Genomic DNA, 113,835 nt, shown 5'->3' with positions numbered 1-113,835 from the left:
CAGGGAAAAAGCCAATAACCAGACGCTAATCGATACCTCGAGCGCGATCGCTCCCGCAAGGATACGAACTGTGTAGAGTACGGCAAGCATGAGCACATCAATCAAAACGTAGCGCTTAAGAACTAAACTGTATGCGGTGGTAAAAACGACGTACACCACCAGAATCGCCAAAAACTGCGTAGAGATCAGATAGCCAGTAATAAGGCCTACGCTCATTAGTGCAAAAGCTGCAAGGACCGCCTGCGGAATTGAAATCACGCCGCTAGCCATTGGACGCTTTCGCTTTCGCGGGTGCCGCCTATCGCTCTCAAGGTCCACTAGGTCATTACAGATATACGTCGCCGATGCTGTCAATGAAAAAGCAATGAATGCTGCGATAACTGAAACAAGCTTCCACACATCGACAAATGAAAACGCTGTGAGTAGTGGGACGAAAATTAAGGCGTTCTTGAGCCACTGATGGGCACGAATCGCCTTGATCCATACCAGCATGGTTAAGTCTGGGCGTTTAAACACCTGTTCGATTTGGCATGTTTTTTCGACCTCTCGGGCGACTGCTGGCGAAACCCCGACGAGAATGGCACCTCTGGCCTGCGACCAAATTGGCAAATCAGCGCTGCTGTCGCCGACATAGACGAACTGTGTACCCACTAGCTTGCGGATCTCCGCCAACTTGGCGTTACCCTTCAGATTCGCTCCGTCTTGGGTGGCTATAACGTAATCGAATAACCCCAGATGTGCGCTGACGCGATTGGCGATCGAGTAATGGGCGGCCGTGGCAAGAACTAGTTGTCGGCCGGCGGCACGCTGTAATCGAAGATAGTTCAACAGGTCATCGTTGTATGGGAGCGCGTCTGCCGCAAGATTAACGAACTGTGAGACGTACACTTTAAACGCACGGCGGCCGTGCAATAACGAAAACAATGCGCCGATCAGGCACCATGGTGCCTGTCGGAACAGCAGCATTAACGACTCAAACAGCGTGTCGGTTTGCACAAGTGTACCATCGAGATCGACAACTAATGGCTCCATACTGGATCCTCTGTGAAGCGAGGAACGACACGTGTCGATATCAACTTGATCCATAAGTATGACTAGCCCTCTTTATGATTGGCGGTTACGGTTTTCTTACAGCGTCACAATTTCACTGGTGCTGCTTACAGCTGGTGGATTATCGCATGGACATGTAATTCTGGAAACATTTGATGCCGCCCAATGGTTCTTTCGCGTTACTACTAACCGTTGTATACGAGTCCCCATAGCCGCCCTGTGGCATAAAAAATCCTTTACATTCAAGGGCTTAATGCTGGACTGCGGCGATCCAGCGGCTGTAAGCGGCCAGACGATCAGCTTCCACTCAGGAACAATTGGGGCATGTCCGCAAAACGCATAAACAGCAGCAATGAGTCGATCCTGCTGTTGGGGCAGGTCGGAGGGCTACAGGACATCAGCGAGCCATTTTACTGGATCGAGCCTCTAGAGTATGGCGAAAGTGAGCAATTTCTGAATGGCAGCGAACCCGTGAACAGCCAGTTCTTCGTGCCTGGCAATGGATCTCAGTGATATACGCTATTTGTTCAGCATGTCTCTAAGCACATCGGACCATGGTTCATACGAAAATCTGTGGTAACGACCAGTAACCGCAACAGCTGCCACAGCGGAACAGCGTGCCACTGGGTTGACAGACAAATTTGAGCGATATTTAGCGAATTGCAGGGTTTCATAGGCCATTTTGACATGGGCTGGCTTGACGCTCAGTTGGTTGAACAAACGTGCATGCAAGATTGCACTCGATGCCAAGAGCTTGTCGGTAGTGGCTTTTAGCGGGCGGGGCCTGTTGATAGCCCACCAAAGCTGGCGTAGCTTTTCCACTCGGCTCAGTCTTTTGACACCTATAAGGTTCGCGCCATGCTGACGATACTGAATGGTTGGCGTATCCAGCATGACAATTGGGCCAATTGCGGCCGCTATCAATGCTAGCCAAGCGTCATGAATGAACATGTTTGGCAAGGGACGCGCGGCTAGCAGCAAAGTGCGTCGGAATGCCGCCGTGGCACCTGTGACGATGTTGCGGCGGCAATAGACCCGAAAGGCTTCGTTGGCACGAACAGCGCGCCGTTCGGTCTCGGACACTTCAAGTTCCCCGAACAATGTCATGCCGAGGTCACGGCCACCGGCATCGACCAAGATCGCATCGGTGTGCACCAACTGTACGCGGTCGTCGTCTTCAAATACGGCGGCCAGCAGCGCAACCTTGCCCGGCAGCCAGACATCATCTTGGTCGCAGGCGAACACGATGTCCGCTTCAACCAGGCTAATTGCCTGTTCGAAATTGGCGCTCAGGCCCAGCTGAGTGTCGTTGCGTACGAGCGTGACACGCACCGGCGTATCCTTGGCCCATGCCTTTAGATATTCCCAAGTTCCATCTGTGGAGTGATCATCGGAAACAACAATATGTACGACTGCGCGGGTCTGCGCCAGAATGCTGCTCAGTTGCTGCGGCAGGTATTTCACCCCATTGTACGTAATGAGCGCGACTCCGCTAGTCAGCGAAGTGGAAGTGCTAGATGAGTCCATATGTGCGACAAGTTCCAGTAATCGTCAAAGATTTCATCCAGGCATCAAGGTGTCCGGTGTGCTATTTCAAGCGTTGGCGCTCACCCGCAGAAAGGTCTCGAACATGAGGACCGACCACAGCGGTGCGCTGTAATCCTTGCTGCCGGCGATATGCTGGTCCACCATCTCGCGCAAGAATTTTTCGTTGAACATGCCGGTGTCGAGCAGCAGCGGCGACAGCGCAGCTTCTCGCAGCTTCTCGCGCAGCGGGCCACGCAGCCAGGCTGCCAGCGGAATCGAAAAACCCTTCTTGGCGCGGTACAGCACATCGTGCGACAGGTACGGTTCGAGCGCCTTCTTGAAGATGTACTTGCCTTCGCCGCCACCGAGCTTGATGTCCGGCGGCAGGCTGGACGCCCATTCCACGAACGTATGGTCCAGCAGCGGCACACGCACCTCGAGCGAGTGCGCCATCGCGGCGCGGTCGACCTTGGTCAGGATGTCGCCCGGCAGCCAGGTCTTGAAGTCGAGGTACTGGATCAGCGACAGCGGATCGTCCGTCGGTGATTTGGCGGCGTGGCCAAGGAAGACTTCGATCGCGCTGTAGCCCTGCAGCTCGCGCTTGAACGAATCCGAGAACAGCTGCGCCCGCACGCGGTCGGGCATGATCGACACGCCGTGGAAGTAACCCTCGACCGTGTCGCGCGCCAGCGCCTCGAACGTGGTCTTGGCGCGGAACATGCGCGGCGCCCAGTCGGCCTTTGGATACAGTTTGCCCAGCGTGCCGAACACCGGTTTACGCAGGCTGGCCGGCACCTTGTCGCGCACGCGCTGCTCGGCCATCGCATAGCGGTAGCGGCGGTAGCCGGCGAAGCTCTCGTCGCCGCCGTCGCCCGACAGCGACACGGTCACGTGCTTGCGCGCCAGCTGGCAGACGCGATAGGTCGGGATCGCCGAGCTGTCGGCGAACGGCTCGTCGTACAGGTGGCCCAGCGTGTCGATCAGGCCATAGTCGTCCTTGTCGACGATCTGCGCGTGGTGGGTCGTGCCGTAACGTGTGGCCACCTCATTGGCAAACTTCGACTCGTCATACTCCGGATCGTCAAAGCCGATCGACAGCGTGGTCACCGGATCGGGATTATTCTGCGCCATCATCGCCACGACCGCGCTCGAATCGACGCCGCCCGACAGGAACGCGCCCAACGGCACGTCGGCCACGGTCTGGCTCTGCACGCATTCGCGCACGCGTTCGATCAGCTCCTGCTCGATCTCTCCCATCGGCCGCTGCGGGGCGCGCTTGAACGGCACGTCCCAGTACTGCTCGGGCGTGACCTCGCGCGCGCCGGCCTTCATCACGATGCGATGGCCGGGCGCGAGCTTGTAGGCGTTGTGGAAGATGGTGTGCGGCTCGGGCACGTAGCCGAACGCGAAGTAATCCTCGACCGCGCGCGGATTGAGTTTGCGCGACAGCTCGGGGTGGGTCATGATCGATTTCAGCTCGGAGCCGAATACGAACAGGCCATTGGGCAGCAGCGAATAAAACATCGGCTTGACGCCGACATGGTCGCGCGCCAGGAACATCGTCTGCTTCTTGCGATCCCAGATCGCGAACGCGAACATGCCGCGCAGGCGGTGCACGCAGTCCGGGCCCCAGGCCTGGTAGGCATGCAGCAGTGATTCCGAATCCGACTTGGTGCGAAACACGAAGCCCAGCGCCTGCAGTTCGACGCGCAGTTCGCGGTAATTGTAGATCTCGCCGTTGAACACCATCACCACGTCGCGCTCGGCATTGACGATCGGCTGCTGGCCGCTGGCCAGGTCGATCACCGACAGGCGGCGGTGGCCCATGCCCATGCTCGTTTCCAGATACAGCTCGCCCTCGTCGGGGCCGCGGTGGTGCTGGCTTTCGTTCATGCGGCCCAGGGCCGCGCGGTCGATCTCCCGGTTGCCGAGGGTATCAAAAATGCCGACTATTCCGCACATGCTGTCTGGTTCCGCTGAAGTTAAGAGTTGACGATGGGGCGCAGCCGCGCCGGCGCCTTGCGCGCACACAGGCCGTCGTACAGCGCGGTGTACGCGCCGAGCATGGCGGCCATGCTGTACTTGTCTTCGATGCGCGCGCGCGCGGCCGCGCCGTGGCGTGCCCGCAGTGCCGGGTCCTGGACGTAGCGCGCGAGCGCAGCGGCCAGCGCGTCGACCTCCACCGGCACCAAGATACCATGCACGTCATCGACGACGACTTCGGGGATGCCGCCCACGCGCGAGCACACCGACGGCAAGCCGCAGGCCATCGCTTCGAGCAGCGACACGGGCGTGCCTTCGGCCAGCGAGGGCAGGGCGAAGATGGTGAAACCGTGCAGCAGGTCGGCCACGTCGGCGCGTGCGCCGGGCAGCCATACGACGTCCTGCAGGCCGGCGTGCGCGACCTGCGCCTGGATCTTGGCGAACAACGGGCCGTCGCCGACGATCGACAGGCGCAGCCGGTCGCGCAGCGCCGGCAGGCGCTCGCGCAGCAGCGCGAAGGCAGCCACCAGGCTGGCGTGGTTCTTGACGTCCTGCACCCGTGCCACCGCTCCGATGACGATATCGTCGGCCTTCCACGGCGCAGCGGTCACCGCTTGCGCGCGCGGTGCGTAGCGCGCGGTATCGACGCCGTTCTTGATCAGGTGGTTCTTGGCTGCAGGGATGCCGACGACCTCGCTGAACCAGCGCTGCAGATCGTCCGACACCGGTACATAGCGGTCGATGAACGGCGCGAGATGGCGCCGCAACAAGTTGTGCTTGGGGTTCAGGCCATGCGGGTCGGACGCATCGCGGCCATGCTCGGCGTGGACGCGCACCGGCACGCCGGCGGCGGCCGCAGTAAAGCAGTACTCCATCGCCGACAGGTTGTAGGTGTGCAGGATCGTCGGCCGCAGGCGCCGCATCAGCTTCCAGAAGTCGACGTGCACGCGCAACCCGTTCCCGGGCGGCTTGTTCAGCGCGTACAACTCGACGCCCGGTTGCGTGATCTTGTCCGCGAACGCGCTGTAGCGCGTCAGGCAGACCACTGCATGCCGGTATTTGTCGGCCGGCATGCGGTTGATGCAGTCGACCAGCAGCGTTTCCAGCCCGCCGACATCCAGCGAATACACCAGGTGAATAACGAGGGGCCGCTGGGCGCTGAATACCGCCAGATCACTGTGCATGGTCCGTGCGTTCCCGTTCAATGCGTGCGCGCGTGCTCGATCGCACGCTCGATCGCCTGGCCCTGCACCTTCATGAAGGCGCGCAGTGCGGCGCGCGCCGCTTCGGGGTCGTCACCCACCGGCGCCGACAGCAGCACGACAGCGCCATCGTCGCCGCGGAAGCGCAGCTTGGCCTGGGCCTGCAGCAGCTTGCCGACGTAGTTGTTCGAGGTCAGGTGGCCGTCGATCGACATCCATTGCCACACCAGGAACGCGCCGCCCGGACCGGTCATCCGCGTTTCGCGCAGCGTGACCGGCTTGCCGTCGATCGTTTCGCTGCGCGCCGAGCCACCCAGCGCATGCCAGGCGTCGTCGGAGGCGGCCAGCATATTGATGGAGCTGATCAACGCCTTGCCGTTGCGCTGGTTACGGTAGTAGATGATGTCGAGCGAGACCGGCGCCGTGGCTTCAGGATTGCGGAAGGTGGCGCGGTAGGTTGCATCGGGGGCAACCCAGCGCGGGGTCCAGCCAGTAAATGGCGCCACCTGCGGCCAGCCGACCGCCACGTTCGTCAGCGCTACCTGCTGCGGATTGAGATTGGCTGCATCGTTGTACCGGGCAAAGCCCGGCCACAGCGCGGCCAGTGCCACCACGGCGGCGCACATCGCCGCCATGCGGGCCGTGCTGACCGGCGACACGCCATCGCGGCGGGTACGCGCCGCCACCGGCAATTCGGCAGCCGGCAGCGGATCGTCGTCGCGCCAGAAGCTGCCGATCCAGAACATCAGCAGCATCACCAGGCCGAAGAACACCCAGCCATAGATCAGGTGGTCGACGCCGGTGGCCAGTTCCATGCCCGACAGGTGGCCGATCATCACGATCATGTAGGCGCGCAAACCGTTGGCGATGATCGGCACGACGATCGACACCGCCACGAACAGCACACGCTTTTTGGTCGACTGGTAGGTCAGGTAGGCGTACAGGCAGCCCAGCGTGACCGACGAAATCAGGTAGCGCACGCCGCTGCAGGCTTCCACCACCGACCACGAGCCGGTTGGCAGCTCGAAACGGGTGCCGTTGCGCAGCACCGGGATGCCGGTGGCCTGCACGGCCCAGACGGTGAAATCGGCGGTCAGGTTGATCAGCGGGGCGACGAACACTTCACCAAACGGCACCGCCAGCAGCAGAAACAGGAGCGGAAACGCGAGCGCCCCGGCCAGGCGCGGGCCGAGCATGGCCAGCGCCACGATCGGGAACATGGCGACAAACGCGTACTGCATGACGACTTGTACTTCGCCCATGCGCGCCAGCAGCCAGCCGGCTCCCAGCAGCGCCAGCAGGAGCAGCGCGGGCGCCCATGGGCGCGCGGGAATCGCGTCGAACACGTCGCGCCGGCGCCAGATCAGCCACAGGCTGATTGGCAGGATGGCGTAGCCGTGGGCGAAGGTCTCGGAGCTGTTCCAGATCGCGACCAGCGATTCGGCGGTGCCCAGGTACAGGAAGAAGGGCGCGAGCAGCGCCAGCGCAATCAGCATGGCGCTCGAGCGCGCCAGTGGCGTGGGAGCGGCGTCCAGGTTGGCGCCGGCAATGCCGGATGGGGGTGTCACGTGCATTCCAGTCGCTCCTCGATGCAGGCCAGGTTGCTTGGCCAACTATAGTGCTGTTCGACCCGCGCGCGTGCCGCGCGGCCCATGCTGATGTTCTGTTCGCGCTGGCGCGCCAGCAGCGCGCCCACGGTCTCGATCCAGGCCGGCGCGCCATCGGCCACCGCCAGCTCGCTGCCAGGCGCCGCATCGATGCCTTCAAGCGCCTGCGGCGAGACCACCGTCGGCGTGGCCATGGCCATCGCTTCCAGTACCTTGTTCTGGATGCCGCGCGCGATGCGCAGCGGCGCCACCGCCACGCAGCCGTGGCGAATATACGGGCGCACGTCGGGCACGGTGCCCGTCACGCTCACGCCCGGCAAGGCGCCGAGCGCCTGGACCTGGGCATTCGGGCGCGAGCCGACAATGTAGAAGGCCAGCGCCGGATCCTGCGCGCGCAGGGCAGGGAAGACCTCGTCGCAGAACCACTGCACCGCGTCGACATTCGGCCAGTAATCCATCGCGCCAGTAAACACCAGGGCGCGTTCGCCCGCAGCATACGGGCTGGCAAACGCGTGCCCGGGCGAGAAGTACTCGGTATCGACGCCGTTGCTGAAGTGGCCGATGCGCGCGCTGCTTTCCGGCGCCAGCTTGCGGAACAGGTCAGCTTCGGGTGCGGAGACGAACAGCGATGCGTCGTACTGGCTGGCCACCTGGCGTTCGTAGCGCAGCAACTGGCGCGCTTCGTGCCGGTACAGCCAGCTCATGGGCGGCGATTTCTTCTCGGCGTACTGGCGCCATTTATCGGAATCGACGTCGCAAAAGTCGATCACGCGGCGCGCCCCGGCCAGCTTGTCGGCGTATTGCGCCATGGGCGACGAGAACACCATCACGCGGTCGATCTTGTGCGTGGCAACCGTCTGGTCGACCCAGCGCGCCATGCCGGCATCCTGGTAGTAGTCAAGCGACAGCGAGTGGTTCTTGACGAGCGCGCCCAGGCTGCGCACGCGGGCGCGCAGCGGGTTGAGGGGCGCGAAATGGCTGCTGGCGCACAGCGCCTCCACCGTCGGCACGTGCTGCCAGTCGTCGGCATCGTCGACGAACGTGGCCAGGTGCACGCGGTAGTCGCGCGCCAGGTGCTTGAGCAGGTGGTAGGAGCGGATCTTGTCGCCCTTGTTGGGCGGGTACGGGATGCGGTGGATCAGCAGCAGCAGGTCTTGCACGTTGTCAGCCCAGGTTGCGCACAATGTAAGGGCCCAGGAAGTTCGCCACCGGCAGCGGCAGCTTTTTCCACACCTTGATGAACAACTGGTACTTCGGGTTCAGCGGATTGTTGTCCGGCAGCGCATCGGTGGCGTACAGCTTGTATTCGTATGGCAGCGGCGTGGCAACAAAACCCCAGTTCTTCTTGAAGTCGTAGGCGCCAGTGCCCAGCTTGCTGCGGCCGAAGTCGAACAGGCGGCAACCGCGCGCTGCTGCCGCCTGCATCAGGTTCCAGTACATGAAATCGTTGCCCGCCACTTCGCGCGCCAGGTCCATGCCGCCGCCGTAGTAGGGCACGACTTCGTCGCGCCAGTAGAACGACAGCACCGAGCCGACCAGGCGCTCGTCGCTCGTGTAAATCGAGCGCACTTCGCATTCGGCGCCGAAGGTTTTTTGCAGCAGCGCGAAGTACTTCTTGGGGAACACCGGGGTACCCAGGCGCAGCACGCTGTGGGCATACGCCGTGAACATATTGTCGACGTTGTCCTCGACCACGCCTTTCAGGCCCAGCTTGATCCCCTTGCGCACCATCGCGCGCTGCTTGCGCGGGATGGCGTTGAGGTTCTCGTCATCGACGGCGCTGATCTCTTTGCGGAACGTGACGTACAGTTCCTTGGTCAGCCAGCTCGGGTCGTGCGGGTGCGCGCGCTCCATGGCGCGGTATTCGAGGTGGCCCACGCCGAGCTGGCGCGCCAGCGCATCGGCTGCGCCATCGAGCAGCACGCGCGCGCCGTCGTCGATGGCAGCCACGCCGCCGTAGACGCAAAACGGCATCGCGCCGAGCGAATGGCCGAACAGGCGGCTCTTGATCTCTGCCAGCGGCAGCACGCCCTGGATCTGACCGTCCTGCTCGACGAAGTAGAACCAGGTCTTGATGCCGAACGATTGCTCGATCACGGACTGCCAGCCGGACAGGTGGAAGAACGTCGCTTCCGGGCAGGCCCGTACGAACGCGTCCCAGCGCGCCGCGCTCTGCGGCGTCATCAAATGCAGCGTCTGCGGACCGGCGGCAGCGGCGACAGGCGCCGCGCGCCGGGCTTGCGCCGCTTCGATGATCGAATTCATGGCTTGTCCAGGAAGATGCGGTCCATGCGGTCCCACTTGAAATCACGCGCCAGCTGTTCAAGACGGCGCTCCATGCGGTCGATATTGACGTAGTGACGGAAGCGCGCCTTGGCGCCCAGGCCTTCGGGACGCGGCTGGTCGGTGTCGATTTCCCACGGGTGGAAGTAGAACAGGGCCGACTCGCCGTCTTCGCGGTTGACCTTTTCCATCATCCAGCGCGACAGCGCGTAGGGCAGCAGGCGGAAGTAGCCGCCGCCCCCGGCCGGCAGGTGGCGACCGGCCATCTTCACCGTCGTGATCGGCACTTCGAGGATGCCGTCCGGGCCGTTCGGGTAGAACGCGAAACGCGGCGCGTCGGGCATGCCGTAGTGGTCGTGCGCGATCGGGTAGATGCTCGAGCTGTACTTGTAGCCCGCTTCGTGCAGTGCGTCGAGCGCCCACAGGTTGCCGTGGCCGATCGAAAAACTCGGGGCGCGGTAGCCGACGACGGCCTGGCCGCCGATGTCTTCCAGCAGCGCCTTGGCCGAGCGGATATCGTTGTCGAATTCGGCGCGGCTCTGGTCCGAGGCGCGCAGGTGGCCGTAGCCGTGGCTGGCCAGTTCGTGGCCCGCCTCGACGATGCGGCGCACCATGGCGGGATAGCGCTCGGCGATCCAGCCCAGCGTGAAGAAGGTCGCGCGCACGCCTTCGCGCTCGTACAGCGCGAGGATGCGTTCCATATTGGCTTCGACGCGGCATTCGCGCGTCGGCCAGCTGTCGCGGTCGATATACGGGGCAAAGGCCGACACCTGGAAGTAGTCTTCCACGTCGCAGGTCATGGCATTGCGGATTTTTTCACCCGGCGCTGGACGCGGCCGGGCTGCGGGAGCGGTCATTTTCATGGCGGGTTAGTCCTGGTGGTCCGGGTGGTGGGGCGCGGCGTCGGAGGCAGTCGGTGGCGTGGCCGCGATCTTTTTCAGGATCGACAGCACTGACACGATCGATTTCTCGAGGCGCATCATGCGTTCGTCGAGCTGCTCGACGCTGGTGCGGCGCTCGCCCGGGTGCAGCTCGCTGGCGTGGCTGCTGCCGGTCGCCTGGCTGGCATGCAGATCGGCCAGGTCGCCGGTGTCAGGCGCGTCGAATTCTTCCGAGATATCGCGCACCACGTCATTGATATGCGCTTCGGTGAAGGCCTGCAGTTCTTCCAGATAGCCCATCAGCAGCACGCGGTCCATCAGCGTGTTGGTCTTGCGCGGGATGCCGCCGCTGTAGGCGTAGATCGCACCGTACGCGCCATCGTCGAACGACGGCGTGCCCTGCCAGCCGACGGTGGTCAGACGGTGCTCGACATAGGCGCGCGTCTCGGCCGCATCCATCGGACCCAGGTGGTAGCTGGCGATCACGCGCTGGCGCAGCTGCTGCATGCCGGGGCTGTGCAGCGTGGCGCGAAACTCGGGCTGGCCAAGCAGGAACGTCTGCAGCAGCGAATGTTCGTCGGTCTGGAAGTTCGACAGCATGCGCAGTTCTTCAACCGTGCGGGCGTTGAGGTTCTGGGCTTCGTCGATCACGAGCAGGGCACGCTTGCCCTGGCGGTCGACCGTGCGCAGGAACTGTTCGAGGCGGTTGAGCAGCTCGGCCTTGCTCTGGCCTTCGTACGGCAGGCCGAAGCTCGAGACCACCATGCGCAGCGTGTCTTCGGGATCGAGACTGGTGTTGACGATGTGCGCGGCCACGATCTGGTCCAGCGGCAGCTTGCCTAGCATATTGCGCACCAGCGTGGTCTTGCCGGCGCCGACTTCGCCAGTGATGACGATGAAGCCTTCGCCCTGCGACAGACCGTACTCGAGGTACGCCATGGCGCGCTTGTGGCCCTTCGAGCCATAGAAGAAATGCGGGTCAGGGCGCAGCTGGAAGGGCTTGGCCGACAGGCCGTAATAGGTTTCGTACATCGTGATTGTCGTAGCTTTTAGAACTGCATGGACAGGCTCGCCACCATGGCGTGCTCGGTATAGGTGCCGCTGGTGGAGCCGGCCTCGGTGGTGAAGCGGCCAACATTGCCGGTGCGGCGGCGCAGGTCTGCCGTGGCAAGCAGATCGCCAAAACGGCGCGATACGCCAAGGCGCAGCGTGCGCTGCAGGTCTTCAAAGCCGCCCGAACGGGAGTCGCTCTTGTTGAAGTCGTAGCCGGCGGTCAGGTTGGAACGGGAACTGAGCCGATAGGTATAACTCGCGTTGAGGCCATGCTGTCGCACGTTATCGTTCAAATTGCTTTGCCCGACGCCCAGAATCGGACTGTCGCTTTGCTGATTGGACAGCGCATTGCGGTTGCTGGCATACACCGAGACCGCCGCGTTGCTGATGCCTTTGGTGTACGCCATCGATGCGCGCAGCGATTTCTGTCGCACGAAGCGGTTGCTCAGGAAGTTGACGCTGTCGGTCAGTGACGACGGCAGGCCGTTGGCCTGGATATAGGCTGCCACGATGCGCTGGCGCTCGACCGGATCGGGGTAGGCCGTGGCAAACATGCTGTTGAGCAGCCCGGCCGTATCGAGTGTCGACGGCATCAGGAATTGCTCGCGTGACGTCGTGACCATATCGTCGTAGCTGATATTCCAGCTCGTGTGCCGGGAACGGTGCAGCGCCGACAGCGTGCCGGTGGTGCCATAGAAGTGACGTCCAAGCGTTGCCTGCACATTGGTGCGCAGCGAGGGCGACCAGGCAAAACCGAGCGACCAGTTGGCGCCCTGGTCACCACCGCCCATGCCTTCGTAGCGGTAGCGGTCGTAGCCAGCATTGGCCAGCAGCGACCAGCGCTGGTTCAGCACGTAACGCAGGTTGGCGGCCAGGTTCTCGTTCGACGAGTCGCCATACTGGGCGCCGCCCAGTTCCTGCTTGACGTAGGAGAGACCCCAGTTAATGGTCCGGAAGGAGGCGCCGCTGGTAAGCGTTGCCTGGATGGAGTCGCCCCCCGTGTTGTTGTAGCCGAACGCCTCGCCGCCATCGACCGCGTCGCGCGTGTAGCGCAGCAAGCCCGAGGCAAAACTGCCGAAACGGTGGGTCAGGTAGGGGCTGATGGTCCAGGTGTCGATGTCGGTACGGTTGCGGTTCGAGTACAGGTCGTTGCCCGCGCGCGGACCGAAGGCCGACAGGCTCTGCTGGCCACGTGAAGCGGTGGCTTCGACGAAGAAGAAGTCGGACAACAGCTCGCCTTTCAGGTTGCCGCTGTAGGAGCGCTGCGTGTTCGACGTGCTGTCTGCTGCGCCAATCACGCCGGGATCGGCCAGATTGCGCTTGTCGCTGTCGTGCAGGTAGGCGAACCCGTGCAGTTGGGCGGTGGCGTCGACCGTCAGGCGCCGGCTGCGGTTGGCCACCGTGATGCCGGGCGACACCTGCGTGATCAGGTCGCTGTGCGCGAACTGGTCTTCGGTGAGGTTGACGTTGTCGGTCCAGATCTCGCTGATGAGCAGAATCGGCGTGACGCGCCATTCGGCCTGCGCCGGGCATGCGGCCAGCAACATCGCTGCTGCCGCCAGTGGCGCCAGGCGCGGCGCGCAACGGCTTCTGCGCCCTTTAGCCATAGTGGTAATCATACGTTTCTTCAATGCCCGGAATATCCCTGGTCTTGTTGTATAGGAGATTGACGTTGGCCATGCCTTCGAGCTGCTGCAGCGCTTCCTTGACCGCGTGCTGGGTCGTGGTCTGGGCTTCCACCACGACAACGATCTGGCCCATGTGGCTGGCCAGGACCCGTGATTCGCTGGTCAGCATCAGCGGCGGCGAATCGAAGATGATCACGCGGTCGGGATAGCGGTTGGCCAGTTCGTGCACCATTGCCGTCATCGTCGAGCTGGCCAGCAGCTCGGTCGCGCGCGGCGTGCTGGTACCAGCCGGCAAGATCGACAGCGTGTCGACGTTGGTGCGCAGCATGACATCGGCCAGGTCGAGCGTGTCGTCGAGCAGGATGTCCATCAGGCCGCGCTGGGCCGGCAGGCCGAGCGTGCGCAGCACCGAAGGGCGCGCCACGTCGGCATCGACCAGCAGCACCGTGTGATCGAGTTCCATCGCGATGCTCATCGCCAGATTGATGGCGCTGTAGGTCTTGCCTTCGCCCGGAAGCGAGCTCGTGACCATGATCAGGTTACCCGGATTGTCTTTCGGGCCGCGTTCGGTAAAGGCGCGCTTGAGCAGTGGACGCTTGATGATCCGGAATTCTTCCAGCAGGTTCGTGCGTCCGCCGGCCGCGGTGACCATACCCAGTTCGCGCATGCGCGCCAGGTCCAGTTCGATGCGGCGGGTGCTGTGGCGGCCCGAGGGCGGGGCAACTGCCGGCGCGACGGCTGGGGTAACTGCCGGGGCAACGCTCGAGGCATCCGCCGGCGCGGCCGGGGTGGCGGCCTGCTCCTGTGGGCGCCTCGGGACGTAGCCGGCATCAGGGGTGATGGGCTCTTGCGGATCCGCCACGATCACGGCGGCGGGGGTGGCAGCAGCGTTCTGGCGCTGCTGGTCGATGCGGCTGGCCGCTTTTTCGATAATGCTCACATTTGCTCCTTGGTGGCCAACCGGCCTTACATCGTCGGGCGGATCATGATGGCGGCGACGCCGGCGCCGTACAGGCCGAACAGCAGCAGCACGGACGCGGCGAGGGCGAACAGGCGGCGCTTGCGCAGCACCGTCTGTTCGGCGGTCCAGTTCATGCTGACCGAGCCCAGAATCGGCAGACCCGTGACTTCACGCAGGGTGGCCTGGCTGAGGAAGGTCGGACGCAGTTGGCTCAGCAGGAACGCACCGGCCAGGCCTGCGGCCAAGGCCGCGACGAAGACCAGCGAGAACAGCTGCATGCGGTTCGGGCCGCTTGGCGTGGCCGGCGCGGTCGGTGGATCGATGACGCGGAAGGTCAGCATGTCGGTGGCCGACGACAGGTCGCCCGACAGCTTGGCCGACTCGCGGCTGGCCACCAGCTTCTGGTAGTTTTCGCGATTGACTTCGTAGTCGCGGTTCAGGCGCGCCAGCTGGGCTTCGATCTCGGGCACTTGCTCGCCCTGGCCACGCAGGCGACCGACGCGGCCGCTGTATTCGGCAACCCGCGCCTGCAGCGAGGCGACGCGCGCCTCGGCATCGGACAGTTGCACGGTCAGTTGCTGCAGCATCGGGCTGTAGCTGGCGCCCGGGTCCATGCTCGGCTTGGTGTTCTTGGCTGCTTCGGCGCGGCGCTCGCGCAGCTGCTCGAGCAGGCGGCGGTTGGCGACGATGTCGGGGTGCTGTTCAGTATACTGGGTGCGCAGCGTATCGAGCGTCTTGTTGACGGTGGCGATGCGTTCATCCAGCTCGGGATCGACGAAGATCGGCGTCGGGCGCGAACCGCTGCCGGCGCTGCTGCCACCGGAAATCTGACGGCGGATCGCGTTGCGCGCCTGCTCGGCCTCGGCCAGCTCCAGGCGTGCCTGGCTCAGACCTTCGCTGGTGGCGACCATCCGCGTGCCGTAGTCGGCGCCTTCGCTTGGCAACATGCCGATGTGACGGATCTTGAATTCCTTCAGGCTGTTCTCGGCGGCGGCCAGGCGCTCTTCATAGCTGCGGATCTGGTCGTCGATGAACTGCACCGCTTTTTCGGAATCCTGCTTCTTGTTGCCGAAGCTGCCTTCGACGAAGATGGTCAGGAAGGCCTGGACCACGTCCTTGCCTTCACGCGCGCTGGTGCCGGTGTAGCTGATGGTATAGATGTCATCGCGCTCGGTACCGCCGATCTTGATGTTGGCCATCATGTCGTCGACCAGCTTGCTCATCTGCTTGGCGTCAGTCGCCTTGACGTCGAGATCGACCTCGCGCACGACGCGCTCCACATTGGGGCGGCTGATCAGGGTGCGGCGCATGAACAGGACCTGCTGCTCCAGGTTCGGCAGCATGGTCATGCCCGACAGCAGTGGCTTGAGAATGCTCTGGGTATCGACATACACGCGCGCCGACGCTTCATACTGGTTGGGCAGCTTGTAGACGACCAGCCAGCCGGCCAGCGCCACCACCCAGGCAATGATGACCGCATGCCAGCGGTACTTGCCAATGGCTTTGAGGAGGTTAAGAATCTGGGAAGTAATTTCAGCCATCGTATCAGTCTCGCCGGTCAGGTCCCGGTTTGCAAAAAACCAGGTTCACAAATAAACAAAGTGCATGATCGCTTGTACCCTGAGCAATTGCAATTGCAGGATAGAAAATCCAGCAATTCTGGGTAAACGATACCGTCTGTTTGCAACACAAGGCGCAAACAGCCAAAGAAAAATCTTAAGTGAATTTCATTACAGGATGCTTAACTGTTGCATTATCGCAAACATTTAGCGAAACCGCTTGTTGTATTTTTTGGAATTATTGCGCTACGGCAGAGGGCGTGGCGGGGTTCAAAAAATGTTGCTGAAATTCAAAGGTCCTTATTGTAATGGCTAAAATCCGAAAGGGCCCGTACGATTGCTCCCATTGTGCAACTACAACCCAATGAGATCGTTTGATGACGCGTAGACTGTTTGGAAAGAAGCTCGCTGCCGTTACTGTGGCGGCGCTGGCAGGGGCCGGATTGGCGATCGCGCCCGTGGTGGCAGCCACATTGCCGCAGACGGTGGCGGGGGTCAAACCATCGATCGTCGGCATCGGCACCCAGATGCAGACACGCAGCCCGGCCATCGTGTTCAGCGGCACCGGCTTTGTCGTTGGCGACGGCCTGAGCATCATCACCAACGCGCACGTGGTGCCCAACGAGCTCGACGGCGCCAAGCTGGAAAAGCTGGGCATCGTGGTGCCGGATGGCGCCGGCGTGCGTTTCCGTGCGGCGCAACTGGTCGGGCTCGACCGCCAGCATGATCTGGCCCACCTGCGCATCGAGGGCACGCCGCTGCCGGCGCTGCGTCTGGGGAACGCGGGCATGGCAGCCGAGGGGCAGGCCCTGGCGTTCACCGGTTTCCCGCTCGGGATGGTGCTGGGCCTGTATCCGGCCACGCACCGCGCGCTGCTGGCGGCGATCACGCCGGTAATGCAGCCGTCGCCCAATGCGCGCCGGCTCGATGCGCGCGCCGTGGTTCAATTACAACGCTCGCCGTTCAGCATCTATCAGCTCGACGGTACTGCCTATCCCGGCAACAGCGGCAGCCCGCTGTACGATCCCGAGACCGGGCAGGTACTGGGGGTCATCAATATGGTGTTCGTGAAGGGGTTGAAAGAGACCGCCATCACGGCGCCAAGCGGCATCACGTACGCGATTCCGGTACGCCATGTACAAGAATTGCTGGAGCGCTAGAGTGTCGCCGTCATGCGCCTGACATGCTGCCGTGTTGAACTTGCAACAAGAAAGTATTTCAATTGTGCATGGCTTGTTCCCGCCGCGGTCTGCGCTACAATAGCGCAGGCCATGATGGCGAAATAACAATTATTGATTCGTACGGTAAACCATGCAGGCAGGTGGGTTACGGTGCGTGCAAGGGATGAACGCGATGATGACGAAACTGACGAAACACCTGGTCGCCGCTGGCGCCGCTGCCTGCATGCTGATTCTGGCTGGCTGCGCGACGCCACTGCCGCCGAGCACCGCCGCCATGGCACCGATCAATCCCGATTACCTGATTGGCCCTGGCGACAGCGTCAACATCATCGTCTGGCGCAATCCTGAGGTGTCGATGACGGTGCCGGTGCGTCCGGACGGCAAGATCACGACCCCGCTGGTCGAAGATCTGCCGGCAGCCGGCAAGACCTCGACCCAGCTGGCGCGCGATATCGAAGGTGCACTGGCCAAGTTCATTCAGCAACCGGTCGTGACCGTGATCGTGACCAACTTCATTGGCAACTTCACCGACCAGATCCGCGTCATCGGCCAGGCGGCGCGTCCGCAGGCGTTGCCATATCGCCGCGAAATGTCGGTGATGGATGTCGTCATTGCCGTTGGTGGCGTGACCGAATTTGCATCGGGTAACAAGGCCAGCATCATTCGCACGGTCGACGGCAAGCAAGAGAAAGTGCCGGTCCGCCTCGACGACCTGATCAAGGACGGCGATATCTCCGTCAACATCATGATGCGTCCGGGCGACATCCTGGTCATCCCTGAGAGCTTCTTCTAAAAGCCTGTCGAAAATTCTTACATTGCCGCGGATTAGCCTTCGCAATGCGGTGTAAAATCGGGCTTGACAAGGGTCTAAGTAGTTGTTTTAAGTAAGAATATTCCTACAGGAATTTTCGAGGGCATGAAACTTGCTCTACTGTCTGTGTGCGTAAATGAAATCAAGGACTAGCCGTGGCTAACGATCAGCAACAAAGCGGTAACGAGCCGCAACACCCTTCCATCCCTCCGGCAATGCCTCAGCATGGTGCCACGCGCCGGCGCCTGGCCAAAGCCGGCCTGGGCGCGGCGGGTGTGCTGATGACGCTCGAAAGCCATGCGACGCTGCAGAAAACCGGTTTCGTCTGCGAGTCGGCATCGGCCTTTCATTCGGCTGGCCTGAACAGCAACGTCGCCACCGAGCAGCGTTGCAATCCGCTGTCGCCGTCGAACTGGTGCCATGTCCAGCGCAGCTGGCCATGCAACAAGACCAAGCGGTTCTCGGAGGTGTTCAGCTGCCGTGAAAAGCGCTTCGAAAAAACCTATTACGCCTCGTCCATGGCCCAGGTCATGACCTCGACGTTTGATGCTCAGTATGCCTACATCGGCAAGCACCTGTGCACGGCATACCTGAACGTCATTTCGCGCCGTATCGATTTCCTCGATGTGCTGACGTTGCAACGCATGTGGAACGAGCTCAAGAACACCGGCATGTACAAGGTCAATGCCAGTGTTTCCTGGAATATCCATCAGGTCCGGAGATATCTTGTCGCTGTCCACGGCGAGTGAGCATGCCGGAGCCTGGCGTCGTCCGGGCCCTGCAGTTCTGCTTTACCGTCAGTGGCAAGACGAGGTCGTCCTGTTCAACGAAGTGTCAGGTGCGACCCACCTGCTGACCCCCGAGGCGCTGGTCGTGCTGCAACACATGGGCGCGGCGCCCACGCCTGAATCTTCCCTTGCGGCAATTTTGCGCGAACGTTTCGAGGTCGATGATGCGACCCTGGCCCATGATGTGGCCGATCTTCTTGAACAACTTTCCTGCCTGAATCTGATCGAACCATGTCTCTTGTAGCCGATCTGGGCCGTGCCGAACTGGTGCGGCGCCTGGGCGGCTCTGGTCTGTTGCTGCGCACCGGACCGTTTGTCAGCCGAATCCAATCGAATATTCCCCTGGTCGCCGATGGCATCGGGTTGATGTATCGCGACAACCTGATCGAGGAGCCAGGTGGCTTCGCCGATTTCCAGGTGCGCCTGCGCCAGAGCACTGGCCTGCGCCGCTGGTGGCATCCGCAGGTCCGCTTCGACCATGACGGCCGCGAGCCGTTCGCCCCGCTGCCGGTGGCGCAGGCCTGGCCGATGTTCGAATGGGTCATGAACTGGTGCGTCTCGAACCGTGCTCACCGTTATCTGATCGTGCATGCCGCCGTCATCGAGCGCAATGGCTGTGCGATCATCCTGCCGGCACCGCCCGGTTCGGGCAAGAGTACGCTGTGCGCCGCCCTGGTATGCCGCGGCTGGCGCCTGCTGTCAGACGAATTGACGCTGATCCGGCGCAGCGATGGCATGCTCGCGCCGCTGGCGCGGCCGGTCAGCCTCAAGAATGCCTCGATTGACGTGATCCGCGCATTTGCGCCTGACGCCTTGCTTGGCCCGTCGGTACCCGGCACCAACAAGGGCACGATCGCGCACATGAAGGCGCCGGCCGGGAGTGTGGCGCAGGTCGGCGACGTTGCGCGCGCACGCCACATCGTGTTTCCCCGCTACGAGGCAGGCGCCGCGACCACGCTCACCCCGCTGTCCAAGGGGCAGTTGTTCACCAAGGTGGCAGAAAACGCCTTTAACTATTTCGTGCTTGGCCCGGCCGGCTTCAATTGTCTGGCCGATCTGGTCGACGGCGCTGACGGCCATGAATTCTGCTACAGCCAGCTGGACGAAGCGATCGCGCTGTTCGACCGCCTGGCGGGAGTGACGCCATGACGGCGCGTGCGCCATCGCTACTGGTCGAGGTGCTGTCTGCGCCAGGCCGGGTCCGGCTGCTTGACTTGCCGGGCTGGGAACGCTTGCTGCGTCAGGCCAACAGCGCCAATGTCGGCGCGATCCTGGTCTTTTTGCTTGAAGAGCATGGCCTGCTCGAGGATGTGCCGCCGCAGCCGCGCGAGCACCTGGAAGCGGCGCGCATCGTCGCACTGCGCCATCGGCGCCTGACCGGCTACGAAGTCGAGCGCATCCGCAGCGATCTGGCCGACCTGGGCCTGCCTCTGATTCTGCTCAAGGGAGCCGCCTATGCGATGGCCGGCTTGCCTTCCGGTCGTGGCCGCCTGTTTTCGGACATCGACATCCTCGTGCCAAAGGGCAGCCTGGACGACGTCGAAAGCGCGCTGATGGTGCATGGCTGGGCCAGTACCCACCACGACGCCTATGACCAGCGCTATTACCGCACCTGGATGCACGAGCTGCCGCCGATGGTGCACCTGCGCCGCGGCAATGCCATCGACGTTCACCATGCGATCCTGCCGGAAACGGCGCCGGTGCGGCCCGATCCGGCGCTGCTGCGCGCGGCAGCGCGGCCAATTGCCGGCGAGCTTGGCGCGCTGGGCGTGTGCACGTTGTCACCGCACGACATGTTCCTGCACAGCGCCGTCCACCTGTTCTTCGGCGGCGAATTCGATCAGGGCTTGCGCGACCTGTTCGACATGCATCGCCTGGCGACGCATTTTGGTACCGACCCGGGCTTCTGGGATGGCCTGGTGGCACGCGCTGTCGCGCTTGAGCTCACCCGGCCCATGTTCTATGCGCTGCGCTATGCCACCCGCACATTCGGCACGCCAGTACCGGCGTCCGTCATGACCGCTGCCGAGGCGTTTGCCCCGTCCCGGTTGGTGCTGGCGCTGATGGATGCGCTGTTTGTACGCGCCCTGGCGCCGCCGCATCCGGAATGTGCAGCGCGCTTTGACGGCGCCGCCCATTTCGCCTTGTATGTGCGCGGAAACTGGCTACGGATGCCTTTGGTGTTGCTCACGCGCCACTTGTTTCACAAGGCATTCGTATCGCCACGTGCCGCAGAGGCCGCTTGACCTGATACTCTTTGCTGTGAGGGAATTTGCGTAGCAATTCCACTAATTCACATTCAATTTGTTAATAAAATTGGTGTTGTAACCATTGTCGATGCGAAGATGACCAAATTGTCGTCCCTGCACGACGCGCCGATACTGTCAGGAGAACGTACATGATCGAGACATTAGCGCCAGCCATCCCCTACACCGGGCTTGGTAGCGATGACTCAGCCCCGGATGGCAAGCCCAGCATCATTGACGTCACGATCAACCAGCGCGTATTCGGGATTCGCGCTGCCGACATTGATACCCAGCGCAATTCCGCGAGCATGCTCATCAGTAAGATGTACGCCTGGCGTGGTTACAGCGGCAACCACCAGATCGGCACCGACCCGAATCGGATCACGCTGACTGCATCGGATGCTGGCGATGTGTTCGGGACCTTAAGTCTGGGCATGGATTCGGATATCGGATTGCTCGCTGATCAGGTCTTCAAGGACCATATCGATCCATTTCGCCAGCGCGGTCGGGTATGCGAGATCATCAAGCTCGCAGTCGACCCGGCAATCAAATCGAAGGCTGTGCTTGCATCACTGTTTCATGTGTCACTGATCTATGCGCGTGATCTGAATGGCTGCAGTGACATTCTCATTGAAGTCAATCCGCGTCATCGCCGTTTCTACGAAGTCATGCTCGGATTCCAGCTGGTTTGCGAATCGCGCGACAATCCACGCGTTCAAGCGCCAGCAGTTCTATTGCGGGTATCAACTGCTTATGGCACCGAGCAGGTCAATAAGCTTGGCGGCATGCAGGACAAGGCCGTAGGCGAACGTTCACTGTTCCCATGGTTCTTTTCGCCGCGCGAGGAAGCCGGCATCGTCAACCGGCTGCGGCAGCTCGGTTAAGGACTCTTCACGCGCCGTCCTGCCGCTTCGGCGGGCCCGCACTGGTCCGCCAATTATTTCTCGATTGCATTTGTGCCTTGCCTGCCTGAGCGGAACATCCTATATTCAGCGCTTCGTGTATTTGAAAATGAGGATGCTCCATGACGACAGGTAAGACCAGGGACGAAATCGCTGAAGCCTATTCCTCTGAGCCGTGGTGGTACGACCTCCGTGGTTTTTTCATCCTGACCTTCGCTTACAACAGCACAATCGGCACCCAGATGCGCTTCTTTGGGCCGAACTTCGGTCCCGACCACCTGGAAGTGGCTTGTGGCACCGGAACCCTGCTCGAAATGGTGCTGAACTGGCGTCGTCGCCGCAAACTGCCGCAAGTCAAGGTGACTGGCATCGACTATGCACCATCGATGCTTGCTGGGGCCAAGCGCCGCTTTGCCAACAATCCGCAAGTCCAGGTCCAGCATGCTGATGCAGCCCAGTTGCCGTTTGCTGACAACCGCTTCGACACAGCCAACATTGCCAACTCGATCCACTGTTTCCCGACAATCGACGGGGCGCTGCGCGACATCCTGCGTGTGCTCAAGCCGGGTGGGACGATGGCCGCAAATGTCCTGCTGTATCCAACAGGATTTGCTCCGCTACGCTGGGCGGCGCAGAAGATTAACGACTGGGGCATCCGTAAAGGCATTCTATACAGCCCGTTCCACGTGGAAGAACTACGCGCCAAGATGTTGGCAGCAGGATATGAGATTCACTCGGAATTTACTTCCGGAAACACATGGAATGTAGTGGTACGCAAACCTCTGTAGGAATACTCTGACAGCATGGGTTTTAGGCGCTAAATATGCTGTCGGTATTTTTTACACTGATATTTGATCTTGATCAATGAGAATAGATAACCATCTGATTTAAAACAAATATCCTGAGCTGGCACGGTGATTGCTTATATAGCCTCGTGAGCAGTACCCCAGACAACCCAGGAGATTTACAAAATGAACGCTTTTAAGAAAACCATCGTCGCAACGTCGATCGCAGCAGCAGCAATGTTCGCTGGCGCAACTGCTCAGGCAGCATCGTTCAACCCATTTACGATCAATCCTGTTGGTTCGGCTGCTAACTTCCAGGCCGACAAGATTACCGGTAACTACACCGAAATCGCTACCTTTAACGAAGATGGCACGTTCAACGTTTCCCTGTACTGGCGCGCTGGCCAGTTCGTCACCGGTGGCGGTAATGTCCCACTGGAAGGTGGCGACACCGGCCTGGGTTTTGATTATGGCATTTACGCTCTGTACAAAGCGTCGGGTACTGTGTCGGTAAACGGCAATATCACCACCTTCAATTTTGCTCCTAGCGCGGCTGGCGACCTGAAGTTCATGCTGGATGCTCCACGTAACAACGTCGGCGCAACCGTCATTGCTCCAACGACTGGTAGCGGTGACTTTATTATCGCTGGCAGCGGTGATGACACCATTCTGGCAACCGGCGAACCGCTGACTGGCTTGGGTACTCTGAATCCAGGCCTGAGCACTTGCGGTAACGGCGGCATCAACTGCGGCAGCTTCGGTTCGAATACCACCTTCAATCTGACCGCTGCTGGCGCTGGTTTCTTCATCGCGCCGAACCCGTTCTACAGCTTGTCGTTCCAGTCGGGTCAGCTGAACAACTTCAACCCAACCGGTACCCAGACCATTAACGGTTCGCTTGACGTCGTGTTCTCTGATGCAGCTGAAGTGCCAGAGCCAGCATCGGTTGGCCTGCTGGGCCTGGGCATGCTGGGTCTGTACGCAGCACGTCGCCGCAACAAGAAAGCTGCCTAAGAATCACGGGCCTGCTGCGCAGGCCCTGTTCTCAAGCAAGAAAAAAACCACTGCCGGTAACGACAGTGGTTTTTTTCGTGCTGCGATCCGTCGGCATGATGCGCCGATAAACCGACGCACCAATCGTTCAGCGGCCGGCAGCTGCCATGCGCGCGAATTGACGCCGGCCAATGGCAATCGCCAGACGCTGGATCGGATGCCGGTTGCCGCCCGGCCGCCATGTGCGCTTGAGCTTGTTGCGGTAGGCGTCGAACTGCATGCCCCAAGGCGCCGCCAGCACGTCGCCGCGCCCCAGCAGGATCTTGAGCGACTCGGTGGCGATGATGCCGGCGCACAGCTGGCAGGCCATGAAGGTCGACGGGCCGCGCCGCTCGGCAAAGTTCACCGACCCCGGCACCATGAGGTAATTGCGGTGCAGACCAGCTGGCGCCAGGCCGACCACGAAACGGATCGCTTTTTCCTGCTCCGGCAAATCGCCCCAGCCAAAATACTCCTCGAACGTCATCTTGCCCGGCATGAAGTTGAGCAGGGCGGCGCCCATGCCCAGCGGCGCGGCAGTGATGGCCGGGATGCCGAGCCGTGCGCAGGCCGCAAACGTCTGCTGGCGCGCATCGAACGCAAAGAAGTCGAGCGCATCGACGTACAGGTCGACGCCGGTCAGGAACGCATCCAGATTGTCGGCATGGACGCCTTCGGGGAAGATCTTGATGTCGATGTCGGGATTGATGTCGCGCGCCATACGCGCCAGCACGTCGGCCTTGGGCTGGCCGACGGTCGACATCATCGCGCCGACCTGGCGATTAAAGTTGGGGATGTCGAATGTGTCGAAGTCGGCAATATGAAAATGCGTGACCCCCAGCCGGGCGAGCGTCAGCAGGTGCACCCCGCCCACGCCGCCGCCGCCCGCAATGGCAATGCGCTTGCCACGCAACTGCTGCTGTTCGGCGGGCGTGACCCAGCCAATATTGCGTGAAAACGCCTGCTCGTACTGGAACGGATTGCTCATCGGGGACATTGCGAAAAAGTAGGGACAAGCTGGTCGGCGCCGCAGGCAAGGCAGGGCGCGTACCGGCGGCGCAGTCGCTTACGCCGGATGTGACTCATCCATGCGCAGCAGGCGGTTGATGATACCGCGTTCCTCGCGGGGCGAGAAGAAGTACGGGTAGAACGAGCGCTCTTCAGTTTCACCATCGGCCGCAAAGGTGCCGCCAAAAATGCTGATCTGCTCGGTAACGTATTTCAGGTTCACGCGCAGCAGGTAGGCTGGCGCATCCACGCGCGTGTTGATCTTGAGCTCGCCCTCTTTGCGAAACCCCAGCATGCGCTCGTAAAAGCGGCGGTGGCGCGGGTTGACTTCGATGATGATGTCGGTGCAGCCATGCATGTCGCGCGCGTAGATGACCGCCAGGTGAAACACGTTGGCCAGCGCGGTTTTCGAGCGTACCGATGGGTCGAACGCAAATTTGGTGAACTCGCACAGGCGTGCGCCGTTGGCGCGGTGGGCATCGAGCTCGGCGCCGAAGACTTCATCGGCCATCAGCCCGACCTCCGAATCGATGCCGATGCTCAGAGTGCCGACCACATCGCCCTTGTCGGTGGCGGTCAGCGTGATGCGATTGGGGTCGTTGCTCGGCTGGTGATCGCCGGAATAGCCGCGCCAGGCGTACATCCTGTTGATCAGCATGCTGGCCGAGTTGCGACCGTCCGAAGTATCGGTAAGCCGGATTCCGTATGAATCGTCGTTCACGATAAACATCCTTATTTATGTCATGACATCTTATCTCGACATCAATAAATTGAGCGTTCGATAGGATGAATAAATACCATCGCCAGGATGCCGTGCGCAAAGTTCAATCAGGCCGCCGCAAGAGCAATGGTAGCGTGCGGCGGCGTGCAACTTTACAGCGTCTTGAGCAGCGCGCGTGCCTCATCGGCTTGCGCGAACGGCGCGTTCGCTGTCAGCAATTTATCGAGCTCACGCTTGGCGCCGGCCTTGTCGCCACTCTTGTTCAGCGCCTGCGCCAGGTGATAACGGATCTCCATGGCATTCGGCGCCTGGGTGCTGGCCTTTTGCAACAGCGGCAAGCCGCGTGCGACATTGCCCTGCTCAACCAGCATCCAGCCCAGCGTGTCCATCACGCCCGGATTGTCGCTGGCGACCTTGAATGCCTGCTCGGCGGTTGCCAGCGCGCGCGGGTCCTTCACCTGCTGGTAAGCCCAGGCCAGGTTGTTCAGCACCAGCGGGTTGTCCGGCGCCGTCTTTTGCACCGATTCCAGACGGGTGATGGCCGCCTTGTAATCCTTGCTCGCCATATTGATCTCGGAAGCCATCAACGCCATGCGTGCATCGGCCGGGTTCTGGGCCAGCCATTTCTCGGCGCGCGCCAGTGCCTCTTTGCCCTTGCCGCCCGCCTGCATCGCCTGCACGACCTTGGCGTTCAGCTCCGACGACGGCGCCAGCGCTGCGGCTTTTTCATACGCCAGCAGGGCTGGTGCGCTCTTTTGCTGGCTCATCAGGATGTCGCCCTCGAGCACGAAGCCCAGCGGCGCTTTCGGCGCGGCCTGTTGCGCCTGGCGCGCTGCTGCCAGCGCGTCGTCCGGGCGCTTGGCGCGCATTGCCGCATCCACCTGCATCAGGCGCGCCGGCATGAAATCAGGCTGCAGGTCGACGGCGCGTTTGATGTGGCCGGCGGCTGCACTGTCGTTCTTGAGCAGGCGCTGCACTTCGGCCAGGCGAATCTGCGCCGGCGCCGATTTCGGCAGCACGTTGGCCAGCTTGCTGTAGGTGTCGAGTGCGCCGTTCAGATCCTTGCTCGCGACCTGCGACTGGCCCAGCAGTTCGAGCACGCCGGCATCGGTCGGGTTCGTGGTCTGGAACTTGCGGGCCAGTGCCAGTGCTTTTGGCGCCTGGTCGGTGCGCAGGTAATGCGCGCCCAGCTTCAGTGCCGGGGCCGTTGCCTGCGGATTTGCCGTGCTGGCTTTTTCGAACCAGGTGGTGGCTTCGGCCGTGTTCTTCTGCAGCAGCGCCAGCTCACCCAATGCCGCCATCGCGTCGGCATTGTTCTTGTCCTTCTCGAGGAAGGCCGTGAAACGCGCCTTGGCAGCGTCCGGCTTTTTCTCCTGCATGTCCAGGCGCGCGAGGTTGGTCACGGCCGGCAAGAACGTCGGCTGCAGCTGCACGGCTTTCTCAAACGCGGTGCGTGCTGGCGCATTCTTGCCTTGCACCATGTACACGGCACCCTTGAGCTGCTGCACCTGCGCGCTGTCCGGCTGCTGCTTCTCGAGCGACGCGACGGCGGCCTCAGCCCGGTCGTAGCGCTTCATGCCCATCTCGGTCTGCACCAGGGCCATCGTGGCCTGGATCGATTTCGGATCGAGCGTGGCAGCCGCTTCAAGTTCGCTCAGGCCACGGGCCTGGTCACCCTGCGCCAGGCGCGACAGCCCAAGCGAGGTACGCACGGCAGCGGCTTGCGGCGCCAGCGTGGCGGCTTGCTGGAGGTAGCTGCTGGCCTTGTCGAAGTCGCGCACCTGCATGTACGACTCGCCTGCCAGTGCCAGCAACTGCGCATCCTGCGGCGCATCTTTCAGGGCTGGTGCCAGGGTTGCGGCGGCATCGGCAGGCTGCGAATTGCGCAGCTGTGCCTGGGCCAGCAGCTTGCGCGCATAGACATTGTTCGGATTGCTTTGCAGGTATTTGCGCAGATGCTGCTCGGCTTGCTGGGTGCCGCCCAGGTTCAGCTCGGATGCGCCGGCCAGCAGGATGCTCGGCTGGTGATCGGGCGCGATCTTGAGGATCTTGGCCAGCGCGTCTTTGGCTGCCGAGTATTTACCTTGCGAGAACTCGTACAGGCCGCGGGTGTACACCACCAGCAGGCTGCCCGGCGAATTCTTTTCGGCGGCCTCGACTTCGATCTTGGCCGCATCGAACTTGCCGCGGGCGATCTCGACATACGCTTTTTCGATATGGGCGCCGCGGTGATCCGGCTTGAGCTTGAGCGCCTGGTCATACGCTGCCAGGGCTTCGTCCGGCTTGTTCATCATGCGCAGCATCGAGCCGCGCATCATGTAGGCTTCCGGGTTCTTCGGATCCTTGGCCACAGCGTCTTCGACGTAGCGCTGTGCTGCTTCGCGGTCGCCTTTGGCGGCGGCCATGCGCGCCATACCCATCAGCGCCTCGCCCGAATTGGCATTGGCCGCCAGTGCTGCGGTGTAGGCTTGCTGCGCTTCTTCCGGCTTGCCGCTGCCCAGCAGCGCGTCGGCGCGCAGGCTCAGCAGTGGCGCCGAGCCGACGGCCGCTTCCGGCGTGATCTCGGTCAGCACTTCCTTGAACTTGCCTTGCTGCGTCAAGGCCTGGCCAAGCAGCGGCAGCACGCGCGCCGCCGGGATGCCCAGCGAACGGGCGCGGCCGAATTCTTTCTCAGCCGACACGGCGTCGCCGGTCGACAATTGCAGGGTACCCAGCGCCATGCGCGCCTCGCCATTTTCCGGGCTGTTTGCCACGGCATTCTTCAGCTGGATCAGCGCCGCCTTGATATCGCCTTTTTGCTGATATTCAGTGGCTTCGGCCAGCAGCGTCTCGGTCGACTGGGTGCGGTTGCAGCCGGACAGGCCAGCGGCCAGGATGGCGCCGGACAGCAGGGCGGTGAGAGTAAGCTTGGTAGCGTGGCGCGACATGTAGGATTCCTCAGGCAATGGAGTTCGTAGTTTCGCCAGATAGCGAAATTCCTTAACAACAAATAATACCTGAAGGAATAGCGGCGCCAACGTACAAACGGATGCGATTGTTGCAAATTTCGGCCGCTGGTAACAGCAAAAAAGTGAGAGCAATTGTTACCGAGGCGGGAAGCGGCGGGCGCCGCCTGATTCAGTCATTTTTCGCTATCGGGACCCTTGCGCAACCGTTGCAGTAAGGCATCGACATTCTCGCCCACCGGCAAGCCATGCCGCCGCAATAGCTGCACATGCAGCACGAGGTTTTCCAGCACCAGCTTGGCCGAGACGGCAAGCAGTGTCGTCAAGCGATCTTCGTGGCTGAAGTTGTCCAGCGCCGCCGCCATCTCGCACAGGTGATTGGCGACGAGGTCACGCAGTTCGTCTTCGGGGAAGGGGAGGTCGGCGAAGTCGATCGGATCTTCCTGTTCGACTTCGCGCATCAGGGCGGCCAGCTGTGCGGGTTGGATCGGCATGAATGACTCCGTGGTGGTCACTATGGTGGTCACGAAGTCATTCTAGGCCGTTTGCAGACAGCGTGATTACATATTGCGCCGATACTGCCCACCCACTTCGAACAGCGCCGTCGTGATCTGCCCCAGCGAGCACACGCGCACGGCGTCCATCAGGTGCGCAAACACGTTCTGGTTGTCGATCGCTGCCTGGCGCAGTGCGGCCAGGGCGGCCGGCGCGGCATCGGCGTGGCGCGTGTGGAAGGCGTCCAGGCGCTGCAGCTGCGACTGCTTTTCGTCGTCGGTCGAGCGCGCCAGTTCGATCGTCGCCGGTGCGCCCGAACCCTTCGGATTGCGGAAAGTATTGACGCCGATGATCGGCAGTGTGCCGTCGTGCTTCTGGTGCTCGTACAGCATCGACTCTTCCTGGATCTTGCCGCGCTGGTAGCCGGTTTCCATCGCGCCCAGCACGCCGCCGCGTTCGGCGATGCGCTCGAATTCCTGCAGCACCTGCTCTTCGACCAGGTCGGTCAGTTCGTCCATGATGAACGCGCCCTGATTCGGGTTTTCGTTCTTGGCCAGGCCCCACTCGCGGTTGATGATGAGCTGGATGGCCAGCGCACGGCGCACCGATTCGTCGGTGGGCGTCGTGATCGCTTCGTCGTAGGCATTGGTGTGCAGCGAGTTGCAGTTGTCGTAGATCGCGATCAGCGCCTGCAGCGTGGTGCGGATGTCGTTGAAGTCGATCTCTTGTGCGTGCAGGGAGCGGCCCGACGTCTGGATGTGGTACTTGAGTTTTTGCGAGCGGTCGTTGGCGCCGTAGCGCTCGCGCATGGCCACTGCCCACAGGCGCCGTGCGACACGCCCGAGCACCGTGTATTCCGGGTCCATGCCGTTCGAGAAGAAGAACGACAGGTTCGGCGCGAAGTCGTCGATGTGCATCCCGCGCGCCAGGTAGGCTTCGACGAACGTGAAGCCGTTCGACAGCGTGAACGCCAGTTGCGAGATGGGGTTGGCGCCCGCTTCGGCGATGTGATAACCCGAGATCGACACCGAGTAGAAATTGCGCACGCCGTGGCGCACGAAATATTCCTGGATGTCGCCCATCACCTTCAGCGAAAACTCGGTCGAGAAGATGCAGGTGTTCTGGCCCTGGTCTTCCTTCAGGATGTCGGCCTGCACGGTGCCGCGCACGCTGGTGAGCACCCAGGCGCGGATTTTTTCGCTTTCGTCCGGCGTAGGCTGGCGGCCGTTGTCGTGCGTGAACTTGTCGATCTGCTGGTCGATCGCCGTATTCATGAACATCGCCAGGATGGTCGGCGCCGGGCCGTTGATCGTCATCGACACCGACGTCGACGGGCTGCACAGGTCGAAGCCGTCGTACAGCACCTTCATGTCGTCCAGCGTGGCAATCGACACGCCCGAGTTGCCCACCTTGCCGTAGATATCGGGCCGCAGCGCCGGATCGGCGCCGTACAGCGTGACCGAATCGAACGCGGTCGACAGGCGCTTGGCGTCCATCCCGGTCGAGACGAGCTTGAAGCGCTTGTTGGTGCGGAAGGCGTCGCCTTCGCCGGCGAACATGCGGGTCGGATCTTCGCCTTCGCGCTTGAACGGGAACACGCCGGCCGTATAGGGAAACGCGCCCGGCACGTTCTCGAGCATCAAAAAGCGCAGGATTTCGCCATGGTCTTCAAAGCGCGGCAGTGCCACCTTGCGGATCGGGTTGCCCGACAGGGTTTTGGTCACGAGGCGCGTGCGGATTTCCTTGTCGCGCACGTGCGTGACGTAGTCGTCGCCGGCGTACGCGGCCTGCAGCGCGGGCCAGGCCGCCACGAGGTTCTTCGCTTCGCCATCCATCGCGTTCTCGCGCTCGGCCATAAGGCCGTCGAGTGCGTCGCCCGCGGCGGCGCCCTGGCCAGCTGCCAGCAGCATGCGTTTCGATTCGCCCAGTTGCTGGCGCTCGCGCGCGAACTTCACCTGACGCGCCACGTGGCGGTGGTAGCCGCGCACGGTGTCGGCGATTTCGGCCAGGTAGCGGCTGCGCGCCGGCGGCACGATCACGTTCTTGCCGCTCGAGTAGCGCAGCGCCGGCGCGGGCAGGCTGCCCGCATCGATCGGCAGGCCGAGCGCAGCGAGCCGGGGTAGCAGGCCGTGGTAGAGGGCCGTCACGCCATCGTCGTTGAAGCGCGAGGCCTGGGTGCCGAACACCGGCATCTGGTCCGGGCTCTGGCTCCACAACTCCCGGTTGCGCTGGTACTGCTTGGCCACGTCGCGCAGCGCATCGAGCGCGCCCTTGCGATCGAATTTGTTGATGGCGATGAAGTCGGCGAAATCGAGCATGTCGATTTTCTCGAGCTGCGAAGCGGCGCCGAATTCCGGCGTCATCACGTACATCGACGTGTCGACGTGCGGCACGATGGCGGCGTCGCCCTGGCCGATGCCGGATGTCTCGACGATCACGAGGTCGAACCCGGTCACCTTGCAGGCGGCAATCACGTCGGGCAGTGCCTGCGAGATTTCCGAGCCGGCGTCGCGCGTGGCCAGCGAGCGCATGAAGACGCGCGTCTGGCCGTTCCACGGACTGATCGCATTCATGCGAATCCGGTCGCCCAGCAGCGCACCGCCGGACTTGCGGCGCGATGGATCGATCGAGATCACGGCGATGTTCAGGCGGTCGTCCTGATCAAGGCGAATGCGGCGGATCAGTTCATCGGTGAGCGACGACTTGCCCGCGCCGCCGGTACCGGTGATGCCCAGCGTCGGCACGCGCAGCGTCGCGGCGTGTTCGATGATCTGTGCGCGCAGCGCGGCGTCGACCTTGTCGTTTTCCAGGGCCGTGATCAGTTGCGCCAGCGGGCGGTGGCGCGCGGCCAGCTCGCCCTGCTGCAGCGCCGCCAGCGTGGTTGGCGCATACGGCGACAGGTCGACGTCGCAGGCTTGCAGCATCGCGTGGATCATGCCGACCAAACCCATGCGCTGGCCGTCTTCCGGGCTGAAGATGCGGGTGACGCCGTACGCATGCAGTTCGTCGATCTCGTGCGCGACGATCACACCGCCACCGCCGCCGAACACCTTGATGTGCGCACCGCCGCGCTCGCGCAGCAGGTCGATCATGTACTTGAAGTATTCGACGTGGCCGCCCTGGTAGCTCGAGATGGCGATGCCCTGCGCGTCTTCGGCCAGCGCCGCCGTGACGACATCGTCGACCGAGCGGTTGTGGCCCAGGTGGATGACCTCGGCCCCGTTCGACTGCAGGATGCGCCGCATGATGTTGATCGAGGCATCGTGGCCGTCGAACAGCGAAGCGGCGGTGACGAAGCGCACCTTGTTGGCCAGTTGCGGGGTGGCGGGAGCGGCCAATGCGGCGGCGGCAGTTGTGTCGTTCATGGCTGGCAGTCCTTGTAGGCAGGAGGACGAGGGGTGCTGGTAAGGTATCTGACGTTAACGTTAACGTCAAGTCGTAGACAAATGAACCGGTGTTATGCAGTTTACTAAAGATAACAATAAGTGATTAAATGCAATTATTTGGTACACTTCATGCATAGCGCGTGCGCACCGCTCGCGCTTTGTTGCCAGAGGGAAGACGTCAGATGTTGAAAAAAGTGGATGCGTCACAACTCAGGGTAGGCATGTTCATCAACGATCTCGATTGTGGCTGGATGGAGCATCCGTTCGTGCGCAGTCAGTTTCTGCTGACGTCCGAGACCGAAATCCGGAAGATTCTCGATGCGCGTATCCACGGCGTCGTGATCGATTGCAGCCGGGGCATGGATGTGGACGCGCCGACCCTGGCGCAGACACAGGCGGCCACCGAAGCCGAAGTGACGGCGCTGGCCGCCGGCGCAGGCACGGGCAGCCGGATCAAGGTTTCAGTGAGCGAAGAGTTACGCCGTGCTGCCACGGTGCGGCGCGAAGCAGTGGGCGTCGTGCGCACGGTGATGCAGGACGCGCGCCTGGGCAAGGCCGTCGAGTTCGACGCAGTCGGGCCCGTCGTGCAGAACATCACCGAATCGATCCTGCGCAATGCTGGCGCCTTGCTGGGCCTTTTGCAGATCAAGAACAAGGATGATTACACGTTCCTGCACTCGGTGAGCGTGTGCACGCTGCTGGTGGCATTCTGCCGCTCACGCAATCTGGATGACGAGCGCATCTACGAGGCCGGCATCGGCGGCCTGCTGCATGACACCGGCAAGGCGCTGGTGCCGGATGCGATTCTGCACAAGGTGGGACGCCTGACCGACGCCGAGTTCGAGATCATCAGGCGCCATCCGCGCGATGGCCACGACATCCTGCTGCGCACGCCCGGCATCGGCGCGATTCCACTCGACATCACGCTGCATCATCACGAGCGGTGCGACGGCAGCGGTTATCCGGACGCTCAGGCCGGGGGCGCGATCAGCGAACTGGCGCAAATGGCGGCCATCGTCGACGTGTACGACGCGATCACGTCGGAGCGCTGCTATCACAAGGGGATGCCGCCGGCTGAAGCGCTGCGCAAGCTGTATGAGTGGAGCAAATTTCACTTCGATCCCGCCCTGGTCCAGGCATTCATGCGCTGCGTCGGGATCTACCCGGTCGGCACGCTGGTGCTGCTGGAATCGGGCCGCCTGGGCGTGGTCGTCGAGCCGCACGAAACGAGCCTGCTGACGCCAAAGGTCAACGTGTTCTTCCATACCCGGGAGCAGCGTTACATCAAGCCCGAGACCGTCGATCTCTCACGGCCGCTGGGCTTTGGTGGCGGCGACCGGATCGTGCGTCACGAGTCGGCCGAGAAGTGGCAGGTCGAACCGCTGCGCTTCATGCAGGTGACCTGAACGCACACGACGCGTGCTCAGAAAAATTCGGCGGTGTCGTTGGTCGTGACGGTCTGGAGCAGGCCGCCATCGACCAGCGCTTCGTAATGGCAGACGCGGTTGCGGCCGTGGGCCTTGGCGAAATACAGCGCCTGGTCGGCGTTGCCAAGCGTGACGACCGGCGAATCGGCCGCTCTGACGCCCGTAAAGCCAATGCTGACGGTGACTTGTCCCACCTGCGGGAAATGATGGCTTTCGACATTGAGGCGAAAGCGCTCGATGATGCGGCGCGCGTTCTCGAGCGTCGTCGAGCGCAGCAGCACCACGAACTCTTCGCCGCCGAAGCGGAACACCCGGTCCTGGGTACGGAACGACGACTGCAGCAGGTTGGCGATCAGGATCAGGACCTCGTCCCCATACAGGTGGCCGAAGCGGTCGTTGACCGTCTTGAAGTGGTCGACATCGACCACGGCCAGCCACTGCGTCTCCGCCGCGTGCTGCTCGCGCCGCTCGGCCAGGCCAGGCATGACAGGGTCGACGTCCGTCGCATGCAGCATGCGCGCCAGCTGGTCGTCGAAGGTTTTGCGGTTGAGCAGCCCGGTGAGCGAATCGCGTTCGCTGTAGTCGAGCAGATTCTGAAAATTGCGGTACACGCTGACGATGCCGCTGACCATGTACAGCGCTTCCGGCGTGAATGGCGTGTCGTGCGCGATCTCGAGGCAGGTATCGGCCCGCTCGCCGAACCAGATCGGCAGCCACAGGCGGCGCAAGCCGTCGGCGCCCATGCCTTCGGCGCGCGTGGCGTGCTGGCGCAGGCATGCTTCGAGTTCAGGATAGGTGGCAAGCGGCTCACCGGGACCGCTGTCCTGCGGCTCTTCCGGGCAGGCCGCGCCGCCAGCAAGGATGTAGGCACGCAAACGCACGAACTGCTGGCCGCCAACGGTCGAAATGCCCAGTACGCGGGTCTGGTTCGCGCCCGATAATTCCTGGACCGCCGAGATCACCGAAATGTCCAGCATGGAGTGATCGCGGTGGCCGGTCAAGTCCACCATGTGTCGCAGCAGTGAATCCATGTCGTCGTTATCAGCCCAGCCAAAGCACGAAAAAAAAAGACCCTGCAAATGGCGTTGGATGACGCGCAATGGGGCCGGAAGTGCCGCATTTTTCAGCGACCGAGCAAAGTAGCATAATGCTTTTTTGTACTAGCGGCAACTATTCTCCACGATTTTTCTTCTGCTTTACCGGGGTCTGGCGGGTCAGCGCGTGAACCTTATTTTTCCTCAAGCAAAAATATTTCCATGTGGAAAACTGCGCATCCTCAAATTGCCATGAGGCACTAATGCCTATAGTCAACTTACTGGCATAAGTTTCATTGCAGGGGCGACCGGGCCCGGTCGCAGCCAGTATTTTCTTAACCACTAAAGGAGTTTTGTCATGAGCACGATTACCTCCGCCATCAAAGCCTTCATCGCAGACGAAAACGGTGTGACTGCCATCGAGTATGGCCTGATCGCTGCACTCATCGGCGTCGCAATGGCCACCGTGGCTGGCGAGGTCGGTACTGGTATCAAGGAAACGTTCGAGTACATCCAGGAGCAGTTGAGCGCCGCTCTCCCGGCCGCAGCGTAATCCGCGTGCCCCCCTGGTCGCAGTCCGGCCCCGGGGGGCATTTTTTCTGGAGCCGATCATGGATATCGCACCCTATCTGGACACGCTGCTGCTGCTGCTCGTTACGGCCGCCGCGATCAAGGACCTGGAAAGTCGGCGCATTCCCAATTTGCTGTTGCTCGCCGGCGTACTTGGCGCGCTGCTGCTGCACCTGCTGTCGCCCCAGCCAGTGACGGCGCTGCTATCCGCATTGGGCGGCTGCGCGACCGGCCTGGTCGTGCTGCTGCCGTTCTATCTGCTGCGCGGCATGGCCGCCGGCGACGTCAAGATGATGGCCGCCGTGGGTGTCTTCACCGGTGCAGGCGACGTGCTGCGCATCGCGATCCTGGCCTGGTGCGCAGGCGGGGTGATGGTGCTGGTTTTTCTGATCGTCAAAGGGCGGCTGCGGCTGGCCCTGGCCAATCTGTGGGCCATGTTGCTGCCCATCCTGCTGCGCTTGCAGCGCTTGCCGAGCCCAGCTTCCGGTGGTAGCCCCAGCGCCGGATCGATTCCGTATGGCGTGGCCATTGCAGCGGGGACGATCGTGCATCTGGTCAGCCGCTAAGGCGGCCCGCACCTTGCCTGACCGCCGGGTCCGCCCTTGTCAGGCATCAAGTGCCTCAAATAGATGCTCGTTAGAATCAATTGAGATTTTCCCAGAACCAACTTCAGCAGCGGGAGACGTCATGATCGGAGTGTTATCAGCCGCCGCGCCGACAGGACCGGATGCATCAATGCCCCTGTCCGCGCCGGGTCTTGACGCAGATGGCAAGGTCGCCACGGTGCTGCCGCGCCAGCCGCGCACGGTGCGCGATACGGGGCTCGATGTGCGCCTGGTGACAGCACTCGTGATCAAGACCCTGCATGCCGACGGCAAGACGCCGCTGTCCAGGTTGACCGGGCGCCTGCTGCTGTCGGTCAGCGTGCTGCGCGAAGTGCTGCAGGCGCTGGTGGGTGCGCAGCAGGCCGAGGTGGCGTATTCGGGCGACAGCGACCTCGATGTGCATTATCAGTTGACCGCCCTGGGCCAGCGCGCGGCTGCCGAACACCTGGCCGAATCGCGCTATGTCGGCCCGGCGCCGGTCACGCTGGCCGCATGGCGCGCCGTGGTCACGCGCCAGTCGCAGCGCCAGCCGGATGCAGCGCGCGTCACGCGTACCGAGCTCGATGCAGTGCTCGATGGCGACGGTCTGGCGCCGGCCATTCGGGAGCAGATCGGTGCCGCCCTGTATTCGGGCCGCCCGCTGCTGCTGTACGGTCCGTCCGGCAGCGGCAAGACGACACTGGCGTGCAAGCTGGCGCGCCTGCGCCAGGATCCGATCGCGGTGCCGTATGCAGTGCTGGTCAACCACGAAATCATCGGGCTGCACGACCTGGCGCTGCATCCTCTTCCGCTGCACGTGCGCGCGCTGGAAGAGCGCCGTAGCGGCGATGCACGCTGGGCCCTGAGCCAGCGTCCGCTGGTGCACGTGGGTCCCGAGCTGGCGCGCGACATGCTGGAGCTGCGCAGTGACCTGGGCAGTGGCGTACTGCACGCACCGCCCCACATCCTGGCCAACAACGGCTTGCTGGTGGTGGACGATGTGGGGCGCCAGCGCGTGCCGCCGGGCGAGCTGCTGCACCGCTGGCTCGGCGCGCTGGAAGCGGGCCACGACCACCTCTCGGTGCCGGGCGGCGCCACGCACGTTTTGCCGTTCGATGTGAGCCTGGTGCTGGTCACCAGCCTGGCGCCGGAGTCGGTGCTCGACGACGCCTGCCTGCGCCGCATCGGCTACCGGATTCCGGTCGGACCGCTGTCGGAGCATAGTTATCGCACACTGCTGCGGCGTCAGGCGCGGCTGCGCCGGATCGATCTCGATGACAGCGCGATCGCGTTCCTGATCGATCACCTGCACCGCCGTACCGGGCGCGCGCTGCTGGCTGCCTATCCGCACGAACTGCTGGGTCGGATCGCCGACTTCGCCGGCTTCACCGGCCAGGCGCCGTGCTGCGACGTGGATGGCCTGACCCGCGCCTGGTACAGCCTGTTCGGCGAAGGGGATGCACCATGAAAAACCAGCGAGCCGTGATCATGATGGCGCTGGCCGTGGTGCTTGGCCTGCTGGCCGTGGCGCTCGCCGCGCGCTGGCTGCTCAATGCCCCGGTGCCCACTGCCGGCAAGATCGTTGTCGCGAACAGCGACATCGACATCGGCCAGCGTCTGAAGCCGACGCTGTTTGCGGTGGTGGATTGGCCAACTGCCAGCGTGCCCAAAGGCGCGTTCACCGACACCCAGCCGCTGAACGGCCGGGTCCTGCGCAGCAGCCTGCTCGCCGGCGAACCGGTCAGCGAAGCCAAGCTGGCCCCGGCCGGCACGCTGGGCGGCTTGTCGGCCCTGATCACCGAAGGCAAGCGCGCCATCACGGTGCGCGTCAATGACGTGATCGGCGTGGCCGGCTTCGCCCTGCCGGGTAACTATGTCGACATCATTGTCAGCACCGAGACGGTGCCCGATCCGAATGCGCCAGAGGCCCGTGCGCGCAGCATCTCGAAGATCGTCCTCGAGCGCATCCTGGTGCTGGCGGTGGCCCAGGAAGTGGGCCGCGACGAGACCAAGCCCAAGGTCGTCAATGCCGTCACGCTCGAAGTCACGCCCGAACAGGCCGAAAAGCTGGACCTGGCGCGCAGCGTCGGCACGCTGTCGCTGGCGCTGCGCAACCAGATCGATCCCGCGGCCACCGCCACCACCGGCGCCACCAAAGAGAACCTGCTGCCGGCGCCGCCCGCGGCGCCGGTCGTGCAGCGCGCAGCGCTACCACCACGGCCGCGGGTGCAGCAGGTGAGGGCGCCGCTGCCAGCACAGCACCGGGACTGCATCAGTGTCATCAACGGCCTGCACGCCTCGCAGGAATGCTTCTGATGTCTTCGACTGGACCGATCATGCACCGACATCCCACGATCGCACTGCGTGCCTGCCTGGCGGCCATGCTGACAGGTATGAGCGCCCTGGCCCTGGCGGCTCCGGTCGTCCAGAAAACCGCAGCGCCCGTCACGGCAGTGCGGCCTGACCTGCGCCTGGATGCCGGCTGCCAGGGCGACGCGGCGCGTCCTGCCGCCATGGCGCTCCAGATGGGCAAGTCCACCATGCTGCGCCTGCCGGAAGCGGTGCGCCGGCGCAGCGTCGGCAACCCGGCCATCGTGCAGGCGATGCTGGTCGCGCCGGACACGCTGTACATCGCCGCCGTCGACGTCGGCACCACCAATATGATCGTGCAGGGCCGCAGCGGCTTGTGCAGCGTGATCGATATCACGGTCGCGATGGACCCGGGCAGCTTGCAGGCCATGCTGGGCGCGGCCATGCCGCACGAGAAGGATATCCGGGTGCTGGCCGCCAATGACACGCTGGTGCTGACCGGTACCGTCAGCGACGCTGCCGCGGTCAGCCGCGCCGTGGAACTGGCTGGCGCCTATGTACGCCGCCCGCTGCGCCAATTGCCGGCGGCCGACAAGGACAACGCGACCGACGGCGTGATCCTGGTCGGCAATGGCAGCGGCGGCGGCAGCGGCGGCGCTGCCGGAGCCGGCGGCGCCAGCGCCCGCGTGATCAACCTGCTGGCGGTCAGCGCGCCCCAGCAGGTGCAGCTCGAGGTCAAGGTGGCCGAAGTCGCGCGCACCCTGCTCGAGCGGCTTGAAACCGGGGTACGCCTGAGCTTCGGGGCCGGTAGCTGGACCACCACGCTGGCCACCGATTTTCTCAGTGGCCTGGCGCGCGGTGGCCTGGCCGGCCTGAAAACCAACGGCAACCGTTTCGGCATCGACGCCGACAAGCTCGATGGCCTGGTGCGCATCCTGGCCGAACCGAACGTGCTGGCGATCAGCGGCCAGGAAGGCGCGTTTCTGGCCGGTGGCAAGTTTTTCATCCCGGTGGCGCAAGACAATAACAAGGTGACGCTGGAAGAAAAGGAATTCGGCGTCGGCCTGCGTTTCACGCCGACCGTGCTGGGCGGGGGACTCATCAACCTGAAGGTCGCGCCCGAAGTGTCGGAGCTCTCGCGCGAAGGGATCGGCATCAGCGCCGCCGGCATTGCGGGCACCGCGATCATGCCGCTGTTGACCACGCGCCGCGCCAGCACCACGGTGCAGCTGCACGATGGCCAGAGCTTTGCCATCGGTGGCCTGGTGCGCAACAACCTGGTCGCCAACCTGAAAGGCTTGCCGGGACTGGGCGACGTGCCGGTGCTGGGCGCGCTGTTTCGCAGCACCGATTTCCAGCAGGAGCGCACCGAACTGGTCTTCGTGATCACGGCGCGCCTGGTCAAGCCGCTGCCGGCCGGCAGCCTGAGTCTGCCGACCGACCGTTTCACCGCGCCGTCGCGCGCCGGCGTGCTGCTTGGCGGGCGCCTGGAAGGGGCGCCCGTCGTTGGCACGGCGCCTGTCCCACCCGCACCGGCGCAAGCTGCCGGCGGCCCCGAACCGGAATAGGAGAGCAGGATGGCATCCACATTCACACGTTGGGCGGCGCTGGCGCTGCTTGCCTGCGGCGCGCAGGGCTGCATCTCGACCACGCCGCAATGGGACAGCCAATTCGGCGCGGCGACCCGCGCCAACCTGGCCGCGCAGACAATCGACCCGGCCGCGGGCGCCAACCGCAACCCCGCCGCCGGGCTCGATGGCCGGGCAGCGCGCGCGGCCGTCGACAACTACGAGCGCTCGTTCGCGCACCCGGGCACCGGCCAGCCGGCGCCCATGATCCGTTCGCAATAAGCGCGCGGCCCTACCTTACCGAGGACTTCATGAGAGCGCTCCTGATCAGCCGGGACAGTCACCTGTACGCGGAACTGGCCGCCCAGGGCGCCGCGCGGGTGCCGCCCCTGCATCTTGGCGCGACCCGCGCCGGCCTGCGCGAAGCGCTCGACCGGCCCGATCCCGACGCGCCGCAGCTCGTGATCGTGGATGCCAGCAACCTCGAACCGTCCGAGGCCAACCTGCTCGAGCGCCTGGGCCGCCAGTATCCGACGGCGCAACTGATGCTGTTGACCACCCAGCACCAGCCCGACCTGTTGATCACCGCGATGCGCGCCGGCGTGCGCGAGCTGCTGCAGCTGCCGCTGGTGCACCGCGCCTTTCACGAAGCGATGGACCGGATCGCGAGCGCCGCCGGTATGTCGACCATGCGCGACGGGAAGGTGCTGGCATTCATCGCCTGCAAGGGCGGCAGCGGCGCCACCTTCATCTCGACCAATTTTGGCTACGCCCTCGCCACGCTGGCGGGCAAGAAGGTGCTGCTGATCGACTTGCACGGCCAGTTCGGCGACGCTGCCTTGTACGTGTCGGACCAGAAACCGGCCATGACGATGTCGGACGTGTGCGCCCAGATCGCGCGCATCGACGGGCCGTTTCTCGAATCGTGCCTGGTGCACGTCACGCCGGGCTTCGGCGTGCTGGCGGCGGCCGACGATCCGGCCCACGAACGGCAGGCCAAGCCCGAACACATCGACACCATCCTGCGCGTGGCGCGCCAGCACTACGACTACGTGCTGCTCGACGTCGGGCGCCAGATCGATGCGGTGTCGCTGCGCGCGCTGGACGTGACCGACACGATTTACCCCTTGCTGCAACTGGCGCTGCCCGACATCCGCGATGCGCGCCGCCTGCTCGACATCTTCCGCTCGCTTGGCTACGTGCTCGATAACATCCGCCTGATCGTCAACCGCTACGAAAAGGGCGGCAAGCTGCGCCTGCAAGACCTGCATGCGGCGCTGGGCTGCGAAGTGGTGCACACCTTCCCCAACGACTACATCGCGGTCACCGATTCGGTGAACCAGGGCGTGCCGGTGCTGCAGTTGTCGCGCTCGAGCGCCGCCGCGCGCAGCCTGGCTGACCTGGTCGAACTGGTGACCGCGCAGCGGATCCACGAGAGCCGTGGCCTGCTGGGGCGCCTGTTCGGGCGCCAGGCTCACGACGACTGACTCATTTCCCCCGCTTGAACCACGCTCTGGAGCCATCGATGTCCCTTCGCGAACACCTTGCGCTGTCCGACCCCGAGCGCCCGAGCGGCGTCGAATCGCACGACGCTCCCAACCAGGCCTACCAGGAGCTCAAGAAGCTGATGCACCAGCTGATCCTCGACCGGATCGACCTGGAGCGCCTGAAACGCCTGACCGCCGAACAGTTCAAGCACGAGCTGGCGCTGCTGGTCCAGCGCATCATCGAGGACGAACGCATCGTGCTGAACCAGCACGAGCGCCACCACCTGGTGCTCGACATCCAGCACGAGATGCTGGGCTTCGGCCCGCTCGAGCCGCTGCTGGCCGATCCGACGATCTCGGACATCCTCGTCAATACCGCTAGCAAGGTCTGGGTCGAGCGACGCGGCAAGCTCGAACTGACCGACGTCACCTTCCACGACAATGCCCACTTGATGAAGATCATCGAGAAGATCGTCTCGCGCGTGGGGCGCCGGGTCGACGAATCGAGCCCGATGGTCGATGCGCGCCTGCCGGACGGCTCGCGCGTAAACGCCATCATCCCGCCGCTGGCCGTCGACGGGCCGATCCTGTCGATCCGCCGCTTCGGCGGCAGCCCGCTGACGGTGCAGAACCTGCTCGAATACAAAAGCATGGCGCCGCCGATGATCCGGGTGATCGAAAGCCTGGGTACGGCCAAGGTCAACATCCTGATCTCGGGCGGCACCGGTAGCGGCAAGACCACCTTGCTCAATCTGATCTCGGGGTTCATTCCCGCCAGCGAACGCGTCGTGACGATCGAAGACGCAGCAGAGCTGCAACTGCGCCAGCCGCACGTCGTGCGCCTTGAAACGCGTCCACCGAATATCGAGGACAAGGGCGAAGTCACGCAGCGCGCGCTGGTGCGCAACGCGCTGCGCATGCGGCCCGACCGCATCATCCTGGGCGAGGTGCGCGGCGCCGAGGCACTCGACATGCTGCAGGCGATGAACACGGGCCACGAAGGCTCGCTCGCCACGATCCACTCGAACACGCCGCGCGATGCGCTCTCGCGCCTGGAAAACATGGTCAGCATGGCCGCCGTGAACCTGACGCCGCGCGCGATCCGCCAGCAGATCGTCTCGGCGGTGACGGTGGTGCTGCAGGTCTCGCGCCTGACCGATGGCACGCGCAAGCTGGTGAGCATGCAGGAGATCACCGGCATGGAGGGCGAGGTCATCTCGATGCAGGAGATCTTCTTCTTCGAACAGCGCGGCGTCGATCCGCAGGGCAGGGTGCTCGGCCACTTCAGCGCCACCGGCGTGCGGCCGCGCTTTGCCGACCGCCTCAAGCTGTTCGGGGTCCCGGTGCCGGACGACGCGTTCGATCCCGACCGCGTGTTTGATTGAAGGATCGGTCATGGACATCCTGTTCTACGGTTTCGTGGTGGTGCTGTTCGCCGCCGTCATCCTGGCGGTCGAAGGCTTCTACCTGTGGTGGATGAGTACGCGCGGCGCGGCGGCGCGCCGCATTGCACGCCGCCTGCAGGTCATGTCCGGCGGCGCACAGACACGCTCGGGTGAACGCATCTCGATCCTCAAGCAGCGCCCCTACAGCCACCGGCCTGCACTGGACCGGCTGCTGCACCGGGCGGCCCTGGCCCAGCGCATCGACGCGCTGCTGGTGCAGGCCGGGGCACCCTGGACCGTCAGTCACTTCATTGGCGCCACCTTCGGCTGCGTGATCACGGTCCTGGTAGCGTGCACCGTCTGGACGTTGCCGCTGCCGGCGCGCCTGGCGCTGTGCCTGGCCAGCCTGAGCCTGCCCTGGTGGCTGCTGCAGCGCATGCGCAGGCGGCGCCTGATCCGCATCGAGCACCAGCTGCCAGAGGCGGCGGACTTCATCGCGCGCGCACTGCGCGCCGGACATTCGTTCATCAACGTGCTGCAGATCGTCGGCAATGAAATGCCCGAGCCGCTGGCCGGCGAATTTCGCACCGCGCGCGAAGAGATCAATTACGGTGTACCGATGAACGAAGCGTTGCACGGTCTGGCCGCGCGCATCCCGCTGACCGACCTGCGCTACCTGGTCATCGCGGTACTGATCCAGCGCGATTCGGGCGGCAACCTGGCCGAAATCCTCGGCAATATCAGCGGCATCATCCGCGCCCGGCTGAAACTCGTGGCCCAAGTGCGGGTGCTGTCGGCCGAAGGGCGCATGTCGGCGTGGATCCTGGGCCTGCTGCCCTTTGGCGTGATGGGCGTGATGACGCTGAGCAGCCCGCATTACGTCAGCATGCTGTGGACCGACGCGAGCGGCCAGCGGCTGCTGTGGTACGGGCTGGGCATGATCATCTTTGGCGTGCTGTGGCTGCGCCAGACCATCCGCATCCGCGTGTGAGGCCGCGATGAATACCATGCAACTGTTATTTTTGCTGGTTGTTTTCGTCGTCGTCTGCGCGCTGTGCTGGGTCGCACTGGCCCTGTTTGCGCCGGTCGCCCTGCGCGAGCGCCTGCGCCGTCTTCTCGGCCAGCGCGCGGTGTTGGGCGTCGGCGAGGCGCCGCGCCTGCGCTGGATCGAGCGTGTCGCCAGCGTTGCCCGGCCGCTTACCCGCCTGTCGATCCCCGAAGAAGGCTGGGAAAAATCGACACTGCGCACCCGCTTCATGAACGCCGGCTGGCGCAATCCGGCGGCGCCGACGCTGTACTTCGCGGCCAAGACCGCGCTGGCGCTGCTGGCCCCTGCCGTATTGGCGCCCGTGATGCTGTTGCGGGGAGATACGTCGGGCCGCATGGTGCTGATGATCCTGCTGTGCGGGGCTGCGCTCGGCTACTACCTGCCCAACGCCGTGCTGGCGCGCCGCGTCAAGCGGCGCCGGCGCGAGATCTTCGAGACGATTCCCGATGCGCTCGACCTGTTGACGGTGTGCGTCGAGGCGGGCCTGAGCCTGGAGCGCGCATTGGTCAAGGTGGCCGCCGAAATCCATATCAAGAGCGTGGTGCTGGCGCACGAGATGCAGATCGTGCTGATGGAAATGCGCGCCGGCTTCAGCAAGGAAAAGGCGTTGCGCAACTTCGCGCTGCGCTCTGGCGTCGACGATGTCGATACCCTCGTCGCCATGCTGATCCAGTCCGAACGCTTTGGCACCAGCGTGGGTGATGCACTGCGCGTGTATGCGGACAACCTGCGCCACAAGCGGCGCATGATCGCCGAAGAATGCGCCGCGCGTATTGGTCTCAAGCTCCTGTTCCCGCTGATCTTCTGCATTTTCCCGACGCTGATGATGGTCCTGCTGGGACCGGCGGCGATCCAGATTTCCCGTGCCATGAGCGCGCTGGCCAGCGCGCGCTGAACCCAAGGAGTTTGCCATGCGCCCGACCATCCTTCGTAGCGTCCGATTGACCCGCCTGGCATGGCTGTGCGCCGCCCTCGTGGCATGCGCGCCGCTTCAGGTCCCAGTCAGCGTGGAGCCAGGGGCGGACGCCGCCTGGCGCGACCTGAACACAGTGCTGCCAGCCGATGCGGGCCCCGACGCCGCCCAGAAGTTCGTCAATCTTGGCAGCGCATATCTGCGCAATGGCGATTACGATGCTGCCCGCGCAGTGCTGGAACGGGCCTGCCTGCTCGACCCGCTGGTGGCAGAGTCATGGCAGTTGCTGGGCGAGGCGCTGGCCGCGCTCGGGCAGGGCGCGCGCGCGCAGCAGATGCTGCGCCAGGCTGCGTCGCTGCGCCAGCACGACTTGCGCGCCGACTTCGCTGCAACCGGTGGCCAGACCGGCGTCGTCGCGCTCGGCCAGGCGATGGAAACGCCGCAGCCCGGCTGGGCCCAGGCGCAGATCCACGTCGGCGTCGACGGCATGATGGAACTGCGCCGCATACCGGCAAGCGCGCCTGTTGTGCAGCCGCTGTCACTGCCTCCGGCCGTAGCGCGTCTCGAAATCAGCAATGGCAATGGCGTGACCGGCATGGCGCGCGCGCTGGCGCGCCGGATCGACGCACCTGGCCTGCGGGTCACGCGCCTGTCGAATCAGCCTGGCTTTGCGGTGCGCCACACACGCGTCGAATACGATGCGGCGCATTTTGGAGCCGCCCGGCGCCTGGCGCAGCGTGTGGGCAGCGTGCACCTGCAGGAAGTCGAACGCAGCGCGCCGGCCAACCTGCGCCTGGTGCTGGGCCGCGATCTCGCGCACTACGGCGCCGCGCTGCCCCTGGGCGCCGGTGAGACGGACTTACTGTCGCTGCGCTGAACCGGTCACGGCGCCGGTGCAGGTGCAGCCTCCTTGCGATAGACCCGCACATAATCGACCAGCATCCGGCGCGGGAACATGGTCGTGCTGTCCGGGTAACCGGGCCAGTAGCCGCCGACGGCCAGGTTCAGCAGCACGAAGAACGGGTGCTCGAATACCCAGTCTCCTTTTACCAGGGCCGGCGTGGCAGTGTGATAGTGCACACCGTCGCGGTACCAGCGGATCGCCTGCGGTTCCCACTCGACGGCGAACACGTGGAAGTCGTCGCCATAGTCGGCGCCGTCCAGCGCGATCGGTTTGCTGAACGCGTGCTCGCCCGAATAGCCCGGCCCGTGCAGCGTGCCGTACGCAGTGCGCGGCTCCTTGCCGATGATTTCCATGATGTCGATCTCGCCGCTCTGCGGCCAGCCAACCTTGCCGATGTCCGCGCCCAGCATCCAGAACGCCGGCCAGATACCCTGGCCCTTCGGCACCTTGATGCGCGCTTCAAAACGTCCGTACTGCGTCTCTTTCAGGCCGGCGGTCTTGAGCCGCGCCGACGTATAGTCCTTGCCTTCGTAGCGTTCCTGGCGCGCCTCGATGACCAGGTGGCCGTCCTCCACCCGCACGTTCTCGGGGCGCGCCGTGTAGAACTGCATTTCGTTGTTGCCCCAGCCATGCCCGCCCGTTTCCAGCGTCCAGATCGTGCGATCGAGTGCAGTGCCGTTGAATTCATCGTGCCAGGCCAGCGTCCAGCCGGGCAGGCGCGCCTGCTCTTGCCTGACGTGCTGCATGATGCTCACGAACGTGTCGGTCCAGACCACGTCACGGTGCGCGGCCAGGTAACGCACCAATTCTTCATGCGCCTGTGTCGACACGCTCAGATGGTCGCCCCCGATGCCGTGAAAGGTGAAGGCGACCATGGTGCCGCGCGCGACGGCTTGCTCCACCAGCGCGATCAGTTCTGCGCCGCTGGCGCCCACCGGGCCGACCGACGCAAGCTGGTACGGATCGACCGCCGCCATCGAGGCCGGCACGCCTGGCCCGTTGCCCGCCTTGATCGCGACGAACGCCGGGCGCAGTGCCGGCAGGTAGTCGCCGTCCAGCGCCTGCACGTCGCCGCAGGGCGCGGTGTAGGTGCGCTCGCGCCGGCCGTCGATCGCCTCGAGCATCGTGTTGGCCAGCAGGACCTGGTCGACCATCTGTGCGCGGCTGGTGGTGGCGAGGTCGCGATGCGCGGCGACCCAGGTGCGGTCTTGGCCCTTGCCCGAGCACTGGTGGAACAGGCTGTGGTTGCCCAGTTCATGACCACGGGATGCGGCCGCGCGCCACGCCGGCAGGCGCGCCGCTACCGGCGGACTCGATAGCTGCAGGTAGAAGGTGCCCTTGATGCCATAGCGGTCCAGCGCCGGCAGTGCGTTATCGAGCTGCGAGTCGAGCGCGTCGTCGTAAGCGAGGCTGACCGCGGCGCGCGCGCCGCCCGGCCAGGCAAATGTGGGCGCCGGCGCAGCAGCATGCGCAGTACTGGTGACGGTGACACAGACAGCGGCAAGCAGGGTGCTGCGGGCGATGCCGCGGGGGACGCTGCGCGCGAGGCGGGCCAGAAAATGGTGCATGCATGCTCCAATTTGGAAACGTTACCAAAACGTTAAGGCGACGATAGCCTGTCGAACCGATCCCGTCAATGCGGGACGCGCGCCCATGCCCCGTCATCCGTGAGGGCTGCTTGACGTGCCGGACGCACCAAAGTGTTGCGAAACTACGTCACACCCGTTGATGAGGTAACGGAATATTCCGTTGACAATTTATTTTCATAACTCTAAGATTCAGCTCACTGCATGGAAACGTTTCCATGCGACGGATAAATTACCTTCGATCCCCGCTTGGCGCAATTCGCCAAGGAGCCGAGGACACATGACACAGTGCAGCGCGCACCCGGCGATTTACGCAGCGAGGCCATCGGTACCAACCGATCGGTCTCGCTGTACCACATGGTGGCGTGTCGCCGGGCAAGGAGGCGCCCGGGTTTGAAAGGCAGTACCCGGGGCAGCGGCGACGCATCCGGATGGCGGAGACACCGTGTCTGAGCACGGTCATATTTATAAAAACAGGAGAAGACATGTACTACCCAAAGGCTAAACAGACCTTGATCAGTCTGGCAGTTGCCAGCGCATGCGCGGCGTTCATGCCGGCGTTTGCCCAGGAAGCGGCCAGCATGCCGCCAGCTGAAACCGCCACCAGCGCCCCTAGCCAGGCGGTCGACGCGGCCAGCAACCCTACCGCATCGATCACCGGCCCGGCCCAGAACGGCACGCAGACCGTTGTCGTGACGGGCCTGCGTGCCAGTCTCGAATCGTCGATGAACCTCAAGCGCAATGCGCAGGGCTTCGTGGACGGCATCGTCGCCGAGGACATCGGCAAATTCCCCGACACGAACCTGGCCGAGTCGCTGCAGCGTATTTCGGGCGTGTCGATCGACCGCGAAATCGGCGAAGGCTCGAAGATCACCGTGCGTGGCGTGGGCCCCGACTTCAACCTGGTGCTGCTCAATGGCCGCCAGATGCCGGTGTCTAACCTGGGCGATCGCAATGGCCGCGCGTTCGACTTCGCCAACATCGCCTCCGAAGCCATCTCGCAGCTGCAGGTCTACAAATCGAGCCGCGCCGAGACCCCGACCGGCGGCGTGGGCGCGACCATCAACGTGATCACCGCGCGGCCGCTGTCGCGCCCCGGCATGCAGGCCAGCATCGGCATCAAGGGCGTGCACGACACGTCGGCCACCAATCTGCCGGACGGCCTGCAGCACGGCAACAAGATCACACCGGAAGTCTCGGGTATCTACTCCAACACCTCGGCCGACGGCCGCTTCGGCATCGGCCTGTCGGCCAGCTACCAGGAACGCAACCTGGGCTACAACCGCGCGTCGGTGGCCAATGGCTGGAAGGGCCCGTTCCGCGGCGACCAGGCTACCTACGGCGCGATCCCGCTGCCAGGCCAGCCGGGATCGGAGCTGATCACGAACCGTCCTGGTCCGACCGATCTGTACCAGACCCCGCAGAATCTGAACTACAACCTGAGCGGCGTGCAGCGCGAGCGCACCAATGGCCAGGTCGTGTTCCAGTTCGCACCGAACAAGTCGATCACCAGCACCCTCGACTACACCTATTCGGAAAACAAGATCCACACCCGCCGCAACGACATGTCGGCGTGGTTCAACTTCGGCCCGTCGTCGAGCAGCTGGACCGATGGTCCGATCGCCGGTCCGCTGACCTACACCGAATTCATCCCGGCCGGTAACGCTGACATCGCTATGGGCGTGTCGGACTTCGCCACCCGCAGCGAAAACAAATCGCTGGGCTTCAACACCGTCTGGCGCGTCACGCCCGAGCTGCGCTTTGAACTCGATGCGCACAGCTCGTCGGCAGAATCGACCCCGAACAGCCCGTTTGGTTCGAGCAACGTGATCGGCACCGCCAGCTTCAGCCGCGGCAATACCACCGCCGACTTCTCGCAAGACTTCCCGGTCCTGAGCATCCAGGGTGCCGACTACGCGCGCGCCCCGCAGCAGGTGACCGGCTCGGTGTTCGAAAACGGCTACATGAAGACCGAAGTCGACCAGATCCAGACGCACGGCAGCTGGAAAGTGCTGGAAGCATCCGAGGTCAAGTTCGGCCTGGGCGCGACCAAGGTCGATTACCGCTCGGCGTTTTCGGTGCAGCAGCGCGACACCTGGGGCGGCGCCACGCAGGCTTCTGACTACCCGGCCAGCCTGTTTACGGTCGACAGCCTGGGCAAGTATTTTGATCAGGTCAACGGCAGCAACAATCCGGCCCTGTTCGACCGCTTCCACACCTTCAATTTCAACCAGATCCGCGACATCGTGGCGCAGGCGTCAGGCCTGCCGCAGCTGTACGTGCCGAAGACCACCTACGACACCGACCGCCGCACCGAAGAAAAATCGAAGAGCCTGTACCTGCAGTTCAACACCGAGTGGGACACGCGCTTCCCGATCAATACCTCGCTCGGCGTGCGTTACGAGAAGACGGACGTCAGCTCCACCGCACTGGTGCCGACCCCGATCGCGATCAGCTGGGTCTCGCAGAACGAGCTGCCAGTGGTGTTCGGCCAATCCGGTTTCACCACGCTGAAAGGCAACTACAGCCACGTGCTGCCAAGCTTTGATGCCGACATCGCGCTGCGCGACGACATCAAGGGCCGCTTCAGCTACGGTCACACCATCGGTCGCCCACGCTACGACCAGATCGCCGGCGGCCAGGTGCTCGACACGCTGGCGCGCGTCGAAGGGGGTACCGGCTCGCAGGGCAACCCGGCACTGGAGCCGGTCAAGTCGAAGAACTTTGACATCGCCCTCGAGTGGTACTACGGCCGCCAGAGCTTCATTTCGGTCAACCACTTCCGCAAGCAGCTCGAGAACTACGCCGGCCAGTCGCAGGTCATCGCCCAGCCGTTCGGCGTGCGCACACCGGTCGGCGGCGCCTACTGGAATGCGGCGCTGGGTAGCTGCACGACGGCAGACACCACCTGCATCCGCAACTACATCTTCCGCAACTTCAACGGCCAGCCGGGCGTGGTAGCGGGGGCGAACAACGCGTCGGGCGATGCCACCGGCACCATCACGGCCATCGGCACCGATCCGGTCGCGAACTTCCGCATCACGTCGTACTCGAACCAGAAGAAGGCGAACATCCGCGGCCTGGAATTCAACCTCCAGCACATGTTCGGCAACAGCGGCTTCGGCGTGCAGGCCAACTACACCTACGTCAATTCGGGACTGAAGTACGACAACGGCAGCGTGGGCGAGCAGTTTGCGCTGGTTGGCCTGGGCGACTCGGCCAACCTGGTGGGTATCTTCGAGAACGACAAGTGGAACGTGCGCGCGGCCTACAACTGGCGCGACGAATTCCTGTCGTCGACGTTCGACGGCTCGGGCCCAAACCCGAACTACGTCGAAGCCTACGGCCAGCTTGACCTGAGCGTCGGCTACAACGTCAACAAGAATCTGTCGGTGTCGTTCGAGGGCATCAACCTGACCGACGAGATCCAGCGCACGCACGGCCGCACCAAGCAGCAGGTGCTGTTCGTGACGCAATCGGGTCCGCGTTACATGCTCGCGGCGCGCTACAAATTCTGATCGCGCAGCATCTGGCCGGCGCCGGTTTTCGGGAGTAGACTTCCCGCACACCGGCCCTGCAACCGCAGCGGCGGGTCGGCATCAGCCGGCCCGCCGCTGTCGTTTCATCGCGTGATTCCAACAACGACAACGAGACATCCATGCCCAATATCGCCCTGCTGAACAATATCGAACACAAAGATCTGCGCATCCTCGCCGGCCACCGCCCCGGCCTGGGCAGCGAAGTCGCGTGGGTGCCGACCTTCGCCGACGAATTCCGCTCGCTGCAGGGGATCTATCCGATCATCTTCCGCCAGCTCGAAGACGGCGCGAACTTTGAAGCGATCGCGCTGCTGGGCTTTACCGAAGACGAAAACCTGTTCCTGCAAGACGGCCGCTGGGATGCGCCGCTCGTGCCATGGATGCACGAGCGTCAGCCGTTCTACATCGGCCGCAATGGCAACGAGCTGATGATCCAGGTCGACCTCGACCACCCGCGCGTGAGCACGACCGAGGGCGAGCCGGTGTTCATGCCGCATGGCGGGAATACCGAGTATCTGGAAAAGGTCAGCACCATGCTGTCGAATATCCACAATGGCGTGCAGGCCAATATCGGTTTTCTCGAAGCACTCAAGCGCCATGACCTGCTCGATGCGTTCGTGCTCGACATGGAATTCGACAATGGCGCGCAACACCGCCTGGGCGGCTTCTTCACGATCCACGAAGAACGCCTGGGCGCGCTCGATGGCGCCGTCATCGCCGAACTGCATGCAGCAGGTTACCTGGCGCCGATCTACTTCGCACTGGCCTCGCTGTCGAACTTCCGCAATCTGATCGACCGCAAGAACAACCGCGATGCCGCCGGCCGCTAACGCCATCCGCGAGCTCGCCGGTGTAACGCCGGCCGATCTCGATGCAACGATCCCGGCGTCGACCGAGCCGCTGCTGCTGCGCGGCCTGGTGGCCCACTGGCCGGTGGTCGCGGCAGGGCGCCAGTCGCCGCAGGCAGCGCTCGACTATCTGCGCCGCTGGTGCGGCGACGCCACCGTCAATGCGATGCTCGGCCCGCCCGACATCGACGGCCGCTTCTTCTACAACGCCGCGCTCGACGGCTTCAATTTCCAGTCGCTGCGGGTGCGGCTCGATGCCGTGCTGGATGAACTGGCAAAGCACCTGGCCACGCCGGCGCCGCCCGCCATCTACGTTGGCTCGACCACGATCGACGGTGCGCTGCCGGGATTCAGACGCGAGAACGATGTCGACCTTGGTCCGCGCGACCCGCTGGCGTCGATCTGGATCGGCAACCGCACACGCATCTCCGCCCACTACGACTTGCCGGACAACCTGGCCTGCATCGCGGCCGGGCGGCGCCGCTTCACGCTGTTCCCGCCGGGGCAGCAGCACAATCTGTACATCGGCCCGATCGACCTGACGCCCGCCGGCCAGCCCATCAGCCTGGTCGATTTCGCACAGCCCGACCTTGCGCGCTTCCCGCGCTTTGCCGACGCGCTGACGCATGCGCAGACGGCGGAACTTGGCCCCGGCGACGCGCTCTTCATCCCCAGCATGTGGTGGCACCATGTCGAGGCCCTGGACGACGTCAATGTGCTGGTCAACTACTGGTGGCGCCAGTCGCCGGACTGGATGGACACGCCCAACAACGCGCTGATGCACGCCCTGATGACGGTGCGCGACCTGCCGCCAGCGCAGCGCGCGGCGTGGGCCGAGCTGTTCCGGCACTATGTGTTCGAGGCCGATGACGACACGGCAGCGCATATCCCGCCAGGCGCACGCGGCCTGCTCGACCCGATGGACGACAACGCGTCTCGCATGGTGCGCGCGCAGCTCCTCAAGCGCCTGAACCGGTAACGTCCACCAAAAAGCGGGGGGCAGGACTGACATTTGGACACGGTCTCGACCGCCGGTAGGGTGGACGGCTCGCCCGTCCACGCGTCCAACGATCCGCGCCGGGACGCAAGGGTGAGTTTGAACGCGCGGACGGCGTAGCCGTCCACCCTACGGTAGGGTCCACCGCACCCAAAAAAGCATCCACTGCACCCAAAAAAATGCCCGCATCATGTGCGGGCATTTTTCATCATGACGGCGACGTTTAGTCAGTCACCACCTTCTGCTTGTGCAGATCGGCGTATTTGATGCCGTAGTACAGGATGAACAGGTAGCATGCTGCTGGCACCAGGAACGAGATCTGCAGACCGATGGTGTCGGCCAGGATGCCCTGGATGAAAGGCACGATTGCGCCACCGACGATGGCCATGCACAGGATGCCGGAACCCTGGCCCGTGAACTTGCCCAGGCCGTGCAGCGCCATGCTGAAGATGGTTGGGAACATGATCGAGTTGCACAGGCCGACTGCGATGATCGCCCACATTGCCAGGCTGCCATCGGTGAAGATTGCGGTGAGTACCAGTGCCATCGAACCGAGCGCGGTAACAGCCAGCGACTTGCCCGGGCTGACGTAGCGCATCACGCCAAAGCCGATGAAGCGGCCCACCAGCGCGCCGCCCCAGTACAGGCTGACATAGCTGGCCGCGTCGGCATGCGACAGCCCTGCAATGTGCGGCTCGCCGATGAAGTTGATCAGGAAGCTGCCGATACTGACTTCAGCGCCCACGTACAGGAAGATGCCCAGCGCGCCGAGCACCAGGTGGCGGTACGCCATCGCGCCGCCCTTGCCATCAGCCGAGGCAGTGGTGGTGTCCTGAAACGCGATCTTCGGCAGGCGCGCCAGCGCGAACAGCACGGCCAGCAGCACAAGCGCCGCGGCCAGGCCCAGGTACGGGCCCTGCACGGCAGCCGCTTCGGCCGCGCGGTGCGCAACCTGCTCGGCTTCTGGCAGCAGTGCCAGCTGGTCGGCGGAGAGGACCACCGTCGACAGGATCAGGAAGCCGCCCAGCGCTGGCGCCACCGTGGTGCCGAGCGCATTGAAGGCCTGCGTGAGCGTCAGGCGGCTGGCGGCGGTGCGCGCAGGGCCAAGGACGGTGACGTACGGATTGGCCGCGACCTGCAGGATCGTGATCCCGCTGGCCAGCACGAACAGCGCGAACAGGAACAGGCCATAGCCGCCGTTCGAGGCCGGATAGAACAGCGCGCAGCCGGTGGCGGCGACCAGCAGGCCGGCGACGGCGCCGTTCTGGTAACCCAGGCGGCGAATCAGCGCGCCGGCTGGCAGCGAGACGACGACGTAGGCGCCGAAGAAGCACAGCTGCACCAGCATCGCCTGCATATAGGTGAGGGTGTAGATCGATTTCAGGTGCGGGATCAGCACGTCGTTGAGTGACGTGATCAGGCCCCACATGAAGAACAGGATGGTGACGATGAACAGCGCCCCGGTATGCGTATTGCGTTCGCCGTCCGTTGATGCACTGGCCACGGTCGGGGTCTGGATGGGATTCTGCATGGTCTCTCCGTTATTGGTGCAGACTAAAAATTTGATCCGACAGCATAGCCGAAACCCCGCGCAAGGCGGGATACTGTTCAGTAATCAAGTAGGTCGGTATGCGCGCCAGATAGTCGCCCAGGCGGCCCTTGTCTTCGAAGCGCGCGCGAAACGCCGACTGCTCGAACAGCACGCCCAGGCGCGGCACGATGCCACCGCCGATATACATGCCGCCGGTCGCACCAAGTGTGAGCGCGACGTTGCCGGCCACGCTGCCCAGGATGGCGCAGAATACCCGCACCGAGCCCTGGCACTCGAGACACGAACCGTCGAGGGCCGCCGTGGTGATATCGGCCGCCTTCATGCGCCGGCTGGTGCGGGCCCAGTGGATCAGCTCCAGCCCCATGCCCGACAGCAGGCGCTCGGCCGACACGTGGCCGTACTCGCTCCATAGCGCCTCGAGGATCGCCACCTCGTCGCGGTTGACGGGGGCGAAGCTCACGTGCCCCCCTTCGCCCGACAGCGCAATCCAGCGCCCGCCGGCCGGGACCACGCCCGAGACACCGAGGCCCGTACCGGGGCCAATCAGGCCGATGGTCCGGTTAGGCAGTTCGATGCCGCCGCCGATGCGCTGGCGCCCGCCGGGCGGAAGGTGCGGCAGCGCCATCGCCAGCGCCACGAAGTCGTTGACCATCAACAGCGTGGTCAAGCCCAGTTCCTGCCGCAACGCTTCGATCGAAAAGGCCCAGTGGTGGTTGGTCATCCGGATCTCGTCGCCTTCGACCGGATTGGCAATCGCCAGCGCCGCATGGCGCACGCTGTCGACCGCCATCCCGCGCGCGCGCGCGCCTTCGAGGTAGGCGCGGATCGCGTCGCCCAGCGTCGGGTAGCTGGTGCCGGCCAGCACCTCGACGTCGTCGAAGCCGCCAGCCGGATCGGACTGCAGCGCGAAGCGCGCATTGGTGCCGCCGATGTCGGCCAGCAGCCGCAGTCCTTGCGTCGCTGCTGCCGTCATTTCAGGTCCTCGCAGCGCACGGCGTCAGCCTCTTTGGCAGCGCCGCCGGCGATCTCGATGTTCGCGAAAGCAGCGGTGAACGGGCCGTCGCTGGTGACGCTGAACGGCGTGTCCACCTTGGCCAGGTCCAGCCCCTTGGCCTGGAAGCAGCTCAGCGGGATCGAGACCGTGTGCTTGCCGCCGTCGGCCAGGCGCTTGAACAGGCTCGTGGCATCCAGCGCCGTGTCGTTCGCGCCCTGGCGCATCGCGAGCATGACCTTGCCGGTGGGCGCCTTGGCGACCATGGTATCGAAGCGCAGCGCGCCATCCTTTGCCGCTGCCGCCGGCACGACCATGGCGCGAGCACCGCGTGCTTCGAGCGTGGCCGGCCCGGTCCAGGCACCCATCTTGGCATCCTGTTGGGTATTGACCTGCGCGGTCGTCACGACGATGCCCGGCAGCGTGAAGCTGGCATTCAGGTCGGCGCCCAGCACCGTGGTTTGCCCACCGCTGCGGATCGCCAGCGGGAAGCTGGTGCGGTCGGCCTGGCTGAACACGGGGAAGGTATTGCCGGCGCTGCAGCCGCCTTGCGGAATCGTTTCATCGAGCTTGCCCAGTTTCGAGCGCGTGCCCGCCTTCAGGCCGTAGCCGTAGGCGAACAGCGGTGCGTACTCCTTGTCGCCGACGTTGAGCTTGACCTGGCAGGCCGACTTTGGCCACGAGAACGGCAGCGTGCCGCGGAAGTCGTAACGCTTGCCACCTGCGATCAACAGGTCCGACACGCCCTTGCCTTCGGAGCCCGGCAGCCAGGCCGAGATGAAGGTGTCGGACAGATTGAGCAGGTCATTGCCGTACACCGGCCGTCCGGTGACCATCACGGTAATCACCGGTTTGCCCTTGCCGGCCACCGCCTGCAGCACGGCCAGGTCTTCCGGATAGCGGCTGCTGTGGCGCAGCGTGCCGGATGGGTGGATGTCGCCATCGCCTTCCGCATACGGGCGCTCGCCGATGACGGCAATCACCGTGTCGAACTGCGTCACGTCGACGTCTTTCGCGTCGACGCTGAAGCGGACGTTGTCGCTGCCTGCCGCGTCGCGAATGCCCGTCAGGATCGTGTCCGCGTTCTTGAAGTCGGCATTCGTGGTGGCGGTGCCCTGCCACGTGATCGACCAGCCGCCGCTCTGGTTCGACAGCTCGTCGGCGCTCTTGCCCACGACGAGGATTTTCTGGCCACGCTTCAGGGGCAGGGCCGGGCCTTCGTTCTTGAGCAGCACGAGCGACTCGCGCACGGCCTGGCGCGCCAGCGCGCGTGCCTGCATCGCATCATCCTTGCCGGCATACGCGTTCTGGCTCGGGCTCTTGTCGAACAGGCCGGCGCGCAGCTTGACGCGGATGATGCGGGTCACCGCATCGTCAATGCGCGCCATCGGGATCTCGCCCGACTCGACCTGCTTGATCGTGTTGGCGATGAAGGCCTTCCAGTCGTCCGGCACCATGAACATGTCGTTGCCGGCGTTGACCGCCTGGGCGCAGCTGTCGTTGCGGCAGCCTTTCACTTCGCCGATGCCGTTCCAGTCAGTGACGACAAAGCCATCGAAGCCCATCTTGTTCTTGAGGATGTCGGTGATCGCCACCTTGCTGCCATGGAGCTTGCCATGTTCGACGCCGGTCGCCGTGTCGGTCCAGCTGTTGAACGAGGTCATGACCGTCTGGGCGCCAGCGCTCAGGGCCGGCGCATAACCAGCGCCATGGATGTTGATCAGGTCAAGGGCGCTGGCCTCGGTCACGCCACGGTCCTTGCCGTTCTTGGTGCCACCATCGCCGATGAAGTGCTTGGCGGTGGCAATGGTGTTGGCGTCGTCCTTGAACGCGCCCTGCATGCCTTTGACGTATTCGCCCGCGTAGCTGCGCACGACTTCCGGATGCTCGGCATAGCTTTCATAGGTGCGGCCCCAGCGATCGTCGCGCACGACGGCCAGCGTCGGGCCGAATACCCAGGCGATGCCGGTCGCGCGCACGGCCTTTGCAGTGGCCGCGCCGATCTCGCGCATCAGCTTCGGATTGCGCGCCGCGCCCAGCCCGATATTGTGCGGGAACAGCGTGGCGCCCGGCACGTTGTTGTGGCCATGGACCGCGTCGGTCCCCCACACGACCGGGACCTTGATCGCCATGTCGGTCTTCATCGACGCGTCGTGGTACGCCTGCGCCAGCGCCAGCCATTCCTTCGCGCTGGCTGCCTTGTTCCCGTTCGGCCAGCTGCCGCCGCCATTGAGCACCGAGCCCAGATAGTATTTGGTCACGTCGGCCGGCGTCGCAGTCTTGATCTCGGGCTGCGTCATCTGGCCGACTTTCTGGGCCAGCGTCATCTTGCTGACGATCTCCTGGACACGCTTCTCGAGCGCGGCGTCTTTCTTGATCGCGCTGGTCACGCGCGGCCAGTCGGCCAGTTTGGTGTCGACCGGGGCGGCATGCGCGAAGGCGGGCAGGGCAAGGGCGATCGCAAGGGCGAGCAGGGAAGGGCGAAGCGTGGCTGTCATGGTTTGTCTCGTTCGTTGTCGTTATATGGATTCATGCATAGGGATTCATGCCTTGCGCAGGAAGGCGCCGTACCATTTGCCGCTGCTCTTGAGGCGGCGTTGCTGCGTAGCGTAATCGATGTGCACGAGGCCAAAGCGCTTCAGATAGCCTTCGGCCCACTCGAAGTTGTCGAGCAGGCTCCAGGCGAAGTAGCCCTTGACTGGCGCGCCACCGTCGATCGCGGCCTTGAGCGAAGCCAGGTGGCGCATCAAGTAATGGCGGCGCTGCACATCGTCGATCTCGCCGTCGGCGCCCACCACGTCGTCAAAGGCCGAACCGTTTTCGGTCACGTACATCGGGCCTGGATGGTAGTCGTTCTCGATGCGCAGCAAGAGTTCGGCCAGGCCCTCGGGCACCACCGGCCAGCCCATTGCGGTGATCTCGCCTTCGGTGGTCGGTAGCACCTTCGCGTCCAGCGGCGCGTGGCCGGCGGCATGCGCGACGGTTTCGGGGAAGTAGTAATTCACGCCCATGAAATCGGTCTTGACCGCGATGGCTTCCATGTCGCCCGGTGCGATATCGGGCACCGCGGCGCCGATCTGTGCGAACGTGGATTCAGGATAGCCACGGCCGAACAGCGGATCGAGGAACCAGCGGTAGCGCAGGCCGTCGTGGCGTTCTTTTGCCGCGATGTCCAGGGCGCTGCTGCTTGCCGCGCGCAGCGGATGCAGGCTGACGGCCATGCCGACCTGCGCGTCCGGCACGTTCGCGCGGATCAGCGGCACCGCCTTGCCGTGCGAGACGAGCACATTGTGCGCGACCTGCAGCGCCGCCTTCAGGTCGGTCTTGCCGGGCGCATGCCAGCCTTCGAAGTTGCCGATGATCGCCGTGCACCATGGCTCGTTGTGGGTGATCCAGTGCTTGACGCGGTCGCCCAGCGTGCGCGTCATGGCGTCGGTGTACTCGAGGAAGGCATCGATCGTCGCGCGCTGTTCCCAGCCGCCCGCATCCTGCAGCGTTTGCGGCAAGTCCCAGTGGTACAGCGTGGCCCATGGCTGCAAGCCGCGCTCGAGCATGCCGTCGACCAGGCGCGAATAGAAATCCAGGCCCTTCTGGTTTGGCGCGCCGCCGGCTTCGCTATAGACGCGCGGCCAGGCGATCGAGAAGCGGTAGGCATTCAGGCCCATCCCGCGCGCGATGTCGAAGTCTTCCGGCCAGCGGTGGTAATGGTCGCAGGCGACCAGGCCGTTGGAGCCGTCGCGGATGGTGCCGGGCGTGGCGGCGAAGCGGTCCCAGATCGATTCGACGCGGCCGTCGTCGCGGCCGGCGCCTTCGATCTGATAGGACGATGTGGCGCAGCCCCACAAAAAGTCGCGGGCAAAATCGCTGCGCTGCGGCGCTTGTGGCTCGGGGCGGTTGGCAGTGGTCATGTGTCTCGTTTTATCTGGTCAATAAGGTCTGAATGAAATTTTCGGGAAAACATCCAAGTCGTTTGGAAAGCTTTCCAGTTTGTGTCCAAAAAAATGGCCGCGCGCGGCCCGTGCTGGCTGGGCCAGCGACGTCATGTTTTCTTGCCCTCGTGTTTGGCTTTGGGCTTGGCCTTGCCGCCGCCAACCTTGGCCAGCGACGCGCGCATCGTCACGCTGACGGGGAACGTGCGCGTCACCGGGCGTCCAAGGTCATAGCAGCGATTGAGCAGGGCGTTGATGCCGCCCAGCGTCATCTCGCGCCACGGCATGTGCACCGACGTCAGGCGCGGCGCCGCGAATTCGGCGCTGGGCGTGTCGTCGTAACCGATCACCGACAGGTCGCGCGGCACGCTGATGCCGGCTTCCTGGAAGTACGACAGCGCGCCGACTGCCATCTCGTCGTTGGCGCAGAACAGCGCCGTGCACGGCGTCTTCGATTCGACCAGCGCCTTGGCCGCCAGCCAGCCGCCCTGCGGCGAAAAGTCGCTTTCGGCGATCCAGACCTTGTCGGTATCGAGGCCTTCGGCCAGCAGCTCGTGCATGAAGCCATCGACACGCGCCACGTTGTCGACCAGCGCATTCGGCCCGGCGATGACGGCGATGTCGCGGTGGCCATGGTCGAGCAGCGCGCGCGCCGCGAGGCGCCCGCCCAGCGCATGGTCGACCGTGAAGCACTGGCCCGGCAGGTCGGCGAAATCGTGGTTGAGCGAGACGATCGTGCGGCGCTTGGCGCCCAGCGCGGCGATGTCGTCGTCGGTCAGTGCGCTGGTCATCACGATCAGCCCATCGCAGCCGCGCTCGATGAGAAACTCGATGCCTTCAATGGCCTGGTTGCGCACGTCGCCCAGGCCCACGCCAAAGGCCACCACCATGTGCAGGCCGGCGGCGCGCAGTTCGGTATCGATGATCTGCAGGATCGGCGTGTAGAAGGTGCCCGACAACACCGGGATATAGACGCCGACCATCCGGCTGGTACCCGACAACAGGGCGCGCGCCGCGTGTGACGGGCGAAAACCCAGCTCGTCGATCGCTTTGCGCACGCGCTCGAGCGTGGCAGGCGAGACCGAGCCTTTGCCGCTGACCACGCGCGAGGCGGTGCCGAGACCGACGCCGGCCAGCCGCGCTACGTCCTTGATTGTCGCCACGTGCGATTCCTGTTCGATGAGTGGATCAAAAGAGCCGCCAAGCATACTGTATTCATCTGACTATGGCATCCCTGTTTACAGCCGATTGCAGGCGATTGCCGGTGGACCCGTCGAACAATGACACCCTGTCCGCATCGATCGCACAACGCACCGACTGGCCGGCTGCCAGCGGCCGCGCATCGTGCACGATGGCGGACAACGCCTGGCCGGCGCAGTCCAGCCACACCACCTGGTGATTACCCATCGGCTCAACCAGCGTGACGTTGGCCTGCAGGGGGCCATGCTCGTCGATCCGGATATGTTCGGGACGCGCGGCCAACGTCACGGTGCCCGCGGCGGCGGGGCGCGCCAACTGCAGCGTGACGCCGCCAGCGCAAAAGCCCCCGGTCGCGTCGATGCTGCCGTCAATAAAATTCATCGACGGCGAGCCGAGAAAGCCCGCCACAAAGCGGTTTGCCGGCGTGTCGTACACCTCGGCCGGCGTACCGATCTGCTGGATGCGACCGCCCTGCATCACGACGATGCGGGTGGCCAGCGTCATCGCCTCGGCCTGGTCGTGCGTCACGTAGATCATCGTCGAACCCAGGCGCTGGTGCAGCAGCTTGAGTTCGCGCCGCAGTTCGGCGCGCAGCTTGGCGTCCAGGTTCGACAGCGGCTCGTCGAACAGGTACACGCCCGCTTCGCGCACCAGCGCGCGCCCGATAGCGACGCGCTGGCGCTGGCCGCCCGAGAGCTGCGCCGGCTTGCGATCAAGCAGGGTATCCAGTTGCAGCATCTCGGCCGTGCGGCGCACGCGGCACGTCACTTCCGCCTTCGGCGTGCCGGCAATGCGCAGGCCGAACGACATGTTCTTCTCGACCGTCATCGTCGGATACAGCGCGTACGACTGGAACACCATGCCGATTCCGCGCTCGCTCGGATCGGCGTGGCTCATGTCGCGCCCGCCGATTTCGATGGTGCCGCCCGAGATGTCGATCAGGCCGGCGATGCTGTGCAACAGCGTGGATTTACCGCAGCCCGACGGGCCGAGCAGCACGAGGAACTCGCCCGGTGCGATCTCCAGATCGAGGTCGCGGATGATCTCGTTGCTGCCGCGGGTGATGCACAGTTTGCGCAGATGGACATTCGACATGAGGGTCAGCCTTTCACGGCGCCGGCGGCGATACCGCGCACGAACCAGCGTCCGGAGATGAAGTAGATCACCAGCGGCACGGCGGCCGTCAGGATGGTTGCGGCCATGTTCACGTTGTACATGCGGGTGCCGGTGGTGGTGTTGATCACGTTATTGAGCTGCACCGTCATTGGCAGGTTATCGCGCCCGGCAAACACCAGGCCCAGGATGTAATCGTTCCAGACGCCCGTGACCTGCATGATCGCGGCCACCACGATGATCGGCAGCGACATCGGCAGCATCACCTGCAGGAAGATCCGCCAGAAGCCGGCGCCATCGATGCGCGCGGCCTGAAACAACTCGTGCGGTACCGATGCATAGTAATTCCGGAACAGCAGCGTCATGAGCGGCATGCCGAAGATGACGTGTACCACGACGATCGCCGGCAGCGAGCCGAAGACGCCGGCATGCGCCATCATCCATACCAGCGGATAAATCATCACCTGCACGGGGATGAAGGCGCCGGCCAGCAGCACGCCGAACAGCAGGTTCGCGCCACGCGGGCGCCAGAACGACAGCGCATAGCCATTGATCGCGCCAAGCAGGATCGGGATCACGGTACTGGGCACGGCGATCGCCACCGAATTCCAGAAGCCCTGGCTGACCGCGCCCCAGGCCGCGCGCCACGGGTCGAGCGTGGCCACGCCCGGCAGGGCGAACACATTGCCCATCCTGATTTCGGCCATCGGCTTGAACGACGTGATGACCATGACGTACAGCGGCAGCAAAAAGAACAAAGCAGCGCTCAGCAAAAAGGCGTAGATGCCGATGCGGGCAGGCGAGAGGCGCGCTGTCATGCGTGCCCGCCGTTCAGGCGCGCGCGGCGGCTGCGCGCATACGCATATGGCGCGAGCAGTGCCAGCACTGGCACCAGCAGCGTCACGGCGCCGGCCGATGCCAGGCCGATGTTCGAGCGCAGGAACAGATGGTCCATGATGAACTTGGCCGGCACTTCGCTGGCGATGCCGGGGCCGCCCTGCGTCATCGCGACGACGGCGTCGAACAGCTTGACGACGGCGGTCGAAAGCAGCAGGAACACGGTCGCCACCGTGGGGCCGAGCATCGGCAGCACGATCTGCAGATACACGCGCCAGGCCGGAATGCCATCCAGGCGCGCGGCGTTGTAAATCTCTGGATCGATGCCGCGCAGGCCGGCCAGCATCAGCGCCATGACCAGGCCCGAGCCCTGCCACACGGTGGCGATGACGACGGTGTAGATCACCAGATCCTGGTGCACGATCCAGTCGAACGAAAAACTGGGAAAGCCCAGCTGGCGTACAGCGCCTTCGATACCACTGCCGGGCGCCAGCAGCCATTGCCACACCAGACCGGTGGCGATGAACGACATCGCATACGGATACAGGAACACGGTGCGCAGCAGGCCTTCGCCTTTCACGTTCTGGTCGATGAACACGGCCAGCAAAAAGCCGATGACCATGCAGGCGACGATGAACACCGCGCCGTAGACGGCCAGGTTATGCAGCGAGAGCAGCCAGCGCTCGTTGTCGAACAGGCGCACGTACTGCGCCACGCCGATGAATTTATCTGACGGGAAGGTGCGCGAGGCGGTGAACGACGTGCGCAGGGTCCACAGCGCGCCGCCGACGTAGGCCAGCAGCACTGTGAGCGCCATGGGCAGCAGGGCGATGTGGGGACTGAGGTGCCTGAAGAGTCGGGATGCGTGCATGGTCTCAGTACTTCAAGGCGCGGGCAATGCTGCGCTGGACCTTCTCGACCCGCGTGTCCATATTCCAGTACGCGGTCAGGATGTCCTGCATTGCCCCGTTCTGGTCGGGCGTCAGATAGACCTCGGTCACGCCGACCTGGCGCGAGCGGTCCTTGATGATGGCCACGCCCTTTTGCGCGCACACGTCGAGCTCATTGGACTGGGCATCCAGGCGCACGGGGATCGAGCCTTTCAGCTTGCTGAAGGCGATCTGCAATGCGGGCTGCGACACGACTTGCGCCAGCAGTTGCTGGGCCTTGATGGCGTCCGGCTTGTCGGTGCGCGGGAAAACAAAGACGTCGCCCTGCATCAGGTACGGCGTGTCGGGCTTGAGGCCGGCGATGCAGCCGTAGTGCTGGCCGGGCAACTGGCCGGCGTTGGTGAATTCGCCCTTGGCCCAGTCGCCCATTACCTGAAAGCCCGCACGGCCACTGATGACCAGCGCGGTGGCGTCGTTCCAGTTACGCCCCGGCGCGCCGGGATCGACATACGACTTCATGCGCTTGAAGGCCAGCAGCACGTCGCGAAAGGCGGGCGAGAGGATCGTGGCCTGGTCGCGGTCGCGGATCACTTTCAGGTACAGTTCGCGCCCGCCGATATTGGCGAGTAAAGCCGAAAACAGCACGGTCTCCTGCCACGACTGGCCGCCGTGGGCCAGCGGAATGAGACCTGCGGCCTTGAGCTTGTCGAGCGCGGCGAAGAGTTCCGGCATGCTCGCCGGTTCGCGCGTGATGCCGGCCTTCCTGAAGGCGGCTTTCGAGTACCAGATCCACGTCTGCATGTGGATATTGAGCGGCACTGCGTAGTAGTGGCCGTCGTGCTTGATGACGTCGATCAGGGGCTCGGGCAGGATGCGGTCCCAGTCCTGGGCCTTGGCGACGGCATCGACATTGTTGAGCATATTCTGCTCGATGACGTCGGTGAACTGCCTGGAGGTGTTGAACTGCGCAGCGGTCGGCGGGTTGCCGCCGATGATGCGGTTGATGGTGACGGCGCGCGACTGGTCGCCGCCCGCGATGGCGCTGTCGACCCACACGCCGCCGGCATTGCGAAACGCCTGAGCGACCTGCTTGACGGCGTTCGATTCGCCGCCGGAGGTCCACCAGTGGATGACTTCTGCTTTCGGTGCGGCCGCACTGGCTGGCGGGCTACCGAGCACGATACTCAGCGCCCCTGCAGCGGCGCACAACCATGCGCAGGCTGCTGCCAGGTTGCGGGATTTGACCATCTTGTCTCCATTCAGTGCCATGTTTTTTTGGCACGTTGGAAACGTTACCATTGGCTTTGCCCGACTATAGCATCGGGTCAATTGACGGTCAAACTAAACTTACGGATTGTAATTGTTGAACGGACGTTCGACCATGGGCAAGGTACGCAAGTCCGAATTCAGGCAGCACGCGAAGCGGAAAAACGGACATGATTTTCGTCATCGTGTAGAGTAATAGTCAATCTTTCAAGCAGGTGAAAATCGGGTTGTCACGCTTGCAGATGGCGCGAAGCTTCGGAGGCATGTTGAGAAATTCGAAAACATTTCCACGTGAACGATACCGCGGGACCCATGTTGATCGAGCAGGCCTGTTTGTCTGCCATATCGGTGCAACATCCACCGCGCTGACCATTGCGCATGGCAGCAAGCGATGAGTCGCCCGGTCATTTTACTGGTCGACGATGAGCCCGCTAATCTGGCGATGATGCGCAAGGTGCTCAGCGACGACTACACCCTGGTGTTTGCCCGCAACGGCGCCGAAACGATGGCCGCGCTCCACAAGCATCGGCCGGCCATGGTGTTGCTGGACATCGGCCTGCCAGACATCAATGGCTATGACCTCTGCCTCAAAATCAAGCAGAGCGATACCACCGGGACCATCCAGGTCATTTTCGTGACGGCGTACGCCGATCCCGTGAACGAAGCCGCCGGTTTTTTCGCTGGCGGCGTCGACTACATCACCAAACCCGTGTCGCCGCCGATCGTGCGTGCGCGCGTCGCCAGCCATTTGTCCCAGGTACGGGCGGAATTATTGGCCAGGAGTTACCGGGAGGCGATCTCGATGCTGGGCCAGGCGGGGCATTTCAACGATACCGATACCGGTGCGCATATCTGGCGCATGGCTGCCTATGCAAAAGCGCTTGCCAAAGGAGCAGGGTGGAGCGCCGAAGACAGCGATCAGCTCGAACTGGCAGCCCCGATGCATGACACCGGCAAGATAGGCATTCCCCAGGCAATCCTGCGCAAACCCGGTCCACTGGATGATGCCGAGTGGGCCATCATGAGAACCCATCCGCAGATCGGTTACGACATTCTGAGCAAAAGCGCAGCACAGGTGTTTCAGCTCGCAGCCGAAGTGGCGTTGCATCACCACGAGAAATGGGATGGTAGCGGCTATCCGGCCGGCCTGGCTGGCGAAGCCATTCCCCAATCGGCGCGCCTGGTGGCGCTCGCCGACGTGTTCGACGCCCTGAGCATGCAGCGCCCATACAAGGAAGCGTGGCCTGTCGAAAAAATCGTGGCCTATGTGGATGTCCGTTCAGGGGCCGATTTCGATCCTGCTCTGGTGGCCGTGTTTCACAGGACGCTGCCGGAGCTGCTCGACATTCAGCAGACATGGGATGCGCGGGATAGCGACCTGGAGCATGCGTCCGGGACAGTGCAGAAAAAAAGCCTGACCTGAAAGGACGGGCTTTTTTGAAAGCCGGTACCAGCTGCCGGTTTCGAACTGGCTATCTGATGATTACGAATCACCCCACATGGTGATGGGCGTCATCGTGCCCGGCTAACCAAGGGAAAGTTGGGCGACCTTCTCCTTCTTCATTGACTTTTCGGCAGCTTTCGGGTTGACCACGACCTCCACTTCGGTCAGGGGAATCGCGATGAGTTGCACAGACGCAAATTGCACCCTGAACGATGCTTCGACAATGCGATATTGACGTCGACGTTACTGCTGTTCCAAGCTCGCGCCCAGGCGCCAACCTCAGCAAACAAATATGGGCATCACCATGGCGATTGTATTTTCCAGTCAACTGGTCGTTCCTGCATCCATCGTGGCGCTACTGAGCGCCGTCTACCTGGTTCGCCACGCGGAGCGCATGGTCCGCGCCCGCTATCAGGCGACGCTTGGATCAACTGCCTTCGGCATGGTGGCGACTGCATGCCTGATTCTGCCAACGCTCTGGTATGCAGTATTCTACGAACGCTGCAACGGGCCAAGACGCGAAGTGATCCATATGCTTTGTAAGGGAGGTCTCAGCGTCTCAGCGGTCATTTTTGCACTCGTCAACTTTTCAACAATGCGCCGTACCGACGCTGCTCTCTGCACAGTTGCACAGGTACTTCTGGCTGTGGCCGTTCTTGGGGTGGGATCGGTACCGCCTTTGCTGTGGGATGTGTACCAGGACGCTCGCCACTGGCGCTGGGATCCGTGCCCTTCAAGACGGCCATGACGTGCGCGCCAATCGACGGATCGTCCGTAAAGAATAAAGCCGTCTGTTAAAGGGGACGCGCCGCAAGGCATAGGCGAGCAGAACTAACTCCGCCCGCCGCTTGTTTTGCTGCGAGTCTGGCATATGAAGTTCGAGGCGTGGATACTCAAGCAGGCTGGGATCGTCTTGGCACCGGCACCGGCACCGGCACCGGGGCTAGCAGCTTTACCTGTCGTCGCTTCCTAAAAGCCCTGAGTGCATAAGCTGCAGAGCTAGCCGACGGTTGCTGGCAGACTGCCAATCAGCTTGCATCCACATTCGGTCGTACACCCCTCTACGGCGACCGGGACTCCGCTAACGGTGAACGAATTGTCGGCGGTAGTAATTTTGTTTATCCCGTGCGGTTTTCCCCCAGGGTAGAACAGCGGGCAATTGACCTGATCTCCAAGCCGGGCAATCGCACGCCCGTGGATGTCATGATTTGGTGAGCCGCTGATGACGGTGCCGCCATGGTCGGTTTTGTCGCCAACCGTGATTATTTTTAGCGGCATTTTTTTCTTTCCGAGAGTTGGTTAGGTTAGTAGCTCGGTGGGCCTTCTGGATCCGGCTCGATTGCAGCCTGAATACCCTTCCATGTAGGTAGTTCCGCAGGAGGCAGTGGTAACACCTGGTCGAGGCGAGTTAGTTTTAGGTCGGGGTTAAGATCCAACGCATCCGAGATCTGGTCGTAGCGGCTTTTGCGTTCCGTATCAGGCATTATTCCAATCTCTCTGAGCGCAACTTGGTCTTGCTTGTCGCGCAAACTCCATTCTTTGGTGTCGAAAATAAACATCAATGCTGCTGCAGATTCTTTGCTATCGAATCGTGTCCCCGCTTGGTAATACTCCAATGCCGCGGTGAAATTCTTGAATAGCTTGGCAGTCACTCCAAGATCGTAGGCTGCAGGGCCATGGCCCTGTTTATAGGCGCACATGACCATAGCTTCCTCGGCATCGCGGCGATCGGCCTTCAGATAAGCTCCTGCCAAGGCCATCTACGCTTCCGGACTGCCGAGCTGCGCCGCCTTCAGATAATAAGCCCATGCGATCTATTCATCTTGCGCAGCGCCGCCGTAGCCGTGCTCATGTGCAACACCGAGATCGTAGTAGCCCCATGCCTGACCGGTTGCAGCGGCCGAGCGCAGGATTTCTACCAATTTATCCGCGTCCGGGTCGAGCACGTTGTTCGTGTCGAGGGGGCCAAGGCCGGTCCGGTAGAAGTAGGCCATCAATGCGCGCGCGCCCCAGTCGCCCTGGTTCGCGGCGGCCTGTACGTCGTGCAGGATGCTAAGGGCTTCCTGCCGCGTCAATTGCCACTCGATCTTGCTGCGCCATAGCTTGCGGGCATTGATGTAGAGCCGGTAGGCGGCCGGGTCGCGGGTTCGCGGCACCGTGTCCTTCCACCGGCCGCAAGTCGGAATCGGACCGTTGACGTCGAACGCTTGCAAGCCAGCGGGGATCGTGTGCATCTTCACGTACTGGACGTGCTGGGCATACGCGTAGATCCCAGCCACAGCAGCGAGCGATGTGCCAACAAGAGTGAACCACTGGCGAAGAGAGCGCATGGCTGGATAGGGATTTGGGACGCGATGAACGTCCGGCAGCGATGGCGTCAGTAAACCGCTGGGCCGTCCGGCTCAGGCTCGATTGCATCCTCGATTCCGTTCCATGCAGGTAGTGCCTTAGGAGGCAGTGGTAACACTTGGTCGAGGCGAGTTAGTTTCAGGTCGGGGTTGAGGTCCAGTGCATCCGAGATCTGGCCGTACCGGCTCTTTCGTTGCGGATCGGGCAGAATCTCGATCTCTTTGAGCGCAATTTGCTCCTGTTTGTCGCGTGAACTCCAATTTTTGGTGTCGAACATAATTCTTAGTGCTACAGCAGATTTCTCGCTGCCGAACCTTGTTCCTGCTTGGTAATACTCCAGCGCCTTCGCGAAATTGTTGAAAACTTCAGCTGTTACTCCAAGATCGTGGGCAGCAGGACCATGGCCCTGTTTATAGGCACACATCACCATTGCTTCCTCTTCATCGCGGCGTTCGGCCTTCAGATAGGCTCCTGCTAAGGCCATCTGGGCTTCTGGACTACCGAGCTCTGCCGCTTTCATGTAATAGGCCCATGCAATTTTTTCATCCTGAACAGCACCCCCGTAGCCGTGCTCATGGGCGACACCAAGATCGTAGTACCCCCAGGCCTGGCCGGCCGCAACCGCCATGCGGACGATCTCGACCGATTTGTCCCCGTCCGGATCCAGCACATGGTTGGTATCGAGGGGGCCGAGGCCAGATCGGTAGAAGTAGGCCATCAATGCGCGTGCGCCCCAGTCGCCCTGGTTTGCGGCGGCCTGCACGTCGTGCAGGATGCTGAGCGCTTCCTGACGCGTCAGCTGCCACTCGATCTTGCTGCGCCACAGCTTCCGGGCGTTGATATAGAGTCGGTAGGCGGCCGGATCGCGGGTTTTCGGCATCGTATCCCTCAGTGACCGCAAGTCGGGATCGGGCCGTTTACATCGAACGCCTGCAAGCCGGCGGGGATCGTGTGCATCTTCATGTACTCGACGTGCTTGGCATACGCATAGACCCCAACCACAGCGGCGAGCGATGTGCCAACAAGAGTGAACCAATGGCGAAGAGAGAGCATGGCTGGATAGGGATTCGGAACGCGGTGAACGTGCGGCAGCGATGGCGTCAGTAACTCGGCGGGCCGTCCAGCTCGGGCTCGATTGCATCCTGGATGCCCTTCCATGCAGGTAGTGCCTTAGGAGGCAGTGGTAACACTTGGTCGAGGCGAGTTAGTTTCAGGTCGGGGTTGAGGTCCAGTGCATCCGAGATCTGGTCGTACCGGCTCTTTCGTTCTGGATCGGGCAGGATCTGGAGCTCTCTAAGCGAAATCTGGTCCTGTTTGTCGCGCGAATCCCAGTCATCGAGGTCAAAAATAAACATCAACCCTGCTGCGGATTCTTTGTTGCCAAATCTCGTACCCGCTTGGTAATACTCCAGCGCTGCGGCGAAATCCTTGCGAAGTTTGGCTCTGATTCCGAGCTTTTGTGCAGCAGGGCCGTGGCCCTGTTTGTACGCGCACGTTACCATCGCGCTATCGGCATCGCGGCGTTCGGCTTTTAAATAGGCTCCTGCTAACGTCATCTGCGCTTCCGGGCTGCCGAGCTCCGCCGCCTTTAGGTAATAAGCCCACGCGATCTGTTCATCCTGAGCAGCGCCGCCGTATCCGTGCTCGTGGGCGACACCGAGATCATAGTATCCCCAGGCTTGGCCAGCCGCGACGGCCATGCGGACGATCTCAACTGATTTGTCGGCGTCCGGATCAAGTACATGATTGGTGTCGAGCGGGCCAAGGCCTGATCGATAGAAGTAGGCCATCAATGCACGTGCGCCCCAGTCGCCTTGGTTTGCGGCGGCCTGCACGTCGTGCAGGATGCTGAGCGCTTCCTGGCGCGTTAACTGCCATTCGATCTTGCTGCGCCACAGCTTCCGGGCGTTGATATAGAGCCGGTACGCGGCCGGATCGCGGGACCTCGGCATCGTGTTCTTCCAATGCCCGCAGGCCGGGATCGGGCCGTTAGCATCGAACGCCTGCAAGCCAGCGGGGATTGTATGCATCTTCACGTACTCCAGATGGTCTTGTAGAAAATAGGCGCCGGTCGCGATGGCCACCGAAGCAGCGACGATGTATATCTGGTGGCGGATTCTTGGTCGCATATCAAATCACCGGCGGGCCGGGCTCCCTGTCCACGTGGAAGGTAGCGATTTGGCCCGACAACGGCGACCTATTCGCCATCGCTTCCGTGTTGTCTTGCATTACGTCCAGCCATTTCTTGAAGGTTGGTCCCATATCGCCAAACTGCGCCGGCCCCGCGTTGTTAGTACACTGGCTGAACAGCCTCTTGCGCAAGTCAAACGCAACATCCTTGGCCTCGCTGAGCAGATTCAGCTCGCTGTCCAAAGCCATGCTGCGCACGTTCAGATTGGCCGATCCCACCGTGAAGGCCGCGTCGTCAACGATCGCCACCTTGGCGTGGATGTAGGTTTCTTCGTAATCCTTGGTCGATTTTGGCTGTTTGGCGCCGCTCCACATCGACGCCATGAGCGCCTTGATTCCGCATTTTTCTAGCGTCGCAGGCGTGATCGGCATCCTGGTTCCGCCGCGCTTTGCCTTCGCCACTCTTTCCTCGTGCTCCACCTTCATGGTCTCGCTCTGCCCGAATCGCACGGCAACGTCATAGGTGGCCAAGTCCATGCCATCGGTCTCCGGGGTTGAAGTCAGGATGAACACGTAGATGAGTTTGGTGTAACCGGCTCTGCGCAGCTTAAAAACACACGTCATCATGTAGTTCGCCCAGGCCTCGTACTGGACATACTGGTTCTGGATGAAGATGTAATGATGGGTGAGCCGGGTCAGGTTGGCGTAGCATTCCTTGATTGATTTCTCCTGCTTTGCCGGGTACGTCCGCAACAGCTGCGCGCTGTGATGGCAGTTCTTCAGGGCAAAGTCGGGGGCCTTCAGGTGCGACCTGCTCTGCACGGAAGGATGGGCTGTCCCTGACGGTTTTGCTACTGCATTGGCTGCGGCAAGTGCCGCCTTGACCGCCAGGCCCGGCGACGTCATCCAGATCGCATTCATCAGGGTCGATGTGGCTTCTTCGGATTCGGCCCAGCCAGTGCAGAAATTGTGATTCATGTCGTACAGGATCGGTCCGCGCACGCGCAGCGAAACGTCCTGATACGGTTTGGCAGTAACTGCATATTTTTTGAAAAATTCGCCGAGGCGCACCGCCTTTCGCGTTAACGGTTGTTCAGTCTGGCCAGACATCATTTGCATTTGTCTGTCGTACCGGTCCCATGCTTCATCGATTACAGCCGACAGCTTGGTGTCCCGGCCGGCCGGATTCTTGCTATACAGTGTTTCACGGCGTATATCCTGAAAGCGATGATCGACCGTGTCCCAGAAGTCAGTCGTCGAGTTATGCCCCATCACGTAGCCGATGGCGCGCGCCGGCGTCTCGTAGTCGATCAGAATCATCTTTTGATGATGAGTGGGGTAGATGGATCCTGCTGTGCCATCAATGAGGCTGATCTTGTACTTCTCGCCAGCAAGCGAGGGGTCCCGAAACTTGAGCGCGACTTCACGGGTCTGCAGCACGATGGTCGGTATCTTTTGCGCGATGATCTCGTCGAACCATGCGCGGTTGTACTGGTCGTGCGTTTCGTTGAAATAGCCGGCGTAAGCACCGATCGTGGGAACACGGGTTCCATACAAGCCCGGATTGTTTTTTTGTATGGCATAGGACGCGGCATTGTCATGCCAGAGCAGCAGGCGCACCGTGACGGGGTTTTCCTTACGGGTTGCGATTTGCTTGAGCAGATCGCCATAGCGCGTGCCGTCTTCGGCCCTTTCACCACGGATAAGCACCATGCCCGGGTCAAATCCCCAGGTGATGATGTCCACGCTATGTTGTGCCTGGAGCAGGTCGTTGTGGATGCGCTCGAACACTTCTTCGCCGCAGATGAGCGGCTCAAGATGGCAGTGGTGGCGCGCCAGGTAAATCTGCTTGCTTGTCCTGATCCACCAGGGCAAGGACAGGCATTGGTAGGGGCCTAGTGTCCGGTTGTAGCAGAGCTTTTGTGTATAAAGTCCCTCATTTTCTTCCATGCCCATTTTCTTCCCTTTCCATGTAGAGGCCGCTGCCGGTGCCTGCAGCTCACGCCTGCTGGCTGGACCAGGGATTGGCGTCGATCCGGTCCTGGTCCAGGGAGTGCTCGTCGTCGGTCAGGGCGCCGCCCGGATTCTCATAGCCGTGGTATCCCACACCCGCGTTTTGCTCGTGCTGTTCGGTGTAGGCGCTGGCAGCGATTTCGAAAGACTGGCCGGTCGGGAGCTCGACCTTGTACTCTGCGCGGGCATCGAGCTCGTGCGCGAACTGGATGTTTCCCTTGTCGTCGATCTGCCCCTGTTCGATCATTGCCCCATCCTTGAACAGTTTGAACGGCATGCCAGCACTGCTTCTCCCGGCAGTCTCCGCATGGCTGCCGACATGCAGCGCGCCTCGGCCTTTGCCCAGTACATCGGCCACGGGCGGCATGGAAACCGCCATCTCCATGTTCTTGGCGTTTACAAAGCTGTGGTGCGCGGCGTGTGCGACGAAATTGCCATTCGTGCCGTGTTCGATGCCGCCGGTGGCAAATTTCACGTAGCTGCCGCCGCCATTGATGACGACTTCTTCCTTGGCGCTGATCGTGATCCGGTTGGCCGTGTGCGTGATTTCCAGCTTGGCCAGCAGCTTGATGTTGTTCGATAGTGCCTGCAGGTCGATGTCACCAGCGGCGGCCACCATCTTCATGCCGGCCTTCTGGACGAACAGCCGGAACGACTGGCGGATGCTGGCAAAGAAATGCGTGCCGACAGCCAGCGACAGGCTTTTCCCGGTCGTAAGGGCCGTGTGGCGGTCGCTGGCGATGTGGGTATCACCGGTCGTCGTGGTTGCGATACCGGCCGCACTCGCCAGCACCAGGTGCGGCTTGGCCAGCTCAGGAAAACTGTCCGCTTTTGCGTCCGGACCTTTCACCGCGTCCTTCTGCGTTTGCAGGAGTGAGGCAACGCCGTCCTGGTTATCAGAAGGCTCCTGCGCACCGTTTTTTTGCGCGATCTCACCCAGCAGTTGATGCTGCTCAACTGCGAGCGCGATGCGCCGCGCCGTTTCGTCCATGTCTTTCATCGGGCCGCGTGCAGCTTGCCGCGCTTCTGTGGTGATCAGAAGTCCCTTGGCTGCGCGCGCCACGCCATGGCCATCGGTGCGTAGTTCCCAGCCTTCGCCGCGCGCGTCCTTGCGGCCGCCATTGTCTTCGATGCGCGCGATGTGCCCGAGCGATAGTTGGCTGCACTGGTGGTCGCTTTTTAGCTGCGCCTGGATCATCTCCTTGGTGTCATCAAGAACGAGGTGGTTGCCGCGTGTGCCGCCGCCCAGTTCCCGGCTGCGCATGCCAGCCAGCGAATGTTGCTTTGGCAGCGACCACGGTGGCATGTGTCTGCCGTTGTAGAGCGCCCCAAGTATGAGCGGATGATCGATATTCCCGTTCGCGTAAACAACCGCCACTTCCTCACCAACACGCGGCAAACGGATCTGCCCGAACTCGTCGCCGGCAGCCGGCGTCATCACCCTGATCCACGGCGAGCTGTTCTCGTCGTACTTGTCCAGTCGGTTCCAGTGGAACTGCAGCTTGACCCGCCCGTAGCCGTCCGTATGGATTTCAGCGCCGGCCGGGCCAACCACGATCGCCGTATGAAGCCCCATGTAGGTACCGGGCTCGCTGTTGAAGTTGCGGCCCGGACGCCAGCGGATATCTTTGCGAATGCAGGTCAGACGGTTTTCGTAGTGCGACGGTGCGCCTGGCCCGGCCTGGTAGTTATTCGCCGCCTCATGGTCTACAGAAAGGATCAGGTAGAAGCGGTCATCGATGCTGCGGTGCGGTTCCGGATCGTATTCGGGCGACCGCGGTTTGGCACTGAAGTGTCCGCCGAGCTTGAAGGTACGCCCCGGCAGCACGCTCCTCTCATTGCCTTTTGCCTCGAAGTACTGCGTGTCCTTGTCCGCCTCCTCCATGCGCCGCGCTGCCAGCCGTTCGCCATCGTTGCGTATGCGAAAGCCATATGAACCTGTGTCTTCATAGACTTCGTAGGGAAAGATATCGCCTTGCCGGTTGGCTGAAATGGCGTTGGCGCGCTGCGCGCTGGGGCTCTTGTAATCGAACGTTGCCAGCGTTGTCTGGCCCGAGCCGAGGCGTCGCACTGCCGTCCACTCGTGAATGCCGTCGTCCTCGAGCGATCCACTCTTCTTGTGGAACGGGATCACGTACGCTTCCTCATCGATCCGCTCGGACAGGAAGCTGTTGTCAGAGATCATGAGCCGGTGGCGGCCAAATTCGTGCTCGTACCAGTAATGCAAACCGAGCGCTTCCCAGCGCCGGTGCAGGTGGTTGTAATCGGTCTCGTTATGCTGGTTGGCGACGGTCAGCTTTGACTCGTCGATTGGGTACATATGCCAATCGGCCTGGCGATAGTGCTTCAGCGTTTCTTCGGTGATCTCCCGAACGCTTTTACCGTGAAACGACACGTTATCCTTGCGCAGTCGCGCGAATGCAAGCCACGGTTCGAGCACCATCTGGTAGAAGGCGAATCCGCCATCGGTGCGCAGGAAGCGGAACTCGGTGATATGGCCGTTGAAGTAGCGCAGCGATCCGTCTTCGCGCACCAGGGAGATCACCACCATCCGGCCCATCAGCATTTTCAGGGGGATGCGTGCCTCGTCCGACAAGACCTCTACGATGAAGCGGAACCCCCGCGAGACTTCTTCCCGGGCGACGAGCTTGTTCGGCAGCAGGATGGCGGGCGGCCCATCCTCGAACGGAAAATCCAGCCGCATCAGGCGCTTGTGTTGCGAGTTTCCGCTGAACGCCGACAGTGCGGCACCGGCCGCAATTACCTGGCTTAAGCCCATTGACTGCCTCCGGTAGCCGCTCGGCATCGCCGTAGCGCAAGTGGAAATTGTCCAGCGGCTACGTTACCTCGGTGTCGCCTAAGCGAAATTGATAGCAATCAATACGCTTCCCAGAGCCATTTTTTGATTTAGTCAGTCACCAGGCCTGAACAGGCTAATTCAGCTAGTTGGGGGCAGCTGTTACAGGCGCCCAGAAAGCAAAAAGCCCAATCCTGAGGATTGGGCTTTTTGTTGAATTACTGGTGCCGACTGCCGGTTTCGAACTGGCCACCTGATGATTACAAATTCCTGCGCCATGATCACACTATCTAACTAAATCTAGGAAATCAATGGCTTACAGCCTATCAGGTCAACAGTAACTTACACTAGATAACTATGGCGTTGACACTTCGTTGACATGTCCAGTCGTCAGAAAATAAATTTTCCATCTGCCTTGAAACCGTTGGCTACTGGCGTAGGAACTGAGTCTAAGACCTCTCTTTCGCCGCGTCGCATATATGTTTCAAAGAGACCTTCCGAATTTTTCCCCATTAAGTATTTACCTGTCTCGCGCTCAAGCCAGCCGCTCACAGTGGCCCCGACAAACTTGGGATAGTGCTGGGACTTGGCCAAAGGTCTTGCCCCGGTAAAGCGCTCTTTATAGGAGCCATCTAGCTGCGCCTGTGGATGCTTCGAGTAGTCGAACTTCCACCAGACTGAAATTCTGACTTCTCCAGAACCGATTGTTTGCCACAGCAAAACGGTTTCTTCGCCAGCTATCTTTGCTATGACGTGACCTTGACTGTCGCCTTCATCAGTAAGCGATATGCAATTTTGGCCCAGCAATTCATTGAGACCGAGTACTAAAAGCTTTCGATGTGGATGCATGTGGAACCTCTTTTGTTTGACCGTAGCGTCAAGCTGACTTTCACTAGGTGGCTTTATAAACCTGGAACTGAACCATTACTCGTGAAATCGAATGAGCTGAGACACTCAGCACTTTGCCTTTCGATGGATCAAATACCGCCAAGTTGACGCCACCATCGACGGAACTACGGTACATCACCCCGTCAAAACCACATTTCTTAGCGAACTCACAGAGAAACTGGCTCGGGATATAGTCGAACGCAGCCGATTTCGGCAAGATGGGGCGGGTTAATTCCTCGCCCAGCCGCTCAAGAAACTGAACGTCTTCACACATTTTTGCGACCGCTTGACTATCAGGCAGCATAAACGGAGATACCGTTTTTCGAGGATGTCGAAGGTCAACAATTTTCAGATCAGGAGATAACTCAATCTCCGCGACCGAGACGAAATCTCCGCCATGCGGCCTGACTTCAGAAATGGCTGTATCAGGCGTAGATGCGACGTATAGATAAGGAATCCCAGCAGGATTTGCTCGCCCATGCGATGCAAGCTTTGGCGGAGGTGCCCCCATCTCTGCTGCGGCAATCGCAGCTTCCGAAGCTTGAATTCTTGCGCGGTACCACTTTTGGGATAAGTCGGCTTGGTCCAGAAGTAAATGAGGAAGTAGGTCCCTTAAATCCTCAAAGTCCAGGTTGGTCGTAGGAAAGTACCGGTTGGAGTGCATTAGCTCAATACGAAGATTTGTCCAATCAGCCAAGCCCTTTGCCGTTCGTTCGGTGACAGGGTTAAATTTCGCCCGTACAATCTCGCCATCGTCCAATATATCGCTAAGTAGTTCTTTTGCGTGAGCTAAGTCCAGTCGCCCAAAAAGCGTCCAATCTTCTTTTAGAAATTCTACTAACGTCTTTCCGACTGTATCTCGCTTGTAAATCCCAATAATTAGCTCGAATTGTTCACGTAGCGCGATAGGTTCAACCAATGGCTGCGCGTTTGCTCCACAATAAGAGCAATCCCCTGTCAGCTTTGAAAAAGTAGGTATTAGCTGCCGTCGAAGGTGCCGGTCATCGAAGCACTCCGGACAGCAATAACGCGGAGTGCTCATGCTCTTTTGAAGAATTCAGCAAGTGTCTCAATGTGATGATTCATTGAAAGTTTCTTAGCAAATCCAAGGCCAGGGAAATGACCGCTTTCGTGAAACGCCAAGAACTCTTCAACAGCTTTTGTGCGAAGGATATTAGTGTGCGGTGACTTTACCTCGGCAGCAAGTTTTTCCAATGCCTCGGCAAATTTACCGGCAGGGTCCGCAGGGGTTTCGTACCTAATTGACTTGAAGTGATGAACAAACATTTCATCATCTTTTGACGGGTCGATACAAGTTAAATGAATTGCGACTGAATAAGCTGGCCCGCCAGATTCGCTGAAGTCGTCACCAACGATGAGAAAGTCGCCAAACCCTGTCATGCCGACTTCTTCGAAAGTCACATGCAAATCAGAAAACGGTTCATATTCTGGATGTGAGCGATTGGCTCGTCGTGTAAAACCGTCTTGGATAAGAATCTTCTGCTCGCCCTTGAAATTTCGTCTGTATAGGCGATTGTCGCCGACGAAAACGTGCCGAAGCTTGCATGGAATTTGATCAAGCTGGCTGCCTAATTCCCTTGCTTCGGTGAAACCGTTGTGAATCAAGCTAATCTGACGTCCAGGGTACGCATGGCACAAGGCTAAGATGTCTGCTACTTGCGACTGTTCTGTTAGAAGAATTCCAGGGTGAATATTTCCGTGGCCACTCAGCTCGCCCTGCATGAACGCCGCAAGTGCCGCTGGATCGCCGGTATGCTCACCATTTGCCGGGTTTACAATTAAGATGAGCTGTCCACCTGCGGCGTTTACTGCATCAATAGCGCGCCTGAGGCCATTCAACCCCTCTTTCACGGGCTCAACAATTGGAGTGAAGCCTGCCTTTGCCATCAAGACAGCACAATCGCGTATGGTCAGCAGATCGAATTGCTTTCCACGGAAGTAGGGATAGTACATTCAGTCAAGCCCAGGTGAGGGCTTCCGATACCGGAGTGCCGAGCGAAGCAACGAGTCTTTCATGATCCTTCAGGCGAAGAGAGGTCGAGAACGCCAACGGCCTCAAAGACTTTGGCAATGCTCCTGCAAGTTCCGACAGTGGAAGCAAGCTACGAGTTTCCTTTAGAACACGTATCATACACTCATGCAGCTCTTGTGCTGGCAATTTTGCAAAGATCTTGCCTAGTTCAGCGTGGAGTCTCGTGTTCGGCACGTCTGGAACGATGTAGCCAAATGACCGCACGATCTCAAACGCCTCTTGTCTATGAAGCGAATCCAACAGAGTAAGCGGACAGAAGTCAACTAAGCGGTCATGTGCCTCGCGTACTGTCGAGATTTTGAGCCGATTGTTGAGCAATAGAACCCCAACATAAGACGGGACCTTAGCAAGGAGAGTTTCGACATGATGATCGCTCGTAATCACATTTACTCGTGCGAATACTTTAAAGTACGATGCTAATTGCGCCGTGAGCCTGTCTAAATTATCTCGTTCAGACTTGATTTCATAAACCGTTGAGGTGCCATTCAAAATTACTAAATCGGCTTTGGAGGTACCAACGCGAAATTCAGATAGCATTGACGCAGTATTAAGCGAATGTGTTCCCAACAAAACCTTGTGGGTGACTGCCGCTCGATATGCATATTCGTAGCGAAGGTCCTGCTTCGTAAGAAGCGTAAAGGCCGATTCAAACAAGTCTCTTATCGGTCTAGACGTTCCAAAACCTTCGGTTAAGGCTGACTCTGCAAGTAATCGCGCGAACGTTCGTGACTTCCCCTGCCTGGCTAGTTCTTGAACGACAACTGGCGAGAACATTCTTGCAGTAGCTGCAAGTCGTGAATTCTCAGTTGTTATCATGTTAGCCATTCTAAGAGTACTTCTTTGATATAGACGCGAAAAGTCCGGGTTCCTACGTGAAACCGTTTCGGGGTTCACTGGAGTAAGTGATGCAAAAATACAACAAACCTTCTATTATATCAGGTGCGTGCACAGAAGTGCTTACCTTTATCGATAGAGACACAAACGGCCCTTTCAGTTTCCGGAAGGCATGTTAAAGCTGTTTAGAAGGAAGTTGAGACCATTTAACTCCCGCTGCATAAGCTCTAGCATAAGTAAGCATTTCGTTCACGCTAACATGACCAAGAACATAACGTGATTGCAAGAGTAAATCGGTTTCGTCAGGCTCAAACCCTTCCAACGCAAAATTTGCTTGCATTTGCACAACTTGATGTAGCCGTTCAGCGATAGTTGAGCTCATTGGAACTGTCCCTTCTCAAATTGTTTGACCCATTCCTGTATCGAGATGGAAGGGCGTGGCGAGCGTCTGTCCGCATATAAGAGGAAATCGAGTGCGCTCTCATACGCCTGAGCGTCCAGCCATTCATTCCGCCCTCCCGCGAACCACCGTATGGGACCAGCACACCTTGGCGATCCATTGACATAAACGACCGCACTGCACGGCGCTTCAACCTGCCATTGTGCATGATGCCTTAGCATGGCATGCTCCAGTTTTCTCGCATCTTGACGATGGAGAGCTTGTACGGCAACGGAACGCTCCAAGTCGAAGACATCCTGCACTCGCATGTGCAGTTGGGGTAAATTGCAGATGCGAGTAAGAGGATCAATGGAAATTCCTACCTTGAACGCCGCAATTTCCTTTAATGGAAATAGGTATGCAAAGCAAGGCGCATCAGCACGTCGCGAGGTGCGCATTTTGGAACTGGCCTGCTTCCGATGCAGAGCCAGCATGCTTGCGCGGCAGGGCTTCGTTCTCTCTTCCATGTTCTCACGTTCCTTTGTCGTACACATTTTCTTGGTAATACCAAGGACAGCTCAGACCTTGGTAAGCTGAAGAATTAGAACCATCTCAGTTTTGTTCTTGTCCCTTGTCTTGTTCAAATTGAGTTTTGGAAGCCAGCTTGGACTTGTATGGGCAGTGGCGTCTTTGTCTTCGGTTAAGCCACCAATCACGATCAGCTCTCCATCTGCTACGGAAAGCGACGTTTTCAGCTCGCGCTTTATCAGCGTAGGCGAATTGTTCACGCCAGTGTTTGTACTAACGAAGCTAGACATCTGTTGAAGAACCTGCAAGTCGACAGAACTCTCGTGTATCACCGGCAACAGCTCGAAGATGAGTCCACTCGACCGGTACTCGACGGACTGTACAGCAGCACCTGAAGACGGGTACGAAACAGCTCCCAAAACTGGAACGTCCTCGCCAACCGTGAAGCGGCCACTCTGTCCTGACTGGACGCGAAGTGTAGGCGTCGACTTCACAGTAAAGCGACTATCGGTAGAGAGCGATGATAGAACCGCGTCAATCGTAGTGCTTTTAAAACTGATGTGACTGCTGTTCGAATTGCCTATCGAACCAAAAGACAGTCCGAACTTGCCGCCAAGTAGATTTAATGCCAGGCTAAAGGCCGATCCGTCGTTGTTCGTGGTCTGTACCTCGTACAGAACTCCACGGACTAGGACATCACCAATGGCAGTATCAACCTGCGACAATAGCTTTTTCAACATCGTCACTTCGGCAGGTATACCTGCGAAAACAAGGATATCGCTCTTGCGGTCGATGCTTGCTGCTGCCGATCCGGGAGGTGAAGCTAGCTGCGCCGATTTGTCACTAGCTGAAGCATGCACAGCCCTACGAGCTGTGAATTCGCCCTTGAACAACGGGGAGAGCAGATCGACTAAGTAAGAGCCGTCACGGTGACGGGGCACATACACGAACACATCGCGCACTTCCGCAGCCTTTTCCGCAGGAGGAGGTTTTTTGCCGATGAAATCCACGCCACTCCGACGAATTGCTACCAAGCCGAGCGAATCGAGGAACGCGGCAATGAAGGCGCGCAGATCGCCACTACGGGCATCGTAGCGGAAGGAAACGGGCCGCTGATCCGTCATAACTTCTGGTTCGATCACATAGGGACCCTGCAAGGCTTCGCCGTAAATCAGCTGGATCACCTGCAAAACACTAACGCCGGTGAAGTCAAAGCGCGGAGGCTCCTGCGGAACCTGGGGAGCATTGGATGCCGCGGCGACTCCGAGCGAACAGCAGAGAGCAAGCATAAAGAAGAATTTTTTCATTTGCGAATCTCACCTAACTCGCCTTGCTGAGGCGCATGGGAAGCGGGAGCAGGGCGCGAATCTCTCGGCGCAGTCGTACCACTCCAGCGGGTTACTTTCTGCCCGTCGATCTCCCCTATCTGAGCAATGCCTTCGTTGTGAAACATCGAAGGTGACTCGACCCGCGTCGCACCCTGCGCATTGCAGACGACGACCCAAGTGCGCGACTGAGCATAGTAAGAGCCACAGATGCGCCACGAATCCGAGAAATCGGGTTTAGGAGCCGCCGGAGCTTGAGAACTGATCGAACCCCCAGCTGGAACAATTGAAGCGCCTGCAGGCCCGTTCTTGGGCTTGGCAACGGCCTTCGGGTCTTCGGGGTGGAAGAACTTCCAGACCTTGGGGACGGCGACAGCGATGATGACTAGGCAAACGAGGAACGGTGCCCAGGTCTTCCAGTTCCTGAGGACGTTTTGCCGCTTGTCAGCGTTGACCAAGACACCTTGGGCACCGCCCTTGAAACTTGAGTAGAGGGGGAAAATCTTTGCGCGATACTTGCGTACCCAATTGCCAATATGGTTCGCCTTGTTGAGGCTCTTGCCCTCGTACATGTTGAGGCTGTAAGTATTGCCCATTCCGAGCGACACCTTCTTGGTGGTCCTGAACGAAAAGGCAACCACGTTCTTCACGAACCTATGCAGCGTGCCCATATCCTGGATCATCAACACCATGTCACACGCCACGCCAGTTGTCGGGTGCGTGAAGTGACCGTGCTCGAGGATGAACGACTGATGGTTCTTGTGAATCTTCTGACTCGTGCCCCAGAACCTCCAAGCCTCATCAATCGCAACCAGGTCGCCGGGCTGGACGACAGTATCGGTGTGTGCCGTCTTGTCGTCATCGTAGTAGGGCAGGAACTTTTCACCGAAGACATCGGCGTTGGTCACGTGCCGGATGCGGCCATATTTGCCGTGCTCATCATCCGGGTGCAACTTCTCCAAGTATTCGTGAATGCGCTCCTCCGAAATGCCGTCCACATTGGTGACGACATCGCGGCCCTGACGGATTGCAGGCACGATCACTTCCGACACGACCTCGTAACTCTTCCCGGAGCGCATCAGGCCCGTGTAGACATTGATAGGCATGGCTCAACCGATCACGGGAAGGCGACGAATGACAAACCGGGTAGCGTAAGCGGACGTAATCGCCGTAAACCCGGCCGCAATATTGAACAGGTCGAGGAAATACCAGACCGAAGCGGGAATGCCGCCTAACACAATGCTGATGCGGTAGCTATTAGGGATCATGTGAGCGACTAGGCCGAAGAAGCCCTGCACGATGAACATGAGCGCGAAGAACAGCACGAACTTGATGATGAACGAGCTAAGCAGAAAGCTCAGTAGCCGAACACCAGCAGAAACAAGGATACCGAACATGACTACCCCTTTAAGCGGCTAGGATGATGAAGCAACCGATGACGACCCAGACAGCAGCCATCACCGTGAACAATGTAGGCTTGACGTCATCGAGCAACTTGCAATGCCCGTCCATCACAATCGGATCGCCCCACATATCGAACGACGGCTTGGGACACTCTGACTGGTGATTGGGAATGCCATAGATCGCGAAGGACTCCACCGACTGGAACACAGGTTCGAAGATCGCATAAGGCTCGGGAGTCTCCTCCAGGTCGGGCGCCATAAGGCCGGGATCGGCGCCGAAGTCGACACTGATTCGGTTGACGACATTGACGTTGGGCGTGTTGATGACGTTCACATCGCCGCTAGGTGAGGGAGTGGGATTCGGGTTAGTGCCAGGGTCCGGGGAACTACCAGGAGAGACCGTAGGCGAAATCGGGACGGCCTGCGTGCCGGGATTGCTGGCCGGCGACAGAAGATCGGCGACGCGCGGAACCGCCTGCGGATTCTCGTTCGCCCATTGAGCCGCCTCACCGTATTGGACGGGTTGCGTAGCCGAATACGGCAAGCCCTGATAGTCCGGGTCCTGAGCAGCCAGTTGCCAAGCACGGTCGACAAGACGCGCGAGCGTATCGGGAGTGATCTGACCGTTAGCAATCTGCTGCGGCAGGTTCGTAAACACGTCATTACCATCCGTGTAGTACTGTGGCCCAACCTTTCCGACCACAGTCGCAGCATTCTCGTAATAGACATCCATCGGCCCGAAGTCCTGCATATTGGACTGGGTGGAACCAGTGCGCGAGTGCCATGCGAAGATATTGACCCTGATTTGGCCGACGCTGTTCGGGACCGTGACGACGCGGGTTAGTCCGCTGTTATAGCAGCCGTACCCGAACTCTGGCTGGCAGTGTGGGGTCAGCTTCATGAACACGAACCAGCGCGCATACTCCTCGAGATCATTCGTAACCAGCTCGACGCCACCAGAGAACACATAGCGGAACGATGCAATCATGGGGTCAGGGGCCTGCGGCAACACCCAGCACGCTTTGTCTGCGTAGCACTCGGAATTCGACCGGTACAACGGCGCGCCCTGCTGGACCGCCAAGAACCATGCCTCCGGCCGCACATCGGGCGGCGACGACACTTGAGGTGGCGTGTAGACCAATGGCGGAGGTGGCGGCGCATCGACCTGCAGCTTTGTCCCGCTAACGGTGTTCGACAGGTACACATGAGCCTCTTCGCGGCCGTTAGGGCCGTCCACCCAGGAAGTGATGCCGTACCCAAGAGCCACGACCCCGAGACTGGCGGCGATACCGAGCCACACAGGCGCACCGGCGACAGTCAGGCCAACCCCTGCAACGGTGCTAACGACGTTGAGCTTTGTCGACGAATTGCCGATGCCGTTCATCGTCGCCACGATGCGGGGATCGTTGGCAGCGAACCCGCGAGCGATCGCAATACGCTGGACCACGCCTGCAATCGCGCGATTGACGACGAAGTTAGCGACAGGCACGGCCTGCGCATAGGACTTTTGTTCGTACGACAGCAGCGACACCATAAGCAGGCCAACGAACAGCTTTTTTACAAGCAGAATCCCGAGAATTTTCTTCATACGAGACTCCAGACTAAACTCACCAGGTCAACCGCCACGGACATTAGGGAGCCACCAAGGACAAGAGCGAACAACAAGCCCGCCAAGAACAGGACCGTCTCGCGCGCCTGATAGACCAGCAGCAGCGGCAGGACGAGCGGGAAGGCGAACGGCTCCCACCAGCTCGTATGCTGGCCGGATAGGAACGCAAGGCAGACGTTGCCCAGGTAGGCGAGGACCACGCCGCCAATAGCCAGATGCCACAGGACCTGTTCCATAGCATCAGTCCTTCAAGCCTTCGATCACGGCCCAAGCCGAGACCAGGCCCCAGACGAACATGCCGAAGTACCACAACTGATTGATCGTCATCGCAACCTCACTTGTAAAAAAAGGGGTGCCGAAGGCACCCCAGAGCCAACGCAGGAAGTCGATTACTTCTTGAGCATCGACAGGCCGATGGTCGCGCCCTTAACAGCGACATACACGACGGCCAGCAGACCGGCGATTGCCAGCACGGCGGTGGTGACAGTGCCGAAGTCGACGGCGCTCGTCAGGCCCGACATATCAGGGCCGGCGGTGGCTTGAGCAGCGGCCAGGCCCGAAGCGGTGGCGGTTGCAGCGATGACGCCAGCTTTACGCAGGCCACGGACGATTGCTTGATTCATGGTGAAACTCCTTTTCAGTGATTCGCGGGGACCGCCGCGCCGGTACTACTAACTTTTGATCCTATGGAGGACGATTCCTGCCGACTTGCTAACAAGGTATAAGCCAACTACGAACGTGAACCCCATACTCCAAATCCCTGCCGCTGCCGAGTAATCGAACGGCTGATTCTGCGCATCGACGCGCGTCGCCAGAGCCGGTTCGATGATGTAGCCTTGAGCTACTGCTAGAGCCATCCCCGTGGGGCAAGGGGATTGCTCCACTTGCGCCGGTACACACACCACGAGCGTCTGGACCGAACCGATTTGAGACATGACTATGGTGTCCCTATAATTCCGTCGTCGCTGCAAACAACCTGTGTCACGAAGAAGCCTTCATGGCAGTTGAGTGCGGCCGTATCACTGGCTTCGGCAGCGCCGTCAAAGTGCCCAGCTTTATGTGCCCACGGCGTAAATCCGACATCGCCGTCAACCGGCATGAGAAACAGCGCTGATTCCTTGTCTTGAACGATAAATTTGAACGCCGTCTTAGGTGGCGACATGTTTGCCACCTGCGGCACCGGCTTTAGTCATCTCCACCGGCTTAAGCGAGTGAATGACCGTCTTCTGAGTCTTGCCGTTGGTGACAATCTCCATTTCGGCATGGGCCATAAATGGCAGGGCGTCAGCCAAGTGCTTGTATTTCTGGTACTCGTCAGCTTTTCCCAAGCCATACTCGACGCAGGCGGAGCCCATCGCAGTCTCTTTGCTGCTATCGAGTTCTGTCTCGACGAAGACTTTGGTGCTGTCGAAGGCCAGACCGTTGTCCATCGTCCCTTTGCTGTATTTCATGCCCATAACTTTGATGGTCGAGGTGAATTTCATAGTTGTGCTCCTGTGATAGATGGCCTACGCGAAACCGTTTTCCCCATTGAGGCCGAAGCATGGAACGGTATTTATAAATCGGATGAAACTCGGAATGTCTGGATCAGTACTGGTTCTAAAATCAGGGAAGTGTTCTTGTGGTTCCACATGCACAGGCGGTCGTTCAGTCTTCTCGTTGCTCGCGTGCGGCTTCAATCGCTTTGGCCACGCGTGCTCGTCGTGATTCGTGATCATGTCCAGTGCCTCGTTATCCCCGAACAGGCCACGTAGCACGCGGATGTACTTGCCGAACTGACGTTTAGTGATCGCGATGCAGTCGTCGACAGTGATCTGCGCAGCTCGTTCTTTAATGCGCATGCGTGCTGGCGTGTCGCTGCTAGCGAACTTAGAAAAACACGGATAGGCCCCAACAAAGAAAGCAGTTGGATTAAGCAGTACATCAAGCTCGATGATGCTGTTCGTATTCTTGAACTCGACTTCACAGCGACACCAGAGGGAATGCTTGTCGCCTTCCTTCTTGCCTTTTTCGTAGAAGCGGCAGTACTTGCTTGACTTTCGCTGCCCAACGGTCAAGGTACGACCCTTGCCACTTACGCGGTGCCAATTGCCCAAGCGTTGAATTTCGGGCGGGCGACCGCCTTGCCTGAAACTAAACCCACCTGACAACCATTGAGCTTCTGCCCAATCCACTGAAAGGTAGTCACCTTCCAGGTCGTCATGAGCAAGGTCAATCCGGGAGATCGACGGACGAATTGCTGTCTTCGTAAGGAAGTCGTACAGGCGCTTTTCCCATCCACCGACCGCGTTCAAGCAGCCAAGGCCCGTGAGTGTGATCAGCATCGTTGACCGTTGCCCGCCGAAGCATACGAATCCCATTTCGTCGCCAAGAACCCAAGACTCGCGATAAAAGTTCATACCCTTGTCGCGCTTACGTGTAATGCCAAATCCGAAAATTTTCTCCAGTTGGCGGCTTGCCTCGATGATGATCTGATCGTCCGAGACCAGATGTTCGCGAGCCGTCTTGAACCAAGTGTCTTCCAACACGGTGAAGTTGATCCAATCGATCACGCAGCCTTGGTTGGTTGCTGGTCGACGAACCAACATAGTCTTCACTTTGCCGCTGTCCGTGAGCACCAAGTCAACCTGGCCCAGGTCTTCGTCGCAAACGCCAGTCCAGTTGCGTTCGATCTCGTCCTCTAGGTTTTCCCCCATGTTATTAATGGGGGAGAAGAGAGGCGCAGAATCAGGCGCAAAATGCGGCACTAACCCCTGCGCCTGCACACCTTCGGCGATCCGCTCCGTCCTCGCTGCGCTGCGGGCGGTACGGTCGCCGTCGGCGTTGCATGGCTTTCCAACGCCATAGATTTCTGCCTTAACCCGGCGGGAGATACCACTGCAGCCCGATGCCTCTGCGTAGGCATTCATCTCCGAGTTTTTGATCGTGCTTAAGCAAGACGAACGAACGCGGCTCATGCGAAAGCCTCTGGCTGTTCTACACGCGACGACATCTCAGTGTGAGTAATGCGGTGATTTGTCACAAAACGCTCTTGCTTGAAAATGAAGGGCTGATGTAGCAGTCGGACTCGCAGACCTTCGGCGGGATACGCCCTGCCCCGATGGGGCACGCCTACCGGCGCGGGGGCTACCGCCTCACCCTCGGCAGTGCCGAGGGCTTCGGGCACCTGCTTACCGTGAGCGGCGACCGAAACCCCGCGCCCTCTCGGGACACGGCGGTCACCTTGATGTCTATTCGAGACGTTCGGAAAGTCAGCTTTCCAGAGAGAGTTCACAGTGCGAATTCCTTACGGGCCAGTTCGCGTTGTAGAGCGACGACGTTAATCAGCCGCCTTCTACCCAAAGTGACAGTTGGAAGAATGCCGCGGTTGAGATGACCCAGCACGACGCCAGGAGGGAGTCCAACGGCTTCAGCAAACTTTTCCAAGGTCATCAGACCTACGAACGCACCAGGCAGACTTGCTGCCGAAGCGTGACCAACCGCGCTAATTTCTTCCATATTGCTCAGCACCGTGTATTCCTTTGTTAGAGCCGTGTATATTTGACTGCTAAAGGGCAATATAAACACGAAAATTCTCTGTGTCAACATTTTTTATACGCTGCTGTGTATTTTTGATACGATGGTCGACATTCTTAGCCGATGGGGAGTCAAATATGGATACGATTCAGTCAAGACTACGTGCTGTGATCGAAGCCGCAACTGATGAGCGTGGGAGGTTTGCTGAGCTAGAGAAGCTGACGAAGGTGTCGGCGAATAGTTGGAAGAGCTTCTGGCACGGCCGCCAGCGGCCGACGTGCGACATGATTGAAGCTATATGCGCTCGATGGCCGCACTATGCGTTCTGGATCGCGACGGGGATTACGGACGCGAAATATGGGCATGTGAACGAACGAGGGGAAGCGAGCTTCCCGGAAAAACGGCGAGCACGTCGCAAGAAAGCGGAAGAGTACTGGGAACTGGCTGGGAGTATGCGTGCTTGGAGGAGTCACTGCGAAGCGAATCCAGATGTAGCAGAGGACAGCGACGGAGTCATGGAGCGCAATGATGCTATCAGCCTGCTAGAGCTGGAGATTGGTCGGAATGGTGAACAACAAGCGCTTGCAAATATCGAAGACGCCGAGCTGGTTGCTGCCCTGGTCAAGTTGAAGGTCTCTCATTCATTTGTAGACGAAGAGAAGCATGACGATTAAGAAAGCGGAAAATGGCTGGCTGGTAGACATTCAGCCAGGTGGACGGGGTCAAAAACGCATTCGCAAGACGCTACCGACTAAGTCAGAGGCATTGCAGTTCGAAGCATGGGCCAAGACGCAAGTTGCTCAAAATGAGAAATGGGTAAAACCGAAGAAAAATCTGACGAAGTTGTCCGAGCTTATCGAGCTTTGGCAATCCCACCATGGAATCCAACTTCGCCACACTAGGACATACAGCACGCTCTTACGCGTTTGCGAAGCGCTCGGAAATCCAATTGCCGAACAGCTGAAATCGGAGCACTTCGCAGCGTATCGCTCTAAGCGATTGGCAGATGGGGTCTCACGAAACACGATCAATCGAGAGCATGCCTACTTGCGTGCCGTTTTCAACGAATTGATACGCTTGGGCTTCTGGACTTCCGAAAATCCGCTCATGCGCCTTCGTCAGTTCAAAGTGGCTGAGCGAGAGCTGTCCTATCTAGACAACGAAGAGATTCGTACGTTGCTGGCATCTCTGAGCGCACGAAAAGAAAAAGATGCGCTGCTCATCACCAAACTATGCCTGGCAACTGCTGCGCGTTGGAATGAAGCCGAGTCCTTGCGTATTTCGCAGCTTCATAGCGGAATGGTTCATTTCACGCAGACAAAGACAGACAAGAATCGATCAATACCCATCGACGAAGCGCTTTCAGACGAGATTCGTGACTTCTACAAGACTAGTGGGCGAGATGTGTCTGGTCGAATTTTCAAAAGCTCGGTTGGCTCGTTCAGAATGGCGGTAAAGGAATCGGGCATTGAACTGCTACCGGGCCAGCTTACCCATGTTCTGCGTCATACGTTCGCGAGCCACTTTATGATGAACGGTGGAAACATTTTAGCTTTGCAAAAAGTGCTAGGTCACTCTACCCTGCAGACGACTATGATTTATGCACACCTTAGCCCTGAACATCTCCAGGAAGCACGGCACCTGAATCCGCTGACTCGGCTAGGCGCCAATCTCTGTACGGCCTCGCCTGACATACCCTTATGAGAAGGAAACTGCATGCCGAAGCAACCGAATGAGTGCGTCGATGCAGATGGCAAGGAATGTGTTTCGCCTGACGACGAACTATGCAGGTGTATCGATGCCGTGGTGGATCAGTTGCGATTGGGAACAGAAGAGGAGCCAAGCTTGGGAGGACTTTCAGCGACCGAATGGTGGCGTCGTGAAGAAGCTGTGAAGCAAGCGAATGCCTCTTTGTTTCTCGAAGGATTCTGCCCCTCCAAGGAAGCGCAGGACCGTGCTCGCCGTTTCATCGATGGTGAAATCGATCTATCGACATTGACGCAAGCGACTTCTAATCCCAAGAGCACTAGAAATTCTCTTGATGACGACGGTTGACAGTTCGTTGACACCGCCACAAACGACAAGGGCTTACATCGCTGTAAGCCCTTGTTTTATATGGTGCCGACTGCCGGTTTCGAACTGGCCACCTGATGATTACAAATCAACTGCTCTACCAAATGAGCTAAGCCGGCGTGATCTTTGAAGCAAGAATTATACGCTATTTGATCCGCGTGAGGGTCGGTCGTCCACCCTTCTTCGGTGGCTCATCATCGCCACCGGCAGGAGGCGCCGACACGTCAGTATCCGGCACCACCGGCGAATCCACGCCCTTGGATGGCACCGCCGACAGCGATGGGCCCGCAGGCGCGGTACCCACTGCAGGCGACGAGCCGTCCGACGACGCAGCAGGCAATGCACCCACTTCGAACGCCATCCCCTGGCCATTTTCATTGGCATAAATCGCCAACACATTGTGCACCGGGATGTAGATTTCGCGCGACACGCCATTGAAGCGTGCGCGGAAGTGGACTGCGTCGTTATCCATCTTCAGTGCCGAAGTGGCGCCGAAGCTGATGTTCAGGATGATCTCGCCCTTGCGGACGTATTCCATCGGCACCGTCGTCGATCCATCGACCTTGACTGCGAGATAAGGCGTAAAGCCACTGTCCGTGCACCATTCGTAGATGGCGCGCAGCAGATAGGGTTTGGTGGAGATCTCTGACATGGTGGTATGGGCTAGCAATACAGGCAAAACGGGCGTTCGCGCCAGTCTATCGGATTCGCCCGAAGAACGTCCGATGTCGGCGCGTACGGTGCGGCTGAAGAAAGGGGCGGGAAGGAGCCCGCCCCATACCAATCAACGACGCATCACTTTCTCGGACGGGGTCAGCGCCTCGATGTAGGCAGGGCGCGAGAAGATGCGCTCGGCGTACTTCATCAACGGTGCGGCCGTCTTCGACAGTTCGATGCCGTAGTGGTCCAGGCGCCAGAGCAGCGGCGCGATGGCCACGTCGAGCATCGAGAACTCATCACCCAGCATGTACTTGTTCTTCAGGAACAGCGGTGCCAGCGTGGTCAGGCGGTCGCGGATTTCGGTGCGAGCCTTGTCGTGGATCTTGTCGTTCGACTTGTTGCGCTCGCTTTCCAGCGTGTGGACGTGGACGAACAGCTCTTTTTCGAAGTTGAACAGCATCAGGCGGGCACGGGCGCGCATCAGCGGGTCAGCCGGCATCAGTTGCGGATGCGGGAAGCGCTCGTCGATGTACTCGTTGATGATGTTCGATTCGTACAGGATCAGTTCGCGCTCGACCAGGATAGGTACCTGGCCGTACGGGTTCATCGTCGAAATATCTTCCGGCTTGTTGAACAGGTCGACGTCGCGCACTTCGAAGTCCATGCCCTTTTCGAACAGGACGAGGCGGCAGCGTTGGGAGAACGGGCACGTGGTGCCGGAGTAGAGAACCATCATGGTTTATAGTTCCTTAAGAAACAAAGGGGTGCAGCGCCGAGCACTCACCCCAGAGAAATGATTGCCCGTATTATAGCCAACCGGACAACGAAAGCGAATTACTTCACTTCTTTCCAGTACGATTCATTCAATCGCCAGGCCAAAAAGGCGAAAATCGTCAGGAACAGGAGCACGAATGCCCCCAATCGCTTGCGTGTTGCCTGCGCCGGCTCGGCCATCCAGACCATGTAGGCAACGAGGTCGGCGGTGGCGGTGTTGAACTCCTGCTGGGTCATGGTGCCGGGGCTCACTTGCTCGAAGCCGGCGAAGGTGTGGACCATCTTGCCGGCGTCATGCGGATCGGGCTGCTCCGTGAACTTTGCCGTGCGGATCCCCTGCTGCAGCCACATGGCATGCGGCATCGCGACATTCGGCAACACCATATTGTTCCAGCCGGTCGGGCGCGTGTCGTCCTGGTAGAACGTGCGCAGGTAGGTGTACAGATAGTCGGCGCCCGAGCCGGCCGGCGACGCCTTGGCGCGCGCGATGACCGACAAATCCGGCGGCACCGCGCCGAACCAGGCCTTGGCATCGTTCGGGCGCATCGCCGTCGTCATCATGTCGCCGACCTTGTCGGCAGAAAACAACAGATTTTGTCGGATCTGGTCGTCTGTCAGGCCCAGGTCGCGCAGGCGGTTGTAGCGCATCGACGCGGCCGAGTGGCAATTCAGGCAGTGATTGACAAACAGTTTGGCGCCGTTTTGCAGCGACGCCAGGTCAGCGCGGTCCGGGGCGCGGTCGAGCGGGAAGGTGCCCTCGGCGGCGAATGCCAGGCCAGGCGCGAGGGCCAGGATGGCGATCAGTTTTTTCACAAGCAATGTCATGGGATGTCCTTGTGCGCGGGTCCGAAGGCGTCAGTGCGGGGTGAAGGTGACACGGGTCGGCACCGGCTTGAAGGTGCCCATCGTGCTCCACCACGGCATCAGCAGGAAGAACCCGAAGTACGCCAGCGTGCACACTTGCGAAATCAGCGTGAACACGGCCGTCGGCAATTGCGTGCCCAGGTAGCCCAGCGTCACGAACACCACGCCGAACACGGCATACACCCATTTGTGCCAGTCCGGGCGGTAGCGCAGCGAGCGGGCCGGCGAGTGGTCCAGCCACGGCATGCCGGCGATGATCATCACCGACGAGCCGAACAGCACCACGCCCCAGAACTTGGCGTCGAGCACTTGCGGCAGCATGCCGACGATCAGCAACAGCCCGATCACGGCAATGACCACCTTGGTCATGAAGGCCAGGCGCGACTTGAACCAGATGAACACGACGTAGGCCGCGACGGCGGCCATCAGCACGTACATGAAGTCGGCTGTCGTCGCGCGCAGCACCGAGTAGAACGGCGTGAAGTACCAGGTCGGCGCGATGTGCGACGGGGTCTTCATCGAGTCGGCCGGCAGGAAGTTGTTGTACTCGAGGAAGTAGCCGCCCATCTCGGGGGCGAAGAACACGACCGCCGAGAACAGCAGCAGGAACACGCTCACGCCGAACAGATCCTTGGTGGTGTAGTACGGGTGCGACGGGATCGTGTCGAGCGGGTAGCCGTCCGGGCCGATGTGGTCCTTGACTTCGATGCCGTCCGGATTGTTCGAGCCCACTTCGTGCAGCGCCGTCAGGTGGGCCACCACCAGGCCGATGATGACCAGCGGCAGGGCGATCACGTGGAAGGCGAAGAAGCGGTTCAGCGTGGCGTCCGACACCACGTAATCGCCGCGGATCCACAGCGACAGGTCGCCCCCGATCACGGGAATCGCGCCGAACAGGTTGACGATCACCTGCGCGCCCCAATACGACATCTGGCCCCACGGCAGCAGGTAGCCGAAGAAGGCCTCGGCCATCAGGCACAGGAAGATGCCGAAGCCGAACAGCCAGACCAGTTCGCGTGGCTTGCGGTACGACCCATACATGAGCGCGCGCGTCATGTGCAGATAGACGACGATGAAAAAGGCCGAGGCGCCGGTCGAGTGCATGTAGCGCACCAGCCAGCCCCACGGCACTTCGCGCATGATGTACTCGACCGAGCCGAAGGCCAGCGCCGCGTCGGGCTTGTAGTGCATCGTCAGGAAAATGCCGGTGACGATCTGCAGCACCAGGACCAGGGCCGAGAGCGAACCGAACAGATACCAGACGTTGAAATTCTTGGGCGCATGGTACTTGCCCCACTGATCGTTCCACAGCCTGGTGGCCGGAAAGCGGTCGTCGACCCAGGCCAGGGCCTTCTGGGCCGCCGGTGCGTCGGCGGGCAGCTTTGTCTCCTTGAACGCGCCCATGGTTATGCCTCGCCTTTCTCGTCTTTGCCGATCACGATCCTGCTGTCGGAGAGATACATGTACGGGGGAACGTCCATATTCGTCGGCGCCGGCTTGTTCTTGAACACGCGCGCGGACAAATCGAAGGTGGAGCCATGGCAGGGGCACAGGAAGCCGCCGGGCCAGTTGTCGGGCAGGTTCGGCTGCGGGCCGGCTGCCAGGCGCGACGAGGGCGAGCAGCCCAGGTGCGAGCAAATGCCGACCGTGACCAGCACTTCCTTGTGTTCGACGCGCGAGCGGTGGGGGTTCTTGCAGTATTCCGGCATGTCGAGCTGGAATATCTTTTCGGAGGCGGGGTCGGCCAGTTCGGCCTGGTCTTTTTCCAGCGTGGCCATCATGGCGGGGGTCCGGCGCAGGATCCAGACCGGTTTGCCGCGCCATTCGACGACTTTCATGTCGCCGGGGGCGACGTCGCCGATATCGACTTCAACCGGCGCGCCTGCTGCCTTGGCGCGCTCGGATGGCTGGAAGGTGCTGACCAGGGCTCCCGCCGTGGCCACGCCGACAACGCCGCCCGCCGCGCATGTCGCGACCAGCAAGCCCCGTCGACCAGGATCGACCTGCTTTTGAGTACTCATACCAACCCCACTCCGTGAATATACGAATTATAAGAATTAAGTCCGAGCTTCCAGCTTGCAAAATTATATGTGAAGGGCAACACCTATAGAAAAAATATTGTCTTGCCTACACGCCTTGCGAAAATGGTCTTTTGGAGCACACCGGCCCTGCGGTTGATGCCACCACCGATAGGCATCGGTTATCATGCGAGTACTTATTTCAATAACAATCAGGGGGGTATCAACCATGGCAATGATGGACGAATTCAAGACGTTTGCGATGCGTGGCAATGTGATGGACCTGGCCGTCGGCGTGATCATCGGTGGGGCGTTTGGCCGCATCGTCGATTCGCTGGTCAAGGATGTCATCATGCCGCCGATCGGCGCCCTGTTCGGTGGCCTCGATTTTGCCAATTATTACATTCCCCTGAACAACCAAGGTTATAACTTACCACTTGCCGAGGCGCAAAAGGCCGGTGCGGTGCTGGCGTACGGCAATTTCTTGACGATCATGCTGAACTTTATCCTGCTTGCATTTGTCATCTTCCAGATGGTGCGTCTGATGAACCGCCTGCGCGGCCCCATCGAAGCGCCGAAACCGGCCGCTACGCCGGAAGACGTACTGCTGTTGCGCGAGATCCGGGATGCCCTCAAAAAGTGAAAGATGACATCGTCCGCGACATAAGGCCTCCGCATCCACTGCGGCGCTTCTGGGTCCGTTCCTGGCTGCTGTTTGCGCAAGCCGTCACGGTAGCGCTGGCAATCTGGTTTGTCGTGGCCGCGTTGCGGCCGGCCTGGCTCGAATCGACGCCGGCGCCGACACAAGTGCAGGTGGGCGGGCCGGGCAAACCGGTGCCGATGCTGCAGGCACCGCCCCGGGCTGCCACCGGCAGCTACCGCGACGCTGCCGCCAAGGCCATGTCGTCGGTGGTCAATATCTACACGAGCAAGGCATCGCGCGAAGCGCATCCGTTGCTGAAAGACCCACTCTTTCGCCGCTTCTTCGGCGACCGCGCGCCGCAGGCCGAGCAACTGGCCAGCCTCGGCTCGGGCGTCATCGTCAGCAGCGATGGGTACATCGTCACCAATTTCCATGTGATCGATGGCGCCGATGCCATCGAGGTGGGCCTGGCCGATGGCCGCAAGGCAGCGGCAACGCTGGTCGGCACCGATCCGGAAACCGACCTGGCCGTGATCCGCATCAAGGAGCGCAACCTGCCGGTGATGGTCCTGGGTGACCCGGAGCAGGCGCGCGTGGGCGACGTCGTGCTGGCCATTGGCAACCCATTTGGCGTCGGCCAGACCGTCACGATGGGCATTATTTCGGCGCTGGGCCGCAACAACCTGCACATCAACCATGTCGAGAATTTCATCCAGACCGATGCCGCGATCAACTTCGGCAACTCGGGTGGGGCGCTGGTCGATACCAATGGCCACCTGCTGGGGATCAATTCGGCGATCTATTCGCAGACCGGCGGCTCGGTGGGCATCGGGTTTGCCATTCCCGTGTCCACCGCCAAGAGCGTGCTGGACGCCATCGTCAAGAATGGCCAGGTCGTGCGCGGCTGGATCGGCATCGAGTCGCAGGACATCACGCCCGAGATGGCGGACAGCTTTGGCTTGTCCAAACGCAGCGGCGCCATGATCGCCGGCGTAGTGCGCGGCGGACCGGCCGAGCGCGCCGGGATTCAGCCGGGCGACATCCTGGTGGCAGTTGCTGGTAAAAAAGTGGCTGATACGAGCGAGATGCTCAAGCTGGTGGCCCAGCTCGAGCCTGGCGCATCCGTCCCGATGACGATCGTGCGCCAGGGGCGCGAAACGACGATCGCCGTTAAGGTTGCCCGTCGTCCACGCCAGACGCCCTGAACTTCTTGAATTTTATTTTCGGACCCACATGCACCTGCGCGACCTGACGCAATACCTGAACGAACTGACCGAGAGCAATAACCGCCCGTGGTTCATCATGAACAAGCCGCGCTACGATATCCTGCGCGAGGAATTCCAGGAGGTTGTTACTGAGCTGATCCGGGCCATCACGGCCTTCGACAAGCAGGTTGCGGCCTGTAACCCGAAGAAGGCGATGTTTCGCATCAACCGCGATATCCGCTTTTCAAAGAACAAAACGCCGTACAAGACGCGTTTCTCGGCCGGCATTACGCCGAACGACAAGCGGCGGCCCAGTGCCGGCGGCGGCTCGACCTATTATTTCCAGATCGATGCCAGCGGCAAGCTCGGTTTTGGCGTCGGCGAATACCTGCCGCCACCGCCGCGCCTGAAGGCGATTCGTGAGCACGTGGTCAACGATGCGACGGGTTTTGGCAAAATGTTGAAGAATAAGCATCTCCGCGCCACCTATGGTGACCTCCTGGAAGAGGACAAGTTGCAGCGTCCACCAAAGGGTTTCGATGCGGATCATCCGCATGTCGAGTACCTGAAGCTGAAAAGTTTTTTCGTATGGACCGAAGTCGATCTGGCGATCAATGCGCCAGAAAAACTGGTGCCGCAACTGGCGCAGGGATTCAAGGACGCGTTTGCGCTGGTCACCTGGCTGCGCAGCGTTCCAGAACAACACGACGAATAGAGGAGGGCGACATGGCCTTGCATCACGCTACATCCGGCGAGAAAATCGCATTGCAACGCGGCGACAACGACATCGCCCATTTCACCTCGGTGGCCCTGGTCAAGACCGAGCATATGGAACTGATCCGACTGGTACTGCCGGTGGAACGCCCGATCCCCGAACACCGGGTCGACGGCGAAGTAACGGTGCTGTGCCTGGAAGGCGAGATCGCCGTCGATGCGCACGGTGCGACGACGTCGCTGCTGCCCAACGAAATGGTGTATCTGAGTGGTGGTGTGCCGCACACGGTGCGCGCCGTGAAGGATGCGGTGGCCTTGATGACCATTTTGATCGGGCCGCAACAAGCTGCCTGATATGCAGCCACAACACATTGCTTGATACGTAGGGTGGACGGCTACGCCGTCCACGCGGTGATGGTTGGCGGCGAGATCATCCGGCATGTGAGCGGCGCTGGTATCGACCACCGCGTGGACGGGTAACCCGTCCACGCTACGCCACTTCGGGTAACCCGCCTCGCCGGCCGCATCCACCCTACGCCACTTCGGGTAACCCGCCTCGCCGGCCGCATCCACCCTACGCTTTACGCCACTTCAATCCTCGGATCGCGCGCCAGCAAGCCCGCCGCCGTCCGCGCCGCATCGACCCCGTCAAACAGCACGCCTGCCACCGCCTCGGTGATCGGCATGTCCACGCCCAGTTTGTGCGCCAGCTCGCGCACCGCCTTCGCACACGGCACGCCTTCGGCCACATGGCCCAGCTCGGCCACGATGGTCGCCAGCGCCTTGCCTTCGGCCAGCGCCAGGCCCACGCGCCGGTTGCGTGACAAATCGCCCGTGCACGTCAGGATCAGGTCGCCCATGCCACTCAGGCCCATGAACGTGCCCGGCTGTGCGCCCAGTGCCAGCCCCAGGCGCGTGATTTCGGCCAGGCCGCGCGTGATCAGGGCGGCGCGGGCATTCAGGCCCAGGCCCAGGCCGTCCGATGTGCCGGTGGCAATGGCCATCACGTTCTTGACCGCGCCACCAACTTCCACGCCGACCAGGTCGTCGCATGAATAGACGCGCAGGTTGTCGCCATGCGCCAGCGCGACGACGCGTTCGCGCAAGGCGCGCGAGCTCGATGCCACGGTCAGCGCGCACGGCAAACCGCGCGCTACTTCCTGGGCGAACGACGGGCCGGACAGCGCTGCGCCCGGCACGGCATCGCCCAGCACTTGCGCGACCACCTGGTGCGGCAGCAAGGCGGTGCCAGCCTCGAAGCCCTTGCACAGCCAGACGACGTTGGGAATCGAGCGACCGCGCAATTGTTCGAGCAGGGGCCGCAGGCCGGCCACCGGGCACGCCAGGATCAATAGCGGCGTCTCGTCCGGCACGCTCGTGGCGACGTGGGCCAGCGCCGCATCGAAGTCGGCGCTTACGCGCAAGGCGGCCGGCAGCGGATGGCCCGGCAGGTAGGCGCGGTTGTCGCGCGCAGCGTCGACATCCTGCATCTGCTGGGGATTGCGGCCCCACAGCAGCACGTCGTGGCGCGCCGCCAGGGCGATGGCAACGGCAGTGCCCCAGGCGCCGGCGCCCAGAACAGTGATGTTGGTGAGCTTATTCTGTTGCATGGAATTCCTGTAGAGGATTACAGGCCCCAGACATCCGAGACCTTGATATAGCCGTCGATGCCGTCGCGGTGGACCACGCGCGCCCAGACGACGGCAGCCGGATCGCGCAGTACCAGCACGACACCTTTGTCGGCCGTCATCAGGACGGCCGAGCGTTCATCGGGACTGGCATGCACGCGTGCGCCAGGTGTACTCACCAGCACATTGCGCTGCGCATTGAGCCCCTTGGCCTGGGTCCAGGCCGTGTCGCCGTTCATGTCGCGCACCTTGACCCAGTCGCCATAGGTGAGCAGGATTTGCAGCGGCATGCCCGGCGGCGCGACATAGAGCTTATTGCCCTTGGCCGATGGCGTTGCGTACAGGATCGCGGGGGTGGTGCCGACAGTCTTGAAATCGAATGCAAACACGCTCGGGGCGACCAGCAACGTGGCGCATGAGGCGGTCAAAGCGAAGCCGGCAAGACGGCGTGCGGAGAACATGGCGGGCCTGGATGGTGGGTGAAACCGGGACGCCGGACATCTGGCACGAACGCGGCATGGCGCCGCGTTCGTCGGGTACGATTGGCTGCTTAGTTCGAAGGCGCTGCTGCGGCTTCGGCCATGGCCTGGGCGCGCTGCTGGTAGAAGGCTTCGAAGTTGATCTCGGCCAGGTGCACTGGCGGGAAGCCGGCACGGCTGATGACGTCGGCGATGTTCGCGCGCAGGTATGGATAGATGATGTTCGGGCAGCCGATGCCCAGCAGTGGATCCATCTGGTCAGCCGGGATGTTACGGGCTTCGAAGATGCCAGCCTGCTTGCCTTCGACCAGGAACGCAACCTTGTCCTTGACCTTGGCGGTGACGGTGATCGTCACGGTCGACTCGTAGATGCCTTCGGCGATGCTTTCAGCACCCACGTCGAGCGCCACTTCGATCGCTGGGGCTTCTTGCTCCAGGAAGATCGATGGCGAGTTCGGTTGCTCCAGCGACATGTCTTTCAGGTAGACGCGTTGGATTTGGAATACTGGTTGCAGAGTTTCGTCGGACATGGAACGCTTTCTAATAATAGTGGGAAGTGGCGGGCCACTCCGGTTGCCTGGTCGAGCGCGACGTCGTGAACGGGCCGTCGGATCGAACACGACGGCAATTGTAGCAAAATCAACTTGCTTGCAATAGCAGTCTTGCCGCCGACGGCCGCCCTACGCAGTGCGCATACAGCTTACTCGCCCTTGAGCAGCGGGTCCAGGCGACCTGCCTGGTCCAGCGCATACAATTCGTCGAAACCACCGACGTGGGTATCGCCAATATAGATCTGCGGAACCGTGCGGCGACCAGTGCGCTGCATCATGATCTGGCGCTGCTCGGGATCCAGGTCGACACGGATGCCTTCGATCTCGGTGACGCCCTTGGCTTCGAGCAGGCGCTCGGCGCGCACGCAGTAAGGGCAAGATGCGGTGTGGTACAAAACGACGTGAGCTGCCATGATGAATCCTTTCGTGTGCCCGATCGACTCGATGGGGCGGTTTATTTGGTGAGCGGCAAGCCTGCAGCCTTCCAGGCCGCCAGGCCGCCTTCCAGGCTGTGAACGTCCTCGAAACCGGCTGCCTGCAACTGACGGGCTGCCTTGTCGCTGCGTGCGCCGGTCTGGCAGACCATGACGACGGTCCGGGTTTTCGACTTGTCCAGTTCGCCGATGCGAGCCCCCAAGTCTGCCAGCGGGATGTGTTTCGCGTCGCGCAGGTGACCAGCGGCGAATTCTTCGCTGCTGCGCACGTCGACGATCGTCGTCTTGCCGCGGTTGATCATCTGCGTCAGTTGCAGCGGCGACGCGCGTTTTCCGCGCGGTGCCAGGGCTGGCCACAACAGCGCGCCGCCAGCGAGAACGGCGATCGCCACGAGGAAAATGTTATCGATAATGAATTTCACAAGGGTTCCGATTGGTTGAACTGAATCGGGGCATTATAAAATAGATGCTGGACCGGACATCAACCAGAAATTTTGCGAAAAGAGCTTTCATGTACAAAATCGTATTCATGCGCCATGGCGAATCCACCTGGAACCTCGAAAACCGCTTCACCGGCTGGGTCGACGTCGACCTGACTGCCAAGGGTGTGGCCGAAGCAAAGGCCGCTGGCCGCGCACTCAAGGAGGCCGGTTTCACCTTCGACCTGACCTACACGTCGGTGCTCAAGCGCGCGATCCGCACGCTGTGGCTGGCACTGGACGAGATGGATGCGATGTACCTGCCGGTCAAGAACGACTGGCGCCTGAACGAGCGCCACTATGGCGCCCTGCAGGGCCTCGACAAGGGCGAGACCGCCGCCAAGTTCGGCGACGAGCAGGTGCTGGTCTGGCGCCGCAGCTACGACACGCCGCCGCCGGCGCTCGAGAAGGGTGATGCGCGCACGTCGTTTGGCGACCCGCGCTACGCCAGCCTGGACGAGAGCCAGATTCCGCTGACCGAATGCCTGAAAGACACCGTGGCGCGCGTGATGCCGGCCTGGAACGACGAGATCGCCCCGGCGATCCGCGCCGGCAAGAACATCCTGATTTCGGCTCACGGCAACAGCCTGCGCGCCATCATCAAGATGCTCGACAACATCAGCGACGCCGACATCGTGGGCCTGAACATCCCGAACGGCCAGCCGCTCGTGTACGAACTCGACGCCGACCTCAAGCCGATCAGGCACTACTACCTGGGTGACCAGGCGGCGATTGCCGCTGCCATGGCCGCTGTCGCAAACCAAGGGAAGGCGAAGTAATCTTTTGCGTTTGCCAACCATGAAGGACGCCGGCAGCAAGCTGTTGTGCACACTGCTGGCGGTCGCGCTGTCCGGCGCGTTCGCGTCGGACGCGTGGGCGCAGCGCCAGACCGAGCGCAGCCGCCAGAAAGCGGTGGCCGAGAAGCAGCGCGCCGGCATCCAGCAGCAGCTGGCGGCCATCAAGCGCGATATCAACCAGACCGAAAGCGCCAAGGAAGACGCGGCCGACACGCTGGCCGAGTCCGAGGCCGCCATTTCCGACGCCAACCGCGCGCTGCGCGATCTGGCCGAGGAACAGGATACGACGGCAACCCGACTGCAAGCGCTGGCCACCCAGCAATCCCAGCTGGCGCAGACCATCGGCGCCCAGCAACAGCAGCTGGCCAAACTGCTGCGCGAGCACTATGTGGCTGGCAACGAAGACCGGATCAAGCTGCTGCTGTCGGGGGATAACCCGAACCGCATCAGCCGCGACTTGCAACTGATGGCCTACGTGTCGCAGGCCCAGGCGCGCCTGCTCGATTCGGTGCGCAGCAACCTGGCGCAGGTCGAAGTCAACCGCGACAAGGTTGAAAACGCCCAGCAAGAGCTGGAAGAAATCGCCCAGGAACAACTCGACCAGAAAGCCATGCTCGAGAAGGAAAAGGCGCGCCGCGCGGCGCTGCTGGGCACGCTGTCGACCAAGCTGGCCGATCAGCGCAAGCAGGCCGACCGCCTGAAGGGCGACGAAGAGCGCATGTCCGGTCTCGTCGACCGGCTGGCGCGCCTGATCCGCGAACAGGCCGAAGCCGAGCGCAAGCGCCAGGTGGCGGCTGCGGCTGCGGCCGCCGCGAAGGCGAAAGCCAAGGCCGAGGCCGATGAAAAAGCCCGTGTGCTGGCGCTGGCGCGCGCCAAGGCGGCGGCCGAACGGCGCGCCGAGCGGGAGCGCGAACGCGAACGCATCGCGCGCCAGAACGCCAACGCCAAGCCGGGCGTCAAGCCCGAACCGCTGCCGGCGCCGCTCCCCGCGCCGGTCAAGGAAGCCCCGGTCGTGGCCGAACAGCCGCGGCCAGTGCCAACCCGGCCCGAACCGGCGCCAGCACCAGAAGTCGTGCTGGGCCCGGCAGCGCCATCCGGCTCGTTCACGGCGCTCAAGGGCCGCATGAACAGCCCGATCAATGGCAGCGTCGTCGCGCGTTTCGGCACCCGCCGCGGCGATGGTCCGAACTGGAAAGGCACCTTCTTCAAAGCGCCCGAAGGCACCGAAGTGCGCGCCGTGGCCCCGGGCCGCGTCGTGCACGCCGACTGGATGCGGGGCTTCGGCAATCTCATCATCATCGACCATGGCGGCGAGTACCTGTCGATCTACGGCTACAACCAGGCGCTGCTCAAACGCCCGGGCGACACCGTGCGCGCAGGCGAGGCAGTGGCCAGTGCCGGCAACACCGGTGGTAACGAAGAATCGGGGCTATACTTTGAGCTCAGGCGAAATGGCAAGGCGTTCGACCCGGCAGGCTGGGTCCGGTTCTAAGGTCACCACAGGGTACACATGGGCATGAAAGCAAAGGGGTTCGGACTGGTCGGCGTGGGGATGGTATTGGGCGTGGCGGCATCGTTCCAGTTGTCCGCTTATGCACAAAAAACAGGCACTGCCACGTCGCTGCCCCTGGACGAGCTGCGCCAGTTGGCCGATGTGTATGGCCTGATCAAGACCGACTACGTCGAGCCGGTCGAAGACAAGAAATTGCTCACCGAAGCCATCGGCGGCATGGTGGCCTCGCTCGACCCGCACTCCGTGTACCTCGACCAGAAAGCCTTTCGCGACATGCGCGAAGCGGTGCAGGGCAAGTTCGTCGGCGTGGGCGTTGAAATCTCGAACGAAGACGGCTACATCAAGGTCGTCTCGCCGATCGAGGACACGCCCGCGTTCCGGGCCGGCATCAAGTCGGGCGACCTGATCACCCGGATCGACAATGTCCCGGTGCGCAATATGTCGTCCGACGACGCCATCAAGCGCATGCGCGGCAAGGTCGGCAGCAAGGTCACGCTCACCATTGCCCGGCCCGGCGACGACAAGCCGTGGGTCGTGCCGCTGGACCGCCGCGAAATCAAGGTCGTCAGCGTCAAGGCGAGGGTGGTCGAGCCCGGCTACGCATGGCTGCGCATCAGCCAGTTCCAGGAAAACACCCTCGACGAGCTGGCCAAAAAAACCAAAGAACTGTACGCCGAACAACCTGACATCAAGGGCCTGGTGCTCGACCTGCGCAACGACCCCGGCGGCCTGCTGCCGGGCGCGATCGGCGTCACGGCGGCCTTCCTGCCCCAGGCCGATCAAGTGATCGTCAGCACCAAAGGCCAATTGCCGGATTCGAACCAGTCGTTCTATGGCCGGCGCGAATTCTATGCCCAGAGCGGCGATCCGCTGGCGGGGCTGCCGGCCGGGCTCAAGACCGTGCCGATGGTAGTGCTGGTCAATGGCGGCTCGGCATCGGCCTCGGAAATCGTCGCCGGCGCGCTGCAGGATTATCAGCGTGCGATCGTGATGGGCAGCCGCACGTTCGGCAAGGGCTCGGTGCAGACGCTGCGCCAGTTGTCGCCTGACACGGCGATCAAGCTGACCACGGCGCGCTATTACACGCCAAAAGGGCGACCGATCCAGGCGAAGGGTGTGCAGCCCGATCTGCGGGTGGACGAAACAGCGGAGGGTGACCTGCTCAATGCCCTGCGCGTACGCGAATCGGATCTGCAGCGCCACCTGGTGGCCGAAGGCGAGCAGCCAAAAACTGCTACCAACGACCAGGCGGCGAGCCTGGCCCAGCAACAGCGCGCGCTGGCGCTGCTGAAAGACCGCAAGCCGCTCGAGTTCGGCAGCAAGGACGATTTCCAGCTGGCCCAGGCCATCAATCACTTCAAGGGCCTGAAGGTGACGCTGGCCAAGGGTGAGCCGGTCGAAGACAAGCCGGCGCCGCCGCCCTTGCCGGGCGCGGAGAACAAACCACCCGAGCTGCATGCGCCGCCCAAGAAGTGATTGGTGACCTGCCGCAATGGTGTGGACGGTGCCGTTCACGTACCGCATGACATCGTGGCCAACCATCTGCCGCAATGGCGTAGCGTGGACGGCTACGCCGTCCACGCTGTGATGGTTGGCGGCGACATCATCCCGCCCGTGAACGGCACCGTTGGCGATCACCGCGTGGACGGCAGAGCCGTTCACCCTACCGGACACGTGCCGGTTGATCCGGCATCCAACCACCACCGTACGATGCAATGGTGTGGCGTGGACGGTGCCATTCACGTGCCGGCTGATCCGGCGTCCAATCACCACCGTACGATGCTTCACCCATGAACGACAACCAACTCCTGCGCTACTCGCGCCACATCCTGCTTGACGACATCGGCATCGAAGGCCAGCAGCGCCTGCTGGATGCGCACGTCGTCATCATCGGCGCCGGCGGGCTGGGCTCGCCAGCGGCGCTCTACCTGGCCTCCGGCGGCATCGGCCACATCACGCTGGTCGACGATGACACCGTCGACCTGACCAACCTGCAGCGTCAGGTCATGCACACGACCGGGCGCATCGGTGAGCCGAAAGTCGACTCTGGCCGCGCCGCGCTGCTGGCCATCAACCCCGACATCGAGGTCACCGCCCTGCGCGAACGCGCCGGCCCCGGGCGGCTGCTGGAACTCGCGCGCGCTGCCACGGTCGTACTCGATTGCAGCGACAACTTCGCCACCCGCCACGCCGTCAACCGCGCCTGCGTGGCGGCCGGCACGCCGCTCGTGTCGGGCGCCGTGATCCGCTTCGACGGCCAACTGGCCGTGTTCGACGCGCGCCGCCCGGCCGCGCCGTGCTACGCCTGCCTGTTCCCCGAAGACAGTGGCTTCGAAGATGTGGCGTGCAGCACCATGGGCGTGTTCGCGCCGCTGGTCGGCGTGGTCGGCGCAATCCAGGCTGCCGAGGCCATGAAACTCATCATGGACATCGGCGAACCGCTGATCGGGCGCCTCTTGATGCTCGACGGCAAGTACATGGAATGGACCGCCATCGGCGTGGCGCGCAACCCGGCGTGTCCGGTGTGCGCGGCGCGCCATGGTGAGAGCGGCAACACTGTTGATTAGCGGTGTCTTAACGGGCGGCGCGAAACGTGGTGTGCGGGTGAACGTGACATACAATTGCGTACTTTTCACCGGTACGCTTGTCATATTTCGGGCTTATACTGTTCCGGTTCCATCGATTTCCTTGTCATCACACAGAGCTTATGAATTTTCAACGTACTCAGCGCAACACGCGCAGCACAGGTCGTGCACGCGGTTTTACCCTGGTCGAGATCATGGTTGTCGTGGTCATCATCGGCATTCTTGGCGCGCTGGTCGTGCCAAAGCTGCTGGGCCGTACGGGTGAATCGCGCGTCACGGCTGCCAAGGTCGACATCGCCACGATGATGCAGGCGCTCAAGCTCTACAAACTCGACAATCAGCGCTATCCGACCACCGAGCAGAGCTTGACCGCGCTGACCACCAAGCCGACCTCGGGCCCGTCGGCCAATGGCTGGAAAGAAGGCGGCTACATCGAGAAGCTGCCAAAAGACCCATGGGGCAACGCCTACCAATACCTGTCGCCGGGCGTCAAGGGCGAAGTCGACGTGTTCTCTTACGGCGCCGACGGGCAGCCGGGTGGCACTGGCGAAGACACCGACGTCGGTTCCTGGGACTAAGTCATCGCCATGCCGGCCATGCGCGCAGCGCGCACCCGCGGCTTCACCCTGGTGGAGCTGCTGGTCGTGATGGTCATCATCGGCCTCACGCTGGGCATGGCCACGCTCAACGCCATCCCGAGTCCACGCCAGGACCTCGATAAAGAAGCGCAGCGCCTGGCGCTGCTGCTGCAACTGGCGCGCGATGAAGCGATTGTGCGCAACCGACTGGTCGCGTTCGAGGCCAATGGCGAGCGCTACCGCTTCATGGTGCGCGGCGACGCCGGCTGGGAGCCGGTCACGCGCGACGACCTGCTGCGCGAGCGTGAATTCAAAAATTCACCCCTGCAATTGATCCTGGAGCCGACCGGCACCGGCAACCCCGACATGCTGCGCATCACGTTCGGGCGCGAGCCAGTCGACCGGCCATTCGTGCTGACGATGGCCAAAGGCGCCAACACGGTCGCGATCCGCGCCGATGGCGTCGGCCACTTCACTGTCGAATGACGTCCCCCACCACCATGCGCCCAGTTTCCCGCCGTGCCGCCGGTTTCACGCTGCTCGAAGTGCTGGTGGCGCTCGTTATCGTCGGCACCGCGCTGTCCGCCGCCCTGCGCGCGGTCGGCAGCCTGACCTCCAACAGCCAGGGCTTGCGCGCGTCGATGATGGCGACCTGGTCGGCCGAGAACCGGCTCGTGCAGATACGCCTTGGCCGCGAGTTCCCCGAAGTGGGCAAGCGCAGCTTCCCGTGCCCGCAAGGCGGCCTGAACCTGATGTGCGAAGAAGAAGTCCTGACCAGCCCGAATCCGCTATTGCGCAGGATCGAAGTCTCGGTGTTCGACGTCGACAAGCCCGGCCGCCGCATTGTCAAACTGATCCAACTGGTTCTGAGGCCTTCCCCGGTATGACGCGGATCCCAAGCAGCAGGCGACGCCCTGCGGGCTTTACCCTGGTCGAGCTCTTGGTGGCCATCGCCATCCTCGCGATGGTGGCCGTGCTCGGCTGGCGCGGCCTGGACGGCATCGTCCGCGCGCGCGTGGCGCTGACCGCCGACATGGAAACCACGCGCGGCATGCAACTGGCCTTTGCGCAAATGGAAAACGATTGCGAGCACGCGGCCGGCAACGACATCCTGGCCGGGCGTCCCGCGCTGCTGTGGGATACCGACCGCCTGACCCTCGTGCGCAAGGTGTTTGTCGAAAATGAACCGTCGCGCCTGCAAGTGGTCAGCTACCGCGTCGTGGCAGGCCAGCTGGTGCGGCGCGAGTCGCCCGGCACGCGCGACCTGATCCAGATCGAGCAATTGTGGCAAGCCATTGCATCCGATGCGGCGGCCGAGAATTCGCCGTCCGTCGTGCTGCAGGTCGGCGTGCTCGGCATGCAGGTGCAGGGCTGGCAGAACAATGCCTGGCGCAATGAACCAACGGCCGTGGGCGGCGGGACCGTGGACCCTACGATTCCAGAGCTGCCTGCCAAAAGTGCGCAAGACCCGAGCGGCGTGCAGGTGGCGCTGACCGTGCAGGGCCTGGCCCAGCCGATGGTCAAGGCATTCCTGCTGGGAGGCACCTGATGCATCCACAACTCACGCGCCAGCGGGGCGTCGCCGTCGTGACCGCCATGCTGCTGACCACGCTTGCGATCTCCATTGTCGCCAGCCTGTTCTGGCAGCAGCAGGTGCAGGTGCGCTCGATGGAAAACCAGCGCCTGCAGTCGCAGACCAAATGGATCCAGCGCGGCGCGCTCGACTGGGCCAGCGTGATTTTGCGTGTCAATAACAATAGCAACTACACATCGCTCGACCAGGTCTGGGCCACGCCGCTGGCCGAAACCCGGCTCGACCAGTACATCGAGCGTGAGCGCGTGCAGGGCGAAAACTTCGACGCGTCGCTGTCGGGGCAGGTTCTGGACGCCACGGCGCGTTACAATCTGAACAATCTGGCCAAGGGCGGCAAGGTCGACCTCATTCAACTGGAAGTCATGCGCAATCTGCTGACCAATCTGCGCCTCGAAGCACGGCTGGCGCGTCCGATCGCCGAGTTCGTTGCCGCCGGTCAGCCCCTGGTCGCCGAGCCGCCGCAAGAAGGCGTGCCCCCGGTGCCTCAGAAGCCGCGCACCGGGGCGCCGATGCGGCTGGAGCGGGTCGATGATTTGCTGATGGTGCCAGGTCTTAAGCCCGAGGCGGTGGAGCGCCTTCGGCCATTCGTGATCGTGCTGCCGGCGTCGGATACGAACGTGAACGTGAATACCGCGTCGCCCGAAGTGCTGGCTGCGGTGCTGCCGGGAAGCTCGATGTCGGAAGCCAATTCGCTTGTTGCGCAGCGCCAGCGGTCGCCGTGGAACGACATCGCCAAGTTCAAGACTGTGTTGCAGAACCCGTCGCCTGAGGCTGAGCCGAAGATCACCGTCAAGAGCACGTATTTCCTGGTCCAGAGCCGGATCCGGCTCGACCGCGCCGCATTGGACGCCGAATCGCTGGTGCGAGTCGGCGGCAACTTGGTCAACCCCGGTAGTGTGAACGTGATCTGGACCCGCCAGAACTGAGAAGAAAGCGAGACAGTTTGAGTACTCTTTATATCCGGCATCCGGCACGCAGCCAGGGCGAAGGCGCCCTGTGCCGCTTCGCGCTGGTCGGCGACAATGGTGCCATCGGCCAGCAGGGCGAGGGCGTGCTGCGCAATCTGGGCGACGTCGTTGCCGCCAGCCGGCGCGTGGTGCTGGTGCTGGCCGCCAGCGACGTCACGCTGTTGTCCGTGCAAGCCCCGCCGCTGGCCGGCGCTCGCCTGCGCGCGGCGCTGCCGGCGCTCGTCGAAGAACATGTCCTGGGCGACCCGCTCGATTGCGTGCTGGTGGCCGGCCCCGTGCAGCCCGATGGCCGCCGTCCGGTGGCCGTGGTGCAGCAAGCCTGGCTCGAGCCGCTGGTGCGGGCACTGCTCGCGCTCGGTGCGCGCCAGATCGCGGCAATCCCGGAGCAATTGTGCCTGCCGCTGCATCCGGGCAGCGTCAGCGCCGCCGTCGGCAACGGCGAACTGATCCTGCGCCAAAGCCAATATGATGGCCTGGGCCTGGCGCTCGACGGCAGCCCGGTGATGGCGCTGCAAACGGCGCGCGCGCTGTCGGGCGATGCGCCGCTCGTGCTGTACGTCGACCGTGAACAGCTGGGTGAATACAATGCGCTGGTGGCCGAAGCCGGCCCCGGCATCACGCTGGAAAGCGACGACTGGGCGCACTGGATCGCCGGCGCCAGGGGCAGCACCGGCCCCGTGCTTGACCTGGTACCGGGCCTGGGCACGGCCGGCGTCGCGCAGCGCGACTGGCGCCGCTGGCGCTGGCCGATCCGCCTGGCGCTGGCGGCCGTGGCGATCAACCTGATCGGCCTGAATATCGAATGGCTGGGCCTGAAGCGCGAAGCCGATGCCGTGCGCCTGCAGATGAGCCAAACGTTCCGCTCGGTGTACCCGAACCAGCCGGCCATCGATCCGGTCGCGCAGATGCGCCAGAACATCGACCGCGCCAAGGCCGGCAGCGGCCAGGTGGCGGGCAACGAATTCAACTGGATCGCCGCCGCATTCGGCGAAGCGATACGCACGCTGGGCGTGCCGCCTGCGATTGCATCAATCGATTACCGCGAACGGACCCTCACCGTGCGCGTCAAACCAGAGTCCACCAACCCCGGCATGGCCGACCAGCTCCGGTCGTCCCTGGCGTCACGTAACCTCAGCCTGGAGTCGCCCGACGCGACCACCTGGCTGATCCGCAGCACAGGAGCCAAGCCATGAGCGCCATCGGCAAACTGAGCGGCCTGCGCGAACGCGTGGGCGGCTACTGGATCGCGCGCACCGCGCAAGAACGCAAGTTCCTGCTCGTCGGCGGCGGCGTGGTGGCACTGGCGCTGCTGTACCTCGTGCTGCTTGAGCCAGCGCTCACCGGGCGCGAACAATTGCGCCGCGCGCTGCCCGAGCTGCGCCAGCAAGCTGCGCAGCTCGATGCGCTGGCGGCCGAGGCGCGCGCTGTCGCAGCCCAGCCGGCGCCGGCCGTCGCACCTGTCACGCGCGAAGCGCTGGCCGCCAGCATGACGGCCAGCGGCCTGAATCCGGCATCGCTGTCGGTCAGTGGCGAATACACCAAGGTGCAACTCAATGGCGTCTCGTTCGCCAACCTGATGGCCTGGCTCGACGCGCAACGCCGCGACAGCCGCCTGCTGGTGCAGGATGCGCAATTTACCGCCAAGGATGCCCTTGGCCAGGTCGATGCCACGCTCACGCTGCGTCAAAGCATCGAGCCGGCTGCATGAGGCGGGCGCTGACGTGGGGCCTGCTGGTGGCGCTGGCCGTGGTGGCAACGGTGCTGGCATTCCTGCCGGCGGCCTGGCTTGGCCCTATGGTCGAACGCCAGACCGGCGGTCGATTGACGCTGGGGGATGCGCAGGGTACGCTTTGGCGCGGCTCGGCCTTTATCGGCGGCGCGCCAGGGCAGGGCGGTGCAGTCACGCCATTGCTCCCAGGCCGTTTTGCCTGGACCCTGTCGCCGCTGGTGGTGCTGGGCAACGTGAACATGACGCTCGAGAATCCGCAGGCGCTGGCCAACCCGGTGCGCGTGCAGGGCAGCTGGTCGCAGTGGCAGGTCAATGCCGGCGAACTCCTGCTGCCGGCCGAGGGGCTGGCGGGTCTGGGCGCGCCGCTCAATACGCTGGCGCCGACCGGCCGCATCCGGCTTTCCTGGAATACGCTGGACCTGCTGCGCCAGCAAAACATCGTGACGCTGCAGGGTCGCACCACGCTGTCGATGAGCGACATGGGTTCGCGCATGTCGCCCATCAAGCCGCTGGGCAGCTACGAAATGATCATGGACTGGCGCGGACCGCAGGCCGATCTGACGCTGCGTACCGTGCGCGGCGCCCTGCTGCTGTCGGGTGCCGGTACATTGCAGAACGGCCGCCTGCGCTTTTCAGGCCAGGCAGCGGCCGCCGATGGCTATGAAGACACTCTGGGAACCATGTTGAATCTGCTGGGACAGCGCCGGATGGTGAACGGCAAAAACGTAATCGCACTCGAGTTCAGATAATGAAGAAAACAGACCACACCACCTTCGCGCACCTTGAACTTCCGGCCCTGCGCCGTCTTGCCGCCGGCGCCATGCTGTGCTGCGCCGCCTCCGCCGTCGTCACGACCCTGGCCCTGCCATTGTCGGCATCCGCGCAAGAGACTGCGAACGCCGCAGCGCTCAGCTTCGTGAATGCCGACATCGAATCGGTGATCAAGGCGATCGGCCACTACACCGGCATGACCTTCATCATCGACCCGCGCGTGAAGGGCACGCTCACGCTGGTGTCCGAAAAGTCGCTCAGCAAGAGCGAAGCCTTCGGTCTGCTGACGTCGACCCTGCGCCTGCAGGGCTTTGCAGTGGTCACCAGCGGCGACGGTTACGCCAAGGTGGTGCCCGAGGCTGAAGCCAAGCTGCAATCGTCACCCACGCAAGTGGGCGGCGTGCGCTCGAGCAAGGCCACCGGCGACCAGATCGCCACGCAGGTGTTCTACCTGTCGTACGAATCGGCCGCCAACCTCACCGCCGTGCTGCGTCCGCTGATTTCGCCGAACAACTCGATCATGGCGAACCCGGGCAACAATACCCTGGTCGTGACCGATTACGCCGACAACCTGCGCCGCCTGGCGCGCATCATCGCCGCGCTCGACGCGCCGGTGGCGGCCGAGCTCGACGTGATCCCGATCCGCAACGCCATCGCCAGCGATATCGCGCAACTCGTCACGCGCCTGATGGAACCTGCCGCTGGCGGCGACTCGGGCCGCGTCACGGTGCTGGCCGATCCGCGGACCAACGCCGTCATCGTGCGCGCGCCGTCGCAGGCCCGCGCCAATCTGGCCAAGAGCCTGATCGCGCGCCTCGATCAAGAAAGCTCGAGTCGCGGCAATATCCACGTCGTCTACCTGAAGAATGCCGACGCCAGCCGCGTCGCGCAAACGCTGCGCGCGGTCGTCTCGCAAGATGCTTCGGCCGTGCCGGTGCAGCAGCAGGGCACGGCGGGCAGTTCGATCACGTCGGCCACCGGCAGCAGCCAGGGCGGCGGCGCCGGCGGTCTGGGCGGCCAGCAAGGCCAGCAAAGCAGCACCGGCATGGGCGGCACCGGCAACACCTTCGGCCAGCAAAGCCAGCAGACCGCCAATGCGGGCGGCGCCGGCGGCGGCCAGGGTTCCGGCTTCATCCAGGCCGATGCCTCGACCAACAGCCTGATCATCACCGCACCGGACGCCGTCTACCGCAACCTGCGCTCGGTCATCGACCAGCTCGACGTGCGCCGCGCCCAGGTGTATATCGAAGCGCTGGTGGTCGAAGTCACGTCCAACAAGGCGTCCGAATTCGGCGTGCAATGGGTCGGCGCCACGGGCGACTCCGACAGCAAATACCGCTTCGGCGGCTTGCAGAACTACACCGGTGGCGGCTCAAGCAGCAGCATCGTCAACCTGGCGCTGGCTGCCAGCCAGGGCACGAGCGCGACGACCACGCCAAGCGTGCCGTCGGGCCTGACCTTCGGCCTGTTCCGCCAGATCGGCGGCGAGCTCGGCCTTGGCGCCGTGGCCCGCGCACTGGAAAACGATGGCAACGCCAATATCCTGTCGACGCCAAACCTGATCACGCTCGACAACGAACTGGCCACCATCAAGGTCGGCCAGAACGTGCCGATCATTACCGGTTCGTACACCACGTCGGGCAACAACAGTGGCAACCCGTTCCAGACGGTCGAGCGGCAAGACGTTGGCCTGCTGCTCAAGGTGCGCCCGCAGATCTCGGAAGGCGGCACCATCAAGATGGCCATCTACCACGAGAATTCGAGCGTCGATGCGTCCACCCGCAACCTGGCCTCGGGCCTGACGACCAATGTGCGCGCCATCGAAAGCAATGTGCTGGCCGACGATGGCCAGATCATCGTGCTGGGCGGCCTGATCGAAGACACCGAGGGTGACGGTGAAGAAAAAGTGCGCGGCCTGGGCGACATCCCGGTGCTGGGCAACCTGTTCAAGTACCGCACCCGCACGCGCAACAAGACCAACCTGATGGTGTTCCTGCGCCCGGTCGTGGTGCGCAGCAAGGATGCGTCGAACTCGATCGCGATGGACCGCTACGAATTCATGCGCGCCGCTGGCGCGGCTGGCCGGCCAGAAACGTCGCCGCTGCTGCGCGACCTGGGCGCGCCGCTGTTGCCGCCACTGGTGGGCGGTCAGCCGCCGGCAGGTGGCAGCATGGCCACCATGCCGGTCCAGGCGCCGCCACCGGCCAACGCCGCGCCGGGCGCATCGAACGATGGCGCTGCCAATCGTCCGGGCGCCTCGCGTTCAAGCTCTGCGAACCCTGCGACCAATCCGGCAGGCACTGTATCGGGCACCGCGCCGGGCGCTGGCGTGGCCACACCGGCGCAGGGTACTGCCGTGCCAGCTTCGCAATTTCGCCCGGTGACGCCACCGAACCGGGAGTAATCAGATGACCAATCTCTTGCCCTACGCGTTCGCCCGTGACCACGTCGTCCTGGCGCGCGGCACTGGCGAACCGGGCCAGAGCGTCGAAGTGCTGGTCTCCAGCGCGACCGCGCCGGCCGCCATCGCCGAAGTGTCGCGCCGCTTCGGTCGCATCCAGCTGCGCCGCATGGACAAGGACGAGCTCGACACGGTTATCGCCGGCGCGTATGCCGGCGGTGGCAACGACGCGTCGCAGGTCGTCGACGAATTCGATGCCGACCTCGATCTGACCAAGCTGCTGCAGGATGTCCCCGCGATCGAAGACCTGCTCGAATCGTCCGACGACGCGCCCGTGATCCGCATGATCAATGCGCTGCTCACGCAGTCGCTGCGCGAAGGCGCGTCCGATATCCACATCGAGCCGTTCGAGCAGACGTCGGTCGTGCGCTTTCGCATCGACGGCGCGCTGCGCGATATCGTGCGGCCAAAAAAGGCCATTCACGCATCGCTGATCTCGCGTATCAAGATCATGTCGCAGCTCGACATCGCCGAAAAACGCCTGCCGCAAGATGGCCGCATCACGCTGCGCGTGGGCGGCAAACCAGTCGACGTGCGCGTCTCGACGCTGCCGACCGGCCACGGCGAGCGCGCCGTGCTGCGTCTGCTCGACAAAGAGGCAGGGCGCCTCGATTTGTCGCACCTGGGCATGGCCAGCGACCTGCTGCCGCAGTTCGACCGCCTGATCAACCAGCCGCACGGCATCGTGCTGGTCACGGGCCCGACCGGTTCCGGCAAGACCACCACGCTGTACGCGGCGCTGTCGCGCCTGAACGCGGCGACCGCCAACATCATGACGGTCGAAGACCCGATCGAGTACGACCTGAACGGCGTCGGCCAGACCCAGGTCAATGCGCGCATCGACATGACGTTCGCAAAAGCCCTGCGCGCCATCCTGCGGCAAGATCCTGACATCATCATGATCGGCGAGATCCGCGACCTGGAAACGGCGCAGATCGCCGTCCAGGCGTCGCTCACCGGTCACCTGGTATTGGCCACGCTGCACACCAACGATGCGGCCTCGGCCGTAACACGCCTGCTTGACATGGGCATCGAGC

At 62.0% G+C, this 113,835-nt stretch carries 108 protein-coding genes and 1 tRNA gene (2 of these 109 only partly in view); 48 read left to right on the top strand and 61 right to left on the bottom strand.

What is annotated here, in order from left to right:
* On the bottom strand, positions 1-1,032 hold the 5' portion of the coding sequence (locus RCH14_RS08490) for a UbiA family prenyltransferase (protein ID WP_343025702.1). It extends 390 nt beyond the left edge of the window; 1,032 of the gene's 1,422 nt are visible here — the first part of the coding sequence; it begins with the start codon at positions 1,030-1,032; its stop codon lies off the left edge, out of view.
* A gap of 342 nt (positions 1,033-1,374) precedes the next feature.
* On the opposite strand from RCH14_RS08490, the gene RCH14_RS08485 reads away from it, so the two are divergent.
* The gene (locus RCH14_RS08485; RefSeq protein WP_343025701.1) at positions 1,375-1,563 is read left to right on the top strand and encodes a hypothetical protein; all 189 of its coding nucleotides are present in this window, start codon (positions 1,375-1,377) and stop codon (positions 1,561-1,563) included.
* Between the two features lie 6 nt (positions 1,564-1,569).
* Here the strand turns inward: RCH14_RS08485 and RCH14_RS08480 are convergent, their stop codons facing one another.
* From RCH14_RS08480 to RCH14_RS08430, 11 genes are all read right to left on the bottom strand, one after another.
* A complete protein-coding gene (locus RCH14_RS08480) occupies positions 1,570-2,577 on the bottom strand; it encodes a glycosyltransferase family 2 protein (RefSeq protein ID WP_343025700.1) in 1,008 nt (335 codons plus the stop codon).
* 66 nt (positions 2,578-2,643) lie between these two features.
* The gene (locus RCH14_RS08475; protein ID WP_343025699.1) at positions 2,644-4,539 is read right to left on the bottom strand and encodes an XrtA/PEP-CTERM system amidotransferase; all 1,896 of its coding nucleotides are present in this window, start codon (positions 4,537-4,539) and stop codon (positions 2,644-2,646) included.
* A gap of 20 nt (positions 4,540-4,559) precedes the next feature.
* Positions 4,560-5,744, bottom strand: coding sequence for a TIGR03088 family PEP-CTERM/XrtA system glycosyltransferase (locus tag RCH14_RS08470; RefSeq protein ID WP_343025698.1), 1,185 nt, complete (start codon positions 5,742-5,744; stop codon positions 4,560-4,562).
* Between the two features lie 17 nt (positions 5,745-5,761).
* Positions 5,762-7,336, bottom strand: coding sequence for an exosortase A (gene xrtA / locus RCH14_RS08465; RefSeq protein ID WP_343025697.1), 1,575 nt, complete (start codon positions 7,334-7,336; stop codon positions 5,762-5,764).
* Complete coding sequence (locus RCH14_RS08460; RefSeq protein WP_343025696.1) at positions 7,327-8,529, bottom strand: TIGR03087 family PEP-CTERM/XrtA system glycosyltransferase; 1,203 nt, start codon at positions 8,527-8,529, stop codon at positions 7,327-7,329. Before RCH14_RS08460 ends, xrtA begins: the two co-directional genes overlap by 10 nt.
* Positions 8,530-8,533: 4 nt before the next feature.
* The gene (locus RCH14_RS08455) at positions 8,534-9,634 is read right to left on the bottom strand and encodes a FemAB family XrtA/PEP-CTERM system-associated protein (RefSeq protein ID WP_343025695.1); all 1,101 of its coding nucleotides are present in this window, start codon (positions 9,632-9,634) and stop codon (positions 8,534-8,536) included.
* Entirely contained in the window at positions 9,631-10,515 is an 885-nt protein-coding gene (locus RCH14_RS08450) for an XrtA system polysaccharide deacetylase (RefSeq protein WP_343025694.1), read from the bottom strand. The genes RCH14_RS08455 and RCH14_RS08450 overlap by 4 nt, the downstream gene beginning before the upstream one ends.
* A 6-nt stretch (positions 10,516-10,521) precedes the next feature.
* Positions 10,522-11,565, bottom strand: coding sequence for an XrtA/PEP-CTERM system-associated ATPase (locus tag RCH14_RS08445; protein ID WP_343025693.1), 1,044 nt, complete (start codon positions 11,563-11,565; stop codon positions 10,522-10,524).
* A 17-nt stretch (positions 11,566-11,582) separates the two neighbouring features.
* On the bottom strand, positions 11,583-13,193 hold the full coding sequence (locus RCH14_RS08440) for a TIGR03016 family PEP-CTERM system-associated outer membrane protein (RefSeq protein WP_343025692.1): 1,611 nt from the start codon (positions 13,191-13,193) through the stop codon (positions 11,583-11,585).
* Positions 13,186-14,154 (bottom strand): XrtA-associated tyrosine autokinase, encoded by a 969-nt coding sequence (locus RCH14_RS08435; protein WP_343025691.1) that lies wholly within the window; start codon positions 14,152-14,154, stop codon positions 13,186-13,188. Before RCH14_RS08435 ends, RCH14_RS08440 begins: the two co-directional genes overlap by 8 nt.
* 26 nt (positions 14,155-14,180) lie before the next feature.
* On the bottom strand, positions 14,181-15,716 hold the full coding sequence (locus RCH14_RS08430) for an XrtA system polysaccharide chain length determinant (RefSeq protein WP_343025690.1): 1,536 nt from the start codon (positions 15,714-15,716) through the stop codon (positions 14,181-14,183).
* Between the two features lie 395 nt (positions 15,717-16,111).
* On the opposite strand from RCH14_RS08430, the gene RCH14_RS08425 reads away from it, so the two are divergent.
* The 9 genes from RCH14_RS08425 to pepA all read left to right on the top strand — a co-directional run bounded on the left by RCH14_RS08425 (position 16,112) and on the right by pepA (position 23,461).
* Positions 16,112-16,894: a serine protease gene (locus tag RCH14_RS08425; RefSeq protein WP_343025689.1), complete on the top strand. Its 783-nt coding sequence runs from the start codon at positions 16,112-16,114 to the stop codon at positions 16,892-16,894.
* Between the two features lie 193 nt (positions 16,895-17,087).
* Positions 17,088-17,708, top strand: a complete 621-nt coding sequence (locus RCH14_RS08420; protein WP_407070064.1) for an XrtA/PEP-CTERM system exopolysaccharide export protein — start codon at positions 17,088-17,090, stop codon at positions 17,706-17,708.
* A 233-nt stretch (positions 17,709-17,941) separates the two neighbouring features.
* Positions 17,942-18,475, top strand: a complete 534-nt coding sequence (locus tag RCH14_RS08415; RefSeq protein WP_343025687.1) for a hypothetical protein — start codon at positions 17,942-17,944, stop codon at positions 18,473-18,475.
* Positions 18,453-18,758 (top strand): HPr-rel-A system PqqD family peptide chaperone, encoded by a 306-nt coding sequence (locus RCH14_RS08410; RefSeq protein ID WP_343025686.1) that lies wholly within the window; start codon positions 18,453-18,455, stop codon positions 18,756-18,758. Before RCH14_RS08415 ends, RCH14_RS08410 begins: the two co-directional genes overlap by 23 nt.
* Positions 18,746-19,663, top strand: a complete 918-nt coding sequence (locus RCH14_RS08405; RefSeq protein ID WP_343025685.1) for an HprK-related kinase A — start codon at positions 18,746-18,748, stop codon at positions 19,661-19,663. Before RCH14_RS08410 ends, RCH14_RS08405 begins: the two co-directional genes overlap by 13 nt.
* Positions 19,660-20,760 carry a nucleotidyltransferase family protein gene (locus RCH14_RS08400; RefSeq protein WP_343025684.1) on the top strand — a complete coding sequence of 367 codons (1,101 nt, stop codon included), beginning with the start codon at positions 19,660-19,662 and terminating at the stop codon, positions 20,758-20,760. Before RCH14_RS08405 ends, RCH14_RS08400 begins: the two co-directional genes overlap by 4 nt.
* Before the next feature lie 152 nt (positions 20,761-20,912).
* Positions 20,913-21,644: a GNAT family N-acetyltransferase gene (locus RCH14_RS08395; protein ID WP_343025683.1), complete on the top strand. Its 732-nt coding sequence runs from the start codon at positions 20,913-20,915 to the stop codon at positions 21,642-21,644.
* Positions 21,645-21,784: 140 nt separating this feature from the next.
* A complete protein-coding gene (locus RCH14_RS08390; protein ID WP_343025682.1) occupies positions 21,785-22,450 on the top strand; it encodes a methyltransferase domain-containing protein in 666 nt (221 codons plus the stop codon).
* Positions 22,451-22,633: 183 nt separating this feature from the next.
* Positions 22,634-23,461, top strand: a complete 828-nt coding sequence (gene pepA / locus RCH14_RS08385; RefSeq protein ID WP_343025681.1) for a flocculation-associated PEP-CTERM protein PepA — start codon at positions 22,634-22,636, stop codon at positions 23,459-23,461.
* A gap of 127 nt (positions 23,462-23,588) precedes the next feature.
* On the opposite strand, the gene RCH14_RS08380 is transcribed toward pepA, so the two are convergent.
* The 5 genes from RCH14_RS08380 to icmF form a co-directional block, all read right to left on the bottom strand.
* Positions 23,589-24,467, bottom strand: a complete 879-nt coding sequence (locus tag RCH14_RS08380; protein WP_343025680.1) for a ThiF family adenylyltransferase — start codon at positions 24,465-24,467, stop codon at positions 23,589-23,591.
* A 78-nt stretch (positions 24,468-24,545) separates the two neighbouring features.
* Entirely contained in the window at positions 24,546-25,217 is a 672-nt protein-coding gene (locus RCH14_RS08375) for a GNAT family N-acetyltransferase (protein WP_258837016.1), read from the bottom strand.
* Between the two features lie 143 nt (positions 25,218-25,360).
* Positions 25,361-28,135 carry an XrtA/PEP-CTERM system TPR-repeat protein PrsT gene (gene prsT, locus RCH14_RS08370; protein WP_343025679.1) on the bottom strand — a complete coding sequence of 925 codons (2,775 nt, stop codon included), beginning with the start codon at positions 28,133-28,135 and terminating at the stop codon, positions 25,361-25,363.
* Between the two features lie 194 nt (positions 28,136-28,329).
* A complete protein-coding gene (locus RCH14_RS08365; RefSeq protein WP_343025678.1) occupies positions 28,330-28,647 on the bottom strand; it encodes a hypothetical protein in 318 nt (105 codons plus the stop codon).
* A 66-nt stretch (positions 28,648-28,713) separates the two neighbouring features.
* Complete coding sequence (icmF, locus tag RCH14_RS08360; protein WP_343025677.1) at positions 28,714-32,013, bottom strand: fused isobutyryl-CoA mutase/GTPase IcmF; 3,300 nt, start codon at positions 32,011-32,013, stop codon at positions 28,714-28,716.
* 203 nt (positions 32,014-32,216) lie between these two features.
* Between icmF and RCH14_RS08355 the strand changes: the two genes are divergently transcribed.
* The gene (locus RCH14_RS08355) at positions 32,217-33,440 is read left to right on the top strand and encodes an HD-GYP domain-containing protein (RefSeq protein WP_343025676.1); all 1,224 of its coding nucleotides are present in this window, start codon (positions 32,217-32,219) and stop codon (positions 33,438-33,440) included.
* Between the two features lie 17 nt (positions 33,441-33,457).
* Here RCH14_RS08355 and RCH14_RS08350 read toward each other — a convergent pair whose 3' ends face one another.
* Complete coding sequence (locus RCH14_RS08350) at positions 33,458-34,492, bottom strand: GGDEF domain-containing protein (RefSeq protein ID WP_343025675.1); 1,035 nt, start codon at positions 34,490-34,492, stop codon at positions 33,458-33,460.
* Positions 34,493-34,853: 361 nt separating this feature from the next.
* Here RCH14_RS08350 and RCH14_RS08345 point away from each other — a divergent pair, with 361 nt between their 5' ends.
* The 11 genes from RCH14_RS08345 (at position 34,854) to RCH14_RS08295 (ending at position 45,237) form a co-directional block, all read left to right on the top strand.
* Positions 34,854-35,048 (top strand): Flp family type IVb pilin, encoded by a 195-nt coding sequence (locus tag RCH14_RS08345; RefSeq protein ID WP_343025674.1) that lies wholly within the window; start codon positions 34,854-34,856, stop codon positions 35,046-35,048.
* A gap of 58 nt (positions 35,049-35,106) precedes the next feature.
* Positions 35,107-35,631 (top strand): prepilin peptidase, encoded by a 525-nt coding sequence (locus RCH14_RS08340; protein WP_343025673.1) that lies wholly within the window; start codon positions 35,107-35,109, stop codon positions 35,629-35,631.
* A 169-nt stretch (positions 35,632-35,800) separates the two neighbouring features.
* Complete coding sequence (locus RCH14_RS08335) at positions 35,801-37,117, top strand: ATP-binding protein (protein ID WP_343025672.1); 1,317 nt, start codon at positions 35,801-35,803, stop codon at positions 37,115-37,117.
* Positions 37,114-37,965 carry a Flp pilus assembly protein CpaB gene (cpaB, locus tag RCH14_RS08330; RefSeq protein ID WP_343025671.1) on the top strand — a complete coding sequence of 284 codons (852 nt, stop codon included), beginning with the start codon at positions 37,114-37,116 and terminating at the stop codon, positions 37,963-37,965. Before RCH14_RS08335 ends, cpaB begins: the two co-directional genes overlap by 4 nt.
* A 20-nt stretch (positions 37,966-37,985) precedes the next feature.
* Entirely contained in the window at positions 37,986-39,527 is a 1,542-nt protein-coding gene (locus RCH14_RS08325) for a type II and III secretion system protein family protein (RefSeq protein ID WP_343025670.1), read from the top strand.
* A 9-nt stretch (positions 39,528-39,536) separates the two neighbouring features.
* Complete coding sequence (locus RCH14_RS08320; protein WP_343025669.1) at positions 39,537-39,809, top strand: hypothetical protein; 273 nt, start codon at positions 39,537-39,539, stop codon at positions 39,807-39,809.
* A 29-nt stretch (positions 39,810-39,838) separates the two neighbouring features.
* Positions 39,839-41,014 carry an AAA family ATPase gene (locus RCH14_RS08315; protein ID WP_343025668.1) on the top strand — a complete coding sequence of 392 codons (1,176 nt, stop codon included), beginning with the start codon at positions 39,839-39,841 and terminating at the stop codon, positions 41,012-41,014.
* Positions 41,015-41,052: 38 nt separating this feature from the next.
* Positions 41,053-42,399 (top strand): CpaF family protein, encoded by a 1,347-nt coding sequence (locus RCH14_RS08310; RefSeq protein WP_343025667.1) that lies wholly within the window; start codon positions 41,053-41,055, stop codon positions 42,397-42,399.
* 10 nt (positions 42,400-42,409) lie between these two features.
* On the top strand, positions 42,410-43,390 hold the full coding sequence (locus tag RCH14_RS08305) for a type II secretion system F family protein (RefSeq protein ID WP_343025666.1): 981 nt from the start codon (positions 42,410-42,412) through the stop codon (positions 43,388-43,390).
* Positions 43,391-43,397: 7 nt separating this feature from the next.
* Entirely contained in the window at positions 43,398-44,342 is a 945-nt protein-coding gene (locus RCH14_RS08300) for a type II secretion system F family protein (RefSeq protein WP_343025665.1), read from the top strand.
* Between the two features lie 16 nt (positions 44,343-44,358).
* Positions 44,359-45,237: a LytR C-terminal domain-containing protein gene (locus RCH14_RS08295; RefSeq protein WP_343025664.1), complete on the top strand. Its 879-nt coding sequence runs from the start codon at positions 44,359-44,361 to the stop codon at positions 45,235-45,237.
* Between the two features lie 5 nt (positions 45,238-45,242).
* Here the strand turns inward: RCH14_RS08295 and RCH14_RS08290 are convergent, their stop codons facing one another.
* The gene (locus RCH14_RS08290; RefSeq protein WP_343025663.1) at positions 45,243-46,832 is read right to left on the bottom strand and encodes a family 16 glycosylhydrolase; all 1,590 of its coding nucleotides are present in this window, start codon (positions 46,830-46,832) and stop codon (positions 45,243-45,245) included.
* A 503-nt stretch (positions 46,833-47,335) separates the two neighbouring features.
* Here RCH14_RS08290 and RCH14_RS08285 point away from each other — a divergent pair.
* From RCH14_RS08285 to RCH14_RS08275, 3 genes are all read left to right on the top strand, one after another.
* The gene (locus tag RCH14_RS08285) at positions 47,336-50,368 is read left to right on the top strand and encodes a TonB-dependent receptor (RefSeq protein ID WP_343025662.1); all 3,033 of its coding nucleotides are present in this window, start codon (positions 47,336-47,338) and stop codon (positions 50,366-50,368) included.
* Positions 50,369-50,508: 140 nt separating this feature from the next.
* Positions 50,509-51,219 (top strand): SapC family protein, encoded by a 711-nt coding sequence (locus RCH14_RS08280; RefSeq protein WP_343025661.1) that lies wholly within the window; start codon positions 50,509-50,511, stop codon positions 51,217-51,219.
* Positions 51,203-52,216: a cupin-like domain-containing protein gene (locus RCH14_RS08275; protein WP_343025660.1), complete on the top strand. Its 1,014-nt coding sequence runs from the start codon at positions 51,203-51,205 to the stop codon at positions 52,214-52,216. Before RCH14_RS08280 ends, RCH14_RS08275 begins: the two co-directional genes overlap by 17 nt.
* Positions 52,217-52,457: 241 nt before the next feature.
* Here the strand turns inward: RCH14_RS08275 and RCH14_RS08270 are convergent, their stop codons facing one another.
* From RCH14_RS08270 to RCH14_RS08230, 9 genes are all read right to left on the bottom strand, one after another.
* Positions 52,458-53,765, bottom strand: coding sequence for a sugar MFS transporter (locus RCH14_RS08270; protein ID WP_343025659.1), 1,308 nt, complete (start codon positions 53,763-53,765; stop codon positions 52,458-52,460).
* Between the two features lie 10 nt (positions 53,766-53,775).
* Positions 53,776-54,759: a glucokinase gene (locus RCH14_RS08265; RefSeq protein WP_343025658.1), complete on the bottom strand. Its 984-nt coding sequence runs from the start codon at positions 54,757-54,759 to the stop codon at positions 53,776-53,778.
* On the bottom strand, positions 54,756-57,275 hold the full coding sequence (locus tag RCH14_RS08260; protein ID WP_343025657.1) for a glycoside hydrolase family 3 N-terminal domain-containing protein: 2,520 nt from the start codon (positions 57,273-57,275) through the stop codon (positions 54,756-54,758). The genes RCH14_RS08265 and RCH14_RS08260 overlap by 4 nt, the downstream gene beginning before the upstream one ends.
* A 45-nt stretch (positions 57,276-57,320) precedes the next feature.
* Positions 57,321-58,685, bottom strand: coding sequence for a GH1 family beta-glucosidase (locus RCH14_RS08255; RefSeq protein ID WP_343025656.1), 1,365 nt, complete (start codon positions 58,683-58,685; stop codon positions 57,321-57,323).
* Between the two features lie 131 nt (positions 58,686-58,816).
* Positions 58,817-59,869 carry a LacI family DNA-binding transcriptional regulator gene (locus RCH14_RS08250; protein ID WP_343025655.1) on the bottom strand — a complete coding sequence of 351 codons (1,053 nt, stop codon included), beginning with the start codon at positions 59,867-59,869 and terminating at the stop codon, positions 58,817-58,819.
* 52 nt (positions 59,870-59,921) lie between these two features.
* Complete coding sequence (locus RCH14_RS08245; protein ID WP_343025654.1) at positions 59,922-61,001, bottom strand: ABC transporter ATP-binding protein; 1,080 nt, start codon at positions 60,999-61,001, stop codon at positions 59,922-59,924.
* A gap of 5 nt (positions 61,002-61,006) precedes the next feature.
* Positions 61,007-61,837 (bottom strand): carbohydrate ABC transporter permease, encoded by an 831-nt coding sequence (locus RCH14_RS08240; RefSeq protein ID WP_343025653.1) that lies wholly within the window; start codon positions 61,835-61,837, stop codon positions 61,007-61,009.
* Complete coding sequence (locus RCH14_RS08235; protein WP_343025652.1) at positions 61,834-62,727, bottom strand: sugar ABC transporter permease; 894 nt, start codon at positions 62,725-62,727, stop codon at positions 61,834-61,836. The genes RCH14_RS08240 and RCH14_RS08235 overlap by 4 nt, the downstream gene beginning before the upstream one ends.
* A gap of 4 nt (positions 62,728-62,731) precedes the next feature.
* On the bottom strand, positions 62,732-63,994 hold the full coding sequence (locus tag RCH14_RS08230; protein WP_343025651.1) for an ABC transporter substrate-binding protein: 1,263 nt from the start codon (positions 63,992-63,994) through the stop codon (positions 62,732-62,734).
* A 409-nt stretch (positions 63,995-64,403) separates the two neighbouring features.
* On the opposite strand from RCH14_RS08230, the gene RCH14_RS08225 reads away from it, so the two are divergent.
* Entirely contained in the window at positions 64,404-65,435 is a 1,032-nt protein-coding gene (locus RCH14_RS08225; protein ID WP_343025650.1) for an HD domain-containing phosphohydrolase, read from the top strand.
* Positions 65,436-65,748: 313 nt separating this feature from the next.
* Positions 65,749-66,204: a hypothetical protein gene (locus tag RCH14_RS08220; protein ID WP_343025649.1), complete on the top strand. Its 456-nt coding sequence runs from the start codon at positions 65,749-65,751 to the stop codon at positions 66,202-66,204.
* 251 nt (positions 66,205-66,455) lie between these two features.
* Here RCH14_RS08220 and RCH14_RS08215 read toward each other — a convergent pair whose 3' ends face one another.
* The 22 genes from RCH14_RS08215 to RCH14_RS08110 all read right to left on the bottom strand — a co-directional run bounded on the left by RCH14_RS08215 (position 66,456) and on the right by RCH14_RS08110 (position 87,274).
* Positions 66,456-66,734, bottom strand: coding sequence for a PAAR domain-containing protein (locus RCH14_RS08215; protein WP_343025648.1), 279 nt, complete (start codon positions 66,732-66,734; stop codon positions 66,456-66,458).
* 26 nt (positions 66,735-66,760) lie between these two features.
* Positions 66,761-67,216, bottom strand: coding sequence for a DUF6396 domain-containing protein (locus RCH14_RS08210; RefSeq protein WP_343025647.1), 456 nt, complete (start codon positions 67,214-67,216; stop codon positions 66,761-66,763).
* Positions 67,217-67,270: 54 nt separating this feature from the next.
* Positions 67,271-67,735 carry a hypothetical protein gene (locus tag RCH14_RS08205; protein WP_343025646.1) on the bottom strand — a complete coding sequence of 155 codons (465 nt, stop codon included), beginning with the start codon at positions 67,733-67,735 and terminating at the stop codon, positions 67,271-67,273.
* Positions 67,736-67,833: 98 nt separating this feature from the next.
* Entirely contained in the window at positions 67,834-68,685 is an 852-nt protein-coding gene (locus RCH14_RS08200; RefSeq protein ID WP_343025645.1) for a DUF6396 domain-containing protein, read from the bottom strand.
* A 220-nt stretch (positions 68,686-68,905) separates the two neighbouring features.
* Positions 68,906-69,889, bottom strand: coding sequence for a DUF6396 domain-containing protein (locus RCH14_RS08195; protein ID WP_343025644.1), 984 nt, complete (start codon positions 69,887-69,889; stop codon positions 68,906-68,908).
* Positions 69,890-69,935: 46 nt separating this feature from the next.
* Positions 69,936-71,885, bottom strand: a complete 1,950-nt coding sequence (locus RCH14_RS08190; RefSeq protein ID WP_343025643.1) for a phospholipase D-like domain-containing protein — start codon at positions 71,883-71,885, stop codon at positions 69,936-69,938.
* A gap of 49 nt (positions 71,886-71,934) precedes the next feature.
* A complete protein-coding gene (locus RCH14_RS08185) occupies positions 71,935-74,727 on the bottom strand; it encodes a type VI secretion system Vgr family protein (protein WP_343025642.1) in 2,793 nt (930 codons plus the stop codon).
* 408 nt (positions 74,728-75,135) lie between these two features.
* On the bottom strand, positions 75,136-75,594 hold the full coding sequence (locus RCH14_RS08180; RefSeq protein WP_343025641.1) for a hypothetical protein: 459 nt from the start codon (positions 75,592-75,594) through the stop codon (positions 75,136-75,138).
* Between the two features lie 43 nt (positions 75,595-75,637).
* Positions 75,638-76,552 carry an RES family NAD+ phosphorylase gene (locus RCH14_RS08175; RefSeq protein WP_343025640.1) on the bottom strand — a complete coding sequence of 305 codons (915 nt, stop codon included), beginning with the start codon at positions 76,550-76,552 and terminating at the stop codon, positions 75,638-75,640.
* Between the two features lie 119 nt (positions 76,553-76,671).
* Positions 76,672-77,607 carry a sce7725 family protein gene (locus RCH14_RS08170; RefSeq protein WP_343025639.1) on the bottom strand — a complete coding sequence of 312 codons (936 nt, stop codon included), beginning with the start codon at positions 77,605-77,607 and terminating at the stop codon, positions 76,672-76,674.
* 4 nt (positions 77,608-77,611) lie between these two features.
* Complete coding sequence (locus tag RCH14_RS08165; protein WP_343025638.1) at positions 77,612-78,340, bottom strand: sce7726 family protein; 729 nt, start codon at positions 78,338-78,340, stop codon at positions 77,612-77,614.
* A 355-nt stretch (positions 78,341-78,695) separates the two neighbouring features.
* A complete protein-coding gene (locus RCH14_RS08160) occupies positions 78,696-78,902 on the bottom strand; it encodes a hypothetical protein (RefSeq protein ID WP_343025637.1) in 207 nt (68 codons plus the stop codon).
* A gap of 575 nt (positions 78,903-79,477) precedes the next feature.
* On the bottom strand, positions 79,478-80,734 hold the full coding sequence (locus tag RCH14_RS08155; protein WP_343025636.1) for a type II secretory pathway protein: 1,257 nt from the start codon (positions 80,732-80,734) through the stop codon (positions 79,478-79,480).
* Positions 80,731-81,858 (bottom strand): zonular occludens toxin domain-containing protein, encoded by a 1,128-nt coding sequence (locus tag RCH14_RS08150; protein WP_343025635.1) that lies wholly within the window; start codon positions 81,856-81,858, stop codon positions 80,731-80,733. The genes RCH14_RS08155 and RCH14_RS08150 overlap by 4 nt, the downstream gene beginning before the upstream one ends.
* A gap of 3 nt (positions 81,859-81,861) precedes the next feature.
* Positions 81,862-82,149, bottom strand: coding sequence for a DUF2523 family protein (locus tag RCH14_RS08145; RefSeq protein ID WP_343025634.1), 288 nt, complete (start codon positions 82,147-82,149; stop codon positions 81,862-81,864).
* 10 nt (positions 82,150-82,159) lie between these two features.
* Positions 82,160-83,743, bottom strand: a complete 1,584-nt coding sequence (locus tag RCH14_RS08140; protein ID WP_343025633.1) for a hypothetical protein — start codon at positions 83,741-83,743, stop codon at positions 82,160-82,162.
* The gene (locus tag RCH14_RS08135) at positions 83,740-84,000 is read right to left on the bottom strand and encodes a hypothetical protein (protein ID WP_343025632.1); all 261 of its coding nucleotides are present in this window, start codon (positions 83,998-84,000) and stop codon (positions 83,740-83,742) included. Before RCH14_RS08135 ends, RCH14_RS08140 begins: the two co-directional genes overlap by 4 nt.
* 153 nt (positions 84,001-84,153) lie before the next feature.
* Positions 84,154-84,387, bottom strand: coding sequence for a hypothetical protein (locus tag RCH14_RS08130; protein WP_343025631.1), 234 nt, complete (start codon positions 84,385-84,387; stop codon positions 84,154-84,156).
* 314 nt (positions 84,388-84,701) lie between these two features.
* Positions 84,702-84,926 (bottom strand): hypothetical protein, encoded by a 225-nt coding sequence (locus RCH14_RS08125; protein WP_343025630.1) that lies wholly within the window; start codon positions 84,924-84,926, stop codon positions 84,702-84,704.
* The gene (locus RCH14_RS08120; protein ID WP_343025629.1) at positions 84,913-85,248 is read right to left on the bottom strand and encodes a hypothetical protein; all 336 of its coding nucleotides are present in this window, start codon (positions 85,246-85,248) and stop codon (positions 84,913-84,915) included. The genes RCH14_RS08125 and RCH14_RS08120 overlap by 14 nt, the downstream gene beginning before the upstream one ends.
* 24 nt (positions 85,249-85,272) lie before the next feature.
* A complete protein-coding gene (locus RCH14_RS08115) occupies positions 85,273-86,721 on the bottom strand; it encodes a replication initiation factor domain-containing protein (protein ID WP_343025628.1) in 1,449 nt (482 codons plus the stop codon).
* Positions 86,722-87,034: 313 nt separating this feature from the next.
* A complete protein-coding gene (locus RCH14_RS08110) occupies positions 87,035-87,274 on the bottom strand; it encodes a hypothetical protein (RefSeq protein WP_343025627.1) in 240 nt (79 codons plus the stop codon).
* Between the two features lie 143 nt (positions 87,275-87,417).
* Here RCH14_RS08110 and RCH14_RS08105 point away from each other — a divergent pair, with 143 nt between their 5' ends.
* Genes RCH14_RS08105 through RCH14_RS08095 form a run of 3 tightly spaced genes read left to right on the top strand, consistent with a single transcriptional unit; the run spans position 87,418 to position 89,335 of the window.
* A complete protein-coding gene (locus tag RCH14_RS08105; RefSeq protein WP_343025626.1) occupies positions 87,418-87,954 on the top strand; it encodes a hypothetical protein in 537 nt (178 codons plus the stop codon).
* Positions 87,944-88,984, top strand: a complete 1,041-nt coding sequence (locus RCH14_RS08100; RefSeq protein ID WP_343025625.1) for a tyrosine-type recombinase/integrase — start codon at positions 87,944-87,946, stop codon at positions 88,982-88,984. The genes RCH14_RS08105 and RCH14_RS08100 overlap by 11 nt, the downstream gene beginning before the upstream one ends.
* 12 nt (positions 88,985-88,996) lie before the next feature.
* Positions 88,997-89,335, top strand: coding sequence for an antitoxin VbhA family protein (locus tag RCH14_RS08095; RefSeq protein WP_343025624.1), 339 nt, complete (start codon positions 88,997-88,999; stop codon positions 89,333-89,335).
* A gap of 61 nt (positions 89,336-89,396) precedes the next feature.
* On the opposite strand, the gene RCH14_RS08090 is transcribed toward RCH14_RS08095, so the two are convergent.
* The 6 genes from RCH14_RS08090 to petA form a co-directional block, all read right to left on the bottom strand.
* Positions 89,397-89,472, bottom strand: a tRNA-Thr gene (locus tag RCH14_RS08090).
* Positions 89,473-89,498: 26 nt separating this feature from the next.
* Positions 89,499-90,005, bottom strand: coding sequence for a ClpXP protease specificity-enhancing factor (locus tag RCH14_RS08085; protein WP_343025623.1), 507 nt, complete (start codon positions 90,003-90,005; stop codon positions 89,499-89,501).
* 132 nt (positions 90,006-90,137) lie between these two features.
* On the bottom strand, positions 90,138-90,749 hold the full coding sequence (locus RCH14_RS08080) for a glutathione S-transferase N-terminal domain-containing protein (protein ID WP_183554595.1): 612 nt from the start codon (positions 90,747-90,749) through the stop codon (positions 90,138-90,140).
* A 98-nt stretch (positions 90,750-90,847) separates the two neighbouring features.
* Entirely contained in the window at positions 90,848-91,612 is a 765-nt protein-coding gene (locus RCH14_RS08075) for a cytochrome c1 (protein ID WP_343025622.1), read from the bottom strand.
* Between the two features lie 30 nt (positions 91,613-91,642).
* The gene (locus tag RCH14_RS08070; RefSeq protein ID WP_343025621.1) at positions 91,643-93,055 is read right to left on the bottom strand and encodes a cytochrome bc complex cytochrome b subunit; all 1,413 of its coding nucleotides are present in this window, start codon (positions 93,053-93,055) and stop codon (positions 91,643-91,645) included.
* Positions 93,056-93,057: 2 nt separating this feature from the next.
* Positions 93,058-93,672 (bottom strand): ubiquinol-cytochrome c reductase iron-sulfur subunit, encoded by a 615-nt coding sequence (gene petA, locus RCH14_RS08065; RefSeq protein WP_343025620.1) that lies wholly within the window; start codon positions 93,670-93,672, stop codon positions 93,058-93,060.
* Between the two features lie 226 nt (positions 93,673-93,898).
* Between petA and mscL the strand changes: the two genes are divergently transcribed.
* Genes mscL through RCH14_RS08045 form a run of 4 tightly spaced genes read left to right on the top strand, consistent with a single transcriptional unit; the run spans position 93,899 to position 96,585 of the window.
* Entirely contained in the window at positions 93,899-94,312 is a 414-nt protein-coding gene (gene mscL / locus RCH14_RS08060; RefSeq protein WP_343025619.1) for a large conductance mechanosensitive channel protein MscL, read from the top strand.
* Positions 94,309-95,517, top strand: a complete 1,209-nt coding sequence (locus tag RCH14_RS08055) for a Do family serine endopeptidase (RefSeq protein WP_343025618.1) — start codon at positions 94,309-94,311, stop codon at positions 95,515-95,517. Before mscL ends, RCH14_RS08055 begins: the two co-directional genes overlap by 4 nt.
* Before the next feature lie 28 nt (positions 95,518-95,545).
* Positions 95,546-96,232 (top strand): DUF2461 domain-containing protein, encoded by a 687-nt coding sequence (locus RCH14_RS08050; RefSeq protein ID WP_343025617.1) that lies wholly within the window; start codon positions 95,546-95,548, stop codon positions 96,230-96,232.
* An 11-nt stretch (positions 96,233-96,243) separates the two neighbouring features.
* Entirely contained in the window at positions 96,244-96,585 is a 342-nt protein-coding gene (locus RCH14_RS08045) for a hypothetical protein (RefSeq protein ID WP_332531914.1), read from the top strand.
* Positions 96,586-96,812: 227 nt separating this feature from the next.
* On the opposite strand, the gene RCH14_RS08040 is transcribed toward RCH14_RS08045, so the two are convergent.
* The 5 genes from RCH14_RS08040 to RCH14_RS08020 all read right to left on the bottom strand — a co-directional run bounded on the left by RCH14_RS08040 (position 96,813) and on the right by RCH14_RS08020 (position 99,745).
* On the bottom strand, positions 96,813-97,841 hold the full coding sequence (locus RCH14_RS08040; protein WP_343025616.1) for an NAD(P)H-dependent glycerol-3-phosphate dehydrogenase: 1,029 nt from the start codon (positions 97,839-97,841) through the stop codon (positions 96,813-96,815).
* A gap of 17 nt (positions 97,842-97,858) precedes the next feature.
* Positions 97,859-98,320, bottom strand: a complete 462-nt coding sequence (locus tag RCH14_RS08035; RefSeq protein ID WP_343025615.1) for an SH3 domain-containing protein — start codon at positions 98,318-98,320, stop codon at positions 97,859-97,861.
* 89 nt (positions 98,321-98,409) lie between these two features.
* Complete coding sequence (gene secB, locus RCH14_RS08030; protein WP_343025614.1) at positions 98,410-98,868, bottom strand: protein-export chaperone SecB; 459 nt, start codon at positions 98,866-98,868, stop codon at positions 98,410-98,412.
* A 170-nt stretch (positions 98,869-99,038) separates the two neighbouring features.
* Complete coding sequence (gene grxC / locus RCH14_RS08025) at positions 99,039-99,302, bottom strand: glutaredoxin 3 (RefSeq protein WP_343025613.1); 264 nt, start codon at positions 99,300-99,302, stop codon at positions 99,039-99,041.
* A 41-nt stretch (positions 99,303-99,343) separates the two neighbouring features.
* Entirely contained in the window at positions 99,344-99,745 is a 402-nt protein-coding gene (locus tag RCH14_RS08020) for a rhodanese-like domain-containing protein (protein ID WP_332531916.1), read from the bottom strand.
* A gap of 89 nt (positions 99,746-99,834) precedes the next feature.
* On the opposite strand from RCH14_RS08020, the gene gpmA reads away from it, so the two are divergent.
* The 14 genes from gpmA to gspE all read left to right on the top strand — a co-directional run.
* Positions 99,835-100,581, top strand: coding sequence for a 2,3-diphosphoglycerate-dependent phosphoglycerate mutase (gene gpmA, locus RCH14_RS08015; protein ID WP_343025612.1), 747 nt, complete (start codon positions 99,835-99,837; stop codon positions 100,579-100,581).
* Positions 100,582-100,600: 19 nt separating this feature from the next.
* Complete coding sequence (locus RCH14_RS08010; protein ID WP_343026024.1) at positions 100,601-102,091, top strand: peptidoglycan DD-metalloendopeptidase family protein; 1,491 nt, start codon at positions 100,601-100,603, stop codon at positions 102,089-102,091.
* Positions 102,092-102,109: 18 nt separating this feature from the next.
* Positions 102,110-103,588 carry a S41 family peptidase gene (locus RCH14_RS08005; RefSeq protein ID WP_343025611.1) on the top strand — a complete coding sequence of 493 codons (1,479 nt, stop codon included), beginning with the start codon at positions 102,110-102,112 and terminating at the stop codon, positions 103,586-103,588.
* A 314-nt stretch (positions 103,589-103,902) separates the two neighbouring features.
* Entirely contained in the window at positions 103,903-104,679 is a 777-nt protein-coding gene (locus RCH14_RS08000; RefSeq protein ID WP_343025610.1) for a molybdopterin-synthase adenylyltransferase MoeB, read from the top strand.
* Between the two features lie 140 nt (positions 104,680-104,819).
* Entirely contained in the window at positions 104,820-105,275 is a 456-nt protein-coding gene (gene gspG, locus RCH14_RS07995; protein WP_343025609.1) for a type II secretion system major pseudopilin GspG, read from the top strand.
* A gap of 9 nt (positions 105,276-105,284) precedes the next feature.
* Positions 105,285-105,761: a type II secretion system minor pseudopilin GspH gene (gene gspH, locus RCH14_RS07990; RefSeq protein WP_407070063.1), complete on the top strand. Its 477-nt coding sequence runs from the start codon at positions 105,285-105,287 to the stop codon at positions 105,759-105,761.
* 14 nt (positions 105,762-105,775) lie between these two features.
* On the top strand, positions 105,776-106,162 hold the full coding sequence (gene gspI / locus RCH14_RS07985) for a type II secretion system minor pseudopilin GspI (protein ID WP_343025608.1): 387 nt from the start codon (positions 105,776-105,778) through the stop codon (positions 106,160-106,162).
* On the top strand, positions 106,159-106,824 hold the full coding sequence (locus RCH14_RS07980; RefSeq protein ID WP_343025607.1) for a prepilin-type N-terminal cleavage/methylation domain-containing protein: 666 nt from the start codon (positions 106,159-106,161) through the stop codon (positions 106,822-106,824). The genes gspI and RCH14_RS07980 overlap by 4 nt, the downstream gene beginning before the upstream one ends.
* Positions 106,824-107,795, top strand: coding sequence for a type II secretion system minor pseudopilin GspK (gspK, locus tag RCH14_RS07975; protein ID WP_343025606.1), 972 nt, complete (start codon positions 106,824-106,826; stop codon positions 107,793-107,795). Before RCH14_RS07980 ends, gspK begins: the two co-directional genes overlap by 1 nt.
* Positions 107,796-107,812: 17 nt before the next feature.
* Positions 107,813-109,030, top strand: a complete 1,218-nt coding sequence (gspL, locus tag RCH14_RS07970; protein ID WP_343025605.1) for a type II secretion system protein GspL — start codon at positions 107,813-107,815, stop codon at positions 109,028-109,030.
* Complete coding sequence (gspM, locus tag RCH14_RS07965) at positions 109,027-109,545, top strand: type II secretion system protein GspM (protein ID WP_343025604.1); 519 nt, start codon at positions 109,027-109,029, stop codon at positions 109,543-109,545. The genes gspL and gspM overlap by 4 nt, the downstream gene beginning before the upstream one ends.
* Positions 109,542-110,315: a type II secretion system protein N gene (gene gspN / locus RCH14_RS07960; protein ID WP_343025603.1), complete on the top strand. Its 774-nt coding sequence runs from the start codon at positions 109,542-109,544 to the stop codon at positions 110,313-110,315. Before gspM ends, gspN begins: the two co-directional genes overlap by 4 nt.
* Entirely contained in the window at positions 110,315-112,741 is a 2,427-nt protein-coding gene (gene gspD / locus RCH14_RS07955) for a type II secretion system secretin GspD (protein WP_343025602.1), read from the top strand. Before gspN ends, gspD begins: the two co-directional genes overlap by 1 nt.
* 4 nt (positions 112,742-112,745) lie before the next feature.
* Positions 112,746-113,835 carry the 5' portion of a type II secretion system ATPase GspE gene (gene gspE / locus RCH14_RS07950; protein WP_343025601.1) on the top strand. It continues 332 nt past the right edge of the window, so the window shows 1,090 of its 1,422 coding nt (coding positions 1-1,090); the start codon lies at positions 112,746-112,748; its stop codon lies off the right edge, out of view.

The sequence above is a fragment of the Massilia sp. MP_M2 genome (assembly GCF_039123635.1).
Lineage (GTDB): Bacteria > Pseudomonadota > Gammaproteobacteria > Burkholderiales > Burkholderiaceae_D > Telluria.
The sequence above is the reverse complement of the archived record's forward strand: the minus strand, read 5'-3'. Positions and strand labels throughout refer to the sequence as shown.

Excerpts from the sequence above, each read along its gene's own strand:
- RCH14_RS08095 (WP_343025624.1), top strand. The coding sequence starts at position 88,997 with ATGCCGAAGCAACCGAATGAGTGCGTCGATGCAGATGGCAAGGAATGT.
- RCH14_RS08450 (WP_343025694.1), bottom strand. The coding sequence starts at position 10,515 with ATGAAAATGACCGCTCCCGCAGCCCGGCCGCGTCCAGCGCCGGGTGAA.
- gspI (WP_343025608.1), top strand. The coding sequence starts at position 105,776 with ATGCGCCCAGTTTCCCGCCGTGCCGCCGGTTTCACGCTGCTCGAAGTG.
- RCH14_RS08255 (WP_343025656.1), bottom strand. The coding sequence starts at position 58,685 with ATGACCACTGCCAACCGCCCCGAGCCACAAGCGCCGCAGCGCAGCGAT.
- RCH14_RS08140 (WP_343025633.1), bottom strand. The coding sequence starts at position 83,743 with ATGAAGAAAATTCTCGGGATTCTGCTTGTAAAAAAGCTGTTCGTTGGC.
- RCH14_RS08310 (WP_343025667.1), top strand. The coding sequence starts at position 41,053 with ATGTCCCTTCGCGAACACCTTGCGCTGTCCGACCCCGAGCGCCCGAGC.
- RCH14_RS08260 (WP_343025657.1), bottom strand. The coding sequence starts at position 57,275 with ATGACAGCCACGCTTCGCCCTTCCCTGCTCGCCCTTGCGATCGCCCTT.
- RCH14_RS08365 (WP_343025678.1), bottom strand. The coding sequence starts at position 28,647 with ATGCCGATCCAACCCGCACAGCTGGCCGCCCTGATGCGCGAAGTCGAA.
- RCH14_RS08275 (WP_343025660.1), top strand. The coding sequence starts at position 51,203 with ATGCCGCCGGCCGCTAACGCCATCCGCGAGCTCGCCGGTGTAACGCCG.
- RCH14_RS08180 (WP_343025641.1), bottom strand. The coding sequence starts at position 75,594 with ATGCATCCACATCGAAAGCTTTTAGTACTCGGTCTCAATGAATTGCTG.
- RCH14_RS08400 (WP_343025684.1), top strand. The coding sequence starts at position 19,660 with ATGACGGCGCGTGCGCCATCGCTACTGGTCGAGGTGCTGTCTGCGCCA.
- RCH14_RS08070 (WP_343025621.1), bottom strand. The coding sequence starts at position 93,055 with ATGGGCGCGTTCAAGGAGACAAAGCTGCCCGCCGACGCACCGGCGGCC.
- gspK (WP_343025606.1), top strand. The coding sequence starts at position 106,824 with ATGCATCCACAACTCACGCGCCAGCGGGGCGTCGCCGTCGTGACCGCC.
- RCH14_RS08320 (WP_343025669.1), top strand. The coding sequence starts at position 39,537 with ATGGCATCCACATTCACACGTTGGGCGGCGCTGGCGCTGCTTGCCTGC.
- gspH (WP_407070063.1), top strand. The coding sequence starts at position 105,285 with ATGCCGGCCATGCGCGCAGCGCGCACCCGCGGCTTCACCCTGGTGGAG.
- RCH14_RS08150 (WP_343025635.1), bottom strand. The coding sequence starts at position 81,858 with ATGCCTATCAATGTCTACACGGGCCTGATGCGCTCCGGGAAGAGTTAC.
- RCH14_RS08415 (WP_343025687.1), top strand. The coding sequence starts at position 17,942 with ATGCCTCAGCATGGTGCCACGCGCCGGCGCCTGGCCAAAGCCGGCCTG.
- RCH14_RS08485 (WP_343025701.1), top strand. The coding sequence starts at position 1,375 with ATGTCCGCAAAACGCATAAACAGCAGCAATGAGTCGATCCTGCTGTTG.
- RCH14_RS08265 (WP_343025658.1), bottom strand. The coding sequence starts at position 54,759 with ATGACGGCAGCAGCGACGCAAGGACTGCGGCTGCTGGCCGACATCGGC.
- RCH14_RS08160 (WP_343025637.1), bottom strand. The coding sequence starts at position 78,902 with ATGAGCTCAACTATCGCTGAACGGCTACATCAAGTTGTGCAAATGCAA.
- RCH14_RS08240 (WP_343025653.1), bottom strand. The coding sequence starts at position 61,837 with ATGACAGCGCGCCTCTCGCCTGCCCGCATCGGCATCTACGCCTTTTTG.
- RCH14_RS08135 (WP_343025632.1), bottom strand. The coding sequence starts at position 84,000 with ATGGAACAGGTCCTGTGGCATCTGGCTATTGGCGGCGTGGTCCTCGCC.
- xrtA (WP_343025697.1), bottom strand. The coding sequence starts at position 7,336 with ATGCACGTGACACCCCCATCCGGCATTGCCGGCGCCAACCTGGACGCC.
- grxC (WP_343025613.1), bottom strand. The coding sequence starts at position 99,302 with ATGGCAGCTCACGTCGTTTTGTACCACACCGCATCTTGCCCTTACTGC.
- RCH14_RS08395 (WP_343025683.1), top strand. The coding sequence starts at position 20,913 with ATGATCGAGACATTAGCGCCAGCCATCCCCTACACCGGGCTTGGTAGC.
- pepA (WP_343025681.1), top strand. The coding sequence starts at position 22,634 with ATGAACGCTTTTAAGAAAACCATCGTCGCAACGTCGATCGCAGCAGCA.
- cpaB (WP_343025671.1), top strand. The coding sequence starts at position 37,114 with ATGAAAAACCAGCGAGCCGTGATCATGATGGCGCTGGCCGTGGTGCTT.
- RCH14_RS08245 (WP_343025654.1), bottom strand. The coding sequence starts at position 61,001 with ATGTCGAATGTCCATCTGCGCAAACTGTGCATCACCCGCGGCAGCAAC.
- RCH14_RS08010 (WP_343026024.1), top strand. The coding sequence starts at position 100,601 with ATGAAGGACGCCGGCAGCAAGCTGTTGTGCACACTGCTGGCGGTCGCG.
- RCH14_RS08375 (WP_258837016.1), bottom strand. The coding sequence starts at position 25,217 with ATGTTTATCGTGAACGACGATTCATACGGAATCCGGCTTACCGATACT.
- RCH14_RS08300 (WP_343025665.1), top strand. The coding sequence starts at position 43,398 with ATGAATACCATGCAACTGTTATTTTTGCTGGTTGTTTTCGTCGTCGTC.
- RCH14_RS08235 (WP_343025652.1), bottom strand. The coding sequence starts at position 62,727 with ATGCACGCATCCCGACTCTTCAGGCACCTCAGTCCCCACATCGCCCTG.
- RCH14_RS08350 (WP_343025675.1), bottom strand. The coding sequence starts at position 34,492 with ATGGATTCACTGCTGCGACACATGGTGGACTTGACCGGCCACCGCGAT.
- RCH14_RS08215 (WP_343025648.1), bottom strand. The coding sequence starts at position 66,734 with ATGCCGCTAAAAATAATCACGGTTGGCGACAAAACCGACCATGGCGGC.
- RCH14_RS08115 (WP_343025628.1), bottom strand. The coding sequence starts at position 86,721 with ATGAGCCGCGTTCGTTCGTCTTGCTTAAGCACGATCAAAAACTCGGAG.
- RCH14_RS08120 (WP_343025629.1), bottom strand. The coding sequence starts at position 85,248 with ATGAAATTCACCTCGACCATCAAAGTTATGGGCATGAAATACAGCAAA.
- RCH14_RS08335 (WP_343025672.1), top strand. The coding sequence starts at position 35,801 with ATGCCCCTGTCCGCGCCGGGTCTTGACGCAGATGGCAAGGTCGCCACG.
- RCH14_RS08270 (WP_343025659.1), bottom strand. The coding sequence starts at position 53,765 with ATGCAGAATCCCATCCAGACCCCGACCGTGGCCAGTGCATCAACGGAC.
- RCH14_RS08380 (WP_343025680.1), bottom strand. The coding sequence starts at position 24,467 with ATGAGCAATCCGTTCCAGTACGAGCAGGCGTTTTCACGCAATATTGGC.
- RCH14_RS08280 (WP_343025661.1), top strand. The coding sequence starts at position 50,509 with ATGCCCAATATCGCCCTGCTGAACAATATCGAACACAAAGATCTGCGC.
- RCH14_RS08445 (WP_343025693.1), bottom strand. The coding sequence starts at position 11,565 with ATGTACGAAACCTATTACGGCCTGTCGGCCAAGCCCTTCCAGCTGCGC.
- RCH14_RS08285 (WP_343025662.1), top strand. The coding sequence starts at position 47,336 with ATGTACTACCCAAAGGCTAAACAGACCTTGATCAGTCTGGCAGTTGCC.
- petA (WP_343025620.1), bottom strand. The coding sequence starts at position 93,672 with ATGAGTACTCAAAAGCAGGTCGATCCTGGTCGACGGGGCTTGCTGGTC.
- RCH14_RS08405 (WP_343025685.1), top strand. The coding sequence starts at position 18,746 with ATGTCTCTTGTAGCCGATCTGGGCCGTGCCGAACTGGTGCGGCGCCTG.
- RCH14_RS08130 (WP_343025631.1), bottom strand. The coding sequence starts at position 84,387 with ATGAATCAAGCAATCGTCCGTGGCCTGCGTAAAGCTGGCGTCATCGCT.
- RCH14_RS08000 (WP_343025610.1), top strand. The coding sequence starts at position 103,903 with ATGAACGACAACCAACTCCTGCGCTACTCGCGCCACATCCTGCTTGAC.
- secB (WP_343025614.1), bottom strand. The coding sequence starts at position 98,868 with ATGTCCGACGAAACTCTGCAACCAGTATTCCAAATCCAACGCGTCTAC.
- RCH14_RS08100 (WP_343025625.1), top strand. The coding sequence starts at position 87,944 with ATGACGATTAAGAAAGCGGAAAATGGCTGGCTGGTAGACATTCAGCCA.
- RCH14_RS08355 (WP_343025676.1), top strand. The coding sequence starts at position 32,217 with ATGTTGAAAAAAGTGGATGCGTCACAACTCAGGGTAGGCATGTTCATC.
- RCH14_RS08105 (WP_343025626.1), top strand. The coding sequence starts at position 87,418 with ATGGATACGATTCAGTCAAGACTACGTGCTGTGATCGAAGCCGCAACT.
- mscL (WP_343025619.1), top strand. The coding sequence starts at position 93,899 with ATGGCAATGATGGACGAATTCAAGACGTTTGCGATGCGTGGCAATGTG.
- RCH14_RS08085 (WP_343025623.1), bottom strand. The coding sequence starts at position 90,005 with ATGTCAGAGATCTCCACCAAACCCTATCTGCTGCGCGCCATCTACGAA.
- RCH14_RS08315 (WP_343025668.1), top strand. The coding sequence starts at position 39,839 with ATGAGAGCGCTCCTGATCAGCCGGGACAGTCACCTGTACGCGGAACTG.
- RCH14_RS08210 (WP_343025647.1), bottom strand. The coding sequence starts at position 67,216 with ATGGCCTTGGCAGGAGCTTATCTGAAGGCCGATCGCCGCGATGCCGAG.
- RCH14_RS08440 (WP_343025692.1), bottom strand. The coding sequence starts at position 13,193 with ATGGCTAAAGGGCGCAGAAGCCGTTGCGCGCCGCGCCTGGCGCCACTG.
- gspG (WP_343025609.1), top strand. The coding sequence starts at position 104,820 with ATGAATTTTCAACGTACTCAGCGCAACACGCGCAGCACAGGTCGTGCA.
- gpmA (WP_343025612.1), top strand. The coding sequence starts at position 99,835 with ATGTACAAAATCGTATTCATGCGCCATGGCGAATCCACCTGGAACCTC.
- RCH14_RS08475 (WP_343025699.1), bottom strand. The coding sequence starts at position 4,539 with ATGTGCGGAATAGTCGGCATTTTTGATACCCTCGGCAACCGGGAGATC.
- RCH14_RS08200 (WP_343025645.1), bottom strand. The coding sequence starts at position 68,685 with ATGCCGAAAACCCGCGATCCGGCCGCCTACCGACTCTATATCAACGCC.
- RCH14_RS08345 (WP_343025674.1), top strand. The coding sequence starts at position 34,854 with ATGAGCACGATTACCTCCGCCATCAAAGCCTTCATCGCAGACGAAAAC.
- RCH14_RS08050 (WP_343025617.1), top strand. The coding sequence starts at position 95,546 with ATGCACCTGCGCGACCTGACGCAATACCTGAACGAACTGACCGAGAGC.
- RCH14_RS08455 (WP_343025695.1), bottom strand. The coding sequence starts at position 9,634 with ATGAATTCGATCATCGAAGCGGCGCAAGCCCGGCGCGCGGCGCCTGTC.
- RCH14_RS08185 (WP_343025642.1), bottom strand. The coding sequence starts at position 74,727 with ATGGGCTTAAGCCAGGTAATTGCGGCCGGTGCCGCACTGTCGGCGTTC.
- RCH14_RS07980 (WP_343025607.1), top strand. The coding sequence starts at position 106,159 with ATGACGCGGATCCCAAGCAGCAGGCGACGCCCTGCGGGCTTTACCCTG.
- RCH14_RS08230 (WP_343025651.1), bottom strand. The coding sequence starts at position 63,994 with ATGGTCAAATCCCGCAACCTGGCAGCAGCCTGCGCATGGTTGTGCGCC.
- RCH14_RS08305 (WP_343025666.1), top strand. The coding sequence starts at position 42,410 with ATGGACATCCTGTTCTACGGTTTCGTGGTGGTGCTGTTCGCCGCCGTC.
- RCH14_RS08075 (WP_343025622.1), bottom strand. The coding sequence starts at position 91,612 with ATGACATTGCTTGTGAAAAAACTGATCGCCATCCTGGCCCTCGCGCCT.
- gspM (WP_343025604.1), top strand. The coding sequence starts at position 109,027 with ATGAGCGCCATCGGCAAACTGAGCGGCCTGCGCGAACGCGTGGGCGGC.
- RCH14_RS08470 (WP_343025698.1), bottom strand. The coding sequence starts at position 5,744 with ATGCACAGTGATCTGGCGGTATTCAGCGCCCAGCGGCCCCTCGTTATT.
- RCH14_RS08325 (WP_343025670.1), top strand. The coding sequence starts at position 37,986 with ATGCACCGACATCCCACGATCGCACTGCGTGCCTGCCTGGCGGCCATG.
- RCH14_RS08125 (WP_343025630.1), bottom strand. The coding sequence starts at position 84,926 with ATGTCGCCACCTAAGACGGCGTTCAAATTTATCGTTCAAGACAAGGAA.
- RCH14_RS08425 (WP_343025689.1), top strand. The coding sequence starts at position 16,112 with ATGACGCGTAGACTGTTTGGAAAGAAGCTCGCTGCCGTTACTGTGGCG.
- RCH14_RS08170 (WP_343025639.1), bottom strand. The coding sequence starts at position 77,607 with ATGTACTATCCCTACTTCCGTGGAAAGCAATTCGATCTGCTGACCATA.
- RCH14_RS08340 (WP_343025673.1), top strand. The coding sequence starts at position 35,107 with ATGGATATCGCACCCTATCTGGACACGCTGCTGCTGCTGCTCGTTACG.
- RCH14_RS08295 (WP_343025664.1), top strand. The coding sequence starts at position 44,359 with ATGCGCCCGACCATCCTTCGTAGCGTCCGATTGACCCGCCTGGCATGG.
- RCH14_RS08220 (WP_343025649.1), top strand. The coding sequence starts at position 65,749 with ATGGGCATCACCATGGCGATTGTATTTTCCAGTCAACTGGTCGTTCCT.
- RCH14_RS08045 (WP_332531914.1), top strand. The coding sequence starts at position 96,244 with ATGGCCTTGCATCACGCTACATCCGGCGAGAAAATCGCATTGCAACGC.
- icmF (WP_343025677.1), bottom strand. The coding sequence starts at position 32,013 with ATGAACGACACAACTGCCGCCGCCGCATTGGCCGCTCCCGCCACCCCG.
- RCH14_RS08480 (WP_343025700.1), bottom strand. The coding sequence starts at position 2,577 with ATGGACTCATCTAGCACTTCCACTTCGCTGACTAGCGGAGTCGCGCTC.
- RCH14_RS08225 (WP_343025650.1), top strand. The coding sequence starts at position 64,404 with ATGAGTCGCCCGGTCATTTTACTGGTCGACGATGAGCCCGCTAATCTG.
- RCH14_RS08390 (WP_343025682.1), top strand. The coding sequence starts at position 21,785 with ATGACGACAGGTAAGACCAGGGACGAAATCGCTGAAGCCTATTCCTCT.
- gspD (WP_343025602.1), top strand. The coding sequence starts at position 110,315 with ATGAAGAAAACAGACCACACCACCTTCGCGCACCTTGAACTTCCGGCC.
- RCH14_RS08040 (WP_343025616.1), bottom strand. The coding sequence starts at position 97,841 with ATGCAACAGAATAAGCTCACCAACATCACTGTTCTGGGCGCCGGCGCC.
- RCH14_RS08430 (WP_343025690.1), bottom strand. The coding sequence starts at position 15,716 with ATGGCTGAAATTACTTCCCAGATTCTTAACCTCCTCAAAGCCATTGGC.
- gspN (WP_343025603.1), top strand. The coding sequence starts at position 109,542 with ATGAGGCGGGCGCTGACGTGGGGCCTGCTGGTGGCGCTGGCCGTGGTG.
- RCH14_RS08155 (WP_343025636.1), bottom strand. The coding sequence starts at position 80,734 with ATGAAAAAATTCTTCTTTATGCTTGCTCTCTGCTGTTCGCTCGGAGTC.
- RCH14_RS08145 (WP_343025634.1), bottom strand. The coding sequence starts at position 82,149 with ATGTTCGGTATCCTTGTTTCTGCTGGTGTTCGGCTACTGAGCTTTCTG.
- RCH14_RS08035 (WP_343025615.1), bottom strand. The coding sequence starts at position 98,320 with ATGTTCTCCGCACGCCGTCTTGCCGGCTTCGCTTTGACCGCCTCATGC.
- RCH14_RS08005 (WP_343025611.1), top strand. The coding sequence starts at position 102,110 with ATGGGCATGAAAGCAAAGGGGTTCGGACTGGTCGGCGTGGGGATGGTA.
- RCH14_RS08290 (WP_343025663.1), bottom strand. The coding sequence starts at position 46,832 with ATGCACCATTTTCTGGCCCGCCTCGCGCGCAGCGTCCCCCGCGGCATC.
- RCH14_RS08080 (WP_183554595.1), bottom strand. The coding sequence starts at position 90,749 with ATGATGGTTCTCTACTCCGGCACCACGTGCCCGTTCTCCCAACGCTGC.
- RCH14_RS08420 (WP_407070064.1), top strand. The coding sequence starts at position 17,088 with ATGATGACGAAACTGACGAAACACCTGGTCGCCGCTGGCGCCGCTGCC.
- RCH14_RS08190 (WP_343025643.1), bottom strand. The coding sequence starts at position 71,885 with ATGGAAGAAAATGAGGGACTTTATACACAAAAGCTCTGCTACAACCGG.
- prsT (WP_343025679.1), bottom strand. The coding sequence starts at position 28,135 with ATGTCGCGCCACGCTACCAAGCTTACTCTCACCGCCCTGCTGTCCGGC.